This is a genomic window from Streptomyces sp. NPDC101151 (genome assembly GCF_044768335.1).
GTDB lineage: Bacteria > Actinomycetota > Actinomycetes > Streptomycetales > Streptomycetaceae > Streptomyces.
Genome location: NZ_JBIWPP010000018.1, coordinates 1 through 89,691, shown reverse-complemented (window position 1 = coordinate 89,691; position 89,691 = coordinate 1). Strand labels below are relative to the sequence as shown.

The 89,691-nt window shown below is 71.6% G+C and carries 79 protein-coding genes and 5 pseudogenes; 22 read left to right on the top strand and 62 right to left on the bottom strand.

Translation table 11 applies throughout. The features are described 5' to 3' along the window. From ACIRU3_RS28795 to ACIRU3_RS28765, 7 genes and pseudogenes are all read right to left on the bottom strand, one after another. A pseudogene (locus ACIRU3_RS28795) lies at positions 1-1,086 on the bottom strand (hypothetical protein); the annotation flags it as partial. A 492-nt stretch (positions 1,087-1,578) separates the two neighbouring features. Further along, entirely contained in the window at positions 1,579-2,454 is an 876-nt protein-coding gene (locus ACIRU3_RS28790) for a methylenetetrahydrofolate reductase (RefSeq protein ID WP_404062006.1), read from the bottom strand. Positions 2,455-2,593: 139 nt separating this feature from the next. Further along, complete coding sequence (locus ACIRU3_RS28785) at positions 2,594-4,021, bottom strand: MFS transporter (RefSeq protein ID WP_404062004.1); 1,428 nt, start codon at positions 4,019-4,021, stop codon at positions 2,594-2,596. After that, a complete protein-coding gene (locus ACIRU3_RS28780) occupies positions 4,014-5,927 on the bottom strand; it encodes a glycoside hydrolase family 15 protein (RefSeq protein WP_404062001.1) in 1,914 nt (637 codons plus the stop codon). The genes ACIRU3_RS28785 and ACIRU3_RS28780 overlap by 8 nt, the downstream gene beginning before the upstream one ends. Before the next feature lie 21 nt (positions 5,928-5,948). Then, positions 5,949-6,377 (bottom strand): hypothetical protein, encoded by a 429-nt coding sequence (locus tag ACIRU3_RS28775; RefSeq protein WP_404061998.1) that lies wholly within the window; start codon positions 6,375-6,377, stop codon positions 5,949-5,951. Positions 6,378-6,410: 33 nt separating this feature from the next. Next, positions 6,411-6,878 carry an SHOCT domain-containing protein gene (locus ACIRU3_RS28770; protein WP_404061996.1) on the bottom strand — a complete coding sequence of 156 codons (468 nt, stop codon included), beginning with the start codon at positions 6,876-6,878 and terminating at the stop codon, positions 6,411-6,413. Between the two features lie 132 nt (positions 6,879-7,010). After that, entirely contained in the window at positions 7,011-7,658 is a 648-nt protein-coding gene (locus ACIRU3_RS28765) for an HdeD family acid-resistance protein (RefSeq protein ID WP_404061994.1), read from the bottom strand. A gap of 251 nt (positions 7,659-7,909) precedes the next feature. Here ACIRU3_RS28765 and ACIRU3_RS28760 point away from each other — a divergent pair, with 251 nt between their 5' ends. Then, positions 7,910-9,316 (top strand): DUF2252 domain-containing protein, encoded by a 1,407-nt coding sequence (locus ACIRU3_RS28760; RefSeq protein ID WP_404061992.1) that lies wholly within the window; start codon positions 7,910-7,912, stop codon positions 9,314-9,316. Between the two features lie 52 nt (positions 9,317-9,368). Here ACIRU3_RS28760 and ACIRU3_RS28755 read toward each other — a convergent pair whose 3' ends face one another. The 5 genes from ACIRU3_RS28755 to ACIRU3_RS28735 all read right to left on the bottom strand — a co-directional run bounded on the left by ACIRU3_RS28755 (position 9,369) and on the right by ACIRU3_RS28735 (position 15,783). After that, complete coding sequence (locus ACIRU3_RS28755) at positions 9,369-9,566, bottom strand: hypothetical protein (RefSeq protein WP_404061990.1); 198 nt, start codon at positions 9,564-9,566, stop codon at positions 9,369-9,371. A 101-nt stretch (positions 9,567-9,667) separates the two neighbouring features. Next, a complete protein-coding gene (locus tag ACIRU3_RS28750) occupies positions 9,668-10,186 on the bottom strand; it encodes a hypothetical protein (protein ID WP_404061987.1) in 519 nt (172 codons plus the stop codon). Between the two features lie 210 nt (positions 10,187-10,396). Beyond that, positions 10,397-13,087 carry a LuxR C-terminal-related transcriptional regulator gene (locus tag ACIRU3_RS28745; RefSeq protein ID WP_404061985.1) on the bottom strand — a complete coding sequence of 897 codons (2,691 nt, stop codon included), beginning with the start codon at positions 13,085-13,087 and terminating at the stop codon, positions 10,397-10,399. Positions 13,088-13,240: 153 nt separating this feature from the next. Beyond that, the gene (locus ACIRU3_RS28740) at positions 13,241-14,581 is read right to left on the bottom strand and encodes a hypothetical protein (RefSeq protein WP_404061982.1); all 1,341 of its coding nucleotides are present in this window, start codon (positions 14,579-14,581) and stop codon (positions 13,241-13,243) included. Between the two features lie 101 nt (positions 14,582-14,682). Continuing rightward, positions 14,683-15,783: a YhjD/YihY/BrkB family envelope integrity protein gene (locus ACIRU3_RS28735; protein ID WP_404061979.1), complete on the bottom strand. Its 1,101-nt coding sequence runs from the start codon at positions 15,781-15,783 to the stop codon at positions 14,683-14,685. 115 nt (positions 15,784-15,898) lie between these two features. Between ACIRU3_RS28735 and ACIRU3_RS28730 the strand changes: the two genes are divergently transcribed. Together ACIRU3_RS28730 and ACIRU3_RS28725 are read left to right on the top strand one after the other, a co-directional pair. Next, on the top strand, positions 15,899-16,357 hold the full coding sequence (locus ACIRU3_RS28730; RefSeq protein WP_404061976.1) for a DUF6325 family protein: 459 nt from the start codon (positions 15,899-15,901) through the stop codon (positions 16,355-16,357). A 65-nt stretch (positions 16,358-16,422) separates the two neighbouring features. Next, positions 16,423-16,707, top strand: coding sequence for an SHOCT domain-containing protein (locus tag ACIRU3_RS28725; protein WP_404061973.1), 285 nt, complete (start codon positions 16,423-16,425; stop codon positions 16,705-16,707). A 6-nt stretch (positions 16,708-16,713) separates the two neighbouring features. Here ACIRU3_RS28725 and ACIRU3_RS28720 read toward each other — a convergent pair whose 3' ends face one another. Both ACIRU3_RS28720 and ACIRU3_RS28715 read right to left on the bottom strand, forming a co-directional pair. Continuing rightward, on the bottom strand, positions 16,714-17,133 hold the full coding sequence (locus ACIRU3_RS28720) for a CBS domain-containing protein (RefSeq protein WP_404061969.1): 420 nt from the start codon (positions 17,131-17,133) through the stop codon (positions 16,714-16,716). A 101-nt stretch (positions 17,134-17,234) separates the two neighbouring features. After that, complete coding sequence (locus ACIRU3_RS28715; RefSeq protein WP_404061967.1) at positions 17,235-17,972, bottom strand: flavodoxin family protein; 738 nt, start codon at positions 17,970-17,972, stop codon at positions 17,235-17,237. 242 nt (positions 17,973-18,214) lie between these two features. Here ACIRU3_RS28715 and ACIRU3_RS28710 point away from each other — a divergent pair, with 242 nt between their 5' ends. Together ACIRU3_RS28710 and ACIRU3_RS28705 are read left to right on the top strand one after the other, a co-directional pair. Beyond that, the gene (locus ACIRU3_RS28710; protein ID WP_404061964.1) at positions 18,215-18,691 is read left to right on the top strand and encodes an SRPBCC family protein; all 477 of its coding nucleotides are present in this window, start codon (positions 18,215-18,217) and stop codon (positions 18,689-18,691) included. 145 nt (positions 18,692-18,836) lie between these two features. Beyond that, the gene (locus ACIRU3_RS28705; protein WP_404061962.1) at positions 18,837-21,242 is read left to right on the top strand and encodes a SpoIIE family protein phosphatase; all 2,406 of its coding nucleotides are present in this window, start codon (positions 18,837-18,839) and stop codon (positions 21,240-21,242) included. Between the two features lie 122 nt (positions 21,243-21,364). Here the strand turns inward: ACIRU3_RS28705 and ACIRU3_RS28700 are convergent, their stop codons facing one another. The 4 genes from ACIRU3_RS28700 to ACIRU3_RS28685 form a co-directional block, all read right to left on the bottom strand. Beyond that, positions 21,365-21,874, bottom strand: coding sequence for an O-acetyl-ADP-ribose deacetylase (locus tag ACIRU3_RS28700; protein WP_404061959.1), 510 nt, complete (start codon positions 21,872-21,874; stop codon positions 21,365-21,367). Continuing rightward, positions 21,871-23,289 (bottom strand): phytoene desaturase family protein, encoded by a 1,419-nt coding sequence (locus ACIRU3_RS28695; RefSeq protein WP_404061956.1) that lies wholly within the window; start codon positions 23,287-23,289, stop codon positions 21,871-21,873. Before ACIRU3_RS28695 ends, ACIRU3_RS28700 begins: the two co-directional genes overlap by 4 nt. A 79-nt stretch (positions 23,290-23,368) precedes the next feature. Then, positions 23,369-24,214 carry an inositol monophosphatase family protein gene (locus ACIRU3_RS28690; protein ID WP_404061954.1) on the bottom strand — a complete coding sequence of 282 codons (846 nt, stop codon included), beginning with the start codon at positions 24,212-24,214 and terminating at the stop codon, positions 23,369-23,371. A gap of 91 nt (positions 24,215-24,305) precedes the next feature. After that, positions 24,306-26,120, bottom strand: coding sequence for a gamma-glutamyltransferase family protein (locus tag ACIRU3_RS28685; protein WP_404061951.1), 1,815 nt, complete (start codon positions 26,118-26,120; stop codon positions 24,306-24,308). A 102-nt stretch (positions 26,121-26,222) separates the two neighbouring features. On the opposite strand from ACIRU3_RS28685, the gene ACIRU3_RS28680 reads away from it, so the two are divergent. Continuing rightward, positions 26,223-26,954: a dienelactone hydrolase family protein gene (locus ACIRU3_RS28680; protein ID WP_404061948.1), complete on the top strand. Its 732-nt coding sequence runs from the start codon at positions 26,223-26,225 to the stop codon at positions 26,952-26,954. Positions 26,955-27,119: 165 nt separating this feature from the next. Continuing rightward, positions 27,120-27,266 (top strand): annotated as a pseudogene (locus tag ACIRU3_RS28675) (IMP dehydrogenase); the annotation flags it as partial. Positions 27,267-27,334: 68 nt separating this feature from the next. Here ACIRU3_RS28675 and ACIRU3_RS28670 read toward each other — a convergent pair. Further along, positions 27,335-28,390 (bottom strand): lysostaphin resistance A-like protein, encoded by a 1,056-nt coding sequence (locus ACIRU3_RS28670; RefSeq protein ID WP_404061947.1) that lies wholly within the window; start codon positions 28,388-28,390, stop codon positions 27,335-27,337. A gap of 137 nt (positions 28,391-28,527) precedes the next feature. Between ACIRU3_RS28670 and ACIRU3_RS28665 the strand changes: the two genes are divergently transcribed. The 8 genes and pseudogenes from ACIRU3_RS28665 (at position 28,528) to ACIRU3_RS28630 (ending at position 35,652) form a co-directional block, all read left to right on the top strand. Beyond that, a complete protein-coding gene (locus ACIRU3_RS28665) occupies positions 28,528-30,897 on the top strand; it encodes a histidine kinase (RefSeq protein WP_404061943.1) in 2,370 nt (789 codons plus the stop codon). Beyond that, a complete protein-coding gene (locus ACIRU3_RS28660; RefSeq protein ID WP_404061940.1) occupies positions 30,894-31,544 on the top strand; it encodes a response regulator in 651 nt (216 codons plus the stop codon). The genes ACIRU3_RS28665 and ACIRU3_RS28660 overlap by 4 nt, the downstream gene beginning before the upstream one ends. A 13-nt stretch (positions 31,545-31,557) precedes the next feature. Beyond that, positions 31,558-32,012 (top strand): annotated as a pseudogene (locus ACIRU3_RS28655) (biotin/lipoate A/B protein ligase family protein); the annotation flags it as partial. A 210-nt stretch (positions 32,013-32,222) separates the two neighbouring features. Next, positions 32,223-32,741 carry an SAV_915 family protein gene (locus ACIRU3_RS28650; protein WP_404061938.1) on the top strand — a complete coding sequence of 173 codons (519 nt, stop codon included), beginning with the start codon at positions 32,223-32,225 and terminating at the stop codon, positions 32,739-32,741. Then, complete coding sequence (locus ACIRU3_RS28645) at positions 32,738-33,040, top strand: DUF6317 family protein (protein WP_404061935.1); 303 nt, start codon at positions 32,738-32,740, stop codon at positions 33,038-33,040. The genes ACIRU3_RS28650 and ACIRU3_RS28645 overlap by 4 nt, the downstream gene beginning before the upstream one ends. Then, positions 33,040-34,338, top strand: a complete 1,299-nt coding sequence (locus ACIRU3_RS28640) for a hypothetical protein (protein ID WP_404061932.1) — start codon at positions 33,040-33,042, stop codon at positions 34,336-34,338. The genes ACIRU3_RS28645 and ACIRU3_RS28640 overlap by 1 nt, the downstream gene beginning before the upstream one ends. Next, positions 34,316-34,861 carry a hypothetical protein gene (locus tag ACIRU3_RS28635; protein ID WP_404061929.1) on the top strand — a complete coding sequence of 182 codons (546 nt, stop codon included), beginning with the start codon at positions 34,316-34,318 and terminating at the stop codon, positions 34,859-34,861. Before ACIRU3_RS28640 ends, ACIRU3_RS28635 begins: the two co-directional genes overlap by 23 nt. Before the next feature lie 128 nt (positions 34,862-34,989). Then, complete coding sequence (locus tag ACIRU3_RS28630) at positions 34,990-35,652, top strand: hypothetical protein (RefSeq protein ID WP_404061926.1); 663 nt, start codon at positions 34,990-34,992, stop codon at positions 35,650-35,652. Between the two features lie 6 nt (positions 35,653-35,658). Here ACIRU3_RS28630 and ACIRU3_RS28625 read toward each other — a convergent pair whose 3' ends face one another. After that, the gene (locus ACIRU3_RS28625) at positions 35,659-36,204 is read right to left on the bottom strand and encodes a TlpA family protein disulfide reductase (protein WP_404061923.1); all 546 of its coding nucleotides are present in this window, start codon (positions 36,202-36,204) and stop codon (positions 35,659-35,661) included. A gap of 109 nt (positions 36,205-36,313) precedes the next feature. Between ACIRU3_RS28625 and ACIRU3_RS28620 the strand changes: the two genes are divergently transcribed. After that, positions 36,314-36,805: a DUF3515 domain-containing protein gene (locus tag ACIRU3_RS28620; protein ID WP_404061921.1), complete on the top strand. Its 492-nt coding sequence runs from the start codon at positions 36,314-36,316 to the stop codon at positions 36,803-36,805. A gap of 43 nt (positions 36,806-36,848) precedes the next feature. Here the strand turns inward: ACIRU3_RS28620 and ACIRU3_RS28615 are convergent, their stop codons facing one another. The 9 genes from ACIRU3_RS28615 to ACIRU3_RS28575 all read right to left on the bottom strand — a co-directional run bounded on the left by ACIRU3_RS28615 (position 36,849) and on the right by ACIRU3_RS28575 (position 47,873). After that, positions 36,849-38,384 (bottom strand): NCS1 family nucleobase:cation symporter-1, encoded by a 1,536-nt coding sequence (locus ACIRU3_RS28615; protein ID WP_404061918.1) that lies wholly within the window; start codon positions 38,382-38,384, stop codon positions 36,849-36,851. Positions 38,385-38,531: 147 nt separating this feature from the next. Further along, positions 38,532-39,551: a TIGR03842 family LLM class F420-dependent oxidoreductase gene (locus ACIRU3_RS28610; protein WP_404061915.1), complete on the bottom strand. Its 1,020-nt coding sequence runs from the start codon at positions 39,549-39,551 to the stop codon at positions 38,532-38,534. 11 nt (positions 39,552-39,562) lie between these two features. Then, positions 39,563-41,005: a dihydropyrimidinase gene (gene hydA / locus ACIRU3_RS28605; RefSeq protein WP_404061912.1), complete on the bottom strand. Its 1,443-nt coding sequence runs from the start codon at positions 41,003-41,005 to the stop codon at positions 39,563-39,565. Positions 41,006-41,045: 40 nt separating this feature from the next. Next, the gene (locus ACIRU3_RS28600) at positions 41,046-41,888 is read right to left on the bottom strand and encodes a nitrilase-related carbon-nitrogen hydrolase (RefSeq protein ID WP_404061909.1); all 843 of its coding nucleotides are present in this window, start codon (positions 41,886-41,888) and stop codon (positions 41,046-41,048) included. Positions 41,889-42,043: 155 nt separating this feature from the next. Then, positions 42,044-43,630 carry a PucR family transcriptional regulator gene (locus ACIRU3_RS28595; protein WP_404061907.1) on the bottom strand — a complete coding sequence of 529 codons (1,587 nt, stop codon included), beginning with the start codon at positions 43,628-43,630 and terminating at the stop codon, positions 42,044-42,046. 17 nt (positions 43,631-43,647) lie between these two features. Beyond that, positions 43,648-44,931, bottom strand: a complete 1,284-nt coding sequence (locus ACIRU3_RS28590) for an aspartate aminotransferase family protein (protein WP_404061904.1) — start codon at positions 44,929-44,931, stop codon at positions 43,648-43,650. Then, complete coding sequence (locus ACIRU3_RS28585) at positions 44,928-45,770, bottom strand: nitrilase-related carbon-nitrogen hydrolase (protein ID WP_404061901.1); 843 nt, start codon at positions 45,768-45,770, stop codon at positions 44,928-44,930. Before ACIRU3_RS28585 ends, ACIRU3_RS28590 begins: the two co-directional genes overlap by 4 nt. A gap of 158 nt (positions 45,771-45,928) precedes the next feature. Then, entirely contained in the window at positions 45,929-47,473 is a 1,545-nt protein-coding gene (locus tag ACIRU3_RS28580) for a hypothetical protein (RefSeq protein ID WP_404061898.1), read from the bottom strand. 148 nt (positions 47,474-47,621) lie between these two features. Beyond that, complete coding sequence (locus ACIRU3_RS28575) at positions 47,622-47,873, bottom strand: helix-turn-helix domain-containing protein (RefSeq protein ID WP_404061895.1); 252 nt, start codon at positions 47,871-47,873, stop codon at positions 47,622-47,624. A 64-nt stretch (positions 47,874-47,937) separates the two neighbouring features. On the opposite strand from ACIRU3_RS28575, the gene map reads away from it, so the two are divergent. After that, the gene (map, locus tag ACIRU3_RS28570; RefSeq protein ID WP_404061892.1) at positions 47,938-48,714 is read left to right on the top strand and encodes a type I methionyl aminopeptidase; all 777 of its coding nucleotides are present in this window, start codon (positions 47,938-47,940) and stop codon (positions 48,712-48,714) included. 123 nt (positions 48,715-48,837) lie between these two features. Continuing rightward, positions 48,838-51,378 (top strand): ATP-dependent Clp protease ATP-binding subunit, encoded by a 2,541-nt coding sequence (locus ACIRU3_RS28565; RefSeq protein WP_404061889.1) that lies wholly within the window; start codon positions 48,838-48,840, stop codon positions 51,376-51,378. A 38-nt stretch (positions 51,379-51,416) separates the two neighbouring features. Here the strand turns inward: ACIRU3_RS28565 and ggt are convergent, their stop codons facing one another. After that, positions 51,417-53,216, bottom strand: a complete 1,800-nt coding sequence (gene ggt, locus ACIRU3_RS28560) for a gamma-glutamyltransferase (protein WP_404061886.1) — start codon at positions 53,214-53,216, stop codon at positions 51,417-51,419. A 142-nt stretch (positions 53,217-53,358) separates the two neighbouring features. Between ggt and ACIRU3_RS28555 the strand changes: the two genes are divergently transcribed. Next, a complete protein-coding gene (locus tag ACIRU3_RS28555) occupies positions 53,359-54,102 on the top strand; it encodes a hypothetical protein (protein ID WP_404061884.1) in 744 nt (247 codons plus the stop codon). A gap of 100 nt (positions 54,103-54,202) precedes the next feature. Next, complete coding sequence (locus tag ACIRU3_RS28550; RefSeq protein WP_404061881.1) at positions 54,203-55,768, top strand: alpha/beta fold hydrolase; 1,566 nt, start codon at positions 54,203-54,205, stop codon at positions 55,766-55,768. 47 nt (positions 55,769-55,815) lie between these two features. On the opposite strand, the gene ACIRU3_RS28545 is transcribed toward ACIRU3_RS28550, so the two are convergent. From ACIRU3_RS28545 to ACIRU3_RS28505, 9 genes are all read right to left on the bottom strand, one after another. Beyond that, positions 55,816-56,694 carry an amino acid ABC transporter permease gene (locus ACIRU3_RS28545; RefSeq protein ID WP_404061878.1) on the bottom strand — a complete coding sequence of 293 codons (879 nt, stop codon included), beginning with the start codon at positions 56,692-56,694 and terminating at the stop codon, positions 55,816-55,818. After that, positions 56,691-57,335 (bottom strand): amino acid ABC transporter permease, encoded by a 645-nt coding sequence (locus tag ACIRU3_RS28540; protein ID WP_404061875.1) that lies wholly within the window; start codon positions 57,333-57,335, stop codon positions 56,691-56,693. Before ACIRU3_RS28540 ends, ACIRU3_RS28545 begins: the two co-directional genes overlap by 4 nt. A gap of 11 nt (positions 57,336-57,346) precedes the next feature. Further along, positions 57,347-58,267: a glutamate ABC transporter substrate-binding protein gene (locus ACIRU3_RS28535; protein ID WP_404061873.1), complete on the bottom strand. Its 921-nt coding sequence runs from the start codon at positions 58,265-58,267 to the stop codon at positions 57,347-57,349. A 17-nt stretch (positions 58,268-58,284) separates the two neighbouring features. Beyond that, entirely contained in the window at positions 58,285-59,028 is a 744-nt protein-coding gene (locus ACIRU3_RS28530; RefSeq protein ID WP_404061871.1) for an amino acid ABC transporter ATP-binding protein, read from the bottom strand. 127 nt (positions 59,029-59,155) lie between these two features. After that, positions 59,156-59,575 (bottom strand): DUF6278 family protein, encoded by a 420-nt coding sequence (locus tag ACIRU3_RS28525; RefSeq protein WP_404061869.1) that lies wholly within the window; start codon positions 59,573-59,575, stop codon positions 59,156-59,158. A 15-nt stretch (positions 59,576-59,590) separates the two neighbouring features. After that, positions 59,591-60,370 carry an exodeoxyribonuclease III gene (locus tag ACIRU3_RS28520; RefSeq protein ID WP_404061866.1) on the bottom strand — a complete coding sequence of 260 codons (780 nt, stop codon included), beginning with the start codon at positions 60,368-60,370 and terminating at the stop codon, positions 59,591-59,593. Positions 60,371-60,411: 41 nt separating this feature from the next. After that, positions 60,412-61,047 (bottom strand): MBL fold metallo-hydrolase, encoded by a 636-nt coding sequence (locus ACIRU3_RS28515; RefSeq protein ID WP_404061863.1) that lies wholly within the window; start codon positions 61,045-61,047, stop codon positions 60,412-60,414. A 35-nt stretch (positions 61,048-61,082) separates the two neighbouring features. Further along, the gene (pcaC, locus tag ACIRU3_RS28510; RefSeq protein WP_404061861.1) at positions 61,083-62,372 is read right to left on the bottom strand and encodes a 4-carboxymuconolactone decarboxylase; all 1,290 of its coding nucleotides are present in this window, start codon (positions 62,370-62,372) and stop codon (positions 61,083-61,085) included. Positions 62,373-62,614: 242 nt separating this feature from the next. Then, positions 62,615-63,103 (bottom strand): GNAT family N-acetyltransferase, encoded by a 489-nt coding sequence (locus ACIRU3_RS28505; protein ID WP_404061858.1) that lies wholly within the window; start codon positions 63,101-63,103, stop codon positions 62,615-62,617. A 239-nt stretch (positions 63,104-63,342) separates the two neighbouring features. On the opposite strand from ACIRU3_RS28505, the pseudogene ACIRU3_RS28500 reads away from it, so the two are divergent. After that, positions 63,343-63,660 (top strand): annotated as a pseudogene (locus tag ACIRU3_RS28500) (DNA cytosine methyltransferase); the annotation flags it as partial. Between the two features lie 400 nt (positions 63,661-64,060). Here the strand turns inward: ACIRU3_RS28500 and ACIRU3_RS28495 are convergent. The 15 genes and pseudogenes from ACIRU3_RS28495 to ACIRU3_RS28425 form a co-directional block, all read right to left on the bottom strand. Next, positions 64,061-64,195, bottom strand: a pseudogene (locus tag ACIRU3_RS28495) (3-oxoadipate enol-lactone hydrolase); the annotation flags it as partial. Between the two features lie 166 nt (positions 64,196-64,361). Next, a complete protein-coding gene (locus tag ACIRU3_RS28490; protein WP_404061856.1) occupies positions 64,362-65,672 on the bottom strand; it encodes a methylaspartate mutase in 1,311 nt (436 codons plus the stop codon). Further along, positions 65,669-66,178: a cobalamin B12-binding domain-containing protein gene (locus ACIRU3_RS28485; protein WP_404061854.1), complete on the bottom strand. Its 510-nt coding sequence runs from the start codon at positions 66,176-66,178 to the stop codon at positions 65,669-65,671. The genes ACIRU3_RS28490 and ACIRU3_RS28485 overlap by 4 nt, the downstream gene beginning before the upstream one ends. Continuing rightward, positions 66,171-67,445: a type III PLP-dependent enzyme gene (locus tag ACIRU3_RS28480; RefSeq protein ID WP_404061851.1), complete on the bottom strand. Its 1,275-nt coding sequence runs from the start codon at positions 67,443-67,445 to the stop codon at positions 66,171-66,173. Before ACIRU3_RS28480 ends, ACIRU3_RS28485 begins: the two co-directional genes overlap by 8 nt. Then, a complete protein-coding gene (locus tag ACIRU3_RS28475; protein ID WP_404062252.1) occupies positions 67,442-68,956 on the bottom strand; it encodes an AMP-binding protein in 1,515 nt (504 codons plus the stop codon). The genes ACIRU3_RS28480 and ACIRU3_RS28475 overlap by 4 nt, the downstream gene beginning before the upstream one ends. A 143-nt stretch (positions 68,957-69,099) precedes the next feature. Continuing rightward, complete coding sequence (locus ACIRU3_RS28470) at positions 69,100-69,606, bottom strand: flavin reductase family protein (protein ID WP_404061848.1); 507 nt, start codon at positions 69,604-69,606, stop codon at positions 69,100-69,102. 11 nt (positions 69,607-69,617) lie between these two features. Next, positions 69,618-71,207 carry an amino acid adenylation domain-containing protein gene (locus ACIRU3_RS28465; RefSeq protein WP_404061845.1) on the bottom strand — a complete coding sequence of 530 codons (1,590 nt, stop codon included), beginning with the start codon at positions 71,205-71,207 and terminating at the stop codon, positions 69,618-69,620. Beyond that, positions 71,197-72,138, bottom strand: a complete 942-nt coding sequence (locus ACIRU3_RS28460; RefSeq protein WP_404061844.1) for a hypothetical protein — start codon at positions 72,136-72,138, stop codon at positions 71,197-71,199. The genes ACIRU3_RS28465 and ACIRU3_RS28460 overlap by 11 nt, the downstream gene beginning before the upstream one ends. Next, positions 72,135-72,785: a 4'-phosphopantetheinyl transferase family protein gene (locus tag ACIRU3_RS28455; protein ID WP_404061841.1), complete on the bottom strand. Its 651-nt coding sequence runs from the start codon at positions 72,783-72,785 to the stop codon at positions 72,135-72,137. Before ACIRU3_RS28455 ends, ACIRU3_RS28460 begins: the two co-directional genes overlap by 4 nt. Next, entirely contained in the window at positions 72,782-73,858 is a 1,077-nt protein-coding gene (locus ACIRU3_RS28450) for an acyl-CoA dehydrogenase family protein (protein WP_404062249.1), read from the bottom strand. The genes ACIRU3_RS28455 and ACIRU3_RS28450 overlap by 4 nt, the downstream gene beginning before the upstream one ends. Before the next feature lies 1 nt (position 73,859). Beyond that, positions 73,860-75,056, bottom strand: coding sequence for an acyl-CoA dehydrogenase family protein (locus tag ACIRU3_RS28445; protein ID WP_404061838.1), 1,197 nt, complete (start codon positions 75,054-75,056; stop codon positions 73,860-73,862). Further along, complete coding sequence (locus tag ACIRU3_RS28440) at positions 75,053-75,316, bottom strand: phosphopantetheine-binding protein (protein ID WP_404061835.1); 264 nt, start codon at positions 75,314-75,316, stop codon at positions 75,053-75,055. Before ACIRU3_RS28440 ends, ACIRU3_RS28445 begins: the two co-directional genes overlap by 4 nt. A 16-nt stretch (positions 75,317-75,332) precedes the next feature. Next, positions 75,333-76,505, bottom strand: a complete 1,173-nt coding sequence (locus ACIRU3_RS28435) for an acyl carrier protein (protein WP_404061832.1) — start codon at positions 76,503-76,505, stop codon at positions 75,333-75,335. Further along, positions 76,502-76,789 (bottom strand): acyl carrier protein, encoded by a 288-nt coding sequence (locus tag ACIRU3_RS28430; RefSeq protein ID WP_404061829.1) that lies wholly within the window; start codon positions 76,787-76,789, stop codon positions 76,502-76,504. Before ACIRU3_RS28430 ends, ACIRU3_RS28435 begins: the two co-directional genes overlap by 4 nt. Then, entirely contained in the window at positions 76,771-77,760 is a 990-nt protein-coding gene (locus ACIRU3_RS28425) for a 3-oxoacyl-[acyl-carrier-protein] synthase III C-terminal domain-containing protein (RefSeq protein ID WP_404061826.1), read from the bottom strand. The genes ACIRU3_RS28430 and ACIRU3_RS28425 overlap by 19 nt, the downstream gene beginning before the upstream one ends. Before the next feature lie 506 nt (positions 77,761-78,266). Here ACIRU3_RS28425 and ACIRU3_RS28420 point away from each other — a divergent pair. Then, positions 78,267-78,869: an acyltransferase gene (locus tag ACIRU3_RS28420; RefSeq protein ID WP_404061823.1), complete on the top strand. Its 603-nt coding sequence runs from the start codon at positions 78,267-78,269 to the stop codon at positions 78,867-78,869. Positions 78,870-78,941: 72 nt separating this feature from the next. Here ACIRU3_RS28420 and ACIRU3_RS28415 read toward each other — a convergent pair whose 3' ends face one another. From ACIRU3_RS28415 to ACIRU3_RS28380, 8 genes are all read right to left on the bottom strand, one after another. Further along, positions 78,942-80,339, bottom strand: a complete 1,398-nt coding sequence (locus tag ACIRU3_RS28415; RefSeq protein ID WP_404061821.1) for an NDP-hexose 2,3-dehydratase family protein — start codon at positions 80,337-80,339, stop codon at positions 78,942-78,944. Continuing rightward, a complete protein-coding gene (gene rfbB / locus ACIRU3_RS28410; protein WP_404061818.1) occupies positions 80,336-81,316 on the bottom strand; it encodes a dTDP-glucose 4,6-dehydratase in 981 nt (326 codons plus the stop codon). The genes ACIRU3_RS28415 and rfbB overlap by 4 nt, the downstream gene beginning before the upstream one ends. Continuing rightward, positions 81,313-82,380, bottom strand: a complete 1,068-nt coding sequence (locus ACIRU3_RS28405; protein WP_404061816.1) for a glucose-1-phosphate thymidylyltransferase — start codon at positions 82,378-82,380, stop codon at positions 81,313-81,315. The genes rfbB and ACIRU3_RS28405 overlap by 4 nt, the downstream gene beginning before the upstream one ends. A gap of 13 nt (positions 82,381-82,393) precedes the next feature. Further along, a complete protein-coding gene (locus ACIRU3_RS28400; RefSeq protein WP_404061814.1) occupies positions 82,394-83,515 on the bottom strand; it encodes a DegT/DnrJ/EryC1/StrS family aminotransferase in 1,122 nt (373 codons plus the stop codon). A gap of 157 nt (positions 83,516-83,672) precedes the next feature. Continuing rightward, positions 83,673-84,911 (bottom strand): glycosyltransferase, encoded by a 1,239-nt coding sequence (locus ACIRU3_RS28395; RefSeq protein ID WP_404061811.1) that lies wholly within the window; start codon positions 84,909-84,911, stop codon positions 83,673-83,675. Then, a complete protein-coding gene (locus tag ACIRU3_RS28390) occupies positions 84,908-85,894 on the bottom strand; it encodes an NAD-dependent epimerase/dehydratase family protein (RefSeq protein WP_404061809.1) in 987 nt (328 codons plus the stop codon). Before ACIRU3_RS28390 ends, ACIRU3_RS28395 begins: the two co-directional genes overlap by 4 nt. A gap of 1 nt (position 85,895) precedes the next feature. Next, on the bottom strand, positions 85,896-87,095 hold the full coding sequence (locus tag ACIRU3_RS28385; protein WP_404061806.1) for a macrolide family glycosyltransferase: 1,200 nt from the start codon (positions 87,093-87,095) through the stop codon (positions 85,896-85,898). A 31-nt stretch (positions 87,096-87,126) separates the two neighbouring features. Continuing rightward, positions 87,127-89,691 (bottom strand): alpha/beta fold hydrolase (locus tag ACIRU3_RS28380; protein WP_404061804.1); only part of this gene is annotated, 2,565 nt, incomplete at its 5' end.

The following is an 89,691-nucleotide window of genomic DNA, read 5'->3' as shown; positions in this document are numbered from 1 at the left end:
GCCGCCACCGCCACCGCCACCGGGACGCCGGCCGTTCTCCGAACCGCCACCACCGCTGTCGCCGCCACCACCGCTGTCGCCACCACCGCTGTCGCCTCCGCCGTCGCCGCCGCCGTCGCCGCCGTCACGGTCGTAGATGCCGCCGTGGCCGAAGTGACCGGCGTCCCCGCCGCCCTCCCCGCCGAAGCCGCCGTGTCCCCCGAGATCGCCGAAGCCACCGGAACCGACACCACCGCCGCCGAAACCGCCATCGCCGAATCCGCCGGAGCCCGGACCACCATCGCCGAAACCGCCGTCACCGAAACCGCCGGAGCCCGGACCACCATCGCCGAAACCGCCGCCGGCTCCCCCGAACCCGCCGTCGGCACCGCCGCCGAAGCCGCCCTCGGGCCCTTCGAACCCGCCGTCGCCCCCGACCCCGAAGTCACCGAAGCCGCCCTCGGCACCTTCCCCGGCCTGCCCTCCGAGACTGCCGAGGTCCGCGCCCGGCCCCTCGCTCCCGTGCCCACCGAACCCACCGAAGTCCCCGAGGTCGCCGAAGTCACCGAAGGCGCCGAACTCCCCAGGTCCCCCGGCCACCTCGGCCGGAGACCGGTCCAGCAGGGGGCCGCCGAGCAGGCTGTGGGAGACGGTCGAGGCCACGTCCGGGCCGCCGGCGCTCTCCGGGCCGGACCCGTGGTCGGCGGAGGCCGGGGCCGGCGCGTCGTGGCCGCCGGAGACGTCGTGGCCACCGGAGACGTGGTCAGCCGGGAGGTGGGCCGTGGAGGCGCCGTGGGCCGTGGAGACGTCGCCCGTGACCGCGGTGCCGTGGTCAGCGGCTGTGCCGTGGTCGGCCGGGATGTCGTGGTGCGCCGGCGCATGCGCCGCGCTGCCGAAGAACAGGGACGACTTGGACAGCCTTGGGTCGAGTGCGGCCGGTCCCCCGTCGGTGCCGGACTCGACGCGGAGGGAGCGGAGTTCGGCGACCTGTGCGGGTGTCAGGCCGAGTCTTCGTGCCACCTCGTCGGTGTCGCCGTCGAGATGGGCCCGGAAGTCCGGGTCGACGGCGAGGCGGGTCAGGGCAGCACGATAGGCGTCGTCGGTCATGGTTCGGTCTCCGTCGGTCTGCGGACGCTGATGCCGATCGCGGCGGAGCCGAGGATCCCCCCTGGTCGGCGGCAACTGCCATTTCCGGCCATCCCCGCCGATACCTGCTGGAGACGTTATAGAGCCCTGGCATGAGCAGCGCAAGAGCGACGAGCAGCGATGACACGTCCAGGGCGGACGGCCGCACCGCGTGCCCACCCATCAGATATGGCCATCGACCCATGGGCGGACGACCGTCATACCGAACAGACGAGGCACTGTTCTCGTACGGCTCGGCAACCGGACATGTGGCGCTGCAGAACCGGTGCGATCGTCGCATCCCCCTCCCGGGCGGCTCGTTTTCCTGGCGAGTGACGCCAGCAGGAGGGCAGGCGGGTGCGGCAGGACCGGGAGCCGGAGGACCTGATCGAGGTCAGGACCGGAGCCCGCAACGTAGGTGTCACGCAGCGCCGCTTGTCCCGTAGCCGTACGAGAACAGGGCCGAGGAGGGCGTCAGTGCGCCCGGTCGCCGTGGCGGAACCGGGCGACCCACTCGGAGGTGGCCCGCAGCCCCCCGAAGGTGTAGAAGTGCACCTTCACCGCACCGTGCCGCGCGGGGTCGTACCCCCGGGCGAGCGTGTGGAGGAAGCGGTCCGGGCCGGCCGTGCCCATGAGGTTGGTCAGCGAGAAGCCGTACTTGCGCGCGATGGAGGCGCTGGTGCCGACGCCGAAGCGGGTGGCGTAGGTCATCAGCCGGCGTACGCCGGCGGGGCCCGGCACGCCGATGCGAACGGGCAGACCGACGCCCCGGGCGCGGACGTCCGCCACCCAGCCGAGCACCGCGTCGGCGTCGAAGCCGAACTGGGTGATGACGTCGCCGGCGATCCGCTGCGCCCCGAGCACCTCGCTCTTGTCGCCGAGCGCCGACCACAGCGAGGGCTCGGCGATCGCCGGGTGGCCCTCCGGATAGCCGCTGATGCCGACGTGCCGTACGCCGTGGCGCTGGAGCAGTCCGGTGCGGATGACGGCGAGGGCGTCCTCGTACGGGCCCTCGGGGCGGGCGGGGTCGCCGCCGACGACGAACACGTTCTCGGCGGTGCCGTCTGCCGCCAGGCCGGTCAGGAACTCCTCCAGGTGCCGCTGGGAGGGCAGACGGCGGGCGGAGATGTGCGGGACGGGGACGAAGCCGAGCCGTTTGACCGCGCGGGCGGCGGCCAGCCGCATGCCGAGGTCCTCGTTGCCGAGGAAGGTGACGTTGATCCGGGTGCCCCGGGGGATGGTGGCGTGGGCCTCCTCCAGCTTCGGCACGTCCTTGCCCGTCATCTCCAGGGAGAAGCCGTCCAGCAGCGAGGTGCCCACCGCGGGCGGGGCGGTGGCGGTGGGGTTCATCGTGCTCCTTGTACGGCTGCCTGCGACCGCGTACGACCGTCATCGGCTACGTACGGTTTGGTCCTGACCCGGGCCGATGATGCCACGGGTGCCCGGAGGCGCTGCGGAGCGGGGGGAGCTTGCGGCCTGAGGCGGGCGGTCAGCCGTGGCCGCCCGGTGCGGTGACGGCGGTGTCGCCGGCCGCCGTGCGGTCCGGCTTCCCCGGCAGGAGCGCCGCCGCGGCGAAGCCGCCGAGTCCGATGACGGCCAGCGTGATCATCGCGGCGGCGTAGGCGCCCGTGGTGAGTCCGGAGACGAGGATGGTGCCGGCGATCGCCGTGCCGAAGGACGAGCCGAGGTTGGACACGCTGCGGGACAGACCGGAGATCTCGCCCTGCTGGTCCTCCGGGAAACTCGACTGGACGACGTTCACCGACGGCGTCAGCATCACGCCCAGCCCGAGCCCGATGAGCAGGAGCCCGGGCACGAAGGCCCAGCCCGTGGAGAAGCCGCCGACCAGGCCGACCAGCACCGCCACGCCCACGACGGAGAGCACGAAGCCCGTCATGATCAGGGTCCGCTGGGGCAGCCGCCGCGCCAGGGCCTCGGCGGACAGCGAGGTCAGGAGCAGGCCGAGCGTGGCCGCCGTGAAGATCACCCCGGTCTGGATGGCGTCGTAGCCGCGGACCACCTGGAGGTAGGCGGCCACCGTGAAGGACGTGCCCATGAGCAGCAGCCACTGGACGTTCTGCGTGATCAGTCCGAGGTTGGAGGTGCGGTTGCGGAACAGGCCGAGCGACAGCAGCGGCTCCTGGCCGGCCCGTTCCTTGGCGCGCGCCGAGCGGAAGAACCAGGCGAGGACGAGGACGCCGAGGGCGATCAGGCCGATCATCAGCCAGACGTTGTTGTCCGCCGCCAGGATGCCCATGACGACCAGGACCAGGCCCGCCGCGGACTGGACGGCTCCGGCGGTGTCGAAGGAGCGGGTCGGGTCCGGCGGCAGGGGGTCCTCGATGCCGCGGCTCAGCCCGACGATCAGTGCGATGACCAGCGCCTGGAACACGAAGGCCGCGCGCCAGCTGATGCCGGTGGTGATGAGCCCGCCGATCAGCGGTCCCGCGGCGGCTCCGATGCCGCCCAGCGCCATGATGATCCCGAACGCCCGGGCGCGGGAGGTCAGGTCCGGGTAGAGGAGTGTGGTGAGGATGTAGACGGGAGGGATGAGCAGGGCGGTGCCGATTCCCTCCAGGATCGAATTGCCCAGGATGAGGACACCGAGTCCCGGTGCCGCCGCGCTCAGCAGCGCGCCGACGGCGTAGACGACGAGACCGACGACGAAGCACCGCTTGCGGCCGTAGCGGTCGGTCAGTTTGCCTCCGGGGATCATCAGTGCGGCCATGACCAGCAGGAAGAGGGTGATGGCCACCTGGACGCCCTGGACCGTGGTGTCCAGGTCCTTGCTGATGTCGTTGATCATCACGTTCATGTTGGAGCCGGCGAAGCTGCAGATGAACTGGGCGAGGGCCAGCGCGGCGAGCACCCTCTGCTGCCCCGGCCGCGCCTGCGTCGGCCCTGCCCTGTCAGCCACCGCCGGCGCTCCCGCCCGTGGGATCCGGGGCCTCGGTGAGGCCGAAGACGGCGAGGGTCCGGGCTCGTTCCATGTCGGGCCCGTTCTTGGCCCGGCCCAGCTCCTCGTCGAGTGCCATGGCCGCGGTGACCAGGGAGAGATGGGTGAACGCCTGGGGGAAGTTGCCGAGTTGCTCGCCCGAGGGGCCGATCTCCTCGGCGAACAGGCCGACGTGGTTGGCGTAGGTGAGCATCTTGTCGAAGGCGTGCCGGGCCTGGTGGAGCCGGCCGGTGCGGGCCAGCGCCTCGACGTAGAAGAAGCTGCACAGGTTGAACGTGCCCTCGGAGCCGCGCAGTCCGTCGGGCGAGGCCGCGGGGTCGTACCGGTAGACCAGACTGTCGCTGACCAGTTCCATGTCCATGGCGTCGAGGGTGCTGATCCAGTCCGGGTCGTGCGGGGAGAGGAAACCGACCCGGGGCATGAGCAGCAACGAGGCGTCCAGCACGTCGGTGTCGAAGTGCTGGACGTAGGCCTGCCGTTTCTCGTGCCAGCCCCGCTCGACGATCTGGCGGAAGACCGTGTCCCGGGCTTGCGTCCAGCGGCTGACGTCGCCCGGGCGGGAGAACCGGACGGCCGCGCGGACGCCACGGTCGAACGCCACCCAGGTCATCAGCCGGCTGTAGGTGAAGTTCTGCCGGCCTCCCCGGGTCTCCCAGATGCCCTCGTCCGGCCGGTCCCAGTTCTCGGTCAGCCAGTCCAGTACGCCGCTCAGCGCCGTCCAGCCGCGGATCGATCCGACGTCCCCGCTGACCACCAGGGCGTCGGAGGCCTCGCCGTAGATGTCGAGCTGGAGCTGGTCGGCGGCCGCGTTGCCCGCCCGCACCGGCCGTGAGCCCCGGTATCCCTCCAGGTGGTCGAGGATCTCCTCGGTCAGGTGAGGTTCGCCGTCCACCCGGTACATGATCTGCAGCGGGTCGCCCGAGGCGGTGCCGCCGGCCTCGACCCGGTCGTGCAGCCAGCGGCGGAAGGCGTGCGCCTCCTCGTCGAAGCCCAGCCCGATCAGGGCGCCCACGGACAGCGAGGCGTCCCGGATCCAGGTGTAGCGGTAGTCCCAGTTGCGCTCCCCGCCGATCTGCTCGGGCAGTCCCATGGTGACCGCGGCGACGGGTGCCCCCGTCGGCGCGTAGGTGAGCAGTTTGAGGGTGATCGCCGACCGGTTCACCATGTCCTGCCAGCGTCCGCGGTAGGTGCAGGAGCGCAGCCAGGACAGCCAGAAGCGGCGGCACTGCTCCACGTCCTCGGCGATCCCCTGCAGGGACGGCGCGGGCGGGGCCGGGTCGCCACCGGCCGTGGTGGTAAGGACGAAGGCGACGGCCTGTCCGGCGGAGAGGGTGAAGCGGGCGGCGACGTCGTCGCCGTCGACCCGCAGCGGTGCCCCGGTCGTGGACTGGACGTGCAGGTCCGTGCCCGGGCCGCGCAGGACGGCGGCGTGGTCGTCGGTGCGGTCGAGTGTGTGCCGGGCGCGCCCGTAGTCGAAGCGCGGCCGGCAGGCGAAGGCGAAGGGCAGGCTGCCCCGCACCACCCGGGCGATCCTGATCAGGCGGTGCCGGTCGGTGGGTGTCGTCGAGTCGAGAGGTGGCATGAAGTCGGCGACCTCGCCGACGCCGCCGGGTCCCATGAACCGGGTGATCAGGATGGCCGTGTCGGACAGGTACAGCTGCCGGACCGACATCCGGTTCCCGTCCGGGAACTCCGCCGCGAGCCGGCAGTGCCCGCCTCGCTCACTGTCCAGGAGCGAGGCGAAGACACTGGGCGAGTCGAACCGGGGCGTGCACCACCAGTCGACGGTTCCGTCCGACGACACCAGGGCGGCCGTCTGAAGGTCGCCCACCATGCCGTGCTCCGCGATGGGCGGATACCGGTCCATGGGTTCTCCTCCCGCCGGGCCCTACGGTCCCTGGACCGTGTCGTCCGGCTTGACCACACACAGGGCCCAGATGATGAAGCCGGACAGCGCGATCATCACGACCGACCAGACCGGGTAGTACGGCAGGGAGAGGAAGTTGGCGATGATGATCAGCCCGGCGATGGCCACGCCGCCGACGCGTGCCCACGTCGCCGGCCCGAACAGACCGAAGCTGACGGCCACGGCGATCGCACCCAGGATCAGGTGGATCCAGCCCCAGCTGGTGAGGTCGAACTTGAAGACGTAGTTCGGGGTGCTGACGAAGACGTCGTCCTGGGCGATCGCCATGATGCCCCGGAACACTCCGAGCAGCCCGCAGATGAGGAGCATGACGCCCGCGAAGGACGTCAGGCCGTAGGCCCACTGCTGTTTGGCGGTGTGCGTGTGCGCGCGGGTCGGGTTTGCGGCCATGCGACTGCCTCGATTCGTATCCGTGGCTCGGGCTCAGTGCCCGGGCGTGGTGTGCAGGGCCTCGGAGCTCTTCGCCGGTCCGGCGCCGCTGAGCACCAGCTCCTTCGCCTTGCGGAACTCCTCTTCGGTGATGTCGCCGCGGGTCCGCATCTCGGAGAGCTTGGCCAGTTCGTCGGCGCTGCTGGTCGGGGCGGTGCCCTTCGCGGTCTCCCGGACGTAGGAGTCGAAGGCTTCCTGCTGGGCGCGTGCCTGTGCGATCTCCCGCTTCCCCATGCCCTTGCCGCGGGCGATCACGTAGATGAGGACGCCCAGGAAGGGCAGCACGATCACGAACAGAGTCCAGCCGGCCTTGCCCCATCCGCTCATGTCGTCGTCACGGAAGATGTCGACGATGATCCGGAACAGCAGGATGAACCACATGATCCACAGGAAGAACCACAGCATGGTCCAGAAGGCGCTCAACAGCGGATAGTCGTACGCGAGGTAGGTCTGCGCGCTCATGTCTCTCCTCCGTTGGTGAGGCGGCCCGACAAGCCGGTTTCCGCTGGTTTCAGCGTGCACACGGCGAGCGGGGGGCGCTTCACCCGACGCGGGTGATCGTGGCGGGTGAACGTGGCGGGTACGAAGGGGGACTCAGCCGGTCGGGCCGGAGGCGCCCGGCGCCACGCCGCTTCTGCGCAGTGCGGACCGCCACGCGAAGGCGACCGCCAGTTCGACCAGGCCGAGCAGCACCAGCCACAGACCGAGCAGCCGGGTCAACGCCCGTGCCGACTCGGTGGGCAGGGCCAGCACGACGATCCCGGCGACGATGGCGAGCAGCGCGCCGGCGAGGACGACACCGCGGTGCGGGAGGTCCTCGGTCGCGATCGCCGTGTAGAGGGTGAGAATGCCGGACACCAGCCAGGCGACCCCGACGATCAGCGACAGCGCGGCGATGGTCTGCAGCGGATTGCGCAGACACAGGACACCGGCCAGGACGTACAGCACCGCGATCAGCAGTCCGGGAATCCGTTCCCCGTGTCCCTCCCGGGAGAAGGCCGTGACGAACCGCAACGCGCCCATGGCCAGCAGGTAGAGGCCGATGAGTACGGCCAGGACGTGCAGCGTCTCGTCCGGCCAGACGAGGATCAGCACACCCGGTACGAGCGTCACGATCGCCGAACCCAGGAGCCAGGTCCACGACCGGGCGAGCGCCGTCATGGCGTCGCCCGGGCCGGTGGCCGCTCCCCGGGGCGGGAGCGGCGGTCCGGTACGCGGTTCCGGACCACGCGACTCGGTCATGGCTCCTCCTCGCGTGATCGAACGGATCGTGTCCGGACCGCCGGCGGGGGCGGCGTGTGCGGACCCCTCACCGGGACAGCGTCACCCGCGCGGCCGCCGCACCGGATCACCCATCACGGGTGATCCCGCCACCCGGCCGGGGCGGTGGGGTGGGATCGGGTCCATGGGCGGACGGCCCGCGTGGCCCTCCGGCCCCCGCCGGGAGCCGGATCGGCAAGCGACGGCAGGCTTGTGGACCAGGAGGGTGAGTCATGACCGCACCGAGCGCCTTCACCGTCTCCCGGTCACTGGCCGACCGGGTGGCCTGCGGCAGGAACGCCCGTACGCGTGCCCCGCGGTCGGGCCACGGCGTGTTCGAGACGGCGCCTGACCGGCCGGACGTGATCGATGTGCTGGAGCGTCAGTCGGCCACCCGGGTGTCCGGGTTGGTGCCGGTCCGCTACGGCCGCATGCTCGAGTCCCCGTTCCGCTTCTACCGCGGTGCGGCCGCGGTGATGGCGACGGACCTCGGCCCGCTGCCGGACAGCGGGCTCCGGGTGCAGCTGTGCGGAGACGCCCATCTGCTGAACTTCCGGTTGCTGGCCTCGCCGGAACGGCATCTGGTCTTCGACATCAACGACTTCGACGAGACCTTCCCGGGTCCGTTCGAATGGGACGTCAAACGGCTGGCGGCCAGCTTCGCCCTCGCGGGCCGCGCCAACGGCTTCCCGGCCGGCGTGCAGAACGAGGCGGTGCGCACCTGTGTGCGGGCCTACCGGGACCGGATGCGGGAGTTCGCCGGCATGCGCACGCTGGACATCTGGTACGCCCAGGACGACGCCGACGTGATGCGTACGCTGCTGGCCTCCTCGATGAGCAGGCAGAGCAGGCGCCGTACGGCCGAGGCGACCGCCCGTGCCCGTGCCCGCACCCACCTGCAGGCTTTCGCGCAGCTCACGCACCTCACACCCGAGGGCCGGCGGATCGCGCCCGACCCGCCGCTGATCACCCCGCTGCGGGAGCTGCAGGACGTGACCTCCCAGGAGGAGGACAAGGAGCTGCAGGCGCTGCTGGAGGGCTATGCGCGCACGCTGCCGGCGGACCGGCGGCATCTGCTGCGCCACTACCGGCTGGTGGACATGGCCCGGAAGGTGGTGGGCGTCGGCAGCGTCGGAACCCGGTGCTGGATCCTGCTCCTGCTGGGCCGGGACGACGACGATCCCCTGCTGCTGCAGGCCAAGGAGGCGCAGGAGTCGGTGCTCGCGGCGCACACGGGCGGCGAACGGTACGACAACCAGGGCCGCCGGGTGGTGGCCGGGCAGCGGCTCATCCAGACGACCAGCGACATCTTCCTGGGCTGGACGCATGTCCTGGGCCTCGACGGGCGCGGCCGGGACTTCTATGTGCGCCAGCTGCGCGACTGGAAGGGCATCGCCCGGCCGGACACCATGGACCCGGCTCTGCTGAACCTGTTCGGGCGGGTGTGCGGGGCCTCGCTGGCACGGGCCCACGCCCGCTCCGGAGATCCCGTCGCCATCGCCGCCTACCTGGGCGGCGGTGACCGCTTCGACCGCGCGCTGGCCGGCTTCGCGCAGGCCTACGCGGATCAGAACGAGCGGGACTTCGAGACGCTGGGCGAGGCGGTGCGCTCGGGGCGGGTCGTGGCGGCCGGGCAGTGAGGGCGGCGGCCGTCCCGGGCGGGGGCGGTCATGCCGTCCCGGGCAGGGGCGGTCACTCCGGCACCTGCCGCATCTCCACGACGCGCAGCCCCAGCGACTGGCAGCGGTGCAGCAGCCCGTAGAGGTGCGCCTCGTCGATGATGCGGCCGAACAGGACCGTCTGACCGGACATCTTGACGTGGTCCAGCTCCGGGAAGGCTTTGGTCAGCGTCTCCGACATGAGTCCATCGACACGGATCTCGTAGCGCATGTGCCGCTTCTCCCGCCGCGGGCCTCCTGCGGTCTGCTTGCGATCCTGCTCCGCACGGCGGCGCCCGGCCTCACCCGGGGCAGGTGATCCGGCGCCCGGGATCAGTGCGTCAGGGCGAGCTTGAACGAGATGATCACCAGGCCGAGCAGCAGATTGATCGTGGCGGTGCCCGCCACCAGCCCCCAGGAGGCGCCCGCCTTCCGTGCGCCGGCCGCCGACCACCCCACCTGCCCGGCCACGGCCACCGCGACCGCCAGCCAGACGGCACCCGCCACGTCCAGGCCCAGCAGCGGGCTCACGGCGACGGCGAGGGCCGGCGGGACGGCCGCCTCGACGATCGGCCACTCCTCACGGCACACCCGCACGATGGTCGGCCGGTCCAGGGGCCGCTGCGCCAGACGGGCTCCGAACAGCTGCGCGTGGACATGCCCGACCCAGAACACGAGGCCGCTCAGCAGCAGCAGGAGGACGAGCTGCACGAGGGGGAACTCGCCCAGGGCGCCGGCGCCGATCACCACCGAGGCGGCGAGCATCGACCCGTAGACCGCGCCGGTGTAGTCGGCGTGGGCCCGGCGCCCGGCTCGGCGTTCCCGCGCCGTGGTGTGGCTGGTTGAGGACATCGCCCGTATCCCTTCGCGGTCACTGCGTGGCGCCGGACGGGCCGGCAGGTGCGTCGCCTTCCGACGGCTGCGGGCCTGCGGCCCGGCGCGGCGTGACGACGGTCCGGAGGGCGGTGACCTCGGTGCGGAAATCCTCGACCGGCCGCCGCCTTCATCGCACCGGAGGCGCTGGGCCCTCGCCTCACCCGCCGCGGGCGAGCCGGCCGGAGGTCACATCAGTCCACGGTCGCGGGCGCGGCGCACCGCGTCGCCGCGCCGGTTCACCCCGAGTTTGCGGTAGACGCTCTTGAGGTGGGTCTTGACGGTGTTGACCGAGACGTACAGGTCGGCGGCGATCTCCTCCGTGGACATCATCTGGGCCAGCCGTTGCAGCACCTCGCGCTCTCGTCCGCTCAGCTCCTCGACGACCAGGGAGGAGGGGTCCGCGGCCTCGCCCGGCCCGCCGTGCGGCGCGGCGCGGCCGGGTGTGAGCCAGCCCGCGGCCAGGGCCTGCAGGGGTGGTGAGTCCAGGAGGTGCCGCATGGACGGTCCGGCTTCGAGGAAGGGGCGCCGCAGCCGTTCCCGCCGGGCGTCCAGCAGGGCCCGGGCGAGCAGTTTGCGGGCGGTGTCGGTGTCCCCCGCCTCGTGGGCGGCCCGGGCGCGCACCAGCGCGGCCCGCACCGTCACACCCGGGCCGGTAAGGCCCCGGGTCTGCGAACGGTCGAGCAGATCGACGGCCGCGTCACGGTTCCCGGCGGCGAGCCGGGCCCAGGCCAGCTCGGCCGCGTACGCGGGCTCTGCGTCGTACGGCACCTCGTCGAGCACCTTCGCGGCGCTCTCCGGCCGGCCCTCGGCCAGATAGGCGGCGGAGACGGCCAGCGCCGTGTGGACGTCCGCCCAGGGGGAGGCCACGAGAGCGGGTACGGCGGGGTCGGCCGCCGCCGCGGCCGCGGCCGGGTCACCGCGCGCCAGCAGCAGGCGTGCCGTCGCGAGGGACCGGCCCGCCGCCGTCACCGGGTCGGAGGCGGCGGGGCCGAAGGCGGCCGCCTCGTCCAGGAGCAGCTGGGCCTGCCCGAGGTCGTCGCGATCGACGGCCACGGCCGCCAGCACCAGCTGCCCGAGTCCTGAACCGGAGGGCCGGCGCGGACCGAACTGCTCCGTTTCGCTCATGGCCGCCAGTGCCCTGCGCTCCGCCCGGCCCAGCCAGCCGTGCAGATAGTCGATCAGCGCCAGGTGTGCGAGGGAGTCCTCCCGGGGCAATGCCGTCGAGGCGCCGCCGGGGCAGTCGGCCACCTCGGCCAGGACGGTACGTGCGTCCTCGAAGCGACCGGCCCACAGCCGGGCCGAGCCGAGGTGGATCAGCAGGAGGGCGGTGAGTTCTGGGTGTTTGTCCAGCAGGTGGGCGGGTACCTCGCTGCGCAGTTCCGCGGCCGTCGCCAGGGCCTTCTCGGCTCTGCCGGGCGCACCGGTCAGCCGGGCCGCCAGCGACTCCAGCAGTACGCAGCTCAGCCTGCCCGCGGCGTCGGGCGCCTGTGCGGCCAGGCGTTCCTCGGCCCGCCGCAGATGGACCAGGCCACGGCCGACATCGTGCTCGGACAGCTCGCGCGCGGCGCGCACCAGGTCCGCCGCCGCGCTCGTGGTCTCGGGCCCCATCCGTGCGAACAGCTCGGTGAGGTCGTCCGCGCGCAGGCCGGTGAAGAGCTGGCCGATCGCCAGGTCGTCGACCAGGGCTGCGGCGGTGAGCTCCCAGTCCCCCGCGGCGGCGCCGTGCCCCAGCGCCTCCGGCAGGGATCCGGAAGCCCGCAGCCACTGCGCGGCACGCCGGTGGAGTTCCGGTTCGAGTCCCGGCGAGCGGACCCGCAGATGGGCCCGCAGGATTTCCCCGAAGAGCGGGTGCAGTCGGTACCACGAGTGCCCGAGGTCCTCCACGAACGCGTTCTGGCCCTGCAGTTCGGCCAGGATCGGCTCGACGCCGCTGCGGCCCGTGAGCGCCTGGACAAGTCCGGGGCAGAAGCGCTCCACGACGCTGACGCGCAGCAGGAGGTCCTGGGTCCGGGCCGTCTGCCGTTTCAGCACCTCGGCGAGCAGGAAGTCGGCGACCGTGCTCCGGCCCGCCTCGAAGTCCTTCAGGTACGCCTCGGGATCCGGGCTCTGCCGGGCGGCCATCGCGCACAGGCGCAGCCCGGCGGCCCAGCCCCGGGTGCGCTCGACCAGGGCGCGTGTGGCCTCCGGCGGGAGCCGCAGTCCGTGCAGTTCCAGGAGAGCGGCCGCCTCGTCGGCGGTGAAGGCCAGTTCGGCGTCCCGGATCTCGGTCATGGCCGCGGCGGCCCGGTAGCGGTGCAGGGGGAGCAGTGGCTCGGTGCGGGTGACGAGGATCAGGCGCAGTCCCGGCCCGGCGTGGTGCAGGACGAACTCCAGCTGTTCCGCTATCTGCGGGGCGGTCACCCGGTCGAACTCGTCGAGCACGAGCAGGGCGGGCTGCTCACGGCCGCTGAGTTCGTCGGCGAGGCGGGCCAGCAGTCTGTGATCCATCCGGCTCGGGTCCCCGGGGCAGCCGATCTCGGCGGGGAGCGTCACCCTCGCGGCGCGCAGGGCCTGGAGCACATAGGCCCAGAACATTCCGCAGCCCTGGTCGCCGGCCTCGTTGGTGAACCAGGCGACCGGTCGTCCGAGCCGGGAGGCCCAGTCCGCGACCAGCAGGGTCTTGCCCGCGCCGGCCGAGCCGTTGACCATCGTCAAGGGTGTCTCGAAGACCTGGTCGAGGTGTTCGGCCAGCCGGGGGCGGCGCAGGAAGGTGGCCGGCCTGACCGGCAGGGCGAACCGTGTCTGCAGAAACGGCTCTCCCAGGGGATCGACGTACGGAACGGACGATCCCCGCGCATTGTCGTGCAGTGCAGCCACGGGGTCACCACCCCTGCCCATCAGGCCATGGACGGCGTTCTCCTACTCGATCAGGATCCCAGGCTTCCCGCCCGTGCGCAGTTCGCACAGGGACGGTCGGGCCGTCGTTACGTCCCTGCGGTCCATGCGTCCTTCGGCCCCCGACGACGTCACCGGGTCCGGCGAGTGCTTCCGTCAGGGCGCGTCCCCGGGCCGGCCCGGTGCCCCGCGTGCCGCGTCGAGCTGGGTACGGCCGCCGGCCGCCAGCAGCGCGACGACGACCAGGACGGCGAGCAGGACGAGGACCAGGAGCAGGACGGTGAGCACGGTCGGGTGGTTCCAGAGTGCGAAGACGAGCGCGATGACCAGCAGGGCGGCAAGGGTGAGGCCCCGGCGGTAGGCCAGCGCCCAGCTGCCGGCCCGCCCGGTGTGGATGTGGTGGGCGGCCGCCCACCGGGCGGCGGAGTCAGCGGTGTTCTCGGAGACGCCGCGGATCGCCACCGGCAGCCTGCCCGGCCCGATGAGATAGGCGCCCAGTGCGACGACCACGCCCAGCACGACGGCGGTGCGCAGGCTGACCCACAGGAAACGCAGCAGTGTGTCGAAGACGGCCGCGGCGGCGGCCTTCGACTGCACCTCGGGCGGCAGGTGGTCCAGGTAGTAGCGGCGTGCCACGACCAGGGCGACGGCCACCACCAGGCAGGCGAAGGCGGCGCCCAGCGCGGTGCGGACCAGGGCCCGGCGTCGCCGGTGGGCCAGGAACACCCCGGCGACCCCGAAGAGGACGACGAGCACCGGAAACCAGTTCCCGACGACGTCGAGCAGGTGAGCGGCCTTGCGGAACTTGGCGAGTTCGTCGGAGTGGAACAGCACGAGTTGCTTGTTCACCTGGGGGATCTTGTCGGCGGGTTTCAGGCCGGCGTCGACCAGCTCCTTCTTGACCCGGTCGACGGCCGTGCCGACGTCCAGGGTGACCGTGCCGTCGCTGACCCCGACGGCGCCGCGGCCCTCTCCGGTCAGGGCGTGCACGACGACTTGGTGGGCCTCGCGGTTGGCGAAGCGCCACGTCGTCGCGAAGGCGTCGCTGTCGACCACCCGGGTGGCGATCCTGGTCACCGCCTGGTTCACGGCGGAGTCGATCTGCGGGCCCAGGCTCTTGAGTGCGTCGGCGGCCCGTGGGGGCAGCCCCTCGGACTGGAGCCAGCCGGCGATGTCGGCGGCGACCTGCGGGCCGTCCACCCGGGCGCCCACGGCCTCGGTGATCCGGTGGACCGCCGCGTCCTGGACGGCGGGTTCGGTGGCCAGCGGCGCGACCGTGGACACGTACCTGTCGGTGTCGAGCACGATGTCGTGCACCCAGGTCGCGAGCAGGGCGATGGGGACGAGGATGCAGGTCAGCACGATCAGAACGGCGGAGGCGGTGCTGCGTGCGACGCGGCCGGCGGCTCGGCCCGCGCTTCGGTGTGCCTCGGCCTCGCCGCCGGCCGTGGGCTCGGGGTCCGGGCCCGGCGGGTGTGGGGCGGGCGGCTCTGTCACGGGGCCTCCGGCGCGATCGGGTGCCTGAACATCCCCATTGGGTCAGCCGTGCGGGCCCGGCGCGCGCTGGGCAGGACCGAATGGACGAGGGCGAGGAGGCCCTACGTTTCCCGGCTGCGCCGGGGAGGCGGGCTGCCCAGGCGGCTTGCCAGGAAGGGCTCCTGCGCCAGGACGGCGCCCACGGTGACGCTGACGGCGGCCGCGACACAGACCACGATCAGCCAGGACAACAGCACGAACACGGAACCGAGGGGGCCGTACTCGGCCAGGGCGCGGTCGAGCGCCCGCGGCATGTACAGGCGCGCGGTGACGGCCATCGTGGTGAGGGCGACCGCCGCGATCACGGAACCCGGCAGCAGGGGCTTCCAGCCGATCAGGCCGCCGAGCAGCAGATGCTGGGTCCACCACCACAGGCCGGCCTGACTGGCCAGCGTGAGGGGGAAGCCCAGCCAGGGGCCCACCCCGAACCCGTCGCGCAGGGGGCCCTGGACGACCAGGACACCGATCCACAGGGCGAGCCAGGCCAGCCATCGCCAGGGGGCGATCCGGGTGCCCGCCCTGGGGATCTCCCAGACGCGTTTGCACAGGCGTTGCATGGCCCGGCTGACCGCGGTGGCCGACAGCAGCACCATCAGTCCGCCCACGATGCCGGTGGCCTGCTGAAGGTCGTCCGTCGTGGGCTGGAGCAGCTGCTCCAGTTCGGCGTTGGCCGCACCCGTGAGCCCGAACACCGCCCGCACGGAATTGATCAGCTGGTGCCGCAGCGCGGGCGGAGCGTAGGCCGCGATCACGAACAGCAGCGGGACGGCGGTCAGGAAGCACTGCGCCGCCAGGCGGGTGGCGGAGTCGAAGATGTTCACGGAGACCATGCGGTCCGCCAGATGCGTGACGACCGGAAACCGGGTCTCCGCCTCCCGGTGCACCGACTTCGCCCGGGCCACCAGCCTGGTGGCCCGCTCGTGCCACCACCCCGGTTCAGGATGCCGCTTCCCGTGCCCGCGCAGTGCCATCAGGGTCCCGCGAGCGCACTTCGGCGGTACGACCGGCGCCCGGCCACGGACGGCGCCCACCCGGTGGTCGACATGGCCTCGCTCCTTTCCCTGCGACCAGAGCCCTGCGACCAGAGTGGGGGCCGGGGCGCCCTGCGGCACCCCGGAGGGCGGGGTGGCGTGGGCGTCGTACGCGGACGTGCGAGGCCTCACGCCGCGTGCTGGAATGTCCAGGAGGGCTGACGACCGCCGAGGCGGGGGCGCTGCCACGCAGACGTGGTGGGGACGGACGAACGGTCCCCGCTCCCCCCACGCCCCAGGAGTGCTCATGAACGGCATCGAAGATATGGGCCCCGTCGACTACGTGGTCATCGAGTTCCCCGGGAACCGTATGACGGGCGAGGCCTTCCCCTTGCTGGTCGATCTCGCGGAGCGTCATGTCGTCCGGATCCTCGACCTCGCCTTCGTCCGCAAGGAGACCGACGGCTCGGTCGCCGCCCTGGAGCTGCGCGACCTCGGTGACGAAGTCGATCTGACCGTCTTCGAGGGCGCCTCGTCCGGACTGCTGGATCAGAGCGACCTCGACGAGGCCGGCCATGCGCTGGAGCCCGGCAACTCGGCCGCGGTACTGGTGTACGAGAACCTGTGGGCCGCTCCCCTGGCCCGTGCGCTCAGGCGCAGCGGGGCCCAGCTCGTCGCGGGCGGCCGTATCCCCGTACAGGCCCTGCTGGCGTCGCTGGAGGCCACGGAGGAGACGGTGCCCCCCGGCGGCTCCACCGCCGCCTGACCGGCCGACCGCGCGGGCCGGCACCGTACCGGCCCGGTGCGTTGACACATGGGAGATGACTGAACATGCCCGGACTGCTTCGGGGCGTCGCACGCACTGCCGTCGTCGCCGGAACCGCCACCGCCGTGTCCAACCGCGTCTCACGCCGGCAGGCGGGGCGATGGGCGCAGCAGGACTACGCACAGCAGCAGGAGCCGGCACCGCCCCCTGCTCCTGCCGCACCGCAGCCCGCCGCGCCCGACGAGATGACCCAGAAGATCGATCAGCTCAAGCAGCTGGCCGACCTGAAGGCGCAAGGGATCCTGACGGACCAGGAGTTCGAGAACCAGAAGCGCCAGCTCCTGAGCTGAGGCCGGTCAGCGCGTCGCGTAGACCTTCTCGACGAAGCCGGCGATCTGCTCGTCCGTCAGGTGCCTGGCCAGATCGGCCTCGCTGATCATGCCGACGAGCCTCTTGTCCTGGATCACCGGCAGCCTGCGGATCTGGTTCGACTCCATCTCGTCAAGCACCTGGTCCACGCTCGCGTCCGCGTCGATCCAGCGCGGCGTGCCCTGCGACAGATCGCCGCACGTCACCTTCGACGGATCGTGACCCTTGGCCACGCACTTCACGACGATGTCACGGTCGGTGATGATGCCGCACAGTCGCTCGTCGGCATCGCTGACGGGCAGTGCACCCACGTTCAGGCGCGCCATCAGCTGAGCGGCCCGGTCGAGGGTCTCGGTCTGCGGGATCCACTGGGCCCCGGTATGCATGATCTCTGCGGCGGTGGTCATGGGTTCAACCTCCTGAAACACACGCCCATTCGAGTGAACAGGGCGCCTTCCCTCACCGTACGAGCATGTCTGCCTCCCCGCGCGGCGGGTCGTCGCCGCCCCTACCGGTGTTCGGGGTTCTCGTAGTCGTGGCGGCAGCCGGCGTCCCAGGCGGTGCGCTGGTTGCCGAAAGCGGGGATGCCGCCGAGATCCTTCAACGCCCTGGCCAGATGCAGCAGGTTCCAGGTCATGAAGGTGGTGTTGCGGTTGGTGAAGTCGTTCTCCGGACCGCCCGAGCCGGAGTCTAGGTACGAGGGGCCCGGGCCCGCCTCGCCGATCCAACCGGCGTCCGCCTGGGGAGGGATGGTGTACCCCAGGTGCTGCAGGCTGTAGAGCACGTTCATGGCGCAGTGCTTGACGCCGTCCTCGTTGCCGGTGATCAGGCAGCCGCCGACGCGGCCGTAATAGGCGTACTGGCCGACTTCGTTGAGCAGGCTGGAGCAGGCGTAGAGGCGTTCGATCACGCGCTTCATCACGGAGCTGTTGTCACCGAGCCAGATGGGCCCGGCCAGCACGAGGATGTCGGCCGCCATGACCTGCCGGTACAGGTCCGGCCAGGCGTCCGTCGCCCAGCCGTGCTCCCTCATGTCGGGCCACACGCCGGTGGCGATGTCGTGGTCCACGGCCCGTACGACGTCGACGCGCACTCCCTGGGCGTCCAGGACGGCGGTGCTCCGGTCGATCAGCCCCTGGGTGTTGCTGGTCTCCGGCGAGCGTTTGAGGGTGCAGTTGATCACCATGGCCCGCAGGTCGTCGTACCGGGCCGGGGGTGCCTCGGTGGCGGGCGGCGAAGCGGTCACACGGTCCTCCCACGGGCCTGGCGCGGTTCGGTCGAGCGACGGCGCGTCCGCCGCGTACGGCTCCACCGTGCGGGACGGCCGTGGCGGACGCCACCACAGCGCCTCCGAATGGCCTCGGCGGTGCTTCCCCCGGTCGGCGGGCCCGCCGACGGCTGCGGATGCCCGGCGTGTACCGCGCGGCTACTGTCGAAGAGCCAACGGCGCCTCCCCTGTCCCCGTCCTCCAGAAGGAGCGTGGTCGGCGTGGCCCGGAACCGCCGTCTGATCCTCAGCTCGCCGTCAGAGGTCTGGAGTCTGCTGTCCGACGGCTCTCGCTACGGGGAGTGGGTGACCGGCACTCAACAGGTCCTCGCCGCGGATCCGCACTGGCCGGACGTGGGCGCGCGCCTCCGCGTCCGGGTCGGCGTCGGTCCCCTGACCCTGGACGACACCTGCGTCGTCCGCATCTGCGAGCCGCGACACCGTCTGGAACTGGAGGCGAAGGCGGATCCCTTCGGCGCGGCCCGCATCGCCATGAACCTGATCCCCTGGGGGGAACACACCCTCTTCGTCCTCGACTGGCACCCCCTCCGGGGCCCCGGAACCCGGATGCACGGGCTCCCGGTGGACTACATCGTCGCGATCCGCAACGGCATGATGCTGACGAAACTGGCCCGGATCGCGTTGCGTGAACACGACGAAAGCGCCGGTGGCGTGCTGCGGAACGCCCGGAGCGGATGATCGGGAACGCTCCCTCTGCGCCGCATGGTGGTCGCGTCCGGGAAGCCGGCGGTCGCCCTGTGTGAGCAGGACGGCGATCGCGCGTGCGGTTGTCGTCGGACGTGTGGCACGGGATGCTGAGGGAGCACGAAGGGAAGCGGTGCCCATGGATCGTTTTCCGAATGCGGCCGACGTCGATTTCCACAGTCCTCTGGACCTCTCCAAGGCTGCCGCCGCGGTGCTGGACGACGAAGGCCGCATCGCCGGGTGGGGATCCTCGGCCCAGCGACTCCTCGGACATGCGCCCGAGGACGTACTCGGCCAGTCGGCCGCCCGGTTGCTGGCCAAGGCCCCGGGGCAGCGGCTGTCCGCCCTCTGCAAGGCGCACAAGCCCCGCAGCACCGTCCTTGACCTCTGCTGTCGGGACGGACGTTCCCTGCGCGCGGCCGTGACGTTCACCCCGCTGTCGCACCGGGGCGCCGCCGCGACCGTCGTGGTCGCGGCCGACCTGGAGGAGCTGCGCGGCTGGGAGGCACAGCTGGCGATGCTGCAGGGACTGGCGACCGAGTCCTCCGTGGGCCTGACGATCTTCGACACCGACATGCGCGTCGTCTGGGGCAACGTCTCCACCGATCTGGAGCTCGCGGGGATCGCCCAGTACATCGGCCGGCCGGCCGAGGATCTCTTTCCCGAAGGCGAATTCATCTCCCGGCACCACCCCCCGGACGAAGACCAGATCATGGAGCACGTGCTGACGACGGGGGAACCGATCATGGGCATGCACTATCGCGGGCGTGCCCCCGCCGACCCGGTGCGCGAGCACGTCTGGTCCTGCTCCTACCACCGGCTGGTGGACGCGCGGGGCGAACCGCTGGGGCTGTTCGAGGAGTCCCTGGACATCACCGACCGCTACCGCGCCCAGGAACGGCTGTCGTTGCTGGTGCGGGCAGGAAAGCGCATCGGTGCCTCGCTGGACGTGCGTCGTACGGCCGCGGAGCTTGCCGACGTGGCGGTACCGCAGCTGGCCGACGAGGTGCTGGTCGACCTGCCGCCGGCGGTGATCGAGGGACGGCAGCCGCCGACGGGCTCGGCGCCCGGTCACAGCCTGCTGCGGATGCACGGCCGGACCCCCGAGGAGTTCCGGACCACTCCCGTCTCCTACCCACCGTCGTCACCGCAGGCTCTGAGCCTGGCCACCGGCCGCCCGGTCGCCGACGCGTCCCCGCCCGGGGCACCGGGCGACCCGGGACCGGCCGCCCCGCACTCCTGCCTGTTCGTCCCGCTGCTCACCCGCGATGCGGTCCTGGGCCTTGCCACCTTCCGGCGCAGCAGCAACCCCGACCCCTTCGGCTCCGAGGAGCACACGCTCGCCGTGGAACTGGCCGAGCGAGCCGCCGTCGGCATCGACAACGCCCGCCGGTACACCAGTCAGCATGCGGCAGCCCTGGTACTGCAGCGAAGTCTGCTGCCACAGCACCTGCCCGAGCAGAGCGCGGTCGAGGTGGCGTACCGGTACCTGCCTGCCGACAGCCGCGTGGGCGTGGGCGGAGACTGGTTCGACGTGATCCCGCTGTCCGGGGCCAGAGTGGGCCTGACCGTCGGCGACGTGGTGGGCCACGGGGTGCACGCGGCCGCGACCATGGGCCGGCTGCGCGCGACCGTACGGACGCTGGCCCTGCTGGACCTGGACCCGGCCGAACTGCTCACCCGGCTGGACGACCTGGTCTCGCAGGGTTCGGACGCGAATGACGGGCTGAGCGACGAGGCGCTCGGGGTGACCTGCCTGTACGCGATCTACGACCCGGTCAGTGGCCGGTGCGTCTGGGCGAGCGCGGGCCACCCCCCGCCGATCGTGGCCGATGCGAGCGGCTCGGTGGCCCTGTCCGCGCTGGCGCCCGGACCGCCCCTGGGGCTGGGCGGCCTGCCCTACGAGAACGTCGAGCTGAGCCTGTCCAGCGGCAGCGTGGTGGCGTTGTTCACCGACGGCGTCGTGGAGGACCGGCGCACCGACATCGACAGCGGGATCGATCGCCTGGCCGAGGTGCTCGCCTGGCAACGATCCCCGCTGGAGGAACTGTGCGACCGGGCACTGTCGGCCCTGCCGCCCGGACCGCAGGCGGACGATGCCACGCTGCTGCTCGTCCGCACCCGCCGGCTCGGCGCCGAGCACGTGGCGGACCTGGAGCTGTCGCCCGACCCGGCCATGGTGGCTCACGCCCGCACCATCACCGAGCGCCAACTGGCGACCTGGGGCCTGTCCGAACTGTCGTTCACCGCGGCACTGGTGGTGAGCGAGCTGGTCACCAACGGCATCCGGTACGCCACCGGGCCCGTCATGCTGCGGCTGATCAGGGACCGCTGCCTGCTGTGCGAGGTCTCCGACAACGCGCACACCGCACCACACCTGCGCCGAGCGCGTCGGGACGACGAGGGAGGCCGCGGTCTGTTCCTCGTCGCCCAGATGTCCCAGCGCTGGGGCACGCGGTACGCCGCGTCCGGGAAGACGATCTGGGCCGAGCTGCCCATCCCCCAAGGTCCCCTGGCCGGCGACGTCGGGGGCGGGCCGCCCTGACGAGCGCGGCCCGCGGTGATCAGCTCCGCGTCGAGAGCGCAACCGACCCGGGTCCGTCCGGGCCGCTCGCCTTCGTCCGGCGGGGGCTCGGACGCGACGGGGCAGGGCCGACCACGCTTTCCTCAGCCGGCCTGCCGGGCGAACGTCTCGTACGCCCGGTCGTCGAAGAGGACGAAACGGACCTCTTCGACCGCTGTCCCTGCCGTGCGCACCGTCTCCACCGCGATACGGGCCGCGTCCTCCATCGGCCATCGGTACACGCCGGTGGAGATCGCCGGGAACGCGACCGTCCGCGCACCCAGCTCATCGGCTGTGCGGAGGGACTCGCGGTAGCAGGAGGCGAGCAGTTCGGAGCGGTCCTCGGTGTCGGACCAGACGGGGCCCACCGTGTGGATGACCCAGCGGGCGTCCAGGTCGCCCGCCGTGGTGGCGACCGCCCGGCCCGTGGGCAGGCCCTTGCCGTAGTGGGAGGCGCGCAGCTTGCGGCACTCCTCCAGGATCGCGGGGCCGCCGCGGCGGTGGATCGCGCCGTCCACGCCCCCGCCGCCGAGCAGCGAGGAGTTGGCGGCGTTGACGATCGCGTCGGCGCTCTGCCGGGTGATGTCGCCCTGGACGAGGGTGATGGTGGTCATGTCTGCCTCAGCCTCCTCCACACGGCCTTCGCCGCGTTGTGCCCGGACATGCCGTGGACGCCGGGTCCCGGCGGGGTGGCCGAGGAGCAGATGAAGACGGCCGGGTGGGGTGTGTGGTACGGGAACGGGGACAGTTTGGGGCGCAGCAGGAGCTGGAGCCCGGAGGCCGCGCCGCAGGCGATGTCGCCGCCGACGTAGTTGGCGTTGCGGGCGGCCATCTCGGCCGGGCCCGCGGTGGCGCGGGCGAGGATCCGGTCGCGGAAGCCGGGCGCGAAGCGCTCCAGCTGGCGTTCTATGGCATCGGTGAGGTCGCCGCTCCAGCCGTTGGGGACGTGGCCGTACGCCCAGAAGACGTGCTTGCCCTCCGGGGCGCGCGTGGGGTCGGCCACGCTGGGCTGCACGGTGATCAGGAACGGCGGGTCGGGGGCGCGGCCCTGGCGGGACGCGGCCCGCAGGGCGGCGCCGATCTCGGCCGCGCTCGCGCCGACCTGCACGGTGCCGGCGATCCGCGCCTCGGGGGCGGTCCAGGGGACCGGGCCGTCCAGCGCGTAGTCGATCTTGAATACGCTGGGGCCGTAACGGTAGTGGTCGTAGTAGCCGCCGAAGCCGGCGATGCGGGCGAGCGCGGCGGGCGAGGTGTCGAAGACGTACGCGCGCGCGGGCGGCAGGTCGTCCAGGCGCTTGACCTCGTAGTCGGTGTGGACGGCGCCGCCGAGGTCCACCAGGTAGGCGGCGAGGGCGTCCGAGATCGCCTGGGAGCCGCCGCGGGCCACGGGCCAGCCGCGGGCGTGCGCGGCCATGGCGAAGATCAGGCCGACGGCGCCGGTGGCCAGGCCGTTCAGCGGGGCCATCACATGGGCGACGAGGCCGGAGAAGAGGGCCTTGAACCGCTCGTCGCGGAAGCGGCGCATCAGCCAGGTGGAGGGCGGCAGCCCGGCCAGGCCGAAGCGGGCGAGGGTGACCGGGTCGCGGGGCAGCGCGGTCAGCGGCAGGGACATGAAGTCCCGTACGAGCGTGTCCCACTTGGGCAGGAGCGGCCCGACCAGCCTGCGGTAGGCGCCCGCGTCACGCGGGCCGAAGGAGGCGGCCGTCTCCGCCACGGAGCGGGCCAGTACGGCCGCGGTGCCGTCCGGGAACGGGTGCGCCATGGGCAGGCTCGCGTGCAGCCACTCGAGGCCGTAGCGGTCCAGGGGCAGCGCGCGGAACGCGGGCGAGCTGATGCCGAGGGGGTGGGCGGCCGAGCACGGGTCGTGCCGGAAGCCGGGCAGGGTCAGCTCCTCGGTGCGGGCGCCGCCACCGACGGTGGGCTGTGCCTCGAACAGGGCGACGGAGAAGCCCCGGCGGGCCAGCTCCACGGCAGCGGTCAGTCCGTTCGGTCCCGCACCCACCACAACCGCATCGAGCATCGACGGCACCTTCGGACCCCTTCGTCAGCCGATGGCCACTCGGGTTCAGGATATGCCGGAGGACCGACAGTCCTGGGTGCCGGGGGCCTCAGGAGGGCGTGTGCAGCAGCTCCGCGACCCGGCGGGCGGTTGCGGCGTCCCGCGCGGCGGTGAACGGCAGCACGTTGGCACCGGTCACCCGGAACGGTTCACCGGCGAGGGTGAGGTGGGCGCCGCCCGCCTCCTCGACCAGGAGCAGGCCGGCCGCGTGGTCCCAGGCGGCCTCCCAGGAGAACGCCACGGCGTCCAACTCGCCCCGGGCGATGGCCAGATACTCCAGGCCGGCCGAGCCGCAGGGGCGCGGGGCGACACCGTCGGTCCACAGGGCGCGCAGCGAGCGCTTCTGCTCCTCGGTGGTGAAGTCCGGGTGGGAGGTGGCGATTTCGAGGTCCCGGCCGGGTGCGGGCGGACCCGCGATCAGCCGCTCACCGTCGAGGAAGGCGCCCTGCCCGCGGACGGCGGTGGCGAGTTGGTCGCGCACGGGTGCGTACGTCCAGGAGGCCAGCACGGTGCCGTGGTGGGCGAGCGCGACCAGGGTGCAGAAGCCGTCGTCGCCGTGGACGAACTGCCGGGTGCCGTCGACCGGGTCGATGATCCAGACGGGCGCGTCGCCCTGGATCGCCTCGTACGTCGCCGGGTTGGCGTGCACCGCCTCCTCACCGACCACCACCGAACCGGGCAGCAGCGCGCCGAGGGCTTCGGTGAGCCGGCGCTCGGCGAGCCGGTCGGCGTCGGTCACCAGGTCGTGCGGCCCGCTCTTCTGGTCCACCTCGTGCTCGGCCAGGCGCCGGAAACGGGGCAGGATCTCGGCCGCGGCCGCCTTGCGGACGGCTTCCTCCACGTCGGCCGAGGAGCGGGCGAGAAACTCGTCGATGGTTTCGATTGCTTCGATCATGCCTCCATGAGAGCACGCGCCACTGACAATCCCCGCCCGACCGGTGGACGGAAGGTGGAATCGGGATGAAGAGCGGGTGCCGCGGCAGCCGTCAGCGGCCCACCGCGTACCCCTGCATCCCGCGCGGGTTGGCCGCGGCCGACAGGACGCCGGTCTCGGGTTCCCGGGCCACCGCGCAGAGCCGGCCCTCCGACCAGCCGGGGCCGACGGTGACGTCGTGGCCGCGCCGCCGCAGCTCCTCGACCACGTCCGCGTCCATGCGGGACTCCACGGTCACGCTGCCCGGGCGGCGGCCGCGCGGGTGGAAGGAGCTGGGGAAGCTGTCGTTGTGCCAGTTCGGGGCGTCGACGGCGCCCTGCAGGTCGAGACCGCCACGGACCGGGGCGCGCAGGACGGCGGCCAGGAAGAAATGCAGCTGCCACTGGTCCTGCTGGTCGCCGCCGGGCGTGCCGAAGGCCATCACCGGGATGCCGGCGCGCAGCGCCAGGGACGGGGTCAGGGTGGTGCGGGGGCGGCGGCCGGGCGTGAGGGAGTTCGGCAGGCCCTCCTCGAGCCAGGTCATCTGCAGCCGGGTGCCGAGCGGGAAGCCCAGCTCCGGCACGACCGGATTGGACTGCAGCCAGCCCCCACTGGGCGTGGCCGCGATCATGTTGCCCCAGCGGTCGACGACGTCCAGGTGGCAGGTGTCGCCGCGAGTGCTGCCGTCGACGGCCACGCGGGGCTCGCCGGGCAGCTGCGCGACGGTCGGCTCGCCGCCGCCCATCGCGTCGGTGTCCTCACCGGCCGCCACGCACGCGTGCACCTGTTCCGGAAGGCGCGGGGCCCGTCCGCCGGGGCTGCCGGGCCGCAGCTCGCGGGAGGCCTCGGCACCGACGAGCGCCCGCCGGCCGGCGTTGTAGCCGTCCGACAGCAGGTCGGCGAGCGGCACCTCGGCCGCGTCCCCGTACCAGGCCTCCCGGTCGGACATGGCGAGCTTGCAGCCCTCGATCAAGAGGTGGACGTAGTCGGCCGAGCCGTGGGCGGGCAGCTCGGACGGGAGCAGGGCCAGCTGCTGGAGAAACGCGGGGCCCTGGCTCCAGGCGCCCGCCTTGCACACGGTCCAGCCGTTCCAGTCGTACGTCACCGGCGCCTCGTAGGTCGCCGACCAGCCGGCGAGGTCGGCCTCGGTGAGCGTGCCGGTGTGCCGTGCGCCGCTGGTGTCCAGGGTGGGCCGCCGGGACTGCCGTACCAGGGCCTCGGCAATGAAGCCGGAGCGCCACACCTCGCGCGCGGCGTCGATGCGGGCCTCCCGGCCGCCGCACCCGGCGGTCTCGGCGAGCAGCCGCTTCCAGGTGGCGGCGAGGGCGGGGTTGCGCAGCAGCGCACCGGGCCGCGGCGCCCTGCCGTCGGGCAGGTACACCTCGGCCGAGGAGGTCCACTCGGTCTCGAACAGCTCCCGTACGCGCTCCACGGTCGCGCCGACGTTCTCCACCGGCGCGTGCCCGTGCTCGGCGTACCCGACGGCGTACTTCAGGACGTCTTCGAGGGACTTGGTGCCATGGTCGCGCAGCAGGAGCAGCCAGGCGTCGAAGGCGCCGGGCACGGCGGCGGCGAGCGGGCCCGTACCGGGTACGAGATCCAGACCGAGGCCCTTGTAGTGAGCGACGGTCGCACCCGCCGGGGCCACGCCCTGCCCGCACAGCACACGCACCTCGCCGCCCGCCGGGGCCAGCAGGATCGGCACCTCGCCGGCGGGCCCGTTCAGGTGCGGCTCCACCACGTGCAGGACGAACGCACCGGCCACGGCCGCGTCGAAGGCGTTGCCGCCGTCCTCCAGAACCGCCATCGCCGACTGGGAGGCGAGCCAGTGGGTGGAGGACACCATGCCGAAGGTGCCCTGAAGCGTGGGTCGGGTGGTGAACTGCATCTCTCACCTCGCTGTTGCGCACGTCGGTCGATCATCAGGCTATCGACCGGATGCACGAGCCTACGATGGGGCGGACATTCAGCTTCAAGACACGGGGGTCTGATGACTGGTCAGTGGGAGACACTCGGCGAAGCGGGCGGCATCGAGGCGTATGTGCACCGCCCGGTGGGCGACGTCCGGGGCGCGGTCGTGGTCTGCTCCGAGCTGTACGGCGTGAACGCCTACGCCCGTGACACCTGCGCGGAACTGGCGGCGGCCGGGTACGTCGCGCTGGCGCCCGACCACTACTGGCGCAACGCTCGCCGTACCGGGCTCGGGTACTCCGCCGAGGAGCGCGAGGACGGCCTGGTGCTGATGCGCGCGCTGGACCGGGACGAGCTGGTGGCCGACGCCTCGGCGGCACTGGCGGTGGCGCGCGCCGAAGCCGGGGAGCGGGGCGTGGCCTTCCTCGGGCTGAGCATGGGCGGGCACATCGCGGTGCGGGCGGCGACCGCGCTGCGCTTCGAGCTGGCCGCCGTGTTCTACCCCGGCTGGCTGCTGAACAGCGGCTTCCCGCTGGTCGGCCCCGTGCCCCCGCTGGAGACCAGCGAGCGGATCGCCGAGGGCGGCGCCTTCCTGCTCGCCTTCCGCGGCGAGCTGGACCACATCATCCCGGCCGAGGAGTGGGAGCAGGCCGAGCAGCGCCTCACCGAGGCCGAGGTGCCGCACGAGCTGGTGACCTACCCGGGCGCCCGGCACGGCTTCGCCTGCGCGGACCGCCCCTCCGACTACGACCCGCAGGCCGGCGCGGACGCCTGGCGGAGGGTCTACGCCGCCTTGGCAGCGCGCCTCTGACCCGACGCGCCCCGTCGAGGGAGATCAGCCGGAGACACCGCGCACCGGCTGGTCCCCGCGGTCGCGCGCGGCCCAGGAAGCGAGGCTGCGCAGGCGTCATGGATCGGCGTGCCGGGTTCCATGGTCCGGATGACCAGTTGTTGCTCGGGGGTGGACGTGCAGGTCCTCATCGACCGCGTGCTGTCGGGCCGTATCGATCCCGGCAAGGTCTTCGATCCGACCCGGCCCCTGCCCCTGCCCCTGGACGAGGCCGCCGAGGGCTACAAGGCGATGGACGAGCGCCACGCCGTCAAGACGCTGCTGCGTCCGTGACATGGTCTCGTCCGGCGTCGCGCGCCGGCCCGGCAGGTGGCGACGGGCCGGATCACCGGCGGGGCCGCTCACGGCCGGTCGGCAACGTCCGCTTCGACGCCGGGGTACGGGGGCGGAACGGGTGTGCCCTGCGTCGGACGGCCGGCCCAGGGCGGTGCCGAGGGAAAGCCGGTGACGGGTCCGTACGGGGTGGCGAAGAGCGGCGGCTGGACGGGCGGGAGCGGCGCGGGGGCCGTACGGGCCAGTGTGCGGCGGCGCAGCAGCCACACCACGGTTGCCGTGTACAGCAGGACGCTCGTGACGTCGAGTGCGACCAGTGGCCAGGCCGCGTCCGCCGCGGTCTCGTCGCTCTTGAGCCCGTCGACGGTGGCCGCCGAGACACCGAAGGCGAGGATGTTGTTGACCGTGTGCAGCCCGATGGCCGCCTCCAGACCGCCCGTTCGCCAGGTCAGCCAGCCCGCCGCCGCCCCGAACACCACGAGATCGGCGAATCCCCAGGGCGTGCCCCAGCCGTGGGCGGCGGCGAACAGGAAGGCCTGGGGCAGGAACGCGAACCAGGGCGAGCGCACGAAGGCACCTACGGCCTGCGTCAGCCAGCCCCGGAACACGTACTCCTCGGCGGCCGCCTGGAAGGGAACCAGTACGACGAGCATGGCCAGCGCGGGCCCGAAGACCGTCCAGCCCGCCCACCGGAACTCCTCGCCGCCGTCCCCGGGCAGCAGGAACATGACACCCATCGCCAGGGCGACGACCGGCAGGGCCGTCAGCACGCACAGGCTCAGCCAGCGCCATCTGAGCCTCCCGGTCACCGAGGAGACCGTGCCCGCCGGGCGCTGCCCGATCCAGCGCACGGCCAGCAGCACGACGGGGGTCGCCAGAGCGAGGATCAGCAGGTCCACGGCGGTGCCCGAGACGGGTCCGAACTCCACTGATCCGTCGGCGGACTCGGGGTATCCCTTCCAGGATCCCCACGCGGAGAAGACGCCGTAGAGGACGCTCACGGCGATCGTGTAGACCACGGCCACCACCAGGGTCCCCACCAGCGGACGCCACCATCGGTGGGGCACCGAGAGCCGGGCGAGTCGGTGGTGCGGCAGTGGTTCGGGCAGCGGTGGAAACGTCATGGCATCACCCTCCCCGGCGGCACCCGGCCCTGCCATCGCCCTGCGGCAGGAACGGTCCCTCTATCGCTGGGTAGGGGCCGGCCTCCGCCTCAGGGCAGGTGCCCGGCCCGGGACAGCCCTCTACGCTCGTCGGCGAGATGGAGACGATACGCAACTGGCTTCTGCCCCTGGTGCTGGCGGCCGGACAAAGTGCCCTGCTCTGGCCCGGCCTGGGCCCGGACCAAGCGCCCGGGCTGCCGGGTCTGATCGGCGTCGTGTGCGCCCTGTCCGTGGAGACGGCCGCGCTGGGCCGACGCCGGCAGGCACCCGTGCGGGCTCTGGCCGGGACGCTGTGTGCCTACGTCCTGGGCCTGGCCGTCTGGCCGGACGGCTACCTCGGCCTCGGCACGCTGGTCGCCCTGTTCTCCGTCGCCGTCCGCTGCCCCGTGCCGGTGACGGTCCGGGCCGTCGCCGGGGCCGTGGGCGTCGAGTGGCTGCTGGCCGCCGTGCAGGAGGGCTTGCGCATCTCGCTCCTGACGATGGCGACCGCCCTGAGCGCGTACATCCTGTGCGCGGGACTCGGCGAAGCGCGGCGCCAATGGCTGGGCGGGCGGCTCACCGCGGCCCGCCGGCTGGCCGGAGCGGAGCACGCCCGCCGGACGGCGGGCGACCACGAACGCCGGCGGCTCGCCCGCGAGCTGCACGATGTGAGTGCCCATCACCTCACCTCGGTCGTCGTCACCGTCGATGCCGCGCGCAGGCTCAAGGACAGCAGACCGGAACTGGCCGCCGAGGCACTGTCGTTCGCGCGGCGCACCGGCACCGAGACGGTGGCGGCGCTGCAGCGACTCGTCGGTCTCCTACGGGACACCGACCGTCCGGGTCCGGGGGCCACGAGCGCCGAGATCGAGGAGCTGGTCGCGGGATTCGGCCGACTGGGCCGGCCCGTCGCCGCCCACCTCCCGGGTGACCTGAGCGGCCCCGCGGCCGAGGCGATCCACGGAATCGTCCGCGAGGCCCTCACCAACGCCCTGCGGCACGCCCCCGGCGCCGCCGCCCGTGTGCTCGTCCACCGGGCGGACGGCCTGCTGGAACTGACCGTGGAGAACGCGCCGCCGCGCGCCTTCGCACCGCAGGACACCGGCGGCCTGGGCGGGGGACGCGGCGTGGCCGGTATGCGGGAACGGGCCGCATCGGCCGGCGGCGAGCTGACCGCCGGCCCCGGACCCGACGGCGGCTGGCTGGTCCGCGCGACACTGCCCGACACGGCCGGGCCCCGGCATCCGCCCGGGCCCGAATGGCGGCGCGACGTCCTGCGTGAGCAGCGGCTCGCCGATCCCGCCCTGGCCCTCACCGCGATGATCCTGCCGGTGGTCACCGCCTTCGTGACCACGGAGGACTGGCCGGAGCCGACCAGGCGTGCCTCGGGAGCGGACCTGCTCGTCGTGACCGCGCTGCTGGTCCTGCACGCACTGCCGCTGATGTGGCGCAGACGCGCCCCCGTGGTCTCCTTCGTCGCCGTGCTGGCTACGGCCTGGCTGTGGCCGGTGGCCGTAGCGGTGGTGCCCCTGCCGTCTCGGGTGTCGCAGTTTCTGGCCGGGGGAACGCTCGTGGAGATGCTCGCGCTGTACGCGGTCGCCGCGTACGGGCAGGGGCCCTCCCGCACCTGGCCGGCGGCGATCGCGGGGACCTTCGGCACAGCCTCGGTGCTCACGGCCACGGCCTCCGCCGACGGCGCGCTGGAGGGCGAACCGGTCGGCGGGGGCGTCGTGGTGATGGTGATCGTCCTGTGTGTCCTGCTGACTCCCCTTCTCGCCGCCGTGTGCGGCGCGGGCCTCGTCGTACGGCGCCGGCGCCTGCGCATGCTGGCGAGCGACGACTTCGCGCTCGCCAGCTCGATGTGGCATGCGGAACGGGCCGCCGAGGCCGAACGGCACCGGCTGGCGGTGACCTTGCGCGAGGCCGTACTGCACCACACGGCGTCGCTCGTCGACCTGGCCGGGCAGGGAAGACTCGACGACGTGGCGGCCACGGCCAGGGCGGCCCTCGCCGCCATGCGCGACATGCTGCACAGCCTCGACGACTGCGCGGACCCCGCCGACCGCCTCGCGTGTGCGGACCCCGCCGACCGCCTCGCGCCGTCCCCGACCGCCGCCGACCTCGACACGCTCTGCCGCGCCCTGGGCGCCGCCGGCCGCGACGTGCGGCTGCGCGGCCTGCCCGAGGCCGCGCGGGGCCTTGCGCCGTCCGTGCACGTCGCGACGTACCGCATCGTCGAAGCGGCGCTCGGCGCGGGCGACCACGGGCCGGCCCGGGTGTCCCTGAGACGGCGGCGCGGCACCGTGCACATCACGGTGACCGGCGTCCCGCTCGCCGTCGTCGGCCCGGTCGCCGAGCGTCTGCGGGTGCAGGTCGCCGCGGGCGAGGGACACATCGCTCTCGAGCCGGCCGGTAATGTACGGGTGTCGTTGCCGGCCGGCCCCGTTCCGGCCCCCGTCCAGGAGGTGTCCCCGTCGCCGTACGCGTGATCGTCGTCGACGACCAGGCCGTGGTCAGGGCGGGTTTCGCCGCCATCGTGGACGCCGAACCCGACCTCACCGTCGTCGGCGAGGCCGGCGACGGAGCGACGGCGGTGTCGCTCGCCGCCGCCGAGGCACCCGACCTCGTCCTGATGGACATCCGGATGCCGGGCATGGACGGACTCACCGCGACCCGTCTGATCACCACGCCGGAGAACGGGCCGCGGGTGCTGGTGCTCACCACCTTCGATCTCGACGAGTACGTGTACGAGGCCCTGCGCGCCGGGGCGTCCGGGTTCCTGCTGAAGGACGCCCAGCCCGAGGATCTGCTGGCCGCGATCCGTGTCGTGGCCGCCGGCGACGGCATCCTGGCCCCCGCCGTGACCGGCCGCCTCATCCACACCTTCGCCCAGGGCGCCCCGCGGGTTCCCTCGGCGCCCGGCGCCCTCGGCCAACTCACCCCGAGGGAGCGGGAAGTACTGCTGAAGATCGCTTCCGGCCTCACCAACGCCGAGATCGGAGCCGAACTCGGCGTGACCACGGGCACCGTGAAGACCCATGTGAACGGCCTGCTGTCCAAACTCCGCCTGCGCGACCGGGTCCAGGCGACCATCCTCGCCTACGAGAGCGGACTGATCCGTCCCCGCGCTCTCTGACCGCGGTCGCCAAGGGACCGTGATGTACGGGCTGACCTCGAAGGGCGTCGGGATCGCGGTGCGCCGGGCGCCGGCACACGCCACGGACCGGACCGGACCGACTACGACTGGCAGCTGATCCATGAGGACCCGCAGGCCCCGGCGCTGCACATGGCCCTGGACGAGTTCCTGACCGCGGAGGTCGCCGCGGGCCGGCGGCCTCCCCCACTGCCTTGAGGGCGTGGGGGACCCCCATCGCTGCGGCCATGGGAGTGGGGCGCTCGGGCGGTGGTCATCGGCAGCTTCCAGTCTCTGCGGAACGAGGTGGACCCCGAGGGTGCCGCCCGGCACGGCATCGAGGTGGTGTGGCGGATCTCCGGCGGCGGCGCCATGTTCGTGGAGCCCGGAAACACGATCACGTACTCGCTGTCGGTGCCCGAGGCGCTGGTCCAGGGCCTGTCCTTCCAGGACAGTTACGCCTACCTGGACAGCGAGGGTGCCGTAGCCCGCGGTCTCCCGCGCTCCGGCGCGGCCGGTTCAGCAATGGGTCAAGGCTTGGCCAGCGCGTGGCCAAGCGGTCGTATGAGTTCCGCATGCCCCTTGATCGACACCCTGACATAGGGGGATTCGCCCCGCCGCCCGCTGGCTACCGTGGTCGGGCCGACCGGCCACGCGAACCACGGGGAAGAGGTGACGGCGATGGGCGCACCGATACGTTCACGCCTGCTCGATTTCGTCGAGCCGGAGCCGCCGGGACAGCCGGCCACGGCCGGCCCCACGGAGCGGGCCCCGCAACCACACCGCTCACACCTGCTGGACCTCGTCGAGGCAGCGCCGGCCGCGCGAGCGGCCACGGACGACCGGCCCGGCCCCAGGCCGGGGGTTCCCGCGTACCACACCCCGGTGTTCGTACCGGCGCATCCGAGGTCCGTCGAGGCGACGGGCAGGGACGGCTGCCCGGCGCGCGTGCCCTTCCTCGTCCTGGAGCTGTTCGAGCACCCCTCGCACGGCACCGTCGCCTTCGCGTTCAGCACACCCGGGCGACTGGTGGACGCGCTCGGCGAGGCACAGCCCTGGGTGGCCGGCTCGATCGGCCCGCTGGCCGAGGGCGTGCGCGAGCAGGGCGTCACCATCCTGCTCGACCCGCACGTCGCGCCCGGGGAGCAGAACTGGCAGCCGGCCGACCTGGCCGCCTATGCGCGGGAGGTGCGCCGGTGACGGCCGACTTCAAGGCGATCTACGGCGACCTCGCCACCATGGCGAGGACCTTCCACGAGCAGGCCACCGACTACCGCAAGCTGCACCCCGACGTGGCACCGCCCGTGGTCAGCGGCGGGGACGCGGGGCTGGACCACGCGATCAAGGAGGTGGCCGGCCTCCTCATCGCCCTGCACATCGGCCTGGGCGACCGGATGGACGACCACGGCGACAAGGTCGCGTACGCGCGGGACTCCTTCCACCGGCACGACGTGGACGTCCACGGTGTCTTCGAAGACCTGATGACGGGTGAGGGCTGATGGGCGACAGCTGGGTCGGCGGTGACATCGGCGGACTGCGCACGATGGCCGAGACGTACAAGAACGCCAAGGAAAAGCTCGACGACGTGGTCAAGCCGCTCAGCCGCACCGTCGACACGCTGGTGGACGACGCGAGCTGGAAGGGCGAGGCGGCCGAGTCCTTCCGCGCACGGTGGTCCGAGGACGCGCTGACCGCGGGCGGGTTCGCCGAGCTGGTTCACCAGGCGGGAACCATCCTCGACACACTCGCCGACGCGCTGTCCACGTGCGAGACGGCCCTGCAGAACGCGGAGCACATCGCGACGCGCAAGAACGTGCCGACGGGCGCCAAGGGCGTGCCCCTGCAGATCCTCACGGCGAGTCCGCCCAGCGCGGACGACCAGAAGACGATCTCCGCGATGAACGAGTACGCCAAGGCACGCAACGAGATCCTGCACACGGCGCAGCATGCGCGGCTGGTGGCGGCGCAGCAGCTGCAGGGGTTGTACGCGCAGGTGGCGACGAAGGACGGCGCGACGTCACCCGGGGACAAGGTAACCCTCGCCGACTATCTGCGCGGCCTGTACGCGTACGACGCCGAGGACGCGCGGGCCGGCGGTGCGCAGGCCCGTTCGCAGCTGGACTCCGCCAAGACCGAGGCGCAGGCCGCCAAGAAGGAACTCCGCGCGGAGCGCAAGACGTTCCAGCAGCAGGGCCGGAAGATGCCGGACGACTTCCCCGCCAAGAGCGCCTACCGCGACGCGGTCACCAAGGTCGACTCGCTGGAGGACGCGATCGCCCGCGCCGACAACGGCAGCACCAAGCTTCCCTACGACCGGGCGCTCAACGTGAAGCTGGCCGATGCCGCGGAGGCGCTGCGCGTGGGCAAGAGCCTGGAGAAACTCCCGGACTTCCTCAAGGAGGTGCCGGTGCTTGACGTGGCCGCGGCGGGGGCCTGCGGGCTGCTGGAGGCCTCCGACGACCACGACAAGGGCTGGTCGTGGCAGCACTCGGTCGCGGTCGACGGCGGCGCCAACGTCGGCGGTCTGGTGGCCGGAACGGCCGTCACGGCGGGCCTCGTGGCCCTCGCGCCGTTCGAGGTGCCCACCGCGGTGGTGGCCGGCGTCGGCGGTGGGATCGTGATCGGCGCGACCAGCGTCATCGACCACGCCTTCCACGAACACTGGAGCGAGGACATCCACGACCACGGTGTGGTGGGCGGGGTACTGCACGGCACGGGTCACGTCCTGTCCCAGACAGGGGACGACTTCGTTCGACTGAAAGACGACGTGTGGCATGGCATCAAGAGCATCTTCTAGGGGCACGGCTTCCCTGGCCCCCGCCCGGATCCCGGCCCTGCCGGGGCTCGGCACCACCTGGGTCGAGCGTGGTGCGCGCTACTGGCTGCGCCGCACCTTCAGTGCCGCCGCATGGCTGGCCGCCCTGGCGTTCTGCTGCTACATCGCGCTCGTTCTCTACGGAAGCTTCCGCGGCGCCCTGCCGCCGACCGCGCGCGCGGTGTGGGACTGGGCGCAGGTGGCGGCGTCCGCCGCGGCTCTGGTGTGGGGGTGGCTGGTACAGCGCCGGGACCACCGCAGGAAGCTACTGGACCCGCCCGCCCCCGGCGAGTTCCGTGCCGCCAAACGAGACGAGGTCCGCCGCTCCGTCTGGCTGACCCTCGCCGGTCGCACCCTGTGGCTGATCGCGGCTCCCGTCATGCCCGCGGTGGTGGCGTGGGCCGTCGGCTGGTCCGCCGCGGCCTTCACCGTGCGCGAATATCCCAGCGAGGTCGGCGCCCGCCGCTGGCTCCAGGTGCATAACGGGCAGACCAGTACGTCGTGAACGCGCTGCCGTGACCGGCCGGATACGCAGCGAGTTGACACTTCCGCCCCACAGGCAGTCGTGTGACACTGGCGTCCCCGTCCACCATCCGGACCCTTCCGTACCCCCTCCCCCACGAGAAGTGCGCCGTGCGTTCTCTTCCTCTGCCGCTCGCCCTCACCGCACGCCTGACGCCCGTCGCCGTGCTCGCCTGCGCCGGCTGGGCACTGTCGTCGGGCCCGGCCACACCGTCCGCCGCTGATCACCGGGCGGCCGGCAGGACGCCCACCCAGTCGTCGTCCGCCCCCTCCTCCACCGCGGTGTCGAAGTCGTACGCCACCGCGCCCTCCCCCTGCGCCGGCGTGCCCGCGTCGACCGTCAAGTCCCTGGTGCCCGGGGCGAAGACCGCGGGCAAGGAGATCCCCTCGACCGACACCGAGATCCGCCGCACCTGCTCCTGGAACGCGCTGAAGGGCTACGACTACCGCTGGCTCGACGTCTCCTTCGAGATCGCCGACTCGGACCAGGAGGCGAAGAAGGAGTACGAGCAGCGTGTCACCGAGAAGAGCGGCGGCGGAGCCGTTCCGGGACTCGGGGACTCCGCCTACTCGGTCGTGAACCTCACCACGGAGGACAAGCAGCAGACCCGCGAGGGCGTGGTGCTCGCCCGTGTCTCCAACGCCCTGGTGATCGTCACCTACAACGGCAGCGACTTCGAGTCGAAGAAGGCCCCGGGCACGGAAGAGATCAACAAGGGGGCCATCAAGGCCGCGAAGAGTGCCGTCGCCGCCCTGCAGGGCGGATCCGGCTGACGGCCCTCAGGACCGCACGAGCGGCAGCACCAGGTCGCGCAGCTGCTTTTCGGTGACGACGCCGGAGTGGACGGTCGCCATCCTGCCCCGGGTGTCGACGACGACCGTGAAGGGCACCCCCAGCGGCACCGATCCCTTCGGGAACTTCAGCATCTGGCGGCCGGAGGGATCGCTGAGGCTGGGGTAGGCGAGACGGTGGTCCCGCTGGAAGGACCGGCCGCCGGCGGCGTCCTTGTCGGTGTTGAGCCCGAGGAACCGGACACCCTTGGCGGCGAGGTGCTGGTACGCCGCGTTGAGTTCGGGCGCCTCGGCCCGGCAGGGACCGCACCAGGACGCCCACGCGTTGAGTACGACGACCTTGCCGCGGTAGTCGGACAGCCGCACGGGCTTGCCGTCCAGGCTGTCGCCGGCGAGGTCGGGCGCGGCCTTGCGCTGTCCGGCGGGAACGGGCCCGGTCTCCTCCTCGGCGGGGCCGGAGGTGGCCGTCCCGGCATGGCAGGAGGCAAGCAGCAGACAGGCCGCGGTCCACAGCGGCAAGGGTCGCGTCTTCACGAGGAACGAGTATCGCAACAGCCGCGTGAGGCAGGGATCCTGGGGTGTTGTAGGTTCCGACGTGGATGATCACCGGCGGCAGCCGGAACCGTGACACGAGGGGGCTGCAGTGCGGGTGCGGTATGCGGTCGGGGCCGGAGCGCTGGCGGTCGTGGTGGCGGCGGCCGGCTGGGCGTGGTGGGCCCGGCACGACAGCGGCACCCGGTACGGGCTGAGCGCGGCCGAGCGGGCGTCCGCACCGGCGTGCACGGGCCTGTCCGGGCGCTGGCCCGGCCGGCTCGACGGCCACGGCCGCGAACGGGTGGGTGTGACCGGCGCCGAGGCGTGGGGCGGGGGCGCCGTCACGGCCCGGTGCGGGCTGGTGTCGCCCGGCCCCGACCTCGACCCCTGTGTGAGCGTGAACGGTGTGGACTGGCTGATCGAGCAGGACCGCTCCCGGCGGTCGGGGAAGCAGGTTCTCGTGTCCTACGGGCGCAGCCCCGCCGTGGAGGTGACGATCTCACCCGGTGTGCGTGCCGTGGACGAGGTGCTGACCGAGCTGTCCAGGGCCGTCGCCCCCATCGTGCAGCGTTCGCACTGCCTGGACTCCCGGGGCCGTTGATACCCCCGGCGTCCCGGCGGCGGCCGGGACGCCTCGGCGCCGCTCAGGCGGCCTGCACGGGCTCCTCCTTCCGCCCGGTCAGCAGCGTCAGCACCAGATACAGCACCAACGAGGTGCCGAGGCCCACCGCCCAGCCGTAGTCGGCGAGGGACTTGAGGGCCGGGACGGGGCGTCCGTCGATCAGCGGGTGGAAGTCAGCGCCGCCGACGGCGAGGACACCTCCGGCCACGAAGGCGACCACCGCCCGCCAGTTCCAGCCGCCCGCGTACCAGTAGCGGCCGCCCGTGCGGTAGAGGTCGGCGAGGGCGAGGCGGGTGCGGCGCAGGATCCAGTAGTCGGCGACGAGGATGCCCGCGACCGTGCCGAGCAGGCCGCCGACCAGGCCGAGCCAGGTGAAGATGTAGCCCTGCGGGTCCGAGTAGAGCTTCCACGGGAAGATCAGCACACCGAGCACACAGGTGATCAGGGCGCCGGTACGGAAACTGATCTTCCGGGGCGCGACGTTGGAGAAGTCGAAGGCCGGGGAGACCAGGTTGGCCGCGATGTTCACGGACAGGGTCGCCACCAGCACGGTGACGAGGGCGTAGAGCAGGCCGACCACGTTGTCCGTCTTGGCGGCCAGCTGGACCGGGTCCCAGACCGGCTTGCCGTAGACCGCCTGCGAACCGGAGGTGACGAGCACGGACAGGAAGGCGAAGAGGGTCATCGTGGTCGGCAGGCCGAGCGCCTGACCCCAGGTCTGTGCCTTCTGGCTCCTGCCGTAGCGGGTGAAGTCGGGGATGTTCAGCGACAGCGTGGACCAGAAGCCGATCATGCCCATGAGGGAGGGCCAGAACAGCTTCCAGAACTCGCCGCCCCAGCCCAGCTTCGAGGGCTGGTCGAACAGCGGGCCGACGCCGCCTGCCTTGCTGCTCATCCACCACAGCATCACGAGGGCGCCGACGAGCACGAAGGGTGCGGCCCAGTTCTCGAAGCGGCGAATGGTCTCCATGCCCCGGTAGATGATGGCGACCTGGATCAGCCAGAAGATCGCGAACGACAACCACATGGTCCAGGCGTAGCCGGCGATGTGCGAGGCGTTCGCCCAGCTGTCGCCGATGAGCTTGCCGGCGAGGAAGTAGATGGCCTCGCCGCCGATCCAGGTCTGGATGCCGAACCAGCCGCACGCCACCAGGGCCCGTACGACGGCGGGGAGGTTGGCGCCGCGCACCCCGAAGGAGGCGCGGGCGAAGACCGGGAAGGGGATGCCGTACTTGGGTCCCGCGTGCCCGGTGAGCAGCATCGGCACCAGCACGATCAGATTGGCGAGGGCGATGGTGAACACGGCCTGCTTCCAGTCCATGCCCACCGCGATCAGCCCGGACGCGAGGGTCCAGGAGGCCGTGTTGTGGGCCATCCCGACCCACAGCGCGGAGAAGTTGTACGTCGTCCAGGTGCGCTTCGCCGCGGGGACGGGGAGCAGATCCTCGTTGGCGTAGGGGCCGCTGGGCTGCGGCGAACCAGGGGCGATCTCCACCCGGCCGTCGGCGAGGGTGACTTGAGCGGTCGGCGGTATGGCCGTGGGAGCGGTGTCGGTCATGAGCAGGCCAATCGAAGAGGGGTGGGACGGGAAAGGCCGTGCGGGGGGTGGCTCCGCGGGGGGGGGTGTCCCGTAGCGGGATCGGTACGAGCGCCCTGGGCCCCTTCCCGGGACGGCGGGAAGAGGGGATCAACCGGTCTGCTGCGGTCAGGAGTTGACGGCCGGGATCACCGTCGTGCCGTAGGCGTCGATGGTGGCTTCCTGGGCGTCGTGCATGTCGTACACCGCGAACTGGTCGACGCCCAGCTCACGGAGCGCCTGGAGTTTCTCGATGTGCTTCTCGGCCGGGCCGATCACACAGAAACGGTCCACGATCTGGTCGGGCACGAACTGGGTGTCGGGGTTGCCGCTGCGGCCGTGGTGGGCGTAGTCGTAGCCCTCCCGCGCCTTGATGTACTCGGTGAGTTCGTCGGGGACGTGGGAGGAGTGCTCGCCGTACTTGGCGACCAGGTCGGCGACGTGGTTGCCGACCATGCCGCCGAACCAGCGGCACTGTTCGCGCGCGTGGGCGAGCGCCTCGGGCGAGTCGTCCTCGGTGACGTAGGCCGGGGCGGCCACGCAGATGGTGACCTCGGACGGGTCGCGGCCGGCGGCCACGGCCGCGGCCTTGACGGCCTTCACCATGTACTCGGTCAGATACAGGTCGGACAGCTGGAGGATGAACCCGTCGGCCTCCTCGCCGGTCATCTTCAGTGCCTTGGGTCCGTACGCGGCCATCCACACGGGGAGTTCGGCACCCTGCTTGATCCACGGGAAGGTGATCTTCGTGCCGCCGAGGTCGGCCTCCTCGCCCCGGCCGAGGGCGCGGATGACCTTCATGGCCTCGCTGATCCGGGCCAGGGTGTTGGGCTTGCGGCCGGCGACGCGCATCGCGGAGTCGCCGCGGCCGATGCCGCAGACGGTGCGGTTGCCGAACATGTCGTTGAGGGTGGCGAAGGTGGAGGCGGTGACCTCCCAGGTGCGGGTGCCCGGGTTGGTGACCATCGGGCCGACCGTCAGCTTCGAGGTGTTGGAGAGGATCTGGCTGTAGATCACGAACGGCTCCTGCCACAGCACGGCGGAGTCGAAGGTCCAGCCGTACGTGAAGCCGTTGCGCTCGGCCCGCTTCATCAGGCTGATGACGCGGGAGGCCGGTGGGTCGGTCTGCAGGACGAGTCCGAAGTCCATGGGCACCACTCCTAGGTGAGGTACTGGCAGGTGGAGCGCGGGGTGAAGACGCCGTGCCCGGCGCGTCCGGTGTACTCCCGCTCGGTGATGACGGGTTCGCCGCGCGAGAGCACGGTCTCGACCCGGCCCGTGGTCCGCCTGCCCTCGTACGCCGAGTAGTCGACGTTCATGTGGTGCGTCCTCGCGGACATGACCTGCTCGGCGTGCGGGTCGTAGATGACGATGTCGGCGTCGGCGCCCGGGGCGATGGTGCCCTTCTTCGGGTACAGGCCGAACATGCGGGCCGGGGTGGCACAGGCGATCTCGATCCAGCGGCGGCGGGAGATGTGCCCGTCGACCACGGCCTGGTGGAGCAGGTCCATGCGGTTCTCGACTCCGGGCAGACCATTGGGGATCCTGGAGAAGTCGCCGCGGCCGAGTTCCTTCTGCCCCACGAAGCAGAACGGGCAGTGGTCGGTGGAGACGACCTGGAGGTCGTTGGTGCGCAGGCCCTGCCAGAGCTTGGCCTGGTGCTCCTTGGGCCTGAGGGGCGTGCTGCAGACGTACTTGGCGCCCTCGAAGTCGGGTTCGGCGAGGTTGTCGGTGGACAGGAACAGATACTGCGGGCAGGTCTCGCCGAACACGTTCAGCCCCTCGTCGCGCGCCCGCACCAGCTCGGCCACCGCCTCCATGGCCGAGACGTGCACGACGTACAGGGGCGCGCCGGCGACCTGTGCGAGCCGGATGGCGCGATGAGTGGCCTCGGCCTCCAGCAGGGCCTTGCGGACCTCGCCGTGGTAGCGGGGGTCGGTCTCGCCGCGCGCCAGCGCCTGTTCGACCAGGACGTCGATCGCGATGCCGTTCTCGGCGTGCATCATGATCAGGCCGCCGTTCTCGGCGGAGCGCTGCATGGCGCGCAGGATCTGGCCGTCGTCGGAGTAGAAGACCCCCGGGTAGGCCATGAACTGCTTGAACGAGGTCACCCCCTCCTCGACCAGCAGGTCCATCTCCTTGAGCGTGTCCTGGTTCACATCGGAGACGATCATGTGGAAGGCGTAGTCGATGGCGCAGTTGCCCTCGGCCTTGGCGTGCCAGGAGTCCAGCCCGTCGCGCAGGGTGTGGCCGACGCTCTGCACCGCGAAGTCGACGATCGTGGTCGTCCCGCCCCAGGCGGCGGCCCGGGTGCCGGTCTCGAAGGTGTCGGAGGCGAAGGTGCCGCCGAACGGCAGTTCCATGTGGGTGTGGGCGTCGACGCCGCCCGGGATGACGTACTTCCCGGTGGCGTCGATCACCCTCCCCCACCCTTCCGGCGGGGGTGCCCCCATCTCGCTTCGCTCGGCGGTGAACGCCTCGGCGGCGGGTGTACCGGAGGCGGCGAGGGCGGCGACGCGGCCGTCCTCGATCAGGACGTCGGCATGGATCTCGTCGGACGCGGTGACGACGAGACCGCCGCGGATGACGGTACGGCTGCTCATGGTCCCTCTCCTCGCAGGGTGAACGGTGCGGTCGGTGCGATCAGGGTGCTGTCAGCGGCGTGTAGGCCCCCGGTGCCCGGTCGCGGTAGAACTGCCAGCGGTCGCGGACCTCGCGGAGTTTGGCCAGGTCCAGGTCGCGTACGACGAGTTCGGTCTCCTTGTCGCTCGCCACCTCGCCGACGAACTGGGCCTCGGGGTCGACGAAGTACGTGGTGCCGTAGAAGTCGTTGTCGCCGAGGTCCTCCACGCCGACCCGGTTGATCGCGCCCACGAAGTACTCGTTGGCGACGGCCGCCGCCGGCTGCTCCAGCTGCCACAGATAGCGGGAGAGCCCGCGCGAGGTGGCCGACGGATTGAAGACGATCTCGGCACCGCCGAGGCCCAACGCCCGCCAGCCCTCCGGGAAGTGACGGTCGTAGCAGATGTACACACCGATCTTTCCGACGGCCGTCTCGAAGACGGGCCAGCCGCTGTTGCCCGGGCGGAAGTAGAACTTCTCCCAGAATCCCTGGACCTGGGGGATGTGGGTCTTGCGGTACTTGCCGAGGTAGGAGCCGTCCGCGTCGATCACGGCGGCGGTGTTGTACAGGACACCCGGCTGCTCCTCCTCGTACATCGGCAGGACGAGGACGATGCCCAGCTCCTTGGCGAGCGCCTGGAAACGCTTGACGGTCGGGCCGCCCGGGATCTGTTCGGCGTACTCGTAGAACGCCTTGTCCTGCACCTGGCAGAAGTAGGGGCCGTAGAACAGCTCCTGGAAGCACAGGACCTGGGCGCCCTGCGCGGCCGCGTCGCGGGCCGCCTGCTCGTGGACCTGGATCATGGATTCCTTGTCGCCGGTCCAGGCGGTCTGGAAGAGGGCGGCACGGATCACTCGGCTCATCGGGACCTCCGGTAGCTCGATGTCCGGTGAGCCTAGAAAGCCGCGAGGGACCGTTTGAGTGGCAGCGTGTCACGTCTGCGGGCGCCCGGCGTGTCACCGTGTCACGTGTTCGTGATCCCATGTTTCACCGCCGTTTTCCGAGGTCGTCGCATGTTTCACCCCTGTTGCGCGTCGTGCGCGAGGAGCGCGATGTGCACGGAGGCCGCCTGTTCGAAGTCGTCGAGATTTACGCCCAGCCGTGTCTGTATGGCCTCCAGGCGGCGGTACAGGGCGGGCCGGGAGACATGGTGGAGCTGTGCGGTGCGGGACTTGTTCCGCCCGGTCGCCAGGTAGGTGCGCAGCACGTTCAGCAGCTCCTGGTCGGCCCCGCACAGCAGCCCGTCCAGCTCGCGTTCGGCGAAGGACTGCACCTGCGGATCGTCCCGCAACAGCCGGATCAGGCCGCGCAGATGGACGTCCCGCAGCCGTACGACGGCCGGCAGGTCGAGGGCGCCCGACGAGTCGGCCACGGCGTCGGCGACATGCCGGGCCTCGCGCAGCCCGGCCGGCACGTCGTTCCAGTCGGTGCGCGGATCGGCGGCGGCGACCACCGCGTTCGGCACCCCGGTCTCGGTCCGCAGCCGGGCCGCGAAGTGCGCGGTCAGCGCCTCGGCCTGCTGGTCGCGGGCGAGGCTCAGCAGGACCGCGGTGGCGCCCTCGGCCAGCTCGGCGACCAGTCCGGACAGACCCAGCACCCGCAGCACACGGTCGAGTCGGCCCGGATCCCCGGCCGGGACGACGAGGGGTACGAAGGTGCGCCGGTTCACCGGCAGCCCGGCCGCCCGCGCCCGGGGCAGCAGTTGCCTGGCCGGTACGACCCCGGAGACGAGGTCGGTCAGCAGGCCCTGCGCGGACTGTTCCTCCCAGGTGTGCGCGGAACCGCCGCCGAGCATGCGGTGCAGGACCAGGGCCTCGGCGGCGCGGTCGGCGAGCAGCCGCCCGGTTGCCGTGTCGCCCCGGTACCCGCAGAGCAGCAGCTCGCCCCACCGTTCTCCGCGCCCGCCCAGCTCGGCGCGGATCCAGCCGTCGCCCTCGCCGCCGCCCGCCTGCCGGGCGATCCGCTCCCAGTCGCGCAGCACGTCGTCCACCGCCGGCCGCTCCCCCGCCGTGGCGAGGACGCGGTGCGCGAGGTTGGTGACGACGACCGGGCAGCCGCTGTGCTGGGCGATCTCGTCGAGCAGCCGTTGCAGCGGAGCGCCTGAGGTGATCAGGCCGGTGAGGGCGGTCCGTACGGTCTCCGAGAGGCTGACGGCGGCGAACTTCCGCCGGACCAGCCGGGACTGGACCTCCTCCGTCAACTCGGCGAAGGGGAACGGCCGGTGCAGGACGATCATGGGCAGCCCGCAGCGCTCGGCGGCCCGGCGCATCACCTCGGGCGGCGCGGGAAAGGCCCGGCCGAGCCCGAGTACGACCGCCGCGGCCTCGGCGCGGTGCAGGGACTGGATGTACTCGGCCTGCTTGGCCTCGTCGCCGGCCAGCAGCACACCGGTGGTGAGCACCATCTCGCCGCCGCTGAGCATCACGCCGACGTCGGCGGCTTCGGCGACGTGCACCCAGCGCACCGGCCGGTCGAGCTGTCCGGCCCCGGCCACCACCTCGGGCTCCCCGGCCTGCACCCGCTCCAGGGTGAGCACCTGGCGGACCGAGAGAGCGGGTTCGAGCGGCTGCCGGCCCGAGTGACGGATCTCCGAGGTGGTGGTCATGGCCCTGCACCCGTTCTCTAGTACGTGCCCCTCAGCGCGCGTTCGAGGATCGCCGCGCCCTCCTCGGCCTCCGCGACGGTCAGCGACAGCGGCGGAGCGATGCGCAGGGCGCTGGTGTTGTGGCCGCCGCCCTTGCCGATCAGCAGTCCGCCCTCGCGGGCCGTCTCCAGGACGGCGGAGGCCGCCTGCGGATCGGCGTCGTCGGTCCCCGGCTTGACCAGCTCGACGCCGATCATCAGCCCGCGGCCCCGCACCTCCCGCACCCCGGGCAGCTGGGCGGCGACGGACCGCAGCCGCTCGATGAGCAGTCCGCCGACGCGGCGGGCGTTGCCCTGGAGGTCGTGTTCGACCAGGTAGCCGAGGTTGGCGAGACCGGCCGCCATGGTGATCTGGGTGCCGCCGAACGTCGAAATGCTGTTGGCGTCCAGGCAGTTCATGATGTCCGCGCGGGCGATCACCCCGCCGATGGACGTGCCGTTGCCGATGCCCTTGGCGAAGGTGATGATGTCCGGCGGGCCGCTGCTCGCGTGCGCCTGCCAGCCCCAGAAGTGCTCGCCGGTGCGGCCCCAGCCGGTCTGCACCTCGTCGGCGATCCACAGGATCCCGTGCTCCTGCAGCACGTCACGGAAGGCCGCGTACAGGCCGTCCGGCGGGGAGGTGAAGCCGCCGACGCCCTGAATGGGTTCGGCGATCAGCGCGGCCGGCGGGCGGGTGTGCCCGAGGATGTCCTTCAGATCCGCCACGCACGCGTCGATGAACGCGCGGTCGTCCAGCTCGGCGAACGGGCCTCGGCTGCGGACGCCACCATGGACGTACAGGGTCTGCAGCGGGGACAGCGAGGTCGGGGACCAGCCGCGGTTGCCGGTGATGCCGACCGTGCTGAAGGAGCGGCCGTGGTAGCTGTTGCGCATGGCCAGCACCGTGTTGCTGCGCCGGTGGGTGGTGGCGAGCAGCAGGGCTGTGTCGTTGGCCTCGGTGCCGGAGGTGGTGAAGAAGACCCGGGCGTCCGGGATGCCGCTCAACTGGGCGATGCGCTCGGCCAGTTCGACCATCGGACGGTTGAGGTAGAGGGTCGAGGAGTGGATGATCCGGCCGGCCTGCTCGCTGACCGCCTTGGTCACCTCGGGCAGGGCGTGCGCGGTCATGGTGGTGAGGATGCCGCCGAAGAAGTCCAGGTAGCGGTTGCCGGCCGAGTCCCAGACGTGGCGGCCCTCGCCGTGCGTGATCTCCAGCGGGTCGTCGTAGTAGAGGGCGAGCCAGTCGGGCAGGACGTTGCGGTGACGGGAGTAGAGGTCGTTCATGGCTGCACCAGTCCTTCGTAGGCGTCGGGGCGGCGGTCACGGTAGAAGGCCCACTGCTGCCGTACCTCCTCGATGAGGTCGAAGTCCAGGTCCCGGACGAGGAGTTCCTCGTCCTTGTCACTGGCGACGTCGCCGACGAACTGCCCGCGCGGGTTGACGAAGTAGCTCGTGCCGTAGAAGTCGTTGTCGCCGTACTCCTCCTGGCCCACCCGGTTGATGGCGGCGACGAAGTACTCGTTGGCGACGGCCGCTGCGGGCTGCTCGAGCTGCCACAGGTACGAGGACAGGCCACGGTGGGTGGCGGAGGGGTTGTAGATCAACTGCGCGCCGTTCAGTCCCAGTTGCCGCCAGCCCTCCGGGAAGTGCCGGTCGTAGCAGATGTAGACGCCGACCTTGCCGACGGCTGTGTCGAAGACCGGCCAGCCCAGGTTGCCGGGTTTGAAGTAGTACTTCTCCCAGAAGCCCTTGACCTGCGGGATGTGGTGCTTGCGGTACTTGCCGAGGTAGGTGCCGTCGGCGTCGATCACGGCGGCGGTGTTGTAATAGAAGCCGGACTGCTCGATCTCGAAGACCGGTACGACGATCACCATGCCGGTCTCGCGGGCGAGGTCCTGCATCCGGCGCACGGTCGGCCCGTCGGGCACCGGCTCGGCCCACCGGTAGTGCTCCGGCTCCTGGACCTGACAGAAGTAGGGGGCGTTGAAGACCTCCTGGAACCCGATGATCCGCGCGCCCCTGCGGGCCGCCTCGCGGGCGTGCTCCTCGTGTTTCGCCACCATGGACCCGGTGTCGCCGGTCCAGGTGGCCTGAACCAGTGCGGCACGTACGACGTTGGCCATGAGCTGCTCCTTCGACGCGACGTCCGAGCCTCTACGCCCGTAGAAACGGCCCGTAGAGGGACGAAAGTAAGCCTCACGGAGGTCCTTGCCAAGACCATCGTCGTTAACCCGCGGAGTCGATCCCGTTTCGCACTCCTTAGGGTGACCGCGGGGCACCGTCAGGCGGTGAACCCGGCGACCCGGAGGGCATGCACCAGGTCCCAGTGGCGCTCCTCCGAGACGCCGCGGGCGGCTTCCAGCAGGAGCGGGACGAGGCGGCGCGGGTCGGCGGCGACGCTGCGGGCGGCCTCCTCGGGGGTGCGGACACGGACGTAGGCGTCCAGCAGGGCCCGCACCTCACGTGCCCGCCCCTCCGCGTCCAGCCGCCGTACGGCGGCGCCTATCTCCTCGGCCGGCCGGGCCACTCCCTGCCGCAGCATCTGCTCCCCGTCCGCGGCTCTCCCGGCCGCCTCCAGCGCATCGGCGGCGGCGACCAGCCGCTCGGCGGGCAGCGAGGCGGCCTCCCACAGCAGCGTGGCCCAGTCCGCGCCCAGCCCGGCGCGCTGCAGCCCGTCCGCGAGCAGCGGGAAGCGGGCGGCCGGCCAGTGCGTGATCTCGACCAGCAGCACATGCGCCTCACCCGTGCGCCCTTCCGCCCGCAGCCGCACCAGCCGCTCGACGGCCCCGGCGACTGCCGCCCCGGCCTCGGAGTCCACCGCCTCAACGGCCTCCCGCACCGGACCGCCGGTCTCCGCCGCCCCGGCGAACCGGGCTCCACGCGGGGTGCGCCGTCCACCGGACGCATCCGGTACGGCCGTGGCGGAACTCTGCGGTACGACGACGGGGGCGGCCTCCTCCTCGGCCATCCCGGCGAACCGGGCGCTCCCGCGGCGACGCTTGCGGGGCTTCCCGGGGGCGGGCGCCTCCGGGGCGGGTGGCGGGGGGACCTCGCGGACGGGAGCTGCGGTGGGGAGCACGGCGGACCGAGAGCCCGCCGGCTGCGCGGCGGGCCGTGCCGAGCGGGCCGCGGAGCCAGGATCCGGCACGCCGGGGCGCGAGGCCGGATCCGTCGCCGACCCCGTCCGACGGGCCGCGGGAGCGCCGGGCTGCGCCACCGGCCGGTCCGGCGCCGGCGCCCGTGACCCGTCAGGGTCCGGTTCACCCCCGTCTCTCCCGCCCCCGGCGACCGGCGCATCCAGGATCGGCGCCGCGACCGCTCTCCGGTCCAACTCCGTCACCCGGTCGCGGAGTTCGGTGCAACGGGCGGTGGCCCGTTCGTGGTCGTCGCGGGCCCAGGCGATGTCCAGGCGGAGGACGTCCGCCTCCTGGTGGGAAGTCGCCGCGGTGAACAGGCGGCTCAGTTCGGCGTGGCGTTCGGCGGCGTAGCGCTGTTCGCGGAGCATCACGTCGAGGCGGTCGCCGAGGGCGTCCCGTGCACCCGGCAGGGCGTCGTACGCCGAGACCGCGGCCCCGTACAGGGTGCGGGCCCGTTCCCGCTCTGCCACCGCCGCCGGGGGTCCGTAGGCCGCGGCGAGGTCCTGCAGCAGCGCCTCCACCACGTCCCAGGGCGGCATCTCATACCCGTCGAGGCAGGCCCGCATGCCCTCCGGGTCGCGGTGCCAGAAGACCCCGCACCAGCCGCCCCCCTGGTCCAGGCGCCCCAGAAGGCCGTCCAGGTAGTTCGCGAACTCCCGTACCCGACCAGGGAGTTGATCCACAGCCATGCTCGGCTCCCGCCCGACTGACAGCACTCCGGTCGGTAGGCAACACCAGTTGTGTTACCGGCTTGCTACGCACAGTTTTCAGGGAGTGGGCGGGCGGCTCATCCCGCGACCCCGGCGTGTGCGCGGACCGGCCGGCCCGAGGCGTGCCTCAGGCCTCCACCAGCGCACATCGCGTCACCAGCTCGTCCATGGACAGCCCGAGCACCCCGGCCAGCGCGGCCACCGTGAAAAAGGCCGGCGTCGGCGCCCGCCCGGTCTCGATCTTGCGGAGGGTCTCGGCGGAGACGCCCGCCTCGGCGGCGACCTCGGCCATGCTCCGGCCGCCGCGCGCCTCGCGCAGCAACCGCCCGAGGCGTTCGCCGCGTTCGCGTTCTTCCGGAGTGAGAGGGGTGCGCACCATGACACCCATTCTAATACCGCCCACGGTCGTTCACACCCATTCAAATACCGGTATAGTAATTGGCATGGTGGAGCTGAAGACGAACACGTCGATCGATGCGATGCACGCTGCGGGCCAGGTCGTCGGGCGGGCCCTGACGGCCGTACGGCAGGCCGCTGACGTCGGCGTCTCCCTGCTGGAGCTGGACGAGGTGGCCCGGGAGGTGCTGCGCGAGGCCGGCGCGGCCTCGCCGTTCCTCGGCTACCGCCCCTCCTTCGCCCCGACCCCTTTCCCCGCGGTCATCTGCGCGTCGGTCAACGACGCGATCGTGCACGGCATCCCCACCCGGCGGCGCCTTCGCGACGGCGACCTGGTCTCCGTCGACTGCGGCGCCGGCCTGGACGGCTGGGTGGGCGACTCGGCGATCAGCTTCGTCGTCGGCCGCCCGCGCCCGGCGGACCTGCGCCTGATCGACGCCGCCGAGCGCGCCCTGGCCGCCGGTATCGCGGCGGCGGTGGTCGGCAACCGCATCGGGGACATCTCCCACGCCGTCGGCCGGGTCTGCCGTGCGGGCGGCTACGGCATCCCGGCCGGCTTCGGCGGTCACGGGGTGGGCCGCCGTATGCACGAGGATCCGGATGTCCCCAACGAGGGCCGCCCCGGCCGTGGCCTGCCCCTGCGCCACGGCATGGTCCTGGCCATCGAGCCGATGCTGATCGCGAGCGGCAAGGACACGTACCACGAGGCGGACGACGGCTGGACCCTTCGCACGAACGACGGGTCTCGGGCGGCACACACCGAGCACACGGTGGCGATCACGGAAGACGGCCCCCGGATCCTCACGGCGAGAGAAATCCCCTGAGGACGGCGGGGCGGCGCCTTCCCGCACATGCCCTTCGCAGGAGCACGTGTCATCGTGGCATGAGAGGCCGATGACCGGGCTACCCGGCCGCTCCGCATGTCATCAGCGAAGGAACGGAACGCCATGACCAACGGCTACCCTCCTGACCCCTTCGGTGAATTCCTGGGCCGCTACTTCGGCGGCGCACCCGGCGGGCCCCCCGGCCCCCGCCACATCGACATCGGCCGCCTGCTCAGCCAGCCGGCCCGGGAGATGGTGAGAGGGGCCGCCCAGTACGCCGCCGAGCACGGCAGCCGGAACCTGGACACGCAGCACCTGCTGCGGGCGGCCCTGTCCGCCGAGCCCACGCGGTCGCTGCTGAGCAGGGCCGGCACGGACCCCGACTCGCTCGCGACGGAGATCGACGACCGCGCGGGCCCGGTCCAGCACCCTCCGGGCGAGGTGCCGCCGCCGACCTCGCTGTCGCTCACCCCGGCCGTCAAGCGGGCCCTGCTGGACGCGCACGACCTGGCGCGGTCGAGCGGCGCCGGCTACATCGGCCCGGAGCACGTGCTCAGCGCGCTGGCCGCGAACCCGGACTCGGCGGCCGGGCACATCCTGAACGCGGCCCATTTCTCGGCGGGCACCCTGCCGCCCGAGGCCCCGGAGACCACCCAGACGCGCACCGAGCGCCAGCGGCCCACCTCCACACCGACGCTCGACAAGTACGGCCGCGATCTGACCGAGCTGGCCCGGCAGGGCCGGGTCGACCCGGTCATCGGCCGCGACCAGGAGATCGAGCAGACCATCGAGGTGCTGTCCCGCCGCGGCAAGAACAACCCCGTGCTGATCGGCGACGCGGGGGTCGGCAAGACCGCGATCGTCGAGGGGCTCGCGCAGCGGATCGACGACGGGGACGTGCCGGACGTGCTGGCCGGGCGGCGGGTGGTCGCCCTGGACCTGACCGGGGTCGTCGCGGGCACCCGCTACCGGGGCGACTTCGAGGAGCGCCTGAACACCATCGTGGAGGAGATCCGCGCCCACTCCGACCGGCTGATCGTCTTCATCGACGAGCTGCACACCGTCGTGGGCGCCGGTTCGGGCGGCGAGGGCGGTGCGATGGACGCGGGCAACATCCTCAAGCCCGCACTGGCCCGGGGCGAGCTGCACATCGTGGGCGCGACCACGCTGGAGGAGTTCCGGCGGATCGAGAAGGACGCGGCGCTGGCCCGCAGGTTCCAGCCGATCCTGGTGCCCGAACCGACGGTCGAGGACACGATCGAGATCCTGCGCGGGCTGCGCGACCGGTACGAGGCGCACCACCAGATCCGCTACACCGACGAGGCGCTGGTGGCCGCGGTCGAGCTGTCGGACCGCTATCTCACCGACCGGCGCCTGCCCGACAAGGCGATCGACCTGATCGACCAGGCCGGTGCCCGGGTGCGCCTCGGCTCCCGGACGAAGGGCACGGACGTGCGCACGATGGAGCGCGAGGTCGAGCAGCTCGTCCGGGACAAGGACCAGGCGGTCGCCGACGAGCAGTACGAGCAGGCCACCCAGCTGCGCGACCGGATCGGCGGGCTGAAGCAGCGGATCGCGGAGGCCGCCGGGGACGACCAGGCCGACGAGGGGCTGAGCCTGGAGGTGACGGCGGAGGCCATCGCCGAGGTGGTGTCACGGCAGACCGGCATCCCGGTGAGCCGGCTGACCCAGGAGGAGAAGGAGCGGCTGCTCGGCCTGGAACAGCACCTGCACCGGCGGGTGGTCGGCCAGGAGGAGGCCGTGAGCGTGGTGGCCGAGGCCGTGCTGCGCTCCCGCGCCGGGCTTTCGAGCCCGGACCGGCCGATCGGCAGCTTCCTCTTCCTCGGCCCGACCGGCGTCGGCAAGACCGAGCTGGCCCGCGCGCTCGCCGATGTCCTGTTCGGCAGCGAGGACCGCATGGTCCGCCTCGACATGAGCGAGTACCAGGAGCGGCACACGGTCTCCCGGCTGGTCGGCGCACCGCCCGGGTACGTGGGCCACGAGGAGGCGGGGCAGCTCACCGAGGTGGTGCGCAGGTACCCGTACTCGCTGCTCCTGCTGGACGAGGTGGAGAAGGCGCACCCGGACGTCTTCAACATCCTGCTGCAGGTCCTCGACGACGGCCGGCTCACCGACTCCCAGGGCCGCACGGTGGACTTCACCAACACCGTCATCGTGATGACCAGCAACCTCGGCTCCGACGTGATCACCCGGCGCGGTGCCGGGATCGGCTTCGGGCCCGGCGGCGCGGACGCCGACGAGGAGGCGCGGCGCGAGCAGATCCTGCGGCCGCTGCGCGAGCACTTCCGGCCCGAGTTCCTCAACCGCATCGACGAGATCGTCGTCTTCCGGCAGCTCACCGGCGAGCAGCTGCGGCAGATCACCGACCTGCTGCTGGAGCACACTCGCCGGCTGCTGGACGGGCAGGGCGTCACGGTCGCGTTCACCGACGCGGCCATCGACTGGCTGGCCGAGCGCGGCTACCAGCCCGAGTACGGCGCCCGCCCGCTGCGCCGCACCATCCAGCGGGAGGTCGACAACCAGCTGTCCCGGCTGCTGCTGGACGGCACGATCGCCTCGGGCGGCCGGGTCCGGGTGGACGTGCGGGACGGGCGGCTCGACTTCCGCACGGAGGAAGCGGCGCCGCCCGTCCCGGAGACGTAGGGCTACGGCAACCGGCCGTGCGTCGTGGGGATACGGCGCTACGGCGCCGGGTCCACCACCATCGCCGAACCGCCGCCGCGTCGTACCTTCTCGGCGGCGGCCAGCCACTTGCCGTCAGGCAGTCGCTGGACGCCGGTCGCCGCGCCGATCTCGGGGTTGAGCGAGAAGGAGTGGCCGATGGCCTCCAGCTTCCCCCTCAAGTCGCTGTTGTAGAGGGCGGGCTCCAGCTCCGTCCTGGCCGCGTTGCGCTGGCTGGCGCGCGGTGCGGCGATGGCGTCGACCAGCGGCTGATGCCGGTCGAGGAACCCGGTCAGGGTCTGCAGCACGGTGGTGATGATGGTCGCGCCGCCGGGCGAACCGAGCGCCACCACCGGCCTGTTGTGCCGGTCGAGGACGATGGTCGGCGAGATGGAGGAGCGCGGCCGCTTGCCCGGGCCCGGCAGGTTCGGGTCGTGCACGGCCGGGTTGGCCGGGGTGAAGGAGAAATCGGTCAGCTCGTTGTTGAGCAGGAAGCCGCGGCCGGGGACGGTGATGCCGCTGCCGCCGGTCTGCTCGATGGTGAGCGTGTAGGCGACGACGTTGCCCCACTTGTCGGCGACGGTCAGATGAGTGGTGTTCTCACCTTCGTACGTCGTCGGAGCCGCCGTGCCCCGGGTGGTGCAGGCGGCCGGGTGGCGTGGGTCGCCGGGCGCGAGCGGGCTGCTGAGGACCGCGTCGTCCGTGATCAGACAGGCGCGCGAGTCGGCGTACTTCTGCGACAGCAGTTCCTTCGTCGGTACGTTCTCGAAGGCGGGGTCGCCGACCCAGCGCCCGCGGTCGGCGAAGGCGATGCGGCTCGCCTCGATGTAGTGGTGCAGGTACTGCACCTCGCTCGCCTTGGAGAGGTCGGTCCCCTCAAGGATGTTGAGCGCCTCGCCGACGGTGGTGCCGCCCGAGGAGGAGGGCGCGATGGAGTACACGTTCAGACCGTGGTACGAGGTCCTGGTGGGGTTCTGGAACTTGGCGCCGTAGGCGGCCAGGTCCTTCTCCTCCAGCTTGCCCGGGCGGGCGTTCCAGCCTGAACCGGGGTCCACCGGCGGCTTGTTGACCGTATCGACGATGTCGTCGCCGAGGTCGCCGCGGTAGATCGCGCCGATGCCCTTCCTCGCCAGTTCCGCGTAGGTCCGGGCCAGGTCGGGATTCTTGAACGTGGAGCCGACGACCGGCAGCTGCCCGCCCGGCAGGAACAGCTTGGCGGTGTCGGGGAAGTAGCGGAACCGGGTCTCGTTCGAGGCGGTCTGCGAGCGGAAGGTGTCGTCCACCGTGAAGCCGTCGCGGGCGATCCGCTCGGCCGGCCTGAGGACCGTACCGAGGTTCCTGCTGCCCCACCGGTCCAGCGCCGACTGCCAGGTGGCGGGCGTGCCCGGGGTGCCGACGCCCAGACCGCTGCTGACGGCGTCGGCGAAGGCGAGCGGCTTGCCGTTCTCCATGAACAGGTCGGAGCCGGCGCTCAGCGGTGCCGTCTCGCGGCCGTCGATGGTGTGCACCGTACGGGACTTGGCGTCGTAGTAGACGAAGTAGCCGCCTCCGCCGATGCCGGCCGAGTAGGGCTCGGTGACACCGAGCGCGGCCGCGGTGGCGACGGCCGCGTCGACCGCGTTGCCGCCCCCCTTGAGCACCTCGATGCCGGCGGCTGAGGCGTCCGCGTCGACGCTCGCCACGGCGCCGCCGTAGCCGACGGCCACCGGAACCTTCCTGACCGTCTCGCTCGGTGCGGCGGGCGGCGCCGCCGCTCCCACCGACACCATGGCGGCCGAGACCGCCAGAACCGCCAGTTTCCGCGTGCCAGGACGACCCATCCGAACCTCCCGTCGGAACCGTCCGCGCAGCGTAACCAGATTGCCGTAAGGCCAACAGTACGCCTCGGTCACCTGCCACACGAACGTCACAGATCGAACACGGGTACGTACCCGCTACCCGGGCCCGCTACCATGCGCGGCCATGAACGACGACGTGCGCAACATCGCCCTGGGCGTCATGGCGGCCGGCATCAGTGCCGCGCTGGGCTGGATCGCCCGTACGTATCTGTGGCGCCGCAAACTGCGGCGCAAGCAGACGTTCTTCGGGCTGCCGGACAACTCGGAGTCCTTGCTCGTGGTCAACCACAAAGCGGGCGGACCGGAGCTGGCGGTGATGCGGTACGACGTGTACGCCCTGCTGGAACTCTCCGCGCTGATCAAGGACTGCAAGGCGCACGCCCAGGTTGTCGCGCACGACGCCACCCAGCAGGGCCTCGGCGAGCGGACGGAGTTCTGTGTCGGCGGGCCCTACTCGAACCGCCGGATGGCGGCCCACCTCTCCTCGCTGCTGCCGGGTGCACGGATGAACGTCGAGGCCGACGCCGGTCCGGAGCTCGGCGCCCTACGGATCGGCACGGAGGAGTACCGCATGGAGCGGGGCCGGAGCGAGTACGTACTGCTCGCCCGGCTCATCGCGGACGGACAGCGGGACTCCCGGCCGGTGTTCCTCTTCTGCGGCCAGCGGGCGATCACCAACCAGGCGGCCACCCGCTATCTCGCCCGCCACCACGAGCGGCTGCACCGCAAGTACGGCACCGGGCCCTTCGTCCTGCTGCTGAAGGTGGTCAACTCGCAGGCGTACGGGCCGGACGTGGTCGAGCTGGTGACGGACGTGACGCGGGCGGCACGGACGCCGCTGCCGGAGCCCGAGCCCGCGCAGTCGTAAAAACCTTTACCGGTGCGTAACTTACCGATGGGTTACTTGCGGTAAGGTCTCGCGGTTACCGTCGGGTCACTTTGAACTTGAACGAGTGAGGAGTGACCCCATGGGACATGGTCGCACCACCCTGCGCACCTCTGCCGTCGGAGCCGTGTGCGCGGCGCTGATCGCCGGAACGGTCGTCGCCCTGGCTCCGGCCGCCCAGGCCGCCCCGTCCGTCCGCTTCGTGGACATCAGCGGCGACGGCGGCACCGTACTGAAGGCCAACGTCGTCACGCCCGCGGGCGCCGACGGCTCGCACCGCTACCCACTCGTCGTGCTGCCCACGAGCTGGGGCCTGCCCCAGGTGGAGTACCTCGCCCAGGCGCAGAAGCTCGCCGACGCCGGCTATGTGGTGCTCACCTACAACGTGCGCGGGTTCTGGCAGTCCGGCGGCGAGATAGAAGTGGCCGGTCCGCCGGACATAGCGGACGCCTCCAAGGTCATCGACTGGGCGCTCGCCAACACCCCCGCGGACCCGCACCACATCGGTATGGCGGGCGTCTCCTACGGCGCGGGCATCAGTCTGCTCGCCGCCGCCCACGACAAGCGCATCAAAGCGGTCGCGGCGCTCAGCGGCTGGGCCGACCTGATCGCCTCCATCTACTCGGGCCGCACCCAGCACCTCCAGGCGGGTGCCCTGCTCGACGGCGCGGGCATCCTCACGGGCCGCGAGAGCCCCGAACTCCGGCAGATCTTCGACAACTTCTACGCCTCCGACCTGACCCACGAACAGGAGATGATCGACTGGGGGCGGAAACGTTCCGTCGCGACCTACGTCGACCAGCTGAACAAGAACGGCGCCGCGGTCATGCTCGCCAACGCCTGGGGGGACACGATCTTCCCGGTGAACCAGTACGCCGACTTCTACGAGAAGCTGACCGTCCCGAAGCGGCTTGAGCTGCGCCCCGGCGACCACGCGACCGCCGAGCTGACCGGCCTGTTCGGGCTGCCCAACGATGTGTGGACGGACACCGGGCGCTGGCTCGACCACTACCTCAAGGGCGCCGACAACGGCATCGACCGCGAACAGCCCGTCCAGCTGAAGTCCCGTAGCGCGGGGGGATACGAGGGCTACCCGGACTGGAAGTCGGTCGGCGCGAACCGCCGGAAGATCGAGCTCGCGGGCTCCACCACCATCCACGCGAACGTCGACTCGGGCGCGGACGGCGGGATCGTCTTCCTCTCCAGCATCCTGGACCAGATCGCCCAGCTGCCCCCCGTCGCCTCGATCCCGCTGCTGCCGCGCCGCTGGGCGGCCGTCTGGCAGTCGGAGCGGTACGGCACGGCCCAACGGGTGCGCGGAACGGCCTCGCTGCACACCACGCTCACCCCGACCAAGGAGAGCGGCACCCTCGTCGCCTACCTGTACGACGTGGGGCCGCTCGGCTTCGCCAAGCTGGTCACCAACGCGCCGTACACCTGGCACGACCGGACGCCCGGCAAGCCGTTCGACGTGGACCTGGACCTGTTCTCCACCGCCTACGACGTCCCCGCGGGACACCGCCTCGCGATGGTCGTGGACACGGTCGACCCGCTCTACATCGAGCACAACCCGTCCGGCGCGCAGCTGACCTTCTCCTCGCCGGCGAACGACCCGTCGTACGTGTCCGTCCCCATGCGCGAGCAGTGATCTCCGGCTGCCGCCGGACGAGCCTGGCCCGTGTGAACTGCCGCCCCCTACGGTTTCAGGGCCGTGGGGGGCTCCCCACCCGGCAGCAGCGTCCCAGGTTCGGCCGCGGCGATCGCCACGGCCTCGGTCTTGGGACTGCGCTGCTCACGCCGGGACACCCAGCCGGCGAACCACGAGAGCAGCATGCACATCCCGATGTAGATCGGTGAGATCACCATCACCACAGGGATGAACGGCAAATCGTAGTCGAGGTTCGACGCGATGAGCTTCCCGGCGTGGAGGAACTCCTCGTAGGTGATGAGATAGCCGAGGGAGGTGTCCTTCAGGGCGACCACCAACTGGCTGATGATGGCGGGCAGCATGGCGCGTACGGCCTGCGGTACGAGGACGTGCGCCATGACCTGGGTCTTGCGCATGCCGAGCGCGAACGCGGCCTCGTGCTGGCCGCGTTCGACGGCGTTCACGCCGGAGCGGAACACCTCGGCGAGCACCGAGCCGTTGTAGAGGGTGAGTCCGGCGACGAGCGCGGGCAGCGGCTGCACCTTCAGCGCCACGAAGATGAAGAAGATCATCACCAGCACGGGCATGGCGCGGAAGAACTCCACGACGACCGTGGCCGCCCAGCGCACCGGCCTGTGGTCCGACAGCCGCCCGGTCGCCAGCAGACCGCCGAGGGCGAGCGAGAGGACGGCCGCCATCACGAAGGCCTTGAGCGTGTTGCCGAGGCCCCGCAGGAGCAGTTCCTGGATGCCCTTGTACTCGAACGGCATCCACTTGGTGTACGTGAACTGGCCGGTGTCGAAGAGGAGATACAGGATCCAGGCGAGCAGCGCGAGGAGGACGACCGTGGAGGCGACTCCGTACAGGGCGTGCCGTCGGCGGGTGCCGGGACCCGGGACGTCGTAGAGCGCGGTGGCCTCGGTCATCGGGCGACTCCGTACTTACGCTCCAGCAGATTGAACAGGGCGCTGATGGCGAGCGTGATGATCAGGTAGCCGACGGCGATCCAGACGAAGGTCCAGACGATGTTGTAGCCGAGTTCGTTGATGGTCTTGTAGGTGCCGAGCAGCTCGGTGACGCTGAACGCGCCCGCGATCGCGGAGTTCTTGGCGAGCGCGATGAGGGTGGAGCCGACCGGCGGGATCACGGACCGGAACGCCTGCGGCAGGACGACCAGGGACAGGGTCTGTCCGAAGGACATGCCCAGGCTGCGCGCCGCCTCGCCCTGCCCCCTGGGCACGGTGTTGATGCCGGAGCGCAGCGCCTCGCAGATGAACGCCGAGGTGTAGCAGCCGAGTGCGAGGACCGCGAACACCTGGAAGGGAAGCACGATGCCGAACCGGGGCAGTCCGAGCAGCACCGCGAAGAAGAGCAGGGTCAGCGGGGTGTTGCGCAGGACGGTGACCCAGGCCGTGCCGAAGATCCGCAGGGAGCCGACGGGCGCGACCCGGAAGGAGGCCATCAGGAAACCCAGCGCCAGGGCCAGTAAGGAGGCGTAGACGGTCAGTTCGACCGTGCCGAGGAAGCCTTCCCAGTAGGTCGAGAAGTTGTCTTTCAGTACGTTCATGCCGTCCTCGCTCAGCTCGCCGGGTAGCGGTCGATCGCGGGAGGGGTGGGGGCGGGCACGCCGGACAGGCCGAGCGTCGCCTCGTAGGCCTTCTTCCAGTCGCCGTTCTTCTCGCGTGCCTCCAGTGCGTCGTCGAGGGCGAAGCGCAGGGCGTTGTCACCGTGCGGGACGCCGATGCCGTAGGGCTCCTCGGAGAAGGGCTTGCCGACGACCTTGAGTTCCTTCGGTGCCTTGGCCGCGTAGCCGATGAGGATGGCGTCGTCGGTGGTGACCGCGTCGACCTGGTAGGTGAGCAGGTTGTCGACGCAGACCGAGTAGGTGTCGTAGGCGACCAGGATCGCCTTCGGGTAGTCGGCCTTGATGCGCTGGTACGGCGTCGAACCGGCCGCCGAGCAGACGCGTTTGCCGGCGAGGTCCTGGGGTCCGTGGATGTCGTTCTCGTTCTTGCGGACCAGCAGGGACTGGCCGGCCATGTAGTAGGGGCCGGCGAAGCCGACGAGCTTCTTGCGGTTGGCGTTGATGGTGTAGGTGCCGACGTAGTAGTCGATCTGGCCGTTCTGCAGGGCGGTCTCGCGGTTGGCGGAGGCGATCGTCCTGAAGCGGATGGTCCGGGGCGGGAAGCCGAGGGAGGCGGACATCATCTTGGCGATCTCGATGTCGAACCCGGAGTAGGTGCCGGTCGCCGGGTCCTTCTCGCCCAGGTAGGGCTGGTCCTCCTTGGCGCCGACGACGAAATAGCCGCGCTTCTTCGCGCGGGTCCAGGTCCTGGAGTCCGGCAGGCTGAAGCCCTGCGCCACCTGGTAGACGGGCAGCTTGTCGGTCGCCGGTCCCTTGCCGGGCGGGCTGCCCTCCTTGCCGCAGGCGGCGGCGAGCAGCACGAGGACACCGGAGAGGGCGCAGAGCGCGCGGGGCACACGGGTGGTACGGAACATGGGTCGCGCTCCCCCGGTCAGTGCTTGAGGATCTTGGAGAGGAAGTCCTTGGCGCGATCGCTGCGCGGATTGGTGAAGAACGCCTCCGGGCTGCGGTCCTCGACGATCCGGCCGTCGGCCATGAAGACGACCCGGTTGGCGGCCGAGCGGGCGAAGCCCATCTCGTGCGTGACGACGACCATGGTCATGCCGTCACGGGCCAGTTGCCGCATGACCTCCAGGACCTCGTTGATCATCTCGGGGTCGAGGGCGGAGGTGGGCTCGTCGAACAGCAGGGCCTTGGGTTCCATGGCGAGGGCGCGGGCGATGGCCACGCGCTGCTGCTGGCCGCCGGAGAGCTGCGCCGGGTACTTGTCGGCCTGGTTCAGCAGTCCGACGCGGTCGAGGAGTTCCCGGGAGCGGCGGTCGGCGTCGTCCCTCTTGCGTTTGCGGACCTTGATCTGTGCCAGGGAGACGTTCTGCAGGACCGTCTTGTGGGCGAAGAGATTGAAGGACTGGAAGACCATCCCGACCTCGGCGCGGAGCCGGGCGAGGGCCTTGCCCTCCTCGGGCAGCGGCTGCCCGTCGAGCAGGATCGTCCCGGACTGGACGGTCTCCAGCCGGTTGATCGTCCGGCACAGCGTCGACTTCCCCGACCCCGACGGGCCGATGACCACGACCACCTCCCCTTTGCCGACGGTGAGGTCGATGTCCTGCAGGACATGCAGCTCCCCGTAGTACTTGTTGACGTCACGCAGCTCGATCAACGGATCGACGGCCATCCGCAGCCCTACTCACTCTCAGCTGTGTCGTGATTGCCGCAAACTATCCAGACACAAGTTGAGCCAAGGGACGACACGCACTTTTCGGGCATTAGCCGTATTTACGTCGAATCGGCGCATTGGGCCGTCAGGCCTCGGCGACTTCGGCGTACAGCTGCGACAGCTCGGGGACACCGCTCGTGGCCCAGTCCCGGCCGGGCTCCACGACCTCGACCTCGCGGCCGGAGGCGAGCCGTACGACGGGCTCGCCGTCGGACCTGATCTCCCAGGCGGCACCGGGGACGGTGCGCACGACGACCGTGCCCAGGTACAGCCCCGCGTCGTTGCCCAGCCAGGGCAGGATCTCCGCATCGTCGCGCCAGCGCGGAACCAGCTGGTCCAGCGCCTCCAGGGAAGCCGGGGTGTCGTCGAGGCGGACACCCGCCTGGGCCGCCTGGGAGCGGAGCAGTTCACATTCGGACAGGAGCGCGGCGATCGACTCGGGGTCGGCCGGGAGCGCCGCCTCACCGCTCTTGTGGTGCCTGTGACCCAGGAACGGAATGTTCATGGACCCAGCGTGGCATCACACGTCCAGGTCGACCACCACGGGCGCATGGTCGGACGCGCCCTTGCCCTTGCGCTCCTCGCGGTCGACGTAGGAGTCCTTGACGGCCTTGGCGAACGGCTCGTTGCCGTACACCAGGTCGATGCGCATGCCGCGGTTCTTCGGGAAGCACAGCTGGCGGTAGTCCCAGTACGTGAACGGGTGGTCGTACTTCAGGGGGCGCGGGACGACGTCGGTGAGGCCCGTCTCGCGCAGGGAGGCGAGGGCGGTGCGCTCGGCGGGGGTGACATGGGTCAGGCCCTCGAAGGCGGCCACGTCGTAGACGTCGTCGTCGGTCGGCGCCACGTTGTAGTCCCCCAGCACCGCGAACGGGCGGCTGCCCGAGGCGTCGCCCGCTACGGCGGCCTTCAGGGCCTCGAACCACTGGAGCTTGTAGGCGTAGTGCGGGTGCTCCACCTCGCGGCCGTTGGGTACGTACACCGACCAGACGCGGACCGGGCCGCAGGTCGCCGAGACGGCGCGCGGCTCGGTCACCCCCTCGTAGCCCGGGTCGCCGGGCAGGCCCTTGACGACGTCCTCGAGACCGACGCGGGAGAGCACCGCCACGCCGTTCCACCGGCCGGTCGCGTTGACCGCCGCCTCGTAGCCCAGTTCGCGCAGCTGGTCGAACGGGAACTGCTCCTCGGCGATCTTGGCCTCCTGGAGGCAGAGCACGTCGGTGCCGCTGCTCTCCAGCCAGGCCAGCAGCCTCGGGAGGCGGGCGGTGATCGAGTTCACGTTCCAGGTGGCGATGCGCATGCCTCACAACCTACCTGGCGGGTGTGACAACCGGTCCCGGCTCACAGGTCGGCGGAGGCTCCCGGGGCGAGCCGCAGGTGCTCGGCTGCGGCGAGGGCGCCGAGCTGGCGGTCGTAGATCGGGCGGGCGAGGTCGGTGAGCAGGGCGTCGTGGACGTCGTAGGTGCGCTGCGGCTCGACCTCCCGGACGTACTCGATGACCTCGGCGATCTTGTTCCAGGGGGCCATCACCGGGAGCATCAGCGTCTCCACCGGGCGGTCGGGGACGGTGAGGGCGTCGCCGGGGTGGAAGACCCTGCCGCCGTCGATCAGGTAACCGACGTTGGTGATGCGCGGGATGTCCGGGTGGATCACCGCGTGCAGCTCGCCGTGGACCTGTACGTCGAAGCCGGCGGCGGTGAAGGTGTCGCCGTGGCCGACGGTGTGCACGCGGCCGGGGAAGGCCGCCGTGATCTGCTCCGCGACGGACCTCAGGGTCCAGATCTCGGCGGCCGGGTTCGTCTCCAGGGCGGCCCGCAGCCGGCCCTCGTCGAAGTGGTCCGGGTGCTCGTGCGTGACCAGGACGGCGTCCGCGCCGACCGCCGCGTCCTGCTCGCTGAACCCTCCGGGGTCGATGACGAGGGTCCGGCCGTCCTTCTCCAGGCGGACACAGGCGTGGGACTTCTTGGTGAGCCTCATGTCTCCCCATCCTGCCGCGTACGCCGGCCGGGACCTCACTCGCCGGGCGTGGTTTCCTCATGTATGACCTGCTGGGCCACCTTGAACGCGCTGTTCGCCGCCGGGACACCGCAGTACACGGCCGCCTGCAGCAGCACTTCCCTGATCTCGCCCGGGGTGAGGCCGTTGCGCAGGGCGGCGCGGGTGTGGAAGGCCAGCTCCTCCAGATGGCCGCCGGCGACCAGCGCGGTGAGCGTGACACAGCTGCGGGTACGGCGGTCCAGACCCGGCCGGTCCCAGATCTCGCCCCAGGCGTAGCGGGTGATGAACTCCTGGAAGTCGCCGGAGAACTCGTCGGCCTGGGCCAGCGCCCGGTCCACGTGCGCGTCGCCGAGCACCTCGCGGCGGATCTTCAGCCCGGTCTGGTACCGGTCGGGCGGCCCGAGCGGCTGTGCCGGTACGACGGCGGGGGCGATCTCGGCGACGGGCACGACCTGCGGCGCCGCGGTCAGAGCCGGGTTGACCGGGGCCGCAGGGAGCGCGGTCTGGCCGGTGTCGAAGGGCTGCTGCCAGGCGGTGGAGAAGTGCCGTACCAGCAGATCGGTGACCGCGGCGGGCTGCTCGACCGGCACCAGATGGGAGGCGCCGGGCACGACCGCGAGCCGTGCGTCCGGTATCCCCGCGACCAGGGTGCGGGCCTCGGCCGGGCCGGTGACCTGGTCGTCGGAGCCGACCAGCACCAGGGTCGGCGCCCCGACCCGGGCCAGCTCGGCGCTGACGTCGAAGCCGGCGAGGGCCTCGCAGGAGGCGATGTAGCAGCCCGGGTCGGTGGTGCGCACCATCTGCACGGCCCACTCGGTGATCGCGGGCTGCGCCGAGGCGAACCCGCCGGTGAACCAGCGGTCCGGCGCGGTCCGGGCGATCGGGTCGAGCCCGTTGGTCCGGACGATCACCCCGCGCTGGCGGAACTCGTCGGGGGTGCCGAACCGGGGCGAGGCGGCGACCAGGGCGAGCGAGGCGAGCCGCTCGGGGTGGCGCAGGGCCAGCTCGAGGCCGATCGCTCCGCCCAGCGCGCAGCCGGCGTAGCCGAAGCGCTGCACGCCGAGCGCGTCCAGGGTGACCAGCAGACGGGCCGCCAGTTCGCCGACGGAACCGGTTGGGTGGGCGGGGGCGCCGCCGTGGCCCGGCAGGTCGAACCGGAAGACCCGCCACTGCCTGATCAGCTCCGGGACCTGCCGGTCCCACATGTGCCATGTGGTACCCAGCGAGGGACCCAAGATCAGGACTGGGGCGTCTTCTGGCCCGTCAAAGCGGTATTGCAGGGTGTTCGGTGGTGTCTCGCTCACCCGTCAGACCCTCTCATCTCTGATGACTGCCCTATGACGGGGATGGTAAGGATGTGGGTCGGATCAGGTGGAAGACCTCCCGGGCGGCGTAGCGTTCGAGGCAACGGACGATTTCGCGTCGGGTCCTGCCCTCCACGCCAGGGCAGAGGAGACGGCACACACGGAACGCGCGGCGTCCAGCGGCTCCTGCAAGCCGGCCACCATGCAGGCGACGCCGGTGCCCCGCCAACCGACACAACCCGTCATGCCGAAGGAATGCGAAACTCGAATTCGGGACGGTCCCACGGCACGGCGGGCGGGTTCGCGAACGCGGTCCCGGTCCGCACCGCACCGACGCGGTGGTAGAACTCCTCGGCGGGAAGGTGCGACACGACCTTGAGACGGTCGATCCCGGCGGCACGGGCCTCGGACTGCATGTGCGCGACGAGCAGCCGTCCGATACCCCGTCCTTGCACTTCGTCGGCGACGAACAGCAGGTCGAGCTCCGGTGGAGAGAGGACGAGCGAGTAGAACCCGAGGACCCGGTCTCCGTGCTCGTCGGCGCCGACGGCCACGAAGGCGCGGTGGGCCTCGATGTAATCAGGTCCGACCCGGTAGCCCGCGACCGCGGCTGCGTACTTGCCCTCGTAGGCGCCTGAGCCACGCACGAGCCGCGTGAGCCGTTTGGCATCCCGCGCGACGGCCCTCCGTATCGTGATCGGCTGGCTGATCGGGGAAGTGCGTGAACTCATCGGGAGAGTATTTCGCACCGGGGAGTGCCTCCGTGCGGCGGGTCGGCTGCTCGCGCAGGCGCTCCCGCGCCGCTCCCGGGAACCGCTCGTCCAGGCCCCGACCGGCCACGTCACTGCCACCGAATCGGCCGCCCGCCGGCAGCACTGGACAGCAACCGCTGCGGAGGAGGCGGAGAACGGGGTGGTCGACGGCTGCTCTCCCTGGGCCTGCCGTGGCGAAGCCGAGCCGGTACAGGAGAATTCCGAGCCAGCCTCGTGAGGCGGATCATGACCTGTTCGCCGGCCCCGGCGGCTGGAGCCACGCCCTCGCCGTCCCCGGGGCCCGGGACACCGGCCTGGAGTGGGACAGCTGGGCCCGCAAGACCAGGGCTCGACTCATTCGGCTGACGATCCAGACCGATGTCGCCCGCTGTCCCGTATGGATCTTTTCCAGTCGGATTCCCGGGCTGACCGCCTCCCCGACGTGCCAGGCGTGGTTGATGGCGGACAAGCGTCTAGGCATGGTCGACCAGCCGCTCGTCCACCAGGCAGTCTCCGATCTCGCCGCCGGCCGTGAGGAGGTCCGCCGGTGTACTACGCCGAGCAGACCCTGCCGGGCGCCCTCCTGTCTGAACCGCAGCGCCTCGTAACGTGACCAGCAGCGGCCCAGACGCGTTCTCCACCCCCGGCGCGCGCCGCGGTGTCCGCCGGCATTCGTGCCCTGTCGGCCCCTGATCCGGCCGAGACCACCGATCACGCCGCCGTGTTCGCACGGCGTTCCCGGTCCGCCCCGGGCCCGGCCGAGCGCACCGAACACATCACCTGGCTCGGCAAGGTGCTCACCGCCGCCCGTCAGCAGGCGCGCCGAGACCGACCGCCGCCCACCATCACGCACTCATCAGCGCATACCCCGCCCCGGCACACGCCCTGACCTGCGGTTTCGTGCCCGAGACGGAAGGACTGGGCGCCGATGGACGGCCGTGACGACCTGTGCCGGGTGGTGCCCGGTGCGGGAGCCAAAATCAGGACAGGTGCGACTTCCGGCCCGTCAAAGCGGTATTGCAGGGTGTTGGGGGGTGTCTCACTCGCGCCCTGCACGCTCTCACATCTCAGGATTTCTCACGTGCTCGGGTCGGGACCCCGTGCCGGGCGTCACACGTTGTGGCGGCCGCGCGAAGATCCTCCACGTCCGGCGTGAGGATCTCCACGAGCCGGTTCCCACGTCGGCGGAGCGGCCTGATTCCGCAAGCCCTTCGCGCCGCCGGGCGAGGGGGTCCCGTCATCCATGGCCGAGTTCGCCTCCGTGCGCGTGGGCCGGAAGCGGTGCCTCATGGTCCATGGGGGCGCTGTCGAACATCCTGCGTACGTACGAGAGGTCGGCGAGCAGCCCCGTCGAGGTCACCTGCCGCTGCCGGTTGCCCGGCACGAGGTGCCTGATCGGCAGAGAACCGGTGCGCTCCCAGCGCAGCCGGCCGTCGGCGTCGATGTAACTCCGGGTCTCGCCGCGGTTGTCGGGATGCAGACAGTACGGGATGTCGAGGTAGCCCGAGCGGAAGGCCAGCAGCAGGGCTTGGCCGACATCCGCGTGGAGGTGCAGCACCGCTTCGACGAGTGCGGCCGCCTCCAGGTAGGTCTGGGAGTCGGGGTGCGCGTCCGGGGCACTGCCCGGGAGCGGGGCCGGGGCCCGGTGCGCCGCCCGGCTCGCGTACTCCAGGGCACGGACGTTCTCCGCGATCGTCGGGATCCTGCGCGATTCCGCCTCCGTCTTGACGATCAGCCGTTCGGCGCCGCCGGTCACCGCCAGCTCCGCCGCCTGCCCCAGCAGCCGGTAGGCCCCGTGCGCGGTCTGCGGATAGAGGCCCATGTACGCGTAGACCACGGCATGCCAGTCGTCGGTGGGCAGCAGCTCCGCGCAGAGCCGGCGCAGCGCCGCGACGGCTTCCCGATCCTGTTCGGGGTGGGTCTGCTGGGCATAACTGACCGAGACACTGCGTACCCCGTGCTGGAGGAAGAACATCGCCTCCAGCACGCTGATGGCGATCAACTGGCTCGGCGGGCACAGCTGTCCCAGCATGCAGCCGCCGAACGTCTCCAGGTGCGGTTCGATGCCCCTGTCCCGCAGTCGCGCGAACAGCCGGACGCTGTCCCGCCAGTTGGTGACGGACTCGGCGAGCGGGGTGCGACCGTAGGGCAGGCAGTACGAGACCGGGCCCCCCTCGCTGGCCCCGAGCCCGAGCACGGTCAGCGCCCGGAAGATGTCCAGCGGAGCGGCCGAGCCGTGCCGGACCTGGACGGGGAAGTCGGGCGCCCAGGTGTCGGCGAGCACCCAGCCGGTGGTCGCGGGCTCATGGCTGACGATGGGGTAGCCGTTGAGGTCGATGCCCTCGCGCAGCGCTGCCTGTACCGCCGTGAGGTGGCCGACCCGGGTGTGGGCGTCCAGGGTGATGGTGCCGACGGTGAGCGCGTCGGCCTCCTTGGTGGCGATCAGTCCCGCCCGCATCCGGTCGGGGCTGCTGAAGCCCATACGCGGCTGGACGACGAGGCGGCCGCTGCCCCGCGCCCGTACGAACGCCCCGAAGTCCCCGGTCATGCGGGCCGCGCCTGTCCTGCGACGGCCGGGGTCTGCTCGACGGCGGCGGGAGCGGCGGCAGGCAGCGCACCGATGAAGTTCCGCAGGGCGGCGACCGGGTCGACGCCGTCCTCGAAGACGGCGTCGAACCCGGCCGCCATCAGCTCACGGGCGCGCGTCCCGTCCGCGTCCTCGGTGACGCCGAGCTTCCCGCCGATGACCACCGGGACGGCGGACAGCCGCTCCGTGTGCCGCAACCGCTGGATGAGCCGCATTCCGTCCTGGTGTCCATGGCCGTTGACGCTGCTGATGACCACCACCGCCGGCTCGATGACCTGCACCTCGGCCAGCAGCAGGTCGTCCGGGACGCACGGGCCGAGGTTCACCACGTGGTAGCCGAGCTCCTCGATCAGCAGCTGAAGGAAGACCAGATTCCAGGTGTGCGCGTCGGAGGCCATGGAGGTCACCACCACCGTGGTGCCGCCGCGCACCGGTCCCCCGCTCCGGGGGGCGAGCGCGTCACTCATCCCGTTCCACCCGCCGGTAGGAGCGCACATGCTCGATACGGGAGACGGAGACCACCTCACCCCCGCGGACCACGACCTCGGTCGGCGCGGGCCGGCCCAGGAACATCAGCAGGCTGGCCGTGGGACCGTAGGCCCCGGTGTTGGGAATGGCGACCACATCGCCGGGGGCCAGCTCAGGTACCGGGATCTCGCGGCCCAGGATGTCGCCGGGCGTGCACAGCGGACCGGCCAGGCTCGCCTTCTCCCCCGCCTCCTGCTCCGCGGCCGCCTGGCGCTGCGCCCCCGGGCCCGCGACACTCACGGAGACCGGCAGGATCCGGCCGAGGCCCGACATGCCTCCGAAGGTGTTGATGCCCGCGTCGAGGATGACGAACTTCCGCCCCCGGCTGACCTTGACGTTGCTGACCGTGGCCAGCAGGGTGCCGCTGTCGCCCACCAGATAGCGGCCCGACTCCACGGCGACGCGGGGCGCGCCCTGACGCCATCCCGGGAAGCTCAGGTCCAGGGCGGCCGCCAGCTCGGCGCGCAGCTTGGGGTAGGCCGCCCGCTCACCGTGCTGGCCGTACGGCACCGAGAAGCCGCCGCCGATGTCCAGCAGCCGCAGCGGTACGCCGAGGTCGCACTGCATCTGCGCGGCCACCTCGATGGTGTGCCGGAACTCCGCGATCAGCGCGTCCTCGTCCTTGGCGTTGCTCTGCGAGAACAGGTGGAGACCGGCGATGGAGGTGCCGGGCACCGCGCGCAGCTCGGCGGCGATGCCGGCGACGGTTTCGCTGTCGATGCCGAACTGGGTGGGTTTGCCGGTCATCCGGATGCCGGTGCTGGCGCTCGCGGTCGCGCTGTTGATCCGCAGCAGGCAGTCGGCGACCGTCCCGTGGGCGGTGGCGGCCGCGCCGATGCTCTCGAGGTCGGTGAGCGATTCGGCCGAGAACAGCCGCACCCCGGCGTCGATCGCCTCCCGCAGCTCGCCGGGGGTCTTGCCGGGGCCGGTGTAGAGAATGTCGGAGCCGGGGTATCCGGCCTCCAGGGCCGCCGCCAGCTCACCGGTGGAGCTGATCTCGGCCTTGCAGGCGTGGCTGTCACCGGAGCGCAGGGCGCGTGCGACGTCCACGTGGGGGTTGGCCTTGAAGGCGTAGAAGACCTCTGTGCCCTCCGGCAGGAGGCCGAACAGGTCGCGCCGTGCCGCCGCGACCCGGTCCAGGTCGTAGACGTATGCCGGGCTGCCGTACTGCTCTGCCAGCTCCTCCAGGGTGCTGCGGCTGCTCACTGGTCCCCTCCGTCCAGAAGTGCGGTCAGCTCCTGGCGCGCGTTCTTGCCGTGCAGCGTGAACGGGAATTCCGTCAGGACGCGTACGACGGCCGGCATCTTCGCCAGCTCCAGACGCTGCATCAGCTCGTCGGTGACCGTGTGCGCGTCGAGGTCGCTCTCCACGAAGAGGGCGAGGTCGTGGCGGTCGCCGGGCGGCAGCGCGGCGGCGGCACGGACGCCGGGGATGTCCATCGCGGCGCTCTCGATCTCCAGGGTGGACATCCGGAAGCCCTTGCGTTTGAACATGTCGTCGCGGCGGCCTTCGAAGTACAGATAGCCGTCCTCGTCGAGGCTTCCGTAGTCGCCGGTGTGCAGCCGCGGCGCGCCGCCGGCCGGGTCGCGGCGGAAGGTGCGCCCGGTGACCTCGGGGTTGCGCCAGTAGCCGCGCATGACATGCGGGCCCTCGGCGACGATCTCGCCGGTCTCGCCGGCGCGGACCGGCGTGCCGTCGGGGTCGAGGATCAGTACCCGGGTGCCGGGCAGCGGCAGGCCCACCGAGGCGGGGCGCTCCAGCTCCTGCTCGGGCGGCATGACGGTGATGCGCTTGGCCTCGGTCTGGCCGTACTGCCGGACCACGCGCGCGCCGGGGAAGTGCTTGCGCAGCGCGTCGATGGTGCTCTGCGGCAGCGCGGCACCGGTGTTGGTGAACATCCTTACCGGAGGCGGGTCCTGGCGGTCCCGGCGGGCCAGCTGGGTGATCATGGTGGCCAGGGACGGGACGATCGGGACGATCGTCACTCCGGTCTCGCGCATCCGCTTGAGCAGGACGAAGTCGGACTCCCCGTCGGCGAGCACGATCTCGCAGCGGGCGATGCACGCCATCAGGACCTTGTACAGGCCGTAGTCCCAGGACATGGGGAAGCGGCAGAAGACGACGTCGTCGCGGCGGTAGCCGAGCGCCTCGGTCAGCGCACGGGAGGCGAAGGTGACCTGGCGGTGCGGGCTCACCACGGCCTTGGGGGCGGCGGTGGATCCGGAGGTGTAGATCAGGGCGGCCACGTCGTCGGGGTGTACCGGTTCGGCGTTCGACTGCGGTGCGTGGGACGCGCCCGGTGCGGACCCGTCCGGGATGTCGTACCCCTCGTACCGCTCGGTGACATCCGGCCACAGCTCGGCCAGGTCGTACACGGGGGCGGAGACCACTTCGCGCATCCGCGCGACCGCGTCCCCGTCCGCGATGACGAGCTTCGGCTCGGCGTTCTCCACCACGGATCGCAGATGGAACTGCTTCATGGCCGGGTTGAGGGGTACGAAGATGCCGCCGCGCCGTGAGGTGCCGTGGAACATGGCGACCATCTCGCGGCTGCTGGGCAGTTGGAGCACCACGCGGTCGCCCCGGCCGACGCCGTGCTCCCGCAGCCAGTCGGCGAAGGCGTGGCTGAAGGCGTTCAGCCGGCGGTAGCTCCACAGGCCGGCGGCGTCCCGGACCGCGTGGGCGTCCGGCACCTGGGCCGCAGCCTCGTCCAACAGGGCATGGATGAGCCCGCCTTCGCCGGGGCCTGCGGCGTCCCCGGTGGCATCATGACGGAGGGAATCGGTGTGGCTGTCCAACGCTGCTTCTCTCACTGTGGGGTGTAAGGAACGGGTTCGGTCGGGGGGGACGGCGGGGCGGGTCACGCCTCCGCGCCGAGCCGGTGCGCGGCCCGCCGGTAGAGCACGAGCGGCTGCCCGGCGTCCGCCGCCTCGGCACGGAGTACGGCGCCGACCAGCAGGGTGTGGTCGAGCAGCGGCACCTCATGAGTGGTCCGGCACACCACGCTCGCCAAGGCGTCGGTGAGCACCGGGGCGCCGTCCCGCTCGGTGTGGCCGACGCCGTGGAACCGCAGGAGGGGTTCGGCGGTGGCGAACCGCTGCGCCAGCTCCCGCCGGTGCCAGGGCAGGACGTTGACCGCGAAGGTGCCGGCGGCGCGGATGTGGTTCAGCGTCCCGCTCTCCGTGCGCAGCGAGACCGCCATGCTCGGCGGCCGGTCGGTCAGCGAGAAGACGGCCGTCACGGTACAGCCGACCGGAGTGCGGTCGGCGCCGTAGGCGGTCACCACCGTCACACAGGCGGCGAACCGGGTCATGACGTCGCGGAATTGCTCGTCGGAGACCGTTTCGGCGGACACCGGGATCGCCATGCTGTCCCCCTTCATCGCGCGGACGGATCGGTCGGGGCGAGCGCCCGCGTCAGGGCCAGGCGGTCGATCTTCCCGTTGGCGTTGAGCGGGAAGACCTCGAACGGAGTGAGCGTGTCCGGGACCATGTACGCGGGCAGAGCGGCCCGCACCGCCGCGAGCAGCCGCTCGGGGTCGACGTCCTCGCCCGTGCACGCGGCGGCGAGGGCACTGTCGCCGCGGGGTTTGGGGACCGCCGCCACGACGGCGTCGTACACCCCGGGCTGGGCCCGCAACGCGGCCTCGATCTCTCCGAGTTCGACGCGGTAGCCGCGGACCTTGACCTGGTGGTCCAGGCGGCCGAGGTGGACGAGACCGTCCGCCGTGGTGCGGACCCGGTCCCCGGTGCGGTACCACAGCCGCTCGTCCGGCGGCGCCGCGTCCTGGACGACGGCGGCCCGCTCTCCGTCGCCGCCTTCGTGACGCAGGAAGCGGCCCGCGTTGTCCTTCGGGTCGAGGTAGCCGGGGAACCGCTGGACGCCGCGGACGCACAGCTCACCCTCGTCCGCGGGGCGGCCGTCCTCGTCCACCACGAGCTGTTCCAGGCCGGGGTAGAGGTGGCCGATGGACACGGTGTCCCCGGCCTGCACCGTGCCGTCGGAGTCGCGGGGGACGCGGTACTGGGTGCAGCTCAGGGTGAGTTCGGTGGGTCCGTACAGGTTCTCCAGCACGCTGCCGGGAGCCGCCGCCTGCCATGCCGCGGCCTGGGCGGCCGTCAGCGGCTCACCGCAGAACAGGCTCCAGGCGAGCGTCGGCATGCTGTCGGGGACCAGTCCGCGCAGGCGCATGGCGAAGGAGATCACCGACGGTACGGCGAACCAGTGGGTGAGCCGGGCGCGCTTGACGAACCGGACCGGCGCGAGCACGTCGCCCGCTTCGGGTACGACGAGGGTCGCGCCCGAGCCCCAGGCCGCGAACAGGTCGAAGACCGACAGGTCGAAGGTGAGGTCGAAGGTCTGCGACAGCCGGGATCCGACGCCCAGTCCGTACCGGGGGATCACATGGCCGAGGTAGGCGCAGACGTTGCGGTGCTGGACCGGCACGCCCTTGGGGGTACCGGTCGATCCGGAGGTGAAGAGGATGTAGGCGATGTCCTCCGGGCCCGGTGTCGCCGCCGGCGGCTCGTCGCCGCTCCCGGCCGCGTCGTGCGGCTCGGCCGCGTCGTGCGGCTCGGCCGCGTCGAGGACGAGCACCGGCGCGGGCAGGTCGACATCGGCACAGTCCGGCTGGGCCAGTACCAGGTCGAGCCGGGCCGCGGCGGTCACAGCGGCGTTGCGGGCGGCCGGGAACGCCGGGTTGAGCGGCACCACCGTGGCGCCGAGCCGCTGCACGGCGAGGTAGCCGGCGTAGGCGGTGAGCGTACGGGCGGCCAGCAGGCCGACGCGGGTCGGCGGGGTGCCGCCTGCAGCGGCGACCAGCCGGCCGGCCAGGCGCGCGGCGAGGGTGTCGAGCTCGGCGTAGGTGAGGGCGGTGCCCGCCACCTCGAGCGCGACGGCGCCGGGGTGCCGGCGTGCCGTCTCGGCGAACCATTCGTGCAGGTGGTGGGGGGTTTGGTCAGGTGTCATGGGTGGGGACCTTCGTCTCTTCCAGGCGTTCGACCGCGTCCAGTACCGCGGCGAACGCCTTCTCGACCAACCCCCGCCTGGGCCGTCCGCGCTCGGCGGAGGCGAGGGCGAAGCGGACGGCGCGCGGCAGTTCGCCCCATGCGGCCGCGGCCTCGGCGGCCGCGGCGGCCTCCTTGTCCTCGGCCGCCGGGAGCAGCGCCAGCCGGTGGCGCTGGTGGCGGGACGCGGTCCACAGGTCGTCCGCGTGCCGGGCGAGCGCCGCCTCGTCGGCGCAGACCCGCTCGGCGACATGGCGCAGCGCGGGGGCCACGCCGTGCACCCAGGTGCCCTGCTCCGCCGAGGCGTCGCCGGGGGCCGGGACGTCGGTGCGGACCAGCCAGCGGTAGCCGGTGGCCGGGGGGAGTTCGACGGGGAGGCCGAGGGCGTAGCGGTCGCGGTTGGCGGCCTCGGCGGTGATCTCGGCCGGCGGGGTGGCCAGGCGGCGCAGCCCCTCGTCGTCGAACCGGCCGGTGTACGGGGTCTGTTCACCGTGCGGGAACAGGGCGGAGAAGTCGTCCCGTACCGACCACAGGCCGTCGGCGTCCTGTCGGACGAGCAGCCAGTGCGGGGTCTCGAACCGCTCGTAGGAGGGGGACCACGGCAGATGACGGGTGTTGCCGACGAGCAGGGCCCGGCCGTGCCGCGCCAGTTCGGCTTCGAGCGCCGCCTTGGTCTGCGCCCACTCGGGCGCGCCCCGGTACGCCAGTCCGCGGCCCGCGCCGTCCATGTCGACTCGCGTGTGGTGCGAGAACGCCATGCCGCCCGCCGCGGGGTCGGTGCGCACCGACAGCCGGACGGCGGCCGCGAGGTCCGTGGCGGCGGCCGGGGCCTCGGGCTCGAGGTAGGCCACCAGGTTCGCGGTGTAGCAGCTCAGTTCCGATGGCTCGCTCACACGGCCTCCTGGGGGATACGCGCTGCGGTCAGCTCGGTGAACGCGCAGCTCAGTGGTACGGGTGAATGCGCACGCAGGCTGACCCAGCGGTAGTCGCCCCAGGCGCCCCGTCGGGTGAACGGCCGTACGTCGATGGTCCAGGGACGGCCGGACAGTCCGGTGCCCGCGGCTTTGACGCAGGCTTCCTGGACGGTCCACACCCAGGCGAATTCGGTGCGGCGCCGGTGCTGCGGCAGCCGGTCGACGGTTCCGGCGTGCTCTCCCAGGCAGCGCCGCAGCAGGGCGTCGGTAAGGCGTTCGGGTGCGTGCTGCACGTCGACGCCGACCGCGTGGTCCCACGCCGCGCAGGCCGCGGCGGTGTTCCGGTCGTGGGTGATGCTGATGCCGATCCGGGGCCATCCGGCCAGCGCGGGCCGGCCGTGCGGTCCGTGGACCACCTCGGCCGTGGCGGCCTCGGGGAACCGGGCGGCCAGCACGCGGCGCAGCGCCTGCCGTCCGGCGAGGTGCTGGGTGGCCCGCCAGGCGGGCAGCCGGGCGGCTCCCGCCCGGTCGCGGTCGGTGAGCCGCTCCGGTTCCGGGTCGCCGGTGTGCGTGGCGACCCAGATTCCGGGGGCCGCCGCGAAGGGTTCCGTGGTCGTCGCGGTCATGGCGCCAGCCCGCTCAGAACGGTGTCGAGCCGGTCGGCGACGGTGTCGTGGACGGTCTCCGTGGTGCCGCCGCCGATGCCGAAGACGGCTGCCTCCGCACGGAGTTCCTGGACTCCTCCGGCGCCGAAGCCGTCCGCCCCCTGGAGCTGGCCGCAGACGGTCAGCACATGTTCGACGGTGGTTCCGGAGGCGGCCTTGAGCACGGCCGCGGCGGTGGCGTCGCGGTCCACGGCGATCTTCTCGCAGGAGGTGGCCCACAACGCGTGCAGTGCGCTGAGCCGTACGGCGCAGTCGGCCAACCGCTGCCGTACGCTCGCCGACTGCCGCAGCGGTACGCCGTCCACCAGCCGCTCCCGGAGCCGCCGTTCGGTGTCGGCGAGGACTCTGCGGCACAGGGCGATGGCCCAGGCGGCCGAGGCCAGCCGTTCCACGGCGATGTGCCGGGCGAAGAGCGCGAGACCACGGCCGGGGCGTCCCAGCAGGTGCTCGCGGGAGAGCACGACCCCAGAGAGCGTCAGATGGCCGACGCCGGAGCCCTGGAACAGCGTGGTGCCTGTCGGTTCCACCGTTACGCCGGGCGCGGTCAGCGGTACGAGCACCCACGTGAAGCTGGTGAAGTGGCGGCCTGGCTTGTGCCGGGCCAGCACCAGGGCGTGGTCGGCGGTCGACGCGGAGGTGACCCACCGCTTGGTGCCGCTGACCACCAGGTCCGCGCTGCCGTCGCCGAGGTCCACCGTGGTGCCGAGCGCGGCCAGGTCCGAGCCGGCCGCCTCGTCGGTGGCGGCGAGCGCCAGCAGGGTGCCGCCGTCCGCTGCCTGAGCGAGCGTCCGCTCGGCGAGCGGGGTGGTGGCCGTCTCGGCGAGCAGCGGGACGGCCGTGGCCAGCTGCACCAGCAGGGCGAGCACCAGGCCCTGCGGTCCGCGCGCGTCGGCGGCGGCCAGCAGCCGACGCAGCGTCAGCGGGTTCAGCCGGCCGGCCGGCCGCTCCCCGTAGAGCTCGGTGAGCACGCCCGCCGTGGCCCAGGCCGTGAGGATCTCCTTCGGGCCCGCGTCAGGCGGCAGCTCGGTGAGCACGTCACGCAAAACGGACCTCCGGGTCGAGCAGCGCGAGCTTGCCGTCCGCCTGCTGCAGCCGGTCGTTGTTGTAGTTCAGGGCCGCGGACCGCAGATCGCGCAGGGACCGCTCCAGGCCGGTCGGGCCCCCCTTGAGGTAGCCGTGGCGCAACCCCACCGCGTCGATCAGGTCCTCGACGGCCCGGTAGCACTCCTCCGAAGCGGTGATCTTGAGGGCGTTGATCAGCAGCTGGTAGCGGGGGCGGGACAGGTCGTCGCCGTCCGCCCGTACCTGGGCGAGCGTGGCGGCGGTGTGCCGCAGCAGGGCGTGCACGGTGTCCAGCCGCTGGCGGGCCCGGGAGAGCCGGGTCAGCAGCAGCTCGGAGTCGAGGTTGGTGCCCTTGCGCCCGGCGGGGCTGCGGAGCATCCGCAGCACCCGGGACAGGGCACCCCCGGCGGTGCCCAGCCAGCTGGCCGACCAGCCGAGGTGGGCCAGGGGGCCGAAGGTGTTGAGCACGATCGTGCGGAACTGCCCGTGCTCGCCGACGACCTGGTGCTCCGGAACACGGCCGGTCAGGTGCAGCGCGGTGCTGTGGCTGGCCCGCATGCCGAGCGGGTTCCACTCCCCCGACGGCTTGATCTCGAGCTGGTCGCGGTGCGCGTAGACGAGGGAGACCTCGTTGGGGGAACGGGACTCGGGGCTGCGCATGGTGATCAGGAAGCCGTCGGCGTGCAGACCGCCGGTGACGATCGGCGCGAACCGGTCGATGTCCAGCCAGCCGGGTTCGGCGGTGAGTTCGGCGCTCGCGGTCAGCAGATGGCCGCCCTTGCCGGCCTCCGTGGTCACCGATGCCAGGTAGGACCGGCCCGCGGCGATCTGCGGCAGCAGTTCACCGGCAAGGCGTTCGCCGGCGTGGTTCACGATGCCCGCCACCTGCTGGCAGTGCATGGAGTAGATCATCGCCACCGACATGTCGGCGCGGCCGAGGGCGATGCTGACGTCGAGCACGTCGTCGATGTCGCCGCCGAGCCCGCCGTGCTCGGCCGGCACCAGCAGCCCGAGCAGACCGGTGGCGCGCAGCTCCTCCAGTACGGCGACGGGGAACTCGGCGGCCTCGTCCGTGGCGTCGGCGTGCTTCTCCGCCTGGGCACGGACCTGTTCGACGGCGGCGGCGAGGTCGGGACGCATGCCCTGCGGGGCGCCCGCGGCCGCGCTCATCCGGCGTCCACCGCCGTACCCGCCTGGTCGGGCAGGGCACCGGAGACCGCGGCCCACAGCTTGCCCGCGGTGCTGAAGGTCTCCTCGGTGAGCAGTTCGTCGGGCAGCTCCACCCCGAAGGTGTCCTCCACGGCGAACATCAGCTCGATGGCCTGCATGGAGTCCAGGCCGTACTCGCGCAGCGGGGTGTCGACGGTGAGGTCCCGGTCGTTCAGGTACGGCAGGAAGGGGGTCAGTAGTTCGATGAAACGGGCGTCCACGGAAGTCCAGCGCCTTTCAGAGGGGTTTCGGCTGTGCGACGGCGAGGGCGCGGCGCACCAGGTCGGCGAGGTCGTCGATCCGGTGCAGCTTCTCGGGCACCAGGTCGGCGGGCGGGAACTCCACCGCGAACTCGGTCTCCAGGCGCTCGACGATCTCGACCATGCGGAGCGAGGTGAAGGCCGGCAGCACGGTCAGCTCCCCGTCCGGCAGCGAGGCCTCGGCCACGCCGAGGACGGAGGCGACCACGGTGCGCACGGCGGCGTACGGCGGCGGTCCGCCGCTGGGCGCCGCCGCCGGCCCGGCCGTCGCCCGGGGAGCGGCACCGCCGAAGACCTCGGCGTCGGCGTGGAGCAACTCACCGGCCCTGGTGAGCAGTTCGGGCGGCTCGGCGCGGCCGCGGGCGACCCGGCGGTACGCCAGGTAGGCGTGCTCGACGACGCCGTCCCAGCGTGCCAGGTGTTCGGCGACCGGCTGCGGGAGCCCGGCCGTGCCGCCGTGGGCGTACTCCGCGTGCAGCCGCCTGGCGCGGGCGAGCAGCCACGTCTCCAGGGTGAACCGCTCAAGCGCCACGGCCCGTTCGGGGTGCTCGAGGTAGCGCCGCAGATAGTCCTCGGCCCGTGCCGGGTCCGGCTCGGCCACCGGCTCGGGCGCGGGGCCCAGCGGTTTGGCGTCCAGCCGCAGGACCTCGACCCCGCCGGGGACGGCGTCCACGAAGGCGGCCAGTTCGGCGCGGCCGTACGTGAGGCGGACGGGGCGCGCCCGGCCCCACTGGGTGTCGTTGTGGTAGGCGTCCTCGACGGCGAGTGCGTCGCTGCCGGGCTCGCCGACGGGCTCGACGAGGAAGCTGTGCTCGACGTGCTTGGTGCCGTGGTACGGCACCCAGGGCAGGTGGTAGGCGTCGGCGACCACGTAGACAGGCCCGGTGACAGCGGCGAGTTCGGCGCCCCGCACCCCCTGCCGGTGGTCGGTGACGACCAGGCCGAGCAGGTCCTCGGCGTCCGTGAGGTGGTCGGCGAGGGTGGGTTCGGTGGTGGGCAGGGCCTGCTCACCCGGGCGGGGTGCGAAGCGCAGGCGCGCGCCCAGCCTCAGATGGGTGCCGGTGCCGTGGTGGCGGTCCGCGACCAGGGCGAGGTTGACCTGGAGGCAGTCGAGCAGTTCGGCGCGGACGGTGTGGGCGGGCTCGGTCACACCGCCCCCTCGACGGGGCCCGTCACCAGGTCGATGAGGTCCTGGACCGTCTTCAGGCTGCGGCCGGCGAAGAGGTCGTCCGGCAGCGCGGCGCCGAACTCGTCCTCCAGCCGTGTGAGGATACCGAGCAGGCCCATCGAACTGACCTTGAGCAGCTCGCCGTCGAGCGGTTCGCCGTCCGGCACCCGGGAGGGTTCGACGGCGGCGCGGGCCTCGGTGACGACGATGTGTTTGACCGTCTCGCGGACGGCGTCCTGGTCGGGCCTCACCGGGCGTCGCTCCACGACGGCTCCCCGGTGACGGTGAGGACGGCCGACGAGCAGATCCAGCCGGGGCCCTGGGAGGTCATGAGGACGTTGTCGCCGGGCCGCAGCTCGCCGGTCCGCGCCAGGTGCTCCAGGGTGATGAAGATGTCGGCGCCGCCGGAGTGTCCGACCTTGTTCCCGTACTCCGCGCAGAGCCGGTCCATCGGAATTCCGAGCGGTCGCATGAGGGCCTGCTCGACCATGCGTGTGTCGACGTTGATGGTGATGACCTTGGAGATCTCTTCAGCCGTCACACCGGCGTCGTTCAGCGATTCGTTGATGACGCCGAGATCGAACTTGAAGAAAGCCTCGAAAAGCTGGGCGAAGCCCATGACGTTGTCGACGAAATGCTGCGAACGCTCGCCCATGTTGAAGTGCTTTTCCGCCTCTCCACGGGGCGGAAGAAGCGACTCCTCACCACGGTGCCACTTCTCGATCTCATGCAGCGTGCCAGAATTCAGAGAACGCACCTGAGCGAATCCAGCGGCACTGCTGATCACCGCAGCGGCGGCACCGTCCGAATAGATGGAAGAGGTACCGAAATCGTTCCACCGATTGAAGAGCGGGGTGGTGAAGTTCGATGCCGTGGTCAGGAGCACACGGTCCCGCCGAGCGGCACCGGTCAACTGTCCGATACCCACCTCGAGGGCGCCGAGAAGACCATTGCAACCCTGGTGGACATCGAAGGAGGGAATGTTCCCGGCGCCCAGTTCGCGAAGGATGTAGCCGGGGGCGTAGGCACCCTCGGGAACCTGGTAGTACACGCTGCCGTGAATGTGTGCGTCGATCGCGGCGGTGTCGGCGGCGGACCGCTCGATGGCGCTGCGGGCGGCACGAACTGCCATGTCAACGGCGGGTTCATCACCAGCGACATGGGTGCCGGTCAGGCCGGCCGCCTTGAACTCGCCGAGCTGGTACTCGCCGATCCCCGGCGCGTCGTCGACACTCACCCAGTCAGGAAGATAAACCCCGATAGAGTCAATGTGAACACCCTCAACCCGCATTCTGGAATCCTTTCGGTACGGTCACGTGAAGGCAAGGAGGGGTGAACTTCGGCGGCGCACTACGAAAGGATTTGACGTATACGGAAGGCCGAACAAAGACCCCGTTGAATGTTAAATCCCTACCCCGTGCCAGAACCTGTTCCCCCGTGCCTGAATATGTCGGCAGCTATTGACCAGCTAAATCGCACGTCAGCTTCATGTCAAGCGGCTCCGGAGCCGACCCAAATATTAGCATCAGCGCATGTGGCAACTCTGCTACAAATATGGCAACAGAAAGTAACCGGGGCTCTCGGCGATGCGGTGGTTCATCCCCGCAATCAACGCCCGGCACCATCCGTCCCGTTCACCCACAGTGATCATTTACGGCCTCCGGGAGAAACCTTGCGGGGCTGTGATCTCAACCACAATGCGGTTGAGGCTATGCTCTGGCGCTCCCGAGTGGAGGAGGCGCAGTGGCTGCGTACATTCACCCCACCGCAGAGGTGGACGAGAAAGCCGAGGTCGGTGACGGAACATCGGTCTGGGGACTGTCCCACATACGGGAGGACGCCAGAGTCGGCCGGAACTGCAACATCGGCCGCGGGGTCTACATCGGCCCCGGAGCGACGCTCGGGGACAACTGCAAGGTGCAGAACCACGCCCTGGTCTACGAGCCCGCCCAGGTCGCGGACGGCGTCTTCATCGGCCCCGCGGTGGTGTTCACCAACGACCCGCATCCGCGCGCCATCACGCCCGAGGAGCGGCCGAAGGGCCCGGACGACTGGACGCCGGTGGGTGTGATCGTCCGTCAGGGAGCCTCCATAGGTGCCCGCGCGGTGTGCGTGGCGCCCGTGACGATCGGCCGCTGGGCCATGGTCGCGGCGGGTTCGGTGGTGACCCGGGACGTACCCGACCACGCCCTGGTCGCCGGAGTGCCGGCCCGCCGGATCAGGTGGGTGGGACGCGCCGGGGTACCGCTCGAGGACGAGGGCGACGGCCGGTTCCGCTGCCCGGAGACGGGCGAGGGCTACACGGAGCGGCACGGCGTGCTGCATGCGGACAAAGACCTCTCGTGACCGGTGTTCCTGACGGGTGTTCCTGACCGGCGGTTCCGGTGGGGTGCCACGGCGCCCCACCGGGACCGCCGGCTAGCGGGTGGTGCGCATGGTGTTCCAGCAGGCGAGCAGGGTGCGCGCCTGCACGCTGACGTAGTTGCCGTGCCGCAGCAGCGCGCCCAGCTGATCGAAGCTGAACCAGGCGCAGTCCGGCGGCGGTTGCACCGGGTGCGCGTCGTCCGCCTCGACGATGAGGTGGCGCCCCACGGCGTTCAGGAACCGTCCGCCCTCTTCCGAGTGCAGCGCGTCGTACCGGATCCGCTCCGGTTCGGCGGCCAGCACGTAGTCCAGCAGCGGTGGCCGCTCGGCCGGGTCATGGTTCTCCGGTACGCACTGCACGGTCGGCCCGAGCTCCACCGTCTCGCGGAAGCCGGGTTCGGCCCTGGCCCGCATCAGCACATGCGGGACGCCGCCGAACTCCCTTACCACGAAGGCGATCACGCCCGGTCCGCGGGGCGCGAACAGCGGCTGGCTCCAGCGGGCCACCTCCCGGCTGCCGGCCTGCACCGAGACCGCCACCACGTCGAAGTAGCGGCCGTCCGGGCGCGTGATCCGCGCCTCGTCCCGCTCCCAGCCCGCCGTCTCGCGCAGCGGGATCCGGGACACCTCCACGTCCCGGTCGCTGCGCTGCCCGGTGAACCAGCTCAGCAGCTCGGGTGTCGGGGTGTGCGCGCCGTCGGCCGCCGCCTCCGGGCGACCGGGCAGGAACGGCGTCAGGCAGGACAGCACCGTGCGGGCGTCCATGTTGACGACGTTGTCCCGGGTCAGCAGTTCATTGATCTGACCCAGTGTGAGCCAGCGGAAGTCGTCGCCGGCCGGTACGTCCTCATCGGTCTCCACCAGCATGTTGCGGTTGTTCTTGCGGTAGAACCACGCGCCGTGCTCGGACTGGAGGACATCGGCGATGACCCGGCCGCGCCGCGGTCCGACGAAGTGCTCGATGTGGCGGACCGGCGAGCCCTGGTGCACCCGGGTGTAGTTGCTGCGGGTGGCCTGGACCGTCGGCGAGAGCTGAAGCAGATTGGGATTGCCCGGCTCCATCTTGGCCTGCATCAGGAAATGGGGTACCCCGCCGAAGTCCTTCACCAGGATGCCGAGGATGCCCACCTCGGGCTGCCGGATGATCGGCTGGTCCCACTGCCCGTACGGGCCGTCGGCCGCTGTGATGCGCAGCCCCTCGACGCTGAAGAACCGCCCGGTGCGGTGCACCAGGTTCCCGGTGTCCGCTGCGAAGCTCCAGCCGTCCGCCTCGGCGAACGGCACCCGGTCCACGCGGAACGGGTGTGCCCGGCGCCGCTCCTCCAGCCAGTCGTCGAAGGTCCCGGTGGGCGGCAGCACCCCGTCCACGGCCCGCGCCGAGGCGGCCAGCCGCCGGGGCAGGGCGGGGTCCTCCGCCGGCAGCAACGCGCCGGTGCGGGCCGCGCCCGTCATCCCGCCACCCCCGTGCGGTCCTTCGGCGCCCACCACTGCGGGTTCTCCCGGTACCAGGCCACGGTGGCGGCCAGTCCCTCCTCGAAGGGAACGGCCGGGGCGTATCCCAGCTCATCGCGGATCTTGCTGTCGTCCAGGGAGTAGCGCAGGTCGTGGCCCTTGCGGTCGGCGACCAGCCGCACCAGCTCCGGCGGTGCGTCGCACAGCTGGAGCAGTACGTCGGTGATCTGCCGGTTGGTCCGCTCGTTGCCGCCGCCGATGTTGTAGACCGCCCCGGCCCGCCCCTTGGTGAGGACCAGGTGGATGGCGGCGCAGTGGTCGCTGACGTGCAGCCATTCCCGGATGTTGGAGCCGTCGCCGTACAGCGGAACCGGCTCCCCCGCCAGCAGATTGGTGACGAACAGCGGGATGAGCTTCTCGGGGTGCTGGTACGGACCGTAGTTGTTGGAGCAGCGGGTGATGGACACGTCCAGGCCGTGGGTGTGCCAGTAGGCGCGTGCGATCAGATCGCTGCCCGCCTTGGAGGCGGCGTACGGGGAGTTGGGCGCGAGGGGCCACTCCTCGGTCCACGAGCCGGACTCGATGGAGCCGTACACCTCGTCGGTGGAGACGTGGACCACCCGCCGCACTCCGGTGCGCCGGCACGCCTCCATCAGCTGCTGGGTGCCGACGACGTTGGTGGTCACGAAGGCGGCCGCGTCGTCGATGGAGCGGTCCACATGCGACTCTGCGGCGAAGTGCACCACCGCGTCGTGGCCGGGCAGCAGATCCAGCAGCAGCGGCAGATCACAGATGTCGCCCTGGACGAAGGTCAGCCGCTCGTGCCGCTCTGGCAGGTTGCCGCGGTTGCCGGCATAGGTGAGCTTGTCCAGTACGGTCACCTCGGCCTGCTCGTAGCCGAGGTAACCGCCGTCCAGCAGGGTGCGGACGTACCACGAACCGATGAACCCGGCGCCCCCGGTCACCAGGATCCTCATGCAGCCACCTCGACCCGGGCGTGGTCGCCGACGATCAGCCGGTGGGCGGCGCCGTCGGCCGGGGCGGAGGTGACGCTGGCCTCGCGGCCGATCACGGAGGCGTGCACCGCGCCCACGCCCTGCACACTGGCGCCTTCCAGCACGATCGTGTTGCTGACCTCCGCGTCGCGCAGCAGGCAGCCGCGGCCGATCGCGGTGTGCGGGCCGATGGAGCTGTCCTCGACCACCGCGTCGGCGCCCACCACCACCGGGCCGATGATCCGGGAGCGGACGATCCGCGCGCCCTCTTCGATCACCACACCGCCGATCAGCTCGCTCTCACCGTCGACGTCGCCGTGCACGGACGCCTTGAGCCGGTCCAGGAGTTCCCGGTTGCATTCGAGTACGTCATCCACCCGGCCGGCGTCCTTCCAGAAGCCGGTGTAGGTGCGTGCGGTCACCTCGGCGCCCTGGGTCACCAGCCACTGGATGGCGTCGGTGATCTCCAGCTCGCCGCGGGCGCTGGCCTCGATGGCGGTGACGGCCTCGTGGATGGCGGGGGTGAAGAAGTACACCCCGACCACCGCGAGGTCGCTGACCGGCTGTTCCGGCTTCTCCACCAGCCGGATCACGCGGCCGTCGTCGTCGACCTCGGCCACTCCGAAGGCGCGCGGGTCGGCCACCTTGTGCACCACGACCTGGGCGGCGGGCCGGGTGGCCCGGAACTCCTTGGCCATGTCCGTGACACCCGAGGTGAGGACGTTGTCCCCGAGGTACATCACGAAGTCGTCGTCGGCCAGGAAGTCCCGGGCGATCGCCACGCAGTGGGCGAGGCCGCGCGGCGCCTCCTGCCGGATGTAGGTGATCCGCACGCCCAGCCCGGAGCCGTCGCCGAGGACCTCCTCGATCTTCTCGGGCCGGTCCCCGACCACGATGCCGATCTCGGTGACCTCCATGGCCCGCAGTTCCTCGATCACATGGACCAGGACCGGCTTGTTGGCGAGCGGGATCAGCTGCTTGGGGGCGGAATGGCTGAACGGCCGCAGCCGCAGGCCCATGCCACCGGACAACACCAGTGCCTTCACCTGCAGTTCCTCCTCAGACCGTCGTCAAGACGTCACGCAGGGCGCTGATCACCTTGTCCTGGACGTCCAAGGGCAGCGACGGGTACATGGGCAGCGAGAAGATCTCGTCGGCGAGCGCCTCGGTGACCGGCAGCGATCCCTTGGCGTACCCGAGGTGGGCGAAGCCGGTCATGGTGTGCACCGGCCACGGGTAGCTGATGTTGAGCGAGATGTCGTACGCCTTGAGCCGCTCGATGATCTCGTCGCGCTTGGGGTGGCGCACCACGTACACGTAATAGACGTGCTCGTTCCCGGCGTTGGTGGCGGGCAGAGTGAGCCCGCCGGGGCCGGTGAGGTCGCCCAGGGCTTCCTCGTAGCGGCGGGCGACGGCGCGCCGGCCGTCGACGTATTCGTCGAGGCGGGTCAGCTTGCGGCGCAGGATCTCGGCCTGCACCTCGTCCAGGCGGCTGTTGTGGCCGGGGGTCTGGACGACGTAGTAGACCTTCTCCATGCCGTAGTAGCGCAGCCGCCGCAGCGCGCTGTCGGCCTCGTCGCTGTTGGTGACGACCGCGCCGCCGTCGCCATAGGCGCCCAGGACCTTGGTCGGGTAGAAGGAGAAGGCGGCGACGTCGCCCATGGTGCCGGCGAGGCGGCCGTGGTGACGGGCACCGTGCGCCTGGGCGCAGTCCTCCACGACGGCCAGGCCGTGCTCGGCGGCGAGCGCCTCCAGGGGCGCCATGTCGACGCACTGTCCGTACAGGTGCACCGGCAGCAGGGCCTTGGTGCGGGGGGTGATGGCGGCGGCGACCTGGTCGACGTCCATCAGGTAGTCGTCGGCCTTGACGTCGACGAACACGGGGGTGGCGCCGGCGCCGTCGATGGCGATGACGGTGGGGGCCGCGGTGTTGGAGACAGTGATCACCTCGTCGCCGGGGCCGACACCGATGGACTGCAGCGCGAGCTTGACGGCATTGGTGCCGTTGTCCACGCCGGTGCAGTGCCGGACGCCGTGGTAGGCCGCGAACTCCTCCTCGAAGCCGCGCACGCTGGCGCCGAGCACCAGCTGCCCGGAGCTGAAGACCGTCTCGACCGCGTCGAGGATCTCCGCGCGCTCCTTCTCGTATTCCGGCAGGTAGTTCCAGACGTACGTGGTCATGGGGGGTTGGGCCTCCAAGGCTTGGCGGGGCGGTGTGGTTCGGGGCGCGCGCTGGTGCGCGGCGGGGCGCGGACGATGGGCGCAGGCGGTGTGCGGGGTGCGCGGTACGAGGCCGGGGTTCCGGTGGATCGCACCGGCCGTCGTCCGCGCGGCGGGGTCAGGCTTCGGCGCGCCGCACCCACGCCTCGATGAGGTCGCAGGCGGTCTCGACACCGCGGTCGGCACGCACTCTGGTGCCGAGTTCGGCGGCCCGCTCGGTGTACCGCTGGTCGTCGACCACGGCGGTCACGGCGGCGCGCACCTGCTCGCCGGTCATCTTCTGGAACGGGACGGGCGCCGGGGACACCCCCAGCTCGGCGAGCCGGTCCGCCCAGTAGGGGCCGTCGGCCCAGCAGGGCACGGTCACCTGGGGCACACCGGATCGCAGCACGTCCGCGGTGGTGCCGAAGGTGGCGCCGTGGATGACGGCGGCGACCTGTGGGAAGAGCCAGCCGTAGTCGACCTCCTGGACGCGGAACTCGTCGTCGGGCCGGTCGCCTTCGGGACCGCCGACCACGATCAGCCGCCGCTTGGCGTGCCGTACCGCGTCACGGACCAGGGCGAGGGTCTCCTCGCCGTACACCGGCCAGGCGCTGCCCAGTGCCAGCACGATCGGCTTGGATCCGCTGTCCAGGAAGTCCACCAGGTCGGCGGGGGGCTGCCGGTCCGGGCGCTGCCAATACCAGTAGCCGGTCACATGCGTGTGCTCGGGCCAGTCGGCGGGCGGGGGCAGGAAGTGCGGGCTGTACGGGTAGAACACCGGCTGCTCGTGCCCCAGCAGGCCGACCGGCGACTTGCTCACCTTCGGCAGCCCCTTGCGGCCGCGGAACCTGTTGACCGCGGGCCGGTTGAACGCCCACTCCAGCTGGGCGGCCATGGAGTGGGTGAAGCGGGTGTAGGCCGGGCCGAGCGGCAGGTCCGGCGTCTTGTACGCGCGGAACTCCCGGGTCGGGGTGATCGGCCACCAGGAGACGGTGCCCCACGGCACGCCGGGGCCGGCGTAGCCGCTGCCGCGGGTGATCAGGTTGTTGAGCATGAAGTCGGCGTCCTGGCCGGCCTCGTACATCTTCTCCAGGGAGTCGGCGACCTCGTCCACAGTGGGGCGGGGCATGACCATGGCGGTGCGGATGGAGGACGGGCTCTTACGGATCGACTTGATGACCGCGGGTGCCGCGAAGTAGTCGGCACCGCTGCCGGGTATCTCCCGGAAGTTCAGGCCGGCTTCCTCCACCATGGCCTTGAAGTCCGTCGAGGTGGCCAGATCGACCTCGTGGCCGCGGGCCTTCAGCCCGGCCCCCAGCGCGACGAAGGGGTGCACGTCGCCGCGCGTGCCGAACGTCAGCAGTGAAACCTTCATATCGCCCTCTGCAAGTTCTCTTGATACCACTGCACGGTTTCACGCAGGCCGTTCTTCAGCGATCTCGGCGTGAAATCCAACAGGGCGTAGAAATTGTCGAGATCCAGTGCGCGCCGGGATGCGCCGACAGGTTTGTCCGGGTCGATCCGGACCTGGCCCGAACAGCCCGCCGCCTCGGCCACGAGATGGGCCAGGTCGCGAATGGAGACCGACTCGTCCGTGCCGATGTTGAGAGTCGGGAACCTGCCGTCCTCCACCATCTTCAGTACCGCGAGCACCAGATCCTTCACATAGATGAAGGTCCGGGTCTGGCTGCCGTCTCCCCAGATTTCGATGTCCTGCCCGGAGTGGAGCTTTGCGAGCATGTTGGGGATGACGTGATTGGTGGACGTGCCAAAGTCGTCACGAGGACCATACACATTCGTGGGGCGCGGTGTATAGATCTTCATTCCGAACTGTTCGCGATAGAGCTCCGCGAGTACTTCGGTGAACATCTTGGACAGCCGGTAGCCATTCGGCGTGTACTCCATGTGCCGCCGGTGGTCGTCTTCTTCACGCATCGGCGAGGTGCTGTCGTACGAGTAGATTTCGGCCGAGCTGAGCAGCACCACGTCCGCTATCTGCCGATCCCGTGCGAGATTCAGCACATGGGAGACCATGCGCATGTTCTCGTCCAGCATTCGGCCCGACTGCTGGAGCAGGAACTCCATATTGCCATCGAGTGTGGCGCAGTGGAGAACCGCGTCGATGTGCGGCGCCGTCGCGGCGGCGGCCCGCAGAGCCTCGTGGTCGAGCAGGTCCACGCGCAGCGGCCGCAGCGCCGGTACGGCGGGCAGCTCGGCGAGGACCTCGGGCCGCTCCCCGCGGTACAGGCAGAGTACGTCGGCCCCCATGTCCAGCAGCTCCTCCACGAAGTGGGAGCCGACGAAGCCGAGTCCTCCGGTCACCATGACCGTGCGGCCCGCCCACTGGTCCGCCGCCATGTCAGATGCTCCGCACATACGCTTCGATGGCGTCGGCGGCCCGGGTCGCCCCGCCGGCCGCCCGGACCCGGTCCCGCACGGCGGAGACCCGCTCCCGGATCCCCAAGTCCTCATCGGCCGTGCGCACGGCGTCGCGCAGCGCCTCGGGAGTGACCTCGCCGCGGCCGATCCGCACGCCCAGGCCCAGCTCAGCGGTGCGGCGTGCGGTGAAGTCCAGCTCCACCGACTGTGCCACGGAGACCATCGGCGTGCCGAAGTGCAGCGCCTCCATGGTGCTGCGCAGGCCCGCGTGGGTGACGAAGACCCGCGCGCGCTCCAGCACGGCGAGCTGCGGCACGCTGCGGTGCACCTCGAAGTTGGGCGGCAGGTCGCCGAGATCGGCCGGGTCCACATGGCCGGTGGCCAGCACCACATGCCAGGGCTGCCCCGCGAACGCCTGGACGCACGCGCGGTAGAACTCGGGCCGCTCGTTGAACAGCGTGCCCAGGGCGATCAGCAGCACGGGCGCACCGCTCGCGGGCGGGCTCCACGGATCCCGGTCGGCCGGGGCGGGCAGGCCGGGTCCGACGAACACGTACCGGTCGTCGAAGGTCTCCGCCGCGGGCTGGAACTCCTTCTCCACGAAAACCACATTGAGGTCCTCGGCCGCGGCGAGGAAGTCGGCGGGGCCGGGTGCGGAGAGCCCGTGCCCCAGCCGGAATTCCGCAAGCTTCGTACCGAACTCGACGAGAGCCGGGTGCTGCGGGTCGAACGCCGGGAACTCGCCGGCCAGCGCCTGGAGCACCGAGAAATGCTCATTGGACGCGAGCAGCGGCACGGACTGGGCGGCGGGCCGCTCCCATTTCTCGGCCAGGGCCCGGCCCGCGAAATTCATCAGCGAGTCGTAGACCACGAGATCCGGCAGGTCACCTTCGAGTTCCCGCTCCACGGCCTCCGTCGCCGCGATGTTCTCGCGCAGATGCTGCACCGGTCCCTTTGCCAGCTCATCGGCCGACAGTTCGGCCGGCACGCTGCGGTTGGCCGGCCACACGGACTCGTAGCGGATGGTCTCGGCACCGGTGGCCGCCACCTGCTTGGCAAATTGCTCTGTGGTCGCATAAGTGATCCGGCAGCCGCGGCTCACCAGGTCGGCGACGACCGGCAGGGTGGGGTTCACATGCCCCTGATAGGGCGCACCGAAGAATACGATGTGGCGCTTCAAGCTACTGACTCCGTTTCAACTTGCTTTGCTGTCACAGTATTTCATTGAGCCATTCTTCGACAACGCGGGCGGTCGACCCGGCGCATTCCTCGATGATGGTGAAGTGGTTTCCCGGCACATCTCGTACCGTATGGCCCAATTTCCAGGTGACGTGCAGCATCGCGCCGTCCTCCGGGGCTCCGGAAGCAGTCGGCATCGACTCGGTGGCACGCACCAGCAAAGTGGGCGTCTCAATGGGCTCGGGCTGCCAGGCATCGAGAATTCGGTGGTAACCGCCCATGGCGGTCACGCGGGTGTCGTTCATGATGTCCCCGCCCAGTTTGGCCTCGCGGTCGAAGACCACCCCGAGCATGGCCGCGGCGACGCTCTCGTCGGCCTCGTCGTCCGGCCAGGGCACGTCCAGGAGGACCAGTGCGGCGGGCGGCGTGCCCAGGCGCTCCAGCCGGGAGCTGACGGCGTGTGCGATCTGGCCGCCGGCGGAGTGCCCGACGAGCACGAACGGCTCCGTCCCGGCGGTGCGGTGCACCGCCCGCACGTGCAGCTCCGCGAGTGCGTCGATGTCGGCGGGGAGCAGCTCGCCGCGCAGGAATCCCGGCTGTGGAAGCACGGTCACGTCCCGGCGGTCCCGGAAGTACTCGGCGAAGCGCGTGTACTGCTGCGGTCCCGCGGTCGCCACCACTGCCGGGAGGCAGAACAGCCGGGGTCCGGCCCCGCCCGCGGACAGCCGGACGGCGTCCGGAACGTGGTCCTCGGCGGTGCTGCTGCCGAACGTGGCACGCAGCGTCGACGCGGCCATGATCAGCTCATTGCCCGCAGTGTGCCGGCCCTCGGCGAACGCCTGCCGGTACAGCGCGGTGACACCGCCCGGCGCGGCGCCGTCCGTACCGGATCCCGTGGCCGTGCCGGACGCGGTGCCGGTGCCGTCCGTACCGGCCAACTCCGCTCGCAGGTAGGAGATCACGGCGGAGGGCATGGTGTATTCGAAGAGGAACGCGGTCGGCAGCCGCAGCCCGGTGGCCGCGCTCAGCCGGTTGCGCAGGTCCACCGACATCAGCGAGTTGAAGCCCTGCTCGAAGAAGCCCCGGCCCAACTCGACGGTGTCCGGCGAGGCATGCCCGAGGACCGCCGCGGTCTCGTGCCGTACCACCTCGGTGAGGAGCACGGTCCGCTCGGCGTCCGGGAGGCCGGCGAGCCGGGATGTCAGGGACTGACCGCCATGGCGGCCGCCGGAGACGCCGCCCGCCGCGGCCGTCCTGCGCGCCGGAAGGCGGCGGACCGCCAACACCGTGCCCGCACCGCCGGCCACCTCGGCGCCCGACTCCGCCACCAGGTCGGCGACATCCCGGCGGGTCAGGGTCAGCGCGTCCACGTGCGCCACGGCGGCGCCGGTGGCGTCGGCGAGCCCGACGGTGACCGAGTCCGGCCCGGCGCCGGCGATCCGGACCCGGAGGGTGTCGGCGCCCGCGGCGTACAGCGCCATGCCCCGCCAGACGGACGGCAGCCACAGCGTGCTGCCGGTGTCCGGCCCCGTACGGTCCGCCGAGTCGCCGGAGGCGGCGAACTCGGCGAACCGGGCCGTCTCCAGCACGGCGTCCAGCAACGCCGGGTGGAGGCCGAAGCGCGCGGCCTCCGCCTGCCACTCCGCCGGCAGGGCCACCTCGGCGAAGACCTCGTCGGCGGTGCGCCACACGGGGAAGGGCGCGCCCTCCACCGGGTTCGCCGCCGCGTCCGCCGGGGGCCAGGCCGCCAGGTCCCACGCCGGGAGCGCGGCGCCGGTGACCAGCGCCCCCGTGGCGTGGCGGGTCCACACGGCCGGGTCCAGTGTGTCCGCGTGCTCCGGCCGGGTATGGACGGCGAGCGTACGGCGGCCGGACTCGTCCGGTGCGCCTACGCGCACCCGCAGATGGACGGCGCCGTCCTCCGGGAGGACGAGCGGGGTGTCGAGCGTCAGCTCCTCCAGCACGTCGCAGCCGACCTCGTCGCCCGCACGGACCGCCAGCTCCACGAAGGCGGCCGCGGGGACGAGCGCGGCTCCGTCCGCGCCCGCGGACAGCTGGGGCAGCCACGGCTGCGTACGCGTCGACAGCCGCCCGGTGAACAGGACCTCGCCTGACTCGGGCAGATCGATCGCCGCGCCGAGGAGCGGGTGCGTGGTGGGGAGCAGCCCGATCGCGTTCATGTCGCTTGCGGCGGCGGGGTCGACCCGCAGCCAGTAGCGGCGGCGTTGGAAGGCATACGTCGGCAGTTCGACCCGGGAGGCACCGGCGCCGGCGAACACCTGGCCCCAGTCGACCGCGACGCCCTGCGTCCACACCTCCGCCACGGAGGCAAGGAAGCGGTCCAGACCGCCCTCGTCCCGCCGCAGCGAACCAGCCACCACCGCGGACCGCTCCCGGTCCTCCAACGTCTCCTGCACACTCATCGCCAGCACCGGATGCGAACTGACCTCGACGAACACGCCAAAACCCTGCCCGGCCAACTCCGCCACCACAGACTCAAAACGCACCGTCCGGCGCAGGTTCCGATACCAGTAACCCGCATCCAGTTCCGACGCGTCGAGCAACCGGCCCTCCACCGTCGAAAAGAACGGCACGAC

Coding starts and splice junctions, on each gene's coding strand:
- ACIRU3_RS28690 (WP_404061954.1), bottom strand. CDS start 24,214: ATGATCGAAGCAATCGAAACCATCGACGAGTTTCTCGCCCGCTCCTCG.
- ACIRU3_RS28685 (WP_404061951.1), bottom strand. CDS start 26,120: ATGCAGTTCACCACCCGACCCACGCTTCAGGGCACCTTCGGCATGGTG.
- ACIRU3_RS28700 (WP_404061959.1), bottom strand. CDS start 21,874: ATGACCACCATCACCCTCGTCCAGGGCGACATCACCCGGCAGAGCGCC.
- rfbB (WP_404061818.1), bottom strand. CDS start 81,316: ATGAGGATCCTGGTGACCGGGGGCGCCGGGTTCATCGGTTCGTGGTAC.
- ACIRU3_RS28485 (WP_404061854.1), bottom strand. CDS start 66,178: ATGAGTGACGCGCTCGCCCCCCGGAGCGGGGGACCGGTGCGCGGCGGC.
- ACIRU3_RS28470 (WP_404061848.1), bottom strand. CDS start 69,606: ATGGCGATCCCGGTGTCCGCCGAAACGGTCTCCGACGAGCAATTCCGC.
- ACIRU3_RS28575 (WP_404061895.1), bottom strand. CDS start 47,873: ATGGTGCGCACCCCTCTCACTCCGGAAGAACGCGAACGCGGCGAACGC.
- ACIRU3_RS28490 (WP_404061856.1), bottom strand. CDS start 65,672: ATGACCGGGGACTTCGGGGCGTTCGTACGGGCGCGGGGCAGCGGCCGC.
- ACIRU3_RS28680 (WP_404061948.1), top strand. CDS start 26,223: ATGACTGGTCAGTGGGAGACACTCGGCGAAGCGGGCGGCATCGAGGCG.
- ACIRU3_RS28395 (WP_404061811.1), bottom strand. CDS start 84,911: ATGAAGGTTTCACTGCTGACGTTCGGCACGCGCGGCGACGTGCACCCC.
- ACIRU3_RS28555 (WP_404061884.1), top strand. CDS start 53,359: ATGAACGACGACGTGCGCAACATCGCCCTGGGCGTCATGGCGGCCGGC.
- ACIRU3_RS28390 (WP_404061809.1), bottom strand. CDS start 85,894: ATGGCGGCGGACCAGTGGGCGGGCCGCACGGTCATGGTGACCGGAGGA.
- ACIRU3_RS28580 (WP_404061898.1), bottom strand. CDS start 47,473: ATGGCTGTGGATCAACTCCCTGGTCGGGTACGGGAGTTCGCGAACTAC.
- ACIRU3_RS28790 (WP_404062006.1), bottom strand. CDS start 2,454: ATGAACCCCACCGCCACCGCCCCGCCCGCGGTGGGCACCTCGCTGCTG.
- ACIRU3_RS28775 (WP_404061998.1), bottom strand. CDS start 6,377: ATGGCCGCAAACCCGACCCGCGCGCACACGCACACCGCCAAACAGCAG.
- ACIRU3_RS28525 (WP_404061869.1), bottom strand. CDS start 59,575: ATGAACATTCCGTTCCTGGGTCACAGGCACCACAAGAGCGGTGAGGCG.
- ACIRU3_RS28530 (WP_404061871.1), bottom strand. CDS start 59,028: ATGGCCGTCGATCCGTTGATCGAGCTGCGTGACGTCAACAAGTACTAC.
- ACIRU3_RS28455 (WP_404061841.1), bottom strand. CDS start 72,785: ATGACCGCGACGACCACGGAACCCTTCGCGGCGGCCCCCGGAATCTGG.
- ACIRU3_RS28550 (WP_404061881.1), top strand. CDS start 54,203: ATGGGACATGGTCGCACCACCCTGCGCACCTCTGCCGTCGGAGCCGTG.
- ACIRU3_RS28725 (WP_404061973.1), top strand. CDS start 16,423: ATGCCCGGACTGCTTCGGGGCGTCGCACGCACTGCCGTCGTCGCCGGA.
- ACIRU3_RS28400 (WP_404061814.1), bottom strand. CDS start 83,515: ATGACCACGTACGTCTGGAACTACCTGCCGGAATACGAGAAGGAGCGC.
- ACIRU3_RS28465 (WP_404061845.1), bottom strand. CDS start 71,207: ATGACACCTGACCAAACCCCCCACCACCTGCACGAATGGTTCGCCGAG.
- ACIRU3_RS28540 (WP_404061875.1), bottom strand. CDS start 57,335: ATGAACGTACTGAAAGACAACTTCTCGACCTACTGGGAAGGCTTCCTC.
- ACIRU3_RS28720 (WP_404061969.1), bottom strand. CDS start 17,133: ATGACCACCGCCGCAGAGATCATGCATACCGGGGCCCAGTGGATCCCG.
- ACIRU3_RS28650 (WP_404061938.1), top strand. CDS start 32,223: ATGGGCGCACCGATACGTTCACGCCTGCTCGATTTCGTCGAGCCGGAG.
- ACIRU3_RS28535 (WP_404061873.1), bottom strand. CDS start 58,267: ATGTTCCGTACCACCCGTGTGCCCCGCGCGCTCTGCGCCCTCTCCGGT.
- ACIRU3_RS28640 (WP_404061932.1), top strand. CDS start 33,040: ATGGGCGACAGCTGGGTCGGCGGTGACATCGGCGGACTGCGCACGATG.
- ACIRU3_RS28665 (WP_404061943.1), top strand. CDS start 28,528: ATGGAGACGATACGCAACTGGCTTCTGCCCCTGGTGCTGGCGGCCGGA.
- ACIRU3_RS28445 (WP_404061838.1), bottom strand. CDS start 75,056: ATGAGCGCGGCCGCGGGCGCCCCGCAGGGCATGCGTCCCGACCTCGCC.
- ACIRU3_RS28635 (WP_404061929.1), top strand. CDS start 34,316: ATGGCATCAAGAGCATCTTCTAGGGGCACGGCTTCCCTGGCCCCCGCC.
- ACIRU3_RS28755 (WP_404061990.1), bottom strand. CDS start 9,566: ATGCGCTACGAGATCCGTGTCGATGGACTCATGTCGGAGACGCTGACC.
- ACIRU3_RS28505 (WP_404061858.1), bottom strand. CDS start 63,103: ATGAGTTCACGCACTTCCCCGATCAGCCAGCCGATCACGATACGGAGG.
- ACIRU3_RS28770 (WP_404061996.1), bottom strand. CDS start 6,878: ATGAGCGCGCAGACCTACCTCGCGTACGACTATCCGCTGTTGAGCGCC.
- ACIRU3_RS28415 (WP_404061821.1), bottom strand. CDS start 80,339: ATGACGGGCGCGGCCCGCACCGGCGCGTTGCTGCCGGCGGAGGACCCC.
- ACIRU3_RS28615 (WP_404061918.1), bottom strand. CDS start 38,384: ATGACCGACACCGCTCCCACGGCCATACCGCCGACCGCTCAAGTCACC.
- hydA (WP_404061912.1), bottom strand. CDS start 41,005: ATGAGCAGCCGTACCGTCATCCGCGGCGGTCTCGTCGTCACCGCGTCC.
- ACIRU3_RS28730 (WP_404061976.1), top strand. CDS start 15,899: ATGAACGGCATCGAAGATATGGGCCCCGTCGACTACGTGGTCATCGAG.
- ACIRU3_RS28590 (WP_404061904.1), bottom strand. CDS start 44,931: ATGAACGACCTCTACTCCCGTCACCGCAACGTCCTGCCCGACTGGCTC.
- ACIRU3_RS28750 (WP_404061987.1), bottom strand. CDS start 10,186: ATGTCCTCAACCAGCCACACCACGGCGCGGGAACGCCGAGCCGGGCGC.
- ACIRU3_RS28610 (WP_404061915.1), bottom strand. CDS start 39,551: ATGGACTTCGGACTCGTCCTGCAGACCGACCCACCGGCCTCCCGCGTC.
- ACIRU3_RS28600 (WP_404061909.1), bottom strand. CDS start 41,888: ATGAGCCGAGTGATCCGTGCCGCCCTCTTCCAGACCGCCTGGACCGGC.
- ACIRU3_RS28765 (WP_404061994.1), bottom strand. CDS start 7,658: ATGACCGAGTCGCGTGGTCCGGAACCGCGTACCGGACCGCCGCTCCCG.
- ACIRU3_RS28745 (WP_404061985.1), bottom strand. CDS start 13,087: ATGGGCAGGGGTGGTGACCCCGTGGCTGCACTGCACGACAATGCGCGG.
- ACIRU3_RS28565 (WP_404061889.1), top strand. CDS start 48,838: ATGACCAACGGCTACCCTCCTGACCCCTTCGGTGAATTCCTGGGCCGC.
- ACIRU3_RS28515 (WP_404061863.1), bottom strand. CDS start 61,047: ATGAGGCTCACCAAGAAGTCCCACGCCTGTGTCCGCCTGGAGAAGGAC.
- ACIRU3_RS28595 (WP_404061907.1), bottom strand. CDS start 43,630: ATGACCACCACCTCGGAGATCCGTCACTCGGGCCGGCAGCCGCTCGAA.
- map (WP_404061892.1), top strand. CDS start 47,938: ATGGTGGAGCTGAAGACGAACACGTCGATCGATGCGATGCACGCTGCG.
- ACIRU3_RS28705 (WP_404061962.1), top strand. CDS start 18,837: ATGGATCGTTTTCCGAATGCGGCCGACGTCGATTTCCACAGTCCTCTG.
- ACIRU3_RS28545 (WP_404061878.1), bottom strand. CDS start 56,694: ATGACCGAGGCCACCGCGCTCTACGACGTCCCGGGTCCCGGCACCCGC.
- ACIRU3_RS28670 (WP_404061947.1), bottom strand. CDS start 28,390: ATGACGTTTCCACCGCTGCCCGAACCACTGCCGCACCACCGACTCGCC.
- ACIRU3_RS28520 (WP_404061866.1), bottom strand. CDS start 60,370: ATGCGCATCGCCACCTGGAACGTGAACTCGATCACCGCCCGCCTCCCG.
- ACIRU3_RS28760 (WP_404061992.1), top strand. CDS start 7,910: ATGACCGCACCGAGCGCCTTCACCGTCTCCCGGTCACTGGCCGACCGG.
- ACIRU3_RS28585 (WP_404061901.1), bottom strand. CDS start 45,770: ATGGCCAACGTCGTACGTGCCGCACTGGTTCAGGCCACCTGGACCGGC.
- ggt (WP_404061886.1), bottom strand. CDS start 53,216: ATGGGTCGTCCTGGCACGCGGAAACTGGCGGTTCTGGCGGTCTCGGCC.
- ACIRU3_RS28780 (WP_404062001.1), bottom strand. CDS start 5,927: ATGGACCGGTATCCGCCCATCGCGGAGCACGGCATGGTGGGCGACCTT.